81 protein-coding genes and 3 tRNA genes (1 of these 84 cut by a window edge) are annotated in these 87,005 nt (G+C 38.1%); 73 read left to right on the top strand and 11 right to left on the bottom strand.

The window, feature by feature from the left end; all coding sequences use genetic code 11:
• Together P9M13_04610 and P9M13_04615 are read left to right on the top strand one after the other, a co-directional pair.
• On the top strand, positions 1 to 750 hold the final stretch of the coding sequence (locus P9M13_04610) for a UvrD-helicase domain-containing protein (GenBank protein ID MDP8262567.1). It extends 1,416 nt beyond the left edge of the window; the window shows 750 of its 2,166 coding nt (coding positions 1,417–2,166); the start codon falls outside the window, past its left edge; the stop codon is at positions 748 to 750.
• 1 nt (position 751) lies between these two features.
• Positions 752 to 1,150, top strand: a complete 399-nt coding sequence (locus P9M13_04615; GenBank protein ID MDP8262568.1) for a hypothetical protein — start codon at positions 752 to 754, stop codon at positions 1,148 to 1,150.
• A 97-nt stretch (positions 1,151 to 1,247) separates the two neighbouring features.
• Here P9M13_04615 and P9M13_04620 read toward each other — a convergent pair whose 3' ends face one another.
• The gene (locus P9M13_04620; protein ID MDP8262569.1) at positions 1,248 to 1,940 is read right to left on the bottom strand and encodes a hypothetical protein; all 693 of its coding nucleotides are present in this window, start codon (positions 1,938 to 1,940) and stop codon (positions 1,248 to 1,250) included.
• A 244-nt stretch (positions 1,941 to 2,184) separates the two neighbouring features.
• On the opposite strand from P9M13_04620, the gene fusA reads away from it, so the two are divergent.
• From fusA to recJ, 11 genes are all read left to right on the top strand, one after another.
• Positions 2,185 to 4,251: an elongation factor G gene (fusA, locus tag P9M13_04625; protein MDP8262570.1), complete on the top strand. Its 2,067-nt coding sequence runs from the start codon at positions 2,185 to 2,187 to the stop codon at positions 4,249 to 4,251.
• A 66-nt stretch (positions 4,252 to 4,317) separates the two neighbouring features.
• On the top strand, positions 4,318 to 5,067 hold the full coding sequence (locus P9M13_04630) for a YebC/PmpR family DNA-binding transcriptional regulator (GenBank protein ID MDP8262571.1): 750 nt from the start codon (positions 4,318 to 4,320) through the stop codon (positions 5,065 to 5,067).
• A gap of 91 nt (positions 5,068 to 5,158) precedes the next feature.
• A complete protein-coding gene (ruvC, locus tag P9M13_04635) occupies positions 5,159 to 5,644 on the top strand; it encodes a crossover junction endodeoxyribonuclease RuvC (protein MDP8262572.1) in 486 nt (161 codons plus the stop codon).
• A 6-nt stretch (positions 5,645 to 5,650) separates the two neighbouring features.
• The gene (gene ruvA / locus P9M13_04640) at positions 5,651 to 6,253 is read left to right on the top strand and encodes a Holliday junction branch migration protein RuvA (GenBank protein ID MDP8262573.1); all 603 of its coding nucleotides are present in this window, start codon (positions 5,651 to 5,653) and stop codon (positions 6,251 to 6,253) included.
• Between the two features lie 9 nt (positions 6,254 to 6,262).
• Positions 6,263 to 7,297, top strand: coding sequence for a Holliday junction branch migration DNA helicase RuvB (gene ruvB, locus P9M13_04645; protein ID MDP8262574.1), 1,035 nt, complete (start codon positions 6,263 to 6,265; stop codon positions 7,295 to 7,297).
• Between the two features lie 224 nt (positions 7,298 to 7,521).
• On the top strand, positions 7,522 to 8,676 hold the full coding sequence (locus P9M13_04650) for a SpoIID/LytB domain-containing protein (protein MDP8262575.1): 1,155 nt from the start codon (positions 7,522 to 7,524) through the stop codon (positions 8,674 to 8,676).
• A 46-nt stretch (positions 8,677 to 8,722) separates the two neighbouring features.
• Positions 8,723 to 9,784 carry a tRNA preQ1(34) S-adenosylmethionine ribosyltransferase-isomerase QueA gene (gene queA, locus P9M13_04655; protein ID MDP8262576.1) on the top strand — a complete coding sequence of 354 codons (1,062 nt, stop codon included), beginning with the start codon at positions 8,723 to 8,725 and terminating at the stop codon, positions 9,782 to 9,784.
• A gap of 105 nt (positions 9,785 to 9,889) precedes the next feature.
• The gene (tgt, locus tag P9M13_04660; GenBank protein MDP8262577.1) at positions 9,890 to 11,038 is read left to right on the top strand and encodes a tRNA guanosine(34) transglycosylase Tgt; all 1,149 of its coding nucleotides are present in this window, start codon (positions 9,890 to 9,892) and stop codon (positions 11,036 to 11,038) included.
• Between the two features lie 3 nt (positions 11,039 to 11,041).
• Positions 11,042 to 11,380, top strand: a complete 339-nt coding sequence (gene yajC / locus P9M13_04665) for a preprotein translocase subunit YajC (GenBank protein ID MDP8262578.1) — start codon at positions 11,042 to 11,044, stop codon at positions 11,378 to 11,380.
• Between the two features lie 45 nt (positions 11,381 to 11,425).
• Positions 11,426 to 13,612 (top strand): protein translocase subunit SecD, encoded by a 2,187-nt coding sequence (secD, locus tag P9M13_04670; protein MDP8262579.1) that lies wholly within the window; start codon positions 11,426 to 11,428, stop codon positions 13,610 to 13,612.
• A 100-nt stretch (positions 13,613 to 13,712) separates the two neighbouring features.
• The gene (gene recJ / locus P9M13_04675; protein ID MDP8262580.1) at positions 13,713 to 15,458 is read left to right on the top strand and encodes a single-stranded-DNA-specific exonuclease RecJ; all 1,746 of its coding nucleotides are present in this window, start codon (positions 13,713 to 13,715) and stop codon (positions 15,456 to 15,458) included.
• A 78-nt stretch (positions 15,459 to 15,536) separates the two neighbouring features.
• Here the strand turns inward: recJ and rpmB are convergent, their stop codons facing one another.
• On the bottom strand, positions 15,537 to 15,764 hold the full coding sequence (rpmB, locus tag P9M13_04680; protein ID MDP8262581.1) for a 50S ribosomal protein L28: 228 nt from the start codon (positions 15,762 to 15,764) through the stop codon (positions 15,537 to 15,539).
• A 165-nt stretch (positions 15,765 to 15,929) separates the two neighbouring features.
• Between rpmB and recG the strand changes: the two genes are divergently transcribed.
• The 14 genes from recG to P9M13_04750 all read left to right on the top strand — a co-directional run bounded on the left by recG (position 15,930) and on the right by P9M13_04750 (position 27,783).
• A complete protein-coding gene (gene recG / locus P9M13_04685; protein MDP8262582.1) occupies positions 15,930 to 18,029 on the top strand; it encodes an ATP-dependent DNA helicase RecG in 2,100 nt (699 codons plus the stop codon).
• 7 nt (positions 18,030 to 18,036) lie between these two features.
• A complete protein-coding gene (gene rsmD, locus P9M13_04690) occupies positions 18,037 to 18,618 on the top strand; it encodes a 16S rRNA (guanine(966)-N(2))-methyltransferase RsmD (protein ID MDP8262583.1) in 582 nt (193 codons plus the stop codon).
• Positions 18,619 to 18,689: 71 nt separating this feature from the next.
• Positions 18,690 to 19,166 carry a pantetheine-phosphate adenylyltransferase gene (coaD, locus tag P9M13_04695; GenBank protein ID MDP8262584.1) on the top strand — a complete coding sequence of 159 codons (477 nt, stop codon included), beginning with the start codon at positions 18,690 to 18,692 and terminating at the stop codon, positions 19,164 to 19,166.
• A complete protein-coding gene (locus tag P9M13_04700) occupies positions 19,163 to 19,621 on the top strand; it encodes a DUF177 domain-containing protein (protein MDP8262585.1) in 459 nt (152 codons plus the stop codon). Before coaD ends, P9M13_04700 begins: the two co-directional genes overlap by 4 nt.
• A gap of 19 nt (positions 19,622 to 19,640) precedes the next feature.
• The gene (rpmF, locus tag P9M13_04705; protein MDP8262586.1) at positions 19,641 to 19,820 is read left to right on the top strand and encodes a 50S ribosomal protein L32; all 180 of its coding nucleotides are present in this window, start codon (positions 19,641 to 19,643) and stop codon (positions 19,818 to 19,820) included.
• A gap of 51 nt (positions 19,821 to 19,871) precedes the next feature.
• On the top strand, positions 19,872 to 20,876 hold the full coding sequence (gene plsX / locus P9M13_04710) for a phosphate acyltransferase PlsX (GenBank protein MDP8262587.1): 1,005 nt from the start codon (positions 19,872 to 19,874) through the stop codon (positions 20,874 to 20,876).
• Positions 20,877 to 20,900: 24 nt separating this feature from the next.
• Positions 20,901 to 21,890, top strand: a complete 990-nt coding sequence (locus tag P9M13_04715) for a beta-ketoacyl-ACP synthase III (protein MDP8262588.1) — start codon at positions 20,901 to 20,903, stop codon at positions 21,888 to 21,890.
• Between the two features lie 31 nt (positions 21,891 to 21,921).
• Positions 21,922 to 22,665, top strand: a complete 744-nt coding sequence (fabG, locus tag P9M13_04720; protein MDP8262589.1) for a 3-oxoacyl-[acyl-carrier-protein] reductase — start codon at positions 21,922 to 21,924, stop codon at positions 22,663 to 22,665.
• Positions 22,666 to 22,709: 44 nt separating this feature from the next.
• Positions 22,710 to 22,961, top strand: a complete 252-nt coding sequence (locus P9M13_04725) for an acyl carrier protein (protein MDP8262590.1) — start codon at positions 22,710 to 22,712, stop codon at positions 22,959 to 22,961.
• A gap of 98 nt (positions 22,962 to 23,059) precedes the next feature.
• Entirely contained in the window at positions 23,060 to 24,301 is a 1,242-nt protein-coding gene (gene fabF / locus P9M13_04730; protein MDP8262591.1) for a beta-ketoacyl-ACP synthase II, read from the top strand.
• A 108-nt stretch (positions 24,302 to 24,409) separates the two neighbouring features.
• Positions 24,410 to 25,567 (top strand): acyl-CoA dehydrogenase family protein, encoded by a 1,158-nt coding sequence (locus tag P9M13_04735; GenBank protein ID MDP8262592.1) that lies wholly within the window; start codon positions 24,410 to 24,412, stop codon positions 25,565 to 25,567.
• A gap of 29 nt (positions 25,568 to 25,596) precedes the next feature.
• Complete coding sequence (locus P9M13_04740; protein MDP8262593.1) at positions 25,597 to 26,385, top strand: electron transfer flavoprotein subunit beta/FixA family protein; 789 nt, start codon at positions 25,597 to 25,599, stop codon at positions 26,383 to 26,385.
• 40 nt (positions 26,386 to 26,425) lie between these two features.
• A complete protein-coding gene (locus tag P9M13_04745) occupies positions 26,426 to 27,631 on the top strand; it encodes an electron transfer flavoprotein subunit alpha (protein ID MDP8262594.1) in 1,206 nt (401 codons plus the stop codon).
• Positions 27,632 to 27,699: 68 nt separating this feature from the next.
• Positions 27,700 to 27,783, top strand: a tRNA-Leu gene (locus P9M13_04750).
• A gap of 53 nt (positions 27,784 to 27,836) precedes the next feature.
• Here the strand turns inward: P9M13_04750 and P9M13_04755 are convergent.
• Positions 27,837 to 30,593 (bottom strand): ATP-binding protein, encoded by a 2,757-nt coding sequence (locus P9M13_04755; GenBank protein ID MDP8262595.1) that lies wholly within the window; start codon positions 30,591 to 30,593, stop codon positions 27,837 to 27,839.
• Positions 30,594 to 30,704: 111 nt separating this feature from the next.
• Between P9M13_04755 and P9M13_04760 the strand changes: the two genes are divergently transcribed.
• Positions 30,705 to 30,881: a hypothetical protein gene (locus tag P9M13_04760; protein MDP8262596.1), complete on the top strand. Its 177-nt coding sequence runs from the start codon at positions 30,705 to 30,707 to the stop codon at positions 30,879 to 30,881.
• A gap of 91 nt (positions 30,882 to 30,972) precedes the next feature.
• Here P9M13_04760 and P9M13_04765 read toward each other — a convergent pair whose 3' ends face one another.
• Positions 30,973 to 31,173: a cold-shock protein gene (locus P9M13_04765; protein MDP8262597.1), complete on the bottom strand. Its 201-nt coding sequence runs from the start codon at positions 31,171 to 31,173 to the stop codon at positions 30,973 to 30,975.
• Between the two features lie 374 nt (positions 31,174 to 31,547).
• Here P9M13_04765 and P9M13_04770 point away from each other — a divergent pair, with 374 nt between their 5' ends.
• The 24 genes from P9M13_04770 (at position 31,548) to P9M13_04885 (ending at position 58,827) form a co-directional block, all read left to right on the top strand.
• Entirely contained in the window at positions 31,548 to 34,790 is a 3,243-nt protein-coding gene (locus tag P9M13_04770; GenBank protein ID MDP8262598.1) for a PD-(D/E)XK nuclease family protein, read from the top strand.
• Positions 34,790 to 38,398 (top strand): UvrD-helicase domain-containing protein, encoded by a 3,609-nt coding sequence (locus tag P9M13_04775; protein ID MDP8262599.1) that lies wholly within the window; start codon positions 34,790 to 34,792, stop codon positions 38,396 to 38,398. The genes P9M13_04770 and P9M13_04775 overlap by 1 nt, the downstream gene beginning before the upstream one ends.
• Before the next feature lie 89 nt (positions 38,399 to 38,487).
• Positions 38,488 to 38,649 (top strand): hypothetical protein, encoded by a 162-nt coding sequence (locus tag P9M13_04780; protein MDP8262600.1) that lies wholly within the window; start codon positions 38,488 to 38,490, stop codon positions 38,647 to 38,649.
• A gap of 144 nt (positions 38,650 to 38,793) precedes the next feature.
• Positions 38,794 to 39,573, top strand: a complete 780-nt coding sequence (locus P9M13_04785; GenBank protein MDP8262601.1) for a DUF1571 domain-containing protein — start codon at positions 38,794 to 38,796, stop codon at positions 39,571 to 39,573.
• Positions 39,574 to 39,667: 94 nt separating this feature from the next.
• Positions 39,668 to 40,486: a PilZ domain-containing protein gene (locus tag P9M13_04790; protein MDP8262602.1), complete on the top strand. Its 819-nt coding sequence runs from the start codon at positions 39,668 to 39,670 to the stop codon at positions 40,484 to 40,486.
• Between the two features lie 45 nt (positions 40,487 to 40,531).
• Positions 40,532 to 40,885: a hypothetical protein gene (locus P9M13_04795; GenBank protein MDP8262603.1), complete on the top strand. Its 354-nt coding sequence runs from the start codon at positions 40,532 to 40,534 to the stop codon at positions 40,883 to 40,885.
• 24 nt (positions 40,886 to 40,909) lie between these two features.
• Complete coding sequence (locus tag P9M13_04800; GenBank protein ID MDP8262604.1) at positions 40,910 to 43,336, top strand: DNA internalization-related competence protein ComEC/Rec2; 2,427 nt, start codon at positions 40,910 to 40,912, stop codon at positions 43,334 to 43,336.
• A 243-nt stretch (positions 43,337 to 43,579) separates the two neighbouring features.
• Complete coding sequence (locus tag P9M13_04805) at positions 43,580 to 43,924, top strand: helix-turn-helix domain-containing protein (protein ID MDP8262605.1); 345 nt, start codon at positions 43,580 to 43,582, stop codon at positions 43,922 to 43,924.
• A gap of 557 nt (positions 43,925 to 44,481) precedes the next feature.
• Positions 44,482 to 45,393 (top strand): AmmeMemoRadiSam system protein B, encoded by a 912-nt coding sequence (amrB, locus tag P9M13_04810; GenBank protein MDP8262606.1) that lies wholly within the window; start codon positions 44,482 to 44,484, stop codon positions 45,391 to 45,393.
• 89 nt (positions 45,394 to 45,482) lie between these two features.
• On the top strand, positions 45,483 to 46,061 hold the full coding sequence (gene amrA, locus P9M13_04815; GenBank protein MDP8262607.1) for an AmmeMemoRadiSam system protein A: 579 nt from the start codon (positions 45,483 to 45,485) through the stop codon (positions 46,059 to 46,061).
• Between the two features lie 25 nt (positions 46,062 to 46,086).
• Positions 46,087 to 48,591 (top strand): leucine--tRNA ligase, encoded by a 2,505-nt coding sequence (leuS, locus tag P9M13_04820; GenBank protein ID MDP8262608.1) that lies wholly within the window; start codon positions 46,087 to 46,089, stop codon positions 48,589 to 48,591.
• Between the two features lie 26 nt (positions 48,592 to 48,617).
• On the top strand, positions 48,618 to 48,893 hold the full coding sequence (locus P9M13_04825; protein MDP8262609.1) for a hypothetical protein: 276 nt from the start codon (positions 48,618 to 48,620) through the stop codon (positions 48,891 to 48,893).
• A 14-nt stretch (positions 48,894 to 48,907) separates the two neighbouring features.
• Positions 48,908 to 49,477, top strand: a complete 570-nt coding sequence (locus P9M13_04830) for a helix-hairpin-helix domain-containing protein (GenBank protein ID MDP8262610.1) — start codon at positions 48,908 to 48,910, stop codon at positions 49,475 to 49,477.
• 35 nt (positions 49,478 to 49,512) lie between these two features.
• Positions 49,513 to 49,905, top strand: coding sequence for a PilZ domain-containing protein (locus P9M13_04835; GenBank protein MDP8262611.1), 393 nt, complete (start codon positions 49,513 to 49,515; stop codon positions 49,903 to 49,905).
• 15 nt (positions 49,906 to 49,920) lie between these two features.
• Positions 49,921 to 50,154, top strand: a complete 234-nt coding sequence (locus P9M13_04840) for a hypothetical protein (protein MDP8262612.1) — start codon at positions 49,921 to 49,923, stop codon at positions 50,152 to 50,154.
• A gap of 7 nt (positions 50,155 to 50,161) precedes the next feature.
• On the top strand, positions 50,162 to 50,521 hold the full coding sequence (locus P9M13_04845) for a hypothetical protein (GenBank protein ID MDP8262613.1): 360 nt from the start codon (positions 50,162 to 50,164) through the stop codon (positions 50,519 to 50,521).
• Between the two features lie 94 nt (positions 50,522 to 50,615).
• Entirely contained in the window at positions 50,616 to 51,509 is an 894-nt protein-coding gene (locus P9M13_04850) for a phosphatase PAP2 family protein (protein ID MDP8262614.1), read from the top strand.
• Between the two features lie 14 nt (positions 51,510 to 51,523).
• Positions 51,524 to 51,934: a bifunctional nuclease family protein gene (locus tag P9M13_04855; GenBank protein MDP8262615.1), complete on the top strand. Its 411-nt coding sequence runs from the start codon at positions 51,524 to 51,526 to the stop codon at positions 51,932 to 51,934.
• 6 nt (positions 51,935 to 51,940) lie between these two features.
• Positions 51,941 to 53,314, top strand: a complete 1,374-nt coding sequence (locus tag P9M13_04860; protein MDP8262616.1) for a DUF2252 family protein — start codon at positions 51,941 to 51,943, stop codon at positions 53,312 to 53,314.
• Positions 53,315 to 53,498: 184 nt separating this feature from the next.
• Complete coding sequence (locus tag P9M13_04865; protein ID MDP8262617.1) at positions 53,499 to 53,723, top strand: MerR family transcriptional regulator; 225 nt, start codon at positions 53,499 to 53,501, stop codon at positions 53,721 to 53,723.
• Positions 53,724 to 53,735: 12 nt separating this feature from the next.
• Complete coding sequence (locus P9M13_04870) at positions 53,736 to 54,878, top strand: ATP-binding protein (protein ID MDP8262618.1); 1,143 nt, start codon at positions 53,736 to 53,738, stop codon at positions 54,876 to 54,878.
• A 30-nt stretch (positions 54,879 to 54,908) separates the two neighbouring features.
• Complete coding sequence (locus P9M13_04875; protein MDP8262619.1) at positions 54,909 to 56,909, top strand: ATP-binding protein; 2,001 nt, start codon at positions 54,909 to 54,911, stop codon at positions 56,907 to 56,909.
• Positions 56,910 to 56,919: 10 nt separating this feature from the next.
• Complete coding sequence (locus P9M13_04880) at positions 56,920 to 58,344, top strand: sigma-54 dependent transcriptional regulator (GenBank protein MDP8262620.1); 1,425 nt, start codon at positions 56,920 to 56,922, stop codon at positions 58,342 to 58,344.
• A 297-nt stretch (positions 58,345 to 58,641) separates the two neighbouring features.
• Positions 58,642 to 58,827: a hypothetical protein gene (locus P9M13_04885; GenBank protein ID MDP8262621.1), complete on the top strand. Its 186-nt coding sequence runs from the start codon at positions 58,642 to 58,644 to the stop codon at positions 58,825 to 58,827.
• A 184-nt stretch (positions 58,828 to 59,011) separates the two neighbouring features.
• Here the strand turns inward: P9M13_04885 and trpS are convergent, their stop codons facing one another.
• Positions 59,012 to 59,974 (bottom strand): tryptophan--tRNA ligase, encoded by a 963-nt coding sequence (gene trpS, locus P9M13_04890; protein MDP8262622.1) that lies wholly within the window; start codon positions 59,972 to 59,974, stop codon positions 59,012 to 59,014.
• Positions 59,975 to 60,169: 195 nt separating this feature from the next.
• Here trpS and P9M13_04895 point away from each other — a divergent pair.
• Together P9M13_04895 and P9M13_04900 are read left to right on the top strand one after the other, a co-directional pair.
• Positions 60,170 to 60,246, top strand: a tRNA-Met gene (locus tag P9M13_04895).
• A 95-nt stretch (positions 60,247 to 60,341) separates the two neighbouring features.
• Positions 60,342 to 60,414: transfer RNA gene (locus tag P9M13_04900), tRNA-Met, on the top strand.
• A 176-nt stretch (positions 60,415 to 60,590) separates the two neighbouring features.
• Here the strand turns inward: P9M13_04900 and P9M13_04905 are convergent.
• From P9M13_04905 to P9M13_04930, 6 genes are read right to left on the bottom strand one after another with little or no spacing between them, the layout of a single operon-like run.
• Positions 60,591 to 61,265: a hypothetical protein gene (locus P9M13_04905; GenBank protein MDP8262623.1), complete on the bottom strand. Its 675-nt coding sequence runs from the start codon at positions 61,263 to 61,265 to the stop codon at positions 60,591 to 60,593.
• Between the two features lie 48 nt (positions 61,266 to 61,313).
• Positions 61,314 to 62,864: a hypothetical protein gene (locus P9M13_04910; protein MDP8262624.1), complete on the bottom strand. Its 1,551-nt coding sequence runs from the start codon at positions 62,862 to 62,864 to the stop codon at positions 61,314 to 61,316.
• A gap of 13 nt (positions 62,865 to 62,877) precedes the next feature.
• Entirely contained in the window at positions 62,878 to 64,209 is a 1,332-nt protein-coding gene (locus P9M13_04915; protein ID MDP8262625.1) for an NCS2 family permease, read from the bottom strand.
• A gap of 54 nt (positions 64,210 to 64,263) precedes the next feature.
• Positions 64,264 to 65,124: an S-methyl-5'-thioadenosine phosphorylase gene (gene mtnP / locus P9M13_04920; GenBank protein ID MDP8262626.1), complete on the bottom strand. Its 861-nt coding sequence runs from the start codon at positions 65,122 to 65,124 to the stop codon at positions 64,264 to 64,266.
• A gap of 21 nt (positions 65,125 to 65,145) precedes the next feature.
• Entirely contained in the window at positions 65,146 to 66,291 is a 1,146-nt protein-coding gene (locus P9M13_04925; protein ID MDP8262627.1) for a DUF748 domain-containing protein, read from the bottom strand.
• Positions 66,292 to 66,306: 15 nt separating this feature from the next.
• On the bottom strand, positions 66,307 to 67,254 hold the full coding sequence (locus P9M13_04930) for a glycosyltransferase family 2 protein (protein ID MDP8262628.1): 948 nt from the start codon (positions 67,252 to 67,254) through the stop codon (positions 66,307 to 66,309).
• 185 nt (positions 67,255 to 67,439) lie between these two features.
• Here P9M13_04930 and P9M13_04935 point away from each other — a divergent pair, with 185 nt between their 5' ends.
• The 19 genes from P9M13_04935 to P9M13_05025 all read left to right on the top strand — a co-directional run bounded on the left by P9M13_04935 (position 67,440) and on the right by P9M13_05025 (position 86,881).
• Positions 67,440 to 68,429 (top strand): ABC transporter substrate-binding protein, encoded by a 990-nt coding sequence (locus P9M13_04935; protein ID MDP8262629.1) that lies wholly within the window; start codon positions 67,440 to 67,442, stop codon positions 68,427 to 68,429.
• 66 nt (positions 68,430 to 68,495) lie between these two features.
• Positions 68,496 to 69,461, top strand: coding sequence for an ABC transporter substrate-binding protein (locus tag P9M13_04940; protein ID MDP8262630.1), 966 nt, complete (start codon positions 68,496 to 68,498; stop codon positions 69,459 to 69,461).
• A gap of 42 nt (positions 69,462 to 69,503) precedes the next feature.
• Entirely contained in the window at positions 69,504 to 70,463 is a 960-nt protein-coding gene (locus P9M13_04945; GenBank protein ID MDP8262631.1) for an ABC transporter substrate-binding protein, read from the top strand.
• Between the two features lie 9 nt (positions 70,464 to 70,472).
• Positions 70,473 to 72,290 (top strand): ATP-binding protein, encoded by a 1,818-nt coding sequence (locus P9M13_04950; protein ID MDP8262632.1) that lies wholly within the window; start codon positions 70,473 to 70,475, stop codon positions 72,288 to 72,290.
• A 148-nt stretch (positions 72,291 to 72,438) separates the two neighbouring features.
• Positions 72,439 to 73,476 carry an NAD-dependent epimerase/dehydratase family protein gene (locus P9M13_04955; GenBank protein ID MDP8262633.1) on the top strand — a complete coding sequence of 346 codons (1,038 nt, stop codon included), beginning with the start codon at positions 72,439 to 72,441 and terminating at the stop codon, positions 73,474 to 73,476.
• 5 nt (positions 73,477 to 73,481) lie between these two features.
• Positions 73,482 to 73,997, top strand: a complete 516-nt coding sequence (locus tag P9M13_04960; protein MDP8262634.1) for a hypothetical protein — start codon at positions 73,482 to 73,484, stop codon at positions 73,995 to 73,997.
• Positions 73,998 to 74,000: 3 nt separating this feature from the next.
• Positions 74,001 to 75,317: an oligosaccharide flippase family protein gene (locus tag P9M13_04965; GenBank protein ID MDP8262635.1), complete on the top strand. Its 1,317-nt coding sequence runs from the start codon at positions 74,001 to 74,003 to the stop codon at positions 75,315 to 75,317.
• Positions 75,268 to 76,044, top strand: coding sequence for a glycosyltransferase family 2 protein (locus P9M13_04970; protein ID MDP8262636.1), 777 nt, complete (start codon positions 75,268 to 75,270; stop codon positions 76,042 to 76,044). Before P9M13_04965 ends, P9M13_04970 begins: the two co-directional genes overlap by 50 nt.
• Before the next feature lie 78 nt (positions 76,045 to 76,122).
• Positions 76,123 to 77,088: a glycosyltransferase gene (locus P9M13_04975; protein ID MDP8262637.1), complete on the top strand. Its 966-nt coding sequence runs from the start codon at positions 76,123 to 76,125 to the stop codon at positions 77,086 to 77,088.
• 12 nt (positions 77,089 to 77,100) lie between these two features.
• Positions 77,101 to 78,585, top strand: coding sequence for a radical SAM protein (locus P9M13_04980; protein ID MDP8262638.1), 1,485 nt, complete (start codon positions 77,101 to 77,103; stop codon positions 78,583 to 78,585).
• A 91-nt stretch (positions 78,586 to 78,676) separates the two neighbouring features.
• Entirely contained in the window at positions 78,677 to 79,342 is a 666-nt protein-coding gene (locus tag P9M13_04985; GenBank protein MDP8262639.1) for a class I SAM-dependent methyltransferase, read from the top strand.
• A 68-nt stretch (positions 79,343 to 79,410) separates the two neighbouring features.
• Entirely contained in the window at positions 79,411 to 80,544 is a 1,134-nt protein-coding gene (locus P9M13_04990; GenBank protein ID MDP8262640.1) for a DegT/DnrJ/EryC1/StrS family aminotransferase, read from the top strand.
• A 101-nt stretch (positions 80,545 to 80,645) separates the two neighbouring features.
• A complete protein-coding gene (locus P9M13_04995; GenBank protein MDP8262641.1) occupies positions 80,646 to 80,963 on the top strand; it encodes a DegT/DnrJ/EryC1/StrS family aminotransferase in 318 nt (105 codons plus the stop codon).
• Positions 80,964 to 81,128: 165 nt separating this feature from the next.
• Positions 81,129 to 82,115: an SDR family oxidoreductase gene (locus tag P9M13_05000; GenBank protein ID MDP8262642.1), complete on the top strand. Its 987-nt coding sequence runs from the start codon at positions 81,129 to 81,131 to the stop codon at positions 82,113 to 82,115.
• 2 nt (positions 82,116 to 82,117) lie between these two features.
• Positions 82,118 to 83,653 carry a PfkB family carbohydrate kinase gene (locus tag P9M13_05005; GenBank protein ID MDP8262643.1) on the top strand — a complete coding sequence of 512 codons (1,536 nt, stop codon included), beginning with the start codon at positions 82,118 to 82,120 and terminating at the stop codon, positions 83,651 to 83,653.
• A 42-nt stretch (positions 83,654 to 83,695) separates the two neighbouring features.
• Positions 83,696 to 84,763 carry a radical SAM protein gene (locus P9M13_05010; GenBank protein ID MDP8262644.1) on the top strand — a complete coding sequence of 356 codons (1,068 nt, stop codon included), beginning with the start codon at positions 83,696 to 83,698 and terminating at the stop codon, positions 84,761 to 84,763.
• Positions 84,764 to 84,779: 16 nt separating this feature from the next.
• Positions 84,780 to 85,580 carry a transketolase gene (locus P9M13_05015; protein ID MDP8262645.1) on the top strand — a complete coding sequence of 267 codons (801 nt, stop codon included), beginning with the start codon at positions 84,780 to 84,782 and terminating at the stop codon, positions 85,578 to 85,580.
• A 46-nt stretch (positions 85,581 to 85,626) separates the two neighbouring features.
• The gene (locus P9M13_05020; protein ID MDP8262646.1) at positions 85,627 to 86,079 is read left to right on the top strand and encodes a hypothetical protein; all 453 of its coding nucleotides are present in this window, start codon (positions 85,627 to 85,629) and stop codon (positions 86,077 to 86,079) included.
• A gap of 25 nt (positions 86,080 to 86,104) precedes the next feature.
• Positions 86,105 to 86,881, top strand: a complete 777-nt coding sequence (locus tag P9M13_05025; GenBank protein ID MDP8262647.1) for a glycosyltransferase family 2 protein — start codon at positions 86,105 to 86,107, stop codon at positions 86,879 to 86,881.
• Positions 86,882 to 87,005: the final 124 nt, after the last annotated feature.

Genomic DNA, 87,005 nt, shown 5'->3' on the forward strand with positions numbered 1-87,005 from the left:
ATTAACGCCGGAGTGATGCTTAAAAAGATCATTGATGCATCGGGGTATGTCAAAGCGCTTAAAGAACAAAAAACAGCCGATGCACGTGCACGCATTGAAAACGTAAACGAACTTAAATCTGCAGCACTTGAGTTTGAAGAACGAAATGACATTAAGACAACAGAGAGATTCTTAGAAGAAATATCACTGTTTTCTGATATAGATTTTTTTCAAGAAGATGATGATAAAGTTACATTGATGACTATACATGCCGCTAAAGGGTTACAGTTTGGAGTTGTGTTCTTGGTTGGGATGGAGAAAGGTATATTCCCGTACGTGGGGAGCCAATACAATGGTGATGGAGAGCTTGAGGAAGAAAGACGCCTGTGTTATGTTGCGTTAACGAGAGCAAAAAAATTACTCTATATCTCTTCAGCACAGAATAGGTTGCTGTATGGTGCGAGATTAAATAATGAGATATCTCCGTTTCTCACTGAATTGCCACATCAGTTATTAGAAGAAGTATCGTTATTTAGGAAACTACAGTTCGATCCTGAAAAAGCAGATCATGATGTGCAGCCTTCAAAAGGCAAGATACGTGTTAACACGTCATATGCCGTTGGCGAAAAGGTGAAGCACCTGAAGTTTGGAAAAGGAAAGATAACAAAGATATACGGCCAAGGCGAAGATATGCGTCTTACGATACAGTTTACTAAACAACCCAGCCCGATGCTGCTCATGGCAAAATTTGCAAATCTATGCAGGGAGTAATATGACGGGCCAGGCTGCTATTCTTCCGGATCTACAGTTTACTATCCTCTGTGACAATGTTCTAAAGGATGAACGCGGTAAATTTTCTTTTCAGGGATTATTCGAAACAATCAGCGCAACGACATTTCCGTGCAGCCATGAAGTCATGTTTATTGCAAATAGGTGGTGTAATGGTTACGGCACATTTACTCAGCAGACACGCCTTGTAGCCCCCGATAATGATTCAATTATTGCGGAAGATGAACCGACGAGTTTTACTCTTACTAATACTGACAGCAGGCATACCGTCGTTGCAAAGTTTAACAATGTTATGTTTCAGGCGCAGGGAAAATACTGGTTTGAAATACGATTGAATGGTAATCCGATGATACGTTACCCGATGCATTTAATGAAGAAGTAATAGTGAAGAGACTAGAGCCTTTTCGTAATCTTGTGAAGACAAAAAAAACCCACCCCGATACATCGGGGTGGGTTTTTTATTTTATATTATGTTAAATCTAGAACCCATTTAAGTCTTCGTTAAATGAACTTCTGTTTTGTGTAGACTGAGCGTTTAATTTAGGTTCTGGAACAATCAATACCCTGGTAGTATCTCTGCCACCACCATGACGGCCAACGATGTCATTGATTGGCTTAAACATTTTGTCGCCATGAAGCGTGTCTTCGAGTTTACCTAATGCACCGTGTACCTTAAAGAAATAACCAACATCTTTGAAGAATTCATTTGAATCAATAATGTTTTGTAAACGACGAAGGACGCCTTCACGATATACAAGACCGTTGATTCTTCTTAAGATTCTTTTACATTCATTCCAGTCTCTTCTCACGTGATCATAACCAGCGTCATATACAAACACATCATCAATATTTAAAACAAGTGTTTTTAATTCGTTCATTACTGGCGAAAGATTTTTTGCTGTAGGTGTTCCCTCTGTTACTTCTGCATTGAGTTTCTGAGAAGCATCACGGAAAGAAATGAGCTGGGTTTTTAGAATGTCTTCGTTGTATCTGCCAGCATGTGATAATGATTCTACTTTACTAACTTCTTGTTGTGCGCTTGCTTCAAGCTGTCCACATAATTTTTGAAGCACGCCCATTTCATTACTATCGATGACTGCGTATGCTGGTACACTAAGACCAAACAGCACTGCACAAACCATTACCATAACCAGTAATGCACACTTTTTCATCTTATTTCCTCCTTAAGCTTTGCAGTTGTTAAAAATCTATTTAAACTATAACCGTATTTATTTCCGGTAAATTTACCAGAAGGCTATAGTAATGTCAAGAATTTTTTATGTAGGGTAGCGAAATATTATTACTTCGCTACCCTATACTTTAGTTATTAAAAAATCACTTGTATCCGGTGCAAGTATTTGGTAATCTCAAAAGGTTACGTTGCCACTATAAACTTTATAAATCGAAGGGGTGTTTATGAAGAATTTTGAAGTGAAGGATACACGAAATTTTGCGATTATATCACATGGGCATGCAGGTAAGACGACTCTTGCTGATGCACTTCTCTTCAATGCAGGGGTTACCTCACGTATAGGGAGTGTTGAGCAAGGTACTACAATATGTGATTTTGATGACGATGAGAAGCGGCGCCAGATCAGTATCAGCGCAAAACTCATAAATTATGAATGGAAGGGGAAAGTTAATTTTGGTATTGTGACCCCAGGATATACAGATTTCTTTGGTGATGTTATTAGTTCCCTTCATGCTGTTGATGGTGCAGTTATTGTTGTGTGCGGTGCCAATGGGGTTGAAGTGGGTACCCAAAAAGTATGGAAACAAGCAAATAAAAGAAACTTACCCCGGATGATCTTTATTAACAAACTTGATAAAGAGCACGCCAATTACATATCAACTGTTGACTCAATACGATCGATCTTTGGGGTCAATTGTGTACCGATTACTTTGCCTGTTGGGCTCAATGCGTCACTTTCAGATGTTGCGAACCTGTTTACCGGAACGAATATCGATAAACTCTCTGGTGATATTGCGGGAAAAGTAAATGAATATAAGGTGATGATTGAAGAAGCAGCAGCAGAATCTGATGACTCTCTTACTGAAAAATATCTTAATGAAGGGTCTTTAACACCTGAAGAACTGGTTCAGGGGTTGCGTAAAGGTTTGTGTCATAATACGATCGTTCCAATCTTCTGTGGTTCAGCAGAGAAGAACATCGGGGTAAAAGAACTTATGGACGGTATCAGTGAAGATATGCCTTCACCTGAAGATAGAGGCGAGATAGTGACAACTGAAGAAGACAAAACTATTAAACCAGATAAAAAGGCTCCGTTTAGTGCATTTGTCTTTAAGCATGTTGTTGATCCTCACGCGGGAAACCTTACCTATCTCAGAATTTATTCAGGTACTGTTGTGCCTAATACCGAGGTAGCTAATGTTACCAAAGGATCAAAAGAAAAGATCGGTAATATTCTCACCTTAAACGGTAAAGATACAAAACAAGTTGATAGCGCTTCTGCGGGTGATATTATTGTTGTGGCAAAGATGAAAAGCACCTCGTACAATAATACTCTTACTGATTCATCAAATAAAGTCGAGTTACCAAATATTGAGTTTGGAAAGCCGCTCGTTTCTTTGGCAGTACGACCAAAGGCAAAAGGTGACGAAGAAAAGATCGGTACAGGGCTTCACAAGATTACTGAAGAAGATCCGACCCTTATTCTTGCCCGGCATCCTGAGACAAAAGAGCTTGTTATATCTGGTATGGGTGATTTGCATATTGAAATCGCGTTTGATCGTCTTCGTAAACGCTATGGTGTGGAAATTGAGACCAGTGTTCCGAAAGTAGCCTATAAAGAAACGATCAAAAAAAATGCTGAAGGGCATTGTAAATATAAGAAACAGTCCGGTGGTAAAGGCCAGTACGGAGAAGTATACATAAAAATAGAACCGCTTGAAAAAGGTAAAGCTTTTGAGTTTGTTGATGCGATCGTTGGTGGTTCCATACCAAAAAATTATATCCCTGCGGTTGAAAAGGGAATTATTGGCGCGATGGGAGAAGGAGTTCTTTCAGGAAATAAAATGGTTGATGTTAAAGTAACGCTGTATGATGGCAGCTTTCATACTGTTGACTCATCAGAAATGGCGTTTAAAATTGCCGGATCAAAGGCCTTTAAAGAAGCATGTGAAAAAGCAAACCTTATTCTTCTTGAGCCTATCATGACAGTTGATGTATATGTCCCTGGTAAGTTTATGGGTGATATTTCAGGACTACTAAACTCAAAACGCGGTAGGATTATGGGAATGGACGATATCGGTGATATTAAAAAGATAACTGCCCAAGTTCCTATAGCTGAAATACATAAGTTTGCTACTGAGTTGCGGTCACTGACCGGTGGACAGGGTACTTATGAGATGGATTTCTCTCATTACGAAGAAGTGCCCGCACAAATTGCTCAGAAAGTAATCGAGTTATCGAAAAAAGAAGAAGAAGCACATGCACATGCACATGCACATGCAAAAGAGTAGCTTCGATACACATAAATACAGTTGATTTATACAGGTCTTGTATAGCGAGATTTGTGAGGAGGAAACATGAGTGGACACTCAAAGTGGTCATCGATAAAACACAAAAAAGCTGTGGTAGACGCGAAACGCGGAAAAGCTTTTAGTAAAGTGATAAAAGAAATTACAGTAGCGGCGAAAAATGGTGGAGGGGACCCTGATAAGAACCCAAAGCTTCGCATGTTAATAATAAAAGCAAAAGAAGTAAATATGCCTCAGGATAATATTGTCCGTGCTATTAAGAAAGGTACGGGTGAACTTCCCGGTGTTACTTATGAGGAGCAAACCTACGAAGGGTTTGGACCCGGTGGTGTTGCGATATTAGTTGATGTCTTAACGGATAATAAAAACCGTTCAGCGTCAGAACTTAGAATGCTTTTTTCGAAAAAGAACGGAAATATGGCCGGAGCGGGTTCTGTTAACTGGATGTTTAATAGAAAAGGATACGTTGAAGTTTCAAAATCTTCAGTCGATGAAGATAAGCTCTTTACTGTAGTAACTGAAGCTGGAGCGGAAGATTTTGTTGCTGAAGACGAGAATTATGAAATTACCGTGCCGGTAGATAACCTTGAAGATGTAAAAAAAGCTATAACTGATGCCGATATAGCAATAGAAGTAGCAGAAGTAACGCAAATTCCACAGAATCTTGTTAAAATTTCCGGGAAAGAAGCGAAGCAAGCGCTTGCGCTTGTTGAGGAGCTTGAAGATCACGAAGATGTGCAGGATGTATACGCAAACTTTGATATTGCTGAAGAAGATATGCCAGAAGATAGCATATAGCGTTTAGCGTATAGTTTAAATATTTTTAAATAAAATCTAAACGCTCCCCGCTAAGTGCTATACGCTATTTAGTCTAAAACGAGGGTTTTTAATGAGAATTATTGGTGTAGATCCGGGGACAAGGATTACCGGCTATGGTGTTATAGACGCCTCGAACTCACGTGTAGTATCTGTTGCATACGGTTGTGTAAAAAATTCTCCAAAGTTAACTCTTCCGCAATGTTTTTCAAAGATATTTAGAGAACTCACTCAGGTCATTGCCACGTTTAAACCCAATGTTTTTGCTATTGAGGACATTTTCTATTGCAAAAACGTCAGGTCAGCTGTTAAGCTGGGTGAAGCACGCGGTGTGGCGCTCCTAACGGCTGCTGAAGCGGGACTTGAAACATTTGAATATACTCCTCGAAAAGTAAAAATGTCGGTTGTCGGTAACGGTGGAGCGGAGAAAGCACAGGTGCAAAAGATGGTCCAGATGATTTTAGGGATTCATCAAGGTTTTGATTCTGAAGATGTTAGTGATGCGCTTGCGATTGCGATATGTCACGCGCACACCATACCGCTCAAACAAAGGGTATAAATACACATGATATCATATGTGAAAGGTATATTAATCGAATCCTCTCCGACACGTATTGTTGTAGATGTACAGGGGATAGGATATGAGATATTCATACCTCTTTCAAGTTACGAGAACCTTCCTGATCAGCAGAAAGAAACGAAAGTCTTCACGTATCAACATGTGAGAGAAGATGCTCTTGATCTCTATGGCTTTTTAACGATTGAAGAACGAGAAGTATTTAAAACGCTTTTAGGGGTAAACGGTATTGGCGCAAAGCTGGCAATGGGGATACTGAGCGGGATAGCTATTGATGATTTATGTGAAGCAATAGCCCAGAGTAATGTAAAGCGACTCTCATCAGTGCCTGGATTGGGAAAGAAAACAGCTGAACGCTTAGTGGTTGAGCTTAAAGACAAGATCGTCACTTTATCAAAAAGGAAAATTAGTGTTGGTCAGATAAAAACTATCGGTAATAAAATCTATGAAGATGTAACAGACGCGCTTGTTGCGCTTGGATATAAATCAAATGCCGCTGAAGAAGCTTTGCAGAAAGTTCTTAGTGAAAAAGGCACGAGCAAATTAAAAACTGAAGACCTCGTGCGAAAAGCATTGCAGTATGTGTCTTAATGGAGTCCTATGACAAACGAAATGGTTCATGATCAACATCCGATATCATCACTTGCAGAACGTGACCTGCAATACGAAGTTCCTTTAAGACCTGATTTGTTAGATGATTTTATCGGACAAGAAAAGATCAAAGAACGGCTTACGATATCTATTGAAGCCGCTGCGCAGCGAAATGAAGCGTTAGAACACACGCTTTTCTCAGGCCCACCGGGTCTGGGGAAAACGACACTTGCAAATATTGTTGCAAAAAAGGTCGGGGCAAACATAAAGACGACTTCCGGGCCAGCTATTGAAAAAGCAGGTGATCTGGCAGGGCTCTTGACCGGTCTTGAAAACGGTGACGTTCTCTTTATAGATGAAATTCATCGTCTTAATCATGTGGTAGAAGAGTATCTGTATCCGGCAATGGAAGATTTTGTACTTGATATTATGATCGATAAAGGGCCGGCAGCCCGGTCTGTACGGCTTAATTTGCCTCGATTTACGTTAATAGGTGCTACCACCCGAAGCGGCCTTCTTACATCTCCTTTACGATCACGATTCGGTATTGTTAACCGCCTTGATTATTATAATGAAAAAGCGATTAATGAAATCGTGAAACGATCAGCAAAAATACTTAATGTTGAAGTTGATGCCGAGGGATCACTTGAAATAGCAAAACGTTCACGAGGTACACCGAGAATTGCAAACTGTCTTCTTCGCCGTGTACGTGACTATGCGCAGATAAAGGCGGATAACTGGATAAACAAGGACGTTGCTGATCAGGCTCTCAATATGTTCGATATTGATGAGTTCGGCCTTGATGAGATGGATAAAAAGATCCTAACCACTATAATAGAGAAGTTTAGTGGCGGTCCGGTTGGTGTGAGCACTATTGCTACTGCTGTTGGTGAAGAGACTGGGACTATTGAGGAAGTATACGAACCATATCTTATTCAGCAAGGATATATCAAACGAACACCAAGCGGCAGAGTTATCACTCCACGTGCACAGAAATATTTCGGTAAAGGAAAGAAAATACAGGCACAAGACGAGCTCTTTTAATGTATGGAACTTAAAATAATCGGTAAATTACTCATTACAATAGGTTCAGTTGTTGTCCTTATCGGATTGCTATTTTTTTTCTTTCCTAAATTCTTTTCTTTCTTTGGTAAACTTCCCGGCGATATAGCAGTTCAAAATAAGAACTTCAGTTTCTATTTTCCCGTCACAACATGTATTATCATTAGTAGCATACTTACTTTAATCTTTTGGATCACCGGTAAAAAATGATGATGAAACTTCGTTTCCTTTCTTTATTTATTACAATATCTCTGGTTTTTTTAGAACCTGTTAACGCAGAGAAGATCGTGTCTCTTTCACGTCCCTTTACCATGAAGGTACTCGTGTTTGATCATTTAAAGAGGTTGGATATCCGTATACACGGAAAGTACGTTATCTTGGATAACAAAAAAAAGATTATTACGGCTGGGTTTAATCTTCAAAAAGGGAAGATAGTTTCGCGGCGGGATCGGTTCTATTTTAATGACCGTATGGTAAGTCAGGGTATGCTGACGATTGAGACCATTAAAGATGGATATATCATGATAAATAAGAAACCGTATTACGGTTCTTTAACATGTAAAGTGAGAGGTAAGGGGGGATTTAAAGTAATAAATAACGTATTGCTTGAAAAATATCTTGAGGGAGTACTCGCCGGTGAAACATTCGCGAAAACTCCGATTGAGGCATTAAAAACGCAGGCAGTAATTTCAAGGACATGTGCTCTTCACACTATGCTCAAAAAATCTGATAAAGAATATTATGTTACTAAAAAATTTCCTCAGATGTATGTAGCGCGCAATACGGTAGGGACACCGTTTGAAGAAGCGGTAAAAGGGACTCAAGGAAAAATTCTTACCGTGGAAGGTCGAGTTGTTCCAATCTATTTTTCTTCCTCATGCGGTGGGGTAACAGAGCATGATAGATATGTCTGGAAAACAAAGGAGTCAAATACTGTACGGGTAACGTGTCCCTATTGCAGGTATACGCCAGACTTTAGATGGAAATTAAATATGACATTAGGAGAATTTCGAAGACTACTCATGCGAAATAATAAGTCTATTGGGAAGGTATATGGTATAAACGTCAGCAAACGTGTTATTGGAACTGAACGTGCAGAAGTAATAACCATACGCCACTCAAAAGGGACATCAGAGGTAAAAGCAAACTGGCTACGTAAAAAAATAGGCCCGAACAAGCTCAAAAGCACCTACTTTGTCATGTCATTTAATGGTGACAGGCTAATATTCAACGGGAAAGGCTGGGGGCATGGAGTAGGGCTGTGTCAGTCAGGAGCACGTGAAATGGCATCTCGGGGAAAAACCGCACAAGAGATCCTATCGTTTTATTATCCCCACATGAGAGTTAAAAAGGTAGAGTAAATCGTTCTCATTTTGTCTTTGCGCTCTTAAAGAGGAGATTTTTTTCATGCTACACAATGTATCTAATTACGATTATGAACTGCCACAGAAATTGATCGCACAAGCGCCTGTCCCCGAAAGACATATGTCTCGATTAATGGTTTTGGATCGATCTCAAGAAAACATTACACATAAAACGTTTCGAGATGTTGTCCAGTATTTTAATCCAGGTGATTGTCTGGTTATCAATAACACAAAGGTTATCCCTGCTAGACTTTATGGTAAAAAGAGTACCGGGGCACAGATCGAAGTTCTTCTCTTAAAAAAGCGAGATGGAAATATCTGGGAAGTGATGATGAAACCCGCTAAAAGAATACCAGTTGGCGGAGAAATATTTTTTTCAGACTCCAGACCCCAGACCCCAGACTACAGACTAAAAGCCACAGTTCGAGAAGTGCTGTCAGATGGGAAGAGAATTGTTGAGTTCGATAACAACGTTTTGGAACACATACACGATATTGGGATTATGCCTCTCCCACCTTATATAAAGAGAGAAGTGGGGGATACACATTCTGAGTTTGATAAAGAACGGTATCAGACGGTGTATGCTAAAACCCCTGGTGCTGTAGCGGCGCCTACTGCAGGACTTCATTTTAGTGATGAGCTTCTTGAACAGTTACGTGTTAAAGGTGTGAATATTGTAACCGTTACACTTCATGTTGGGTATGGTACGTTTAAACCTGTTGAAGTTGACGATGTGCGTGATCATATAATGCACCATGAGTATTATGAAGTTACGGAAGATACTGCTCAAATTATTAACGAGACAAAGAAAAAGAGTCGAAGACTCATTGCGGTAGGTACTACATCGGTACGGACTCTTGAGACTGTTACAGATCAAGATGGGATCGTACGTGCTGGTAGCGGTGAAACGAACCTCTTTATATATCCTCCATATACATTTAAGGTAGTTGATGCTATTATAACAAACTTTCATTTACCGAGATCAACGCTTCTTATGATGATATCAGCGTTTGCGGGAAAAGAATTTTTGTTTAAAGCATATAATGAGGCAATTGAGAATAAGTATCGGTTTTATAGTTATGGGGATGCGATGTATATCGTATAGCGCATAGCGTATAGTAAAAAACTCACCGCGTAGGAGTCCCCGATAAATCGCGGCCACCTACGCGGTGTTAAACATGTTGAGTCGATATAATTGTAGAAGAAAAATATGGCTAAGACATTTGAATTAATTAAAAAAGATAAAGAGACCAATGCTCGGTTAGGGAAGGTGTTTACCGCTCATGGTGAAATTTCCACACCTAGTTTTATGCCCGTAGGTACTCAAGGTGTAGTAAAAGGTATGAGTCCTTTTGAAATGAAAGAAATTGGTGCCCAGATCATCCTGGGAAATACCTATCACCTGATGCTTCGACCGGGGATGGATATTATTAAAAAAGCCGGTGGCCTTCATTCGTTCATTGGATGGGATAAGCCGATTCTTACCGATAGCGGTGGCTTTCAGGTATTTAGCCTGGCTCATATCCGTAAGGTGACGCCCGAAGGGGTCAAGTTTCAGTCACATATTGATGGATCACCCCAGTTTCTCGGGCCCAAAGAAGCAATGGAAGTACAAACCATTCTTGGATCGGATATTATGATGTGTTTTGATGAATGCGTGTCGTATCCCTGTGAATACGATTATGCTTGCAATTCTCTTGACTTGACCTTAGAATGGGAAAAAATTTGTAAAAAATATCATACAAATAAAGATCAATTGCTCTTTGGAATTACGCAAGGTTCGGTATATAAGGATTTAAGGAAAAGATCTGCTGAAGCACTTGTTGATATTGGTTTTGATGGATATGCTGTTGGGGGACTGAGTGTTGGAGAGCCTGATGCTCTCCTGTATGAGACGTTAAACGATCAGCTTGAGTATTTACCGGTTGATTCTCCGCGATATCTTATGGGGTGTGGTACGCCAGAAAACCTGCTTACCTGTGTTGAAATGGGTGTTGATATGTTTGATTGTGTCATGCCTACACGTAACGGGCGTAACGGCACTGCATTTATCTCGCAGGGTAAAATCATAATTAAAAACAGTGAGTTTAAAGAGGATTTTTCTGGGCTTGACCCTGAATGTGATTGTGTTGTGTGTAAAAACTATTCACGAGCATATCTCAGACACTTGTTTATGTCCGGTGAAATACTGGGACTGCGGTTATTGTCCTATCACAATCTTTATTTTTATCAGAATCTTATGCGTAATATGAGAGAGGCGATCGAAAACGATTCGTTCAGCGCGTTTAAAAAATCTTTTTTACAAAAATTTAATCAACGTCAAAAAAAGGCACATAGTGTCAAACAAAAAAAGGAGTAACACATGATGTATTCATTTATTACTTTTCTTATGGGAGCGGCACCTGGAGAAGGCGGTAAAGCCTCAAATCCTATTCTTTCAATGTTGCCTCTCGTTCTTATGTTCGTCATATTGTATTTTCTCATGATTCGTCCTCAGCAGAAGAAACAAAAAGCGATGCGCGCAATGGTCGAAGCTATGAAAAAAGGGGATAAGGTTATCACTAATGGCGGTATACATGGCATTATTGTTGGTCTTAAAGACGCGACCGTTACCATTAAAGTTGCTGATAATGTAAAGCTCGAGTTTAGCAAAAGTGCGGTTATCTCTGTAGCAAAAGGCAGTGAAGCTGAAACAAATTAACAAAATATAAATACCGAAGGTATCTGACAACAAACGGAGGCAGTAATGTTATCTAAAATGCGCTGGAAGTCTCTTCTTATTGTCGCTATTGTCGGGCTCTCAATTTGGAAGCTCTGCCCGATCGATAAAGCAATAAATCTTGGTCTTGACCTAAAAGGCGGTATGCATATCGTCTTAGAAGTTGACACCTCTAAACTTTCAAAAGATGCAAAAAAAGGTGCACGAGACAGAGCGCTTGAAATTATCCGTCGACGTGTTGATGAATTTGGTGTATCTGAACCGGTGATTATTCCTGAAGGTGAAAATAGGATCGTTGTCCAATTGCCCGGTGTTACTGACAAGAAACGTGCTCGAAAGCTGATCGGTAAAACAGCGCTTTTGGAGTTCCGTCTTGTCAGCACTGATCAGGATCAGATAAAAAACGCTATGGAAGGGAATCCTCCTGTTGGATACCAGCTCGCATATATGCCTTCCGGAAAAGGGAAAGATACTTTTAAAATGCCTATTCTTGTTAAATCAAAAGTTGACTTGAGTGGGGCGTATCTTTCTGATGCACAGCCTGATTTCGGTAGCGCGTTTAATGAACCGCAGATCATGATCACGTTCAACAATGAAGGTGCGAAGATTTTCGCACTTGTGACTGAACGATACGTCGGTCGACAGCTTGCAATACTCCTAGACGGTGAAGTGCTTATGGCGCCGCAAATTAAAACCGTTATACCTAACGGTAAAGGTGTTATTACCGGTGACTTTACTACTGAAGAAGTGAAAGATACCGCGTTATTATTACGTGCCGGTGCGTTACCTGCTCCGGTAAAAGTGATTGAAGACAGAACGGTGAGTCCGACACTTGGTAGAGATTCAATACGACAAGGTATTATGGCTGCTGTCGGTGGTCTTATATTGGTCGTTGTTTTCATGATCATTTATTATCATCTCGGCGGTTTTATCGCCAATCTTGCGCTTATGCTTAATATGATCATACTTTTTGGTACTATGGCGTGGTTTAAGTTTACGCTTACCTTGCCTGGTATCGCAGGTATTATTCTCACTATCGGTATGGCAGTTGATGCAAATATTCTTATACAGGAACGTATGCGTGAAGAACAGGCGTTAGGGAAAAAGATACGGACGGTGATTGAAAACGGTTACGGTCGTGCGTTTCATGCGATCTTTGATGCGAATATTACGACGCTATTAACGGGTGTAATCTTGTTCATTTTCGGTTCCGGTCCAATTAAAGGATATGCGGTTACCTTATCAATCGGTATTGCGATTAGTATGTTTACCGCTCTTGTTGTTACCAGAAATGTATATGATTATCTTACCCTTAACAAAAAGTTTACAAAGATCACTATGATGAGAATGCTTGGTGCGACACATCTTGATTTTATGGGTAAGAGCGTTATCGCGGTTGTTATATCGTGTATTATTATTGTTATTGGTATTGTTGCATTTGCAGCACAGGGAAATAAAAATTTTGGTATCGATTTTCTTGGCGGTGCATTGATCGAGCTGAAGTTTGATCAAAAGGTTAAGGTTGAAGAGATTCGTGATTCAATGAAAGAGATCGGTCTCGGTTCAAGCACTATTCAGCAAACCGGGGAAGGGAATATCATCATAAAGACCGGGCAAGAAGCTGAAGATGCTATACAAGCACAGATAACAAAAACGTTTCCTAAAAATTCATTTGAAATACTGAAAACTGAGGAAGTCGGTCCTGCGATTGGGCGTGATTTAAAGAAGAAAGCCCTTCTTGCGATCATTTTGGCTTTGATCGGTATCATGACCTATCTCGGGTTCCGTTTCGAGCTCAGTTACGGTATTGGTGCACTCTTAGCGTTGTTCCACGATGTTTTGATCACTATGACGTTTTTAGCGTTAACGGGGACAGAAATATCTATCAGTGTTGTTGCGGCACTCTTGACGGTGGTCGGGTATTCGGTCAATGACACGATCGTGGTATTTGATCGTGTTCGTGAAAACCTGCGTTATATGAGAAAGACTGACTTTAAGAATGTGTTGAACACCAGTATTAATCAAACACTTTCACGTACCATACTGACATCTTTAACATCACTTTTTGTGGTAGCATCTCTTTTTATATTTGGCGGTGAAGTGATACATGATTTTGCGTTTGCGCTCCTCGTAGGTACAATAAGCGGTACATATTCAACGATGTTTATCGCTTCTCCAGCCGTATTGTGGTGGAGAGGAAATCGCAAGATATAGTGTAGCGTATAGCGGATAGCGTATAGATATTGCTTTATTTTTTAACTATACGCTAAGTGCTATTTGAATTACTAAGTATTTTGAAGACAGTTGGTGAATTGTGACACAGAGGCACTGGGCAATAAATGATTCTGACAAGGCGTTAGCCTTTGTCCTTTCACGTAAACTGCATATATCCAGTCTTACCGCACAGATCCTTGTTAACCGAGGTCTTGTTGATATTGAAAGTGCGCATTCATTTTTGCATCCCTTACTGAAAAGTATCCATGATCCTTTTAGCTTGCAGGATATGGACAAGGCTGTCTCGCGTATTATTGATGCTGTTACAAATAATGAGCAGATTGTTATTTTTGGTGACTATGATGTTGATGGTATTACTGCTACCGTGCTTTTATATGATTTCCTTTGCCGTATGGGAGCTCAGGTAGATTATGTATTGCCGCAGCGCTCTGATGGGTATGGATTTAAAAATACTTCAGTTGATATCTGTAGGGAAAAGAATGCACGAATCATACTTACGGTAGATTGCGGTATAAGTTCACTCGACGCTATAGTGTACGCAAAAGAGTGCGGTATAGATGTTATTGTGAGCGATCATCATGAGCCGGGAGAAACTATCCCCGAATGCGTTGCTGTTATTAATCCAAAACGCTCTGATAGTTCCTATCCATTTAGAGAACTTTCAGGTGTCGGTGTTGCATTCAAAATCGCTCATGCTGTTTTAAAACAGTGCAAGGTAGATAACAAGCTACTTGCAGGAACTGATACTGATCTAAAGGATTACCTTGATCTAGTATGTTTAGGTACCGTTGCTGATATTGTGCCATTACTCGATGAAAATAGAATTTATGTAAAATATGGACTTTTGAAGCTCAAAATGAGTGATCGACCAGGCATTGTTGCTTTAAAAGAAATCGCTGGTCTTGACGAACATATTGAGACTAGTCATGTATCGTATCGTTTAGCTCCGCGTATCAACGCTACTGGTCGTGTTTCACTATCTGATACTGCTGCACAGTTGCTCCTGAGCAATAAGGATGAGGCCGGGGCGCTTGCTGCTGCTTTAGATAATGATAATCGTAACAGGCAAAAAATTGAAGCGGAAGTTGTCAAAGATGCATTTTCTGTTATTGATAAAACCTATGATCCTACAAAAGACAAAATTATTGTTGCATACGGGGATAACTGGCATCAGGGTGTTATCGGTATTGTCGCAAGCCGTATCGTAAAGAAATATAATCGTCCCGCTGTTGTCATATCATTTGAAGAAAATGTTGGTAAAGGGTCAGCACGGAGTATTGGTCAGTTTCATATCCTTGATGCGTTACGTGAATGTAAAGAATACATCACTAATCTCGGAGGACACAAGGGTGCGGCAGGTATGACAATTGAAAAAGGGACTATAGATAAGTTTTGTGAGAAATTAAAAGAAGTAGCGAGTGAAAGATTGACTGAGAGCGATCTATCTGCCGGTATTGATATAGATTGCGAAATACAACTCAATGAATTAACCCACAACAGTGTTAAGGAACTTGAAAAATTAGAACCTTTTGGTTTTGGTAATCCGAAGCCGGTTTTTATTTCTCATGATGTAACTATTTTAGGTGTGCCGCGTATTGTTGGCAAGGATCATCTGAAGTTGTATGTTGATTGTGCCGGTATGAATATAGATGTTATCGGTTTTGGCATGGCCCAAAAGTGCACTGAACTTACGACGAGTGATTGCAAGAAAATCGATATTGTGTATACACCGACAATAAATAAGTTTCGTGGCGAAGAGCGTTTGCAGTTAGAACTCTACGATGTAAAAGTACGAACACGCAAAGTTATCCCGCAGAAGGTATAATCTGAAAGTAAGGGGATATTATTACTCCACAAACCCTGAGAGCATCACAAAAGTTCTTACATAGTGTGAGAGCAACAATTATGCTTTTTGGATCTTGCCTGATCTAATACAGCTTGAACATACTTTAGCTTTTTTGTTCGCACCGTTTAGAATGATCTTGATTCTCTGCAAATTTGGCAGGAAACGTCTCTTAGAGATACCTGTCACTTTTTTACCAACCCCGCCTTTTTTCTTTGCTAAACCACGGCGTTCGATGGTTCGACCAGCTACAGGTTTTTTTCCGCATATTTCACATATTTTTGCCATGATAAATACTCCTTCGCTCATTTGAAGGTCACAGATTACCATATATAGTATGTTTTGCAAGTATTTTTTTAATTAATCGTAGAAATATCTATTGAGAAGTATTATTGGCAACGGAGGATAAATGTATTATACTGACAGGAAAACACGTTTATAAAGAGTATAATTATGATGCCCAACAGTACTATATGCAAGAATAAAGACGTTTTAAACTCCTCCGTACAGTACATTAAAGGTGTAGGGCCAAAACGCGCACAAGTTTTTGACCGTATAGGTATTAAAACGGTCAGGGATTTACTCTTTCTTATGCCTCGCCGGTACGAGGATCGAAGCAATCTCAAAAGTATTTCTCAAGTGACTCTTGGCCAGTATGAAACAGTTATAGGGAAAGTCATTCGGATACATAAGCGGCGAGTGAAAAGAGGTATGTGGATCTTTCAGGTTGTCTTAAGTGATGATACCGGACTCGTTCATGCGGTATGGTTTAATCAGCCATACCTTGAAGAAAAATTTAATAAAGGTGACGTTGTCATTTTTTATGGTAAAGTGCAGCTCTATGACCGTAAACTACAACTGCAAAGCCCTGAATTTGAGATCATTGACAATGAAGATGTAGAGCTTACCCATATGGGTAAGATTGTGCCCATATATCCTCTGACTGAAAGTCTTAAGCAGGGGACGTTACGTTCAATTATTCATACGCTCTTAGAAACACATATACATGCAATAGAGGAAACAATTTCCAGCAAAATGCGTGACCGGTTGGGCTTAATCGGTCTTCAAGAAGCACTCTTAAACATCCATTTTCCTGACTCAATGAAAAAGCAGTCTCGTTCATATCGCCGGCTGGTCTTTGATGAGTTTTTTTTGTTTCAATTAGCGATTCTTACGAAAAAAGCGCGTGTGCATAAAGAACAGGGTATTTCGCATGCAGTGGATGGTTCTTTGTATCGCAACTTTATAAAAAATTTACCATTCACATTAACATCTGCTCAAGTTCGTGTTCTTGATGAAATAACACAAGACTTGGAGCAGTCCCATCCCATGAATAGGTTAGTGCAGGGTGATGTCGGTTGTGGAAAAACAATTGTTGCTGTGGGGACACTTTTAATGGGATGTGATAGCGGCTACCAAGGGGTATTTATGGCGCCTACTGAACTCTTGGCACGTCAGCACTACAAAAATATCAAAAAGTTGGCTGTATCCATTTCTGTACGTATTGAGCTTTTGATCGGTGATATGAAAAAAGCTGATAAAAATGCATTGCTCACTGATCTTAAAGCAGGGAAGATTGATATAGTAATCGGCACACATTCGCTTCTAGAGGAGAGTGTTGAGTTCGATAAGCTTGGCGTGGTAGTTATCGATGAACAGCATAAATTTGGCGTTACTCAACGATCGAAGCTACGATGTAAAGGGATTACTCCTGATGTTTTAGTTATGACCGCTACTCCGATACCTCGCACACTATCTTTGACAGTGTATGGTGATCTTGAAGTGTCGGTAATAGATGAACTGCCTCCTGGCCGGCAAAAAGTTTTTACCTACTGGATATATGAAAATAAACTTGCCGATGCATATAATTTTATTAAAAAACAAGTTACTAGCGGGCGTCAGGCATACATCATTTATCCGGTGATAGAACAATCGTCAAAAACTGAACTCAAAGCTGCGGTACAAATGACAGAAGAGTTAAAAAAGGTGTATTTCTGTGATGTGCCCTTAGATCTTATTCATGGCAGAATGAAAAGTGGTGAACGTGAAGATATCATGAGTCGTTTTTACGATGGGGAAATTAAAGTTCTTGTCTCCACAACGGTTATTGAAGTCGGTATTGATGTGCCTAATGCGACCGTGATATTAATAGAAAATGCAGAACGGTTCGGTCTTGCGCAGCTTCATCAGCTCAGAGGTCGCATTGCACGCAGCTCGCATAAAGCATATTGTATCTTGGAAGGAAAGCCAACCACAGATGAAGCCAAACGCAGATTAAATGTTATGAAATCAACTTCCGATGGATTCAAGATAGCAGAAGAAGATCTCGCGATACGTGGACCGGGAGAATTTTTTGGTGAAAGACAGCACGGGCTGACCGATTTTAAGATAGGAAATATTGTTTCTGATTATGGGATTATGCAGGAGGCGAGGGCTGAAGCCCAGATGTGTATCATGCATAAAGGTGACAATACAAAAGCCGAGTACGATGCGCTCAGAAAAGCGTTTGTTGAACGATATCGTGATACATTCGATCTTATATCAGTGGGGTGATAGTGTTATGAGAGTAATTGCAGGGACTTTACGAGGACGGAAAATAAAAACGATCCGAGGGGATCGTACACGACCAACTTCTGATAAGGTCAGAGAATCCATGTTTAATGTTATTGGTCCTCATGTTGTAGGTGCGCGTGTTCTGGATCTTTATGCAGGCTCAGGTGCTATCGGTATTGAGGCGTTGAGCCGCGGTGCAACTTACGGGGTATTTGTTGAAAAGAGCAGGTACAGTTCTGCCATAATAAAGCACAATCTTGAAGAACTTGGCCTAGCTGAATATGGTGCTGTATACATGATAGATGTTATACGCGCAATAGAGAAATTTTCACGTGAAAAAAGTATGTTTGATATTATTTTTTCTGATGCGCCGTATGTGAAAAAAACAGATGATGACCCTGAGAGAATTACTCCGAATCAAAATCTATTGCAAAACATTGATAATTTAGATGTTTTAGTTCCAAACGGGCTTGTCGTAATAGAGCACTTTAAAAGAGATCTTCCGGATTATTTTGGTGAAAAAATATCTTTTGTGCAGGCAAAAACATATGGGGATACGTCTTTTTCTGTGTACAAAAACGCTAAGTAAGTTTATGATAAGACCCTTACGCGTTGCACTTTGAATATGAACAGTTACAATAAGAACAATGAGGATGTTTTATGAAAAAAGCATTATATCCGGGAAGTTTCGATCCTGTTACCCATGGACATGTTGATGTCATTAGACGTGCAGTGAAGATATTTGACGGGCTTATTCTTGCTGTAGCGAACAATCCCACGAAGAAGCCGCTCTTTTCTCTAGATGAACGTGTCGAAATGATAAAAAGTGTCACAAGCAATATAGAGGGTATTGAAATTGATACATTTGACGGTCTTTTAGTTGATTTTGTTGCTCATAAAAAGGCGTCTGTTGTAGTGAGAGGGCTTCGTTCTATGTCAGATTTTGAATATGAGTTTCAGATGGCGCTTACAAATAGAAAATTATCCGAGGAGATTGAGACGATATTTCTCATGTCCGGTGAGCAATATTCATACATGAGTTCGCGTGCAATTAAAGAGATTGCTGAGCTCGGAGGCGATGTTTCAAAATTTGTGCCCGCTGAAGTTGCCGAAAAATTGTTAGCGAAAATAAGATGAAAATTGATATAGATAATGTTGTTGAAAGTGGCGTAACTATAACTGCCGATGAACGTTCGCAGGTATACGATTTTGATACAAGCCTTATTCCTCCGAATACGATCATATCTGTTAAGGTATTTGCGCAGTTTGTCGCTAAACGGTTGGTTGTACGTGGCCAAATCCATACGAATGTACACTTTGAATGTTCGAGGTGTCTAAATACTTTTCAATATCATGTTGATATTCCCGAGTATACCTTTGATTGTACAGCGCAAAAAGGCGATATTATTGACTTGACAGATACCATCAGGGAACATATCATTATTGCGCTTCCCATGAAGCCGCTTTGTTCCTCTAGATGTAAAGGGATCTGTCCCAATTGCGGTGAAGATCTAAATAGTTCTTCCTGTACATGTTCCAACAATATTGTGGATGAACGGTTTAAAGGGTTAGATAAACTGAAATTTGAATAAATAGTAAAGAGGTGGTCAGATGGCAGTGCCAAAAAGAAGACAGTCAAATACACGAGGCCGTAAAAGAAGAACCCATTACAAGATGGAAGCACCTGGAATTAGCACCTGTTCTCATTGTGGACAAACGAAACTTCCGCACCATGTGTGTAACAGCTGTGGGTATTACGGTGAAAAGCAAATCGATGAAATAAAAGCGTAATATAAACGTTTTTGATTATATTATCAAACTAAATATGTGAGGGTGGTTGCGTTGAAGATAGCAGTTGATGCAATGGGTGGTGATCATGCTCCTGGCGCCGTAGTAGAAGGTGTAATAGATTATCTCCGGGAGTATAAAAATAATGCCTCTGTGATACTCGTGGGCGATCAGGAAAAGATTGAACAAGAGCTCGATCGTTTACAGCCTTCTCCTAACCTCGATTATTCTATATATCATGCCTCAGATGTTATTCCTATGGGCGAGTCGCCCCTTGTCGGATTACGTAAAAGAAAAGATGCTTCTGTTAGTGTCGCTGTTCAGCTTGTTAAAGACGGTAAAGCTAGCGCTGTAGTCAGTGCGGGGAATACCGGCGCGGTAGTGATGGCAACTAAGCTCAAATTACGTTTTCTTGAAGGAGTCGAACGTCCCGCTATCGCTCAGATCCTTCCCAATGCAAAGGGAATATCAGTTGTTATGGATGTTGGTGCAAATATTGATTGCCGACCAAAACAATTGCTCCAGTTCTCAATAATGGGAAGCATAATTGCGCAAGAAATTTTTGGAATAAAAAAACCGCGTGTTGGACTATTGAGCATTGGCGAAGAAGAGTCTAAGGGTAACGAATTAACACGCGAAGCATTTAAGATGGTTGAGCAATCAGATCTTAATTTTATGGGTAATGTTGAAGGTCAGGATGTTTATGCGGGTACTGCTGATGTAATTATAATGGACGGTTTTGTTGGTAACGTACTTTTAAAGGTAAGTGAAAGTCTTGCAGTATTTATGCAGCAGATGATAAAAAAAGAGGTATACGCAAATCCGCTTCGTAAAATAGGCGGATTATTGTTATCCGGAGCGTTTCGCGCAATAGCTAAAAAAGCTGATTATGCTGAATATGGCGGGTCACCGCTTGTTGGTGTTCGTGGGACATGTATTATTTGTCATGGTCGCTCAAATCCTAAGGCGATAAAAAATGCTATTCGTGAAGCGAGTGATTTTATTAGTCATAACATTGACAAACAAATTATAGATGCGATAAAAAAGAATAAAATCTAATAATATATTTAGATGGAGGCGTGTGTGAGGAATAAGGCGACAGTGGGTATTATTGGGACAGGATCGTATGTTCCGGAGAAGGTTCTCACGAATGCTGAACTTGAACATATGGTCGATACATCTGATGATTGGATCATGACGAGAACCGGCATAAAAGAAAGAAGAATTGCAGCTGATGATTGTACCACTGCAGATATGGCGACTATTGCTGGTCGTCGAGCGCTCGAACACGCCAACATTGATCCCAAAGATATTGAAATAATCATTGTCGGTACTATTACACCTGATATGCAGTTTCCTTCTACTTCATGTCTTGTCCAAAAGAACCTAGGTGCTGAAAAAGCTGTCTGTTTTGATATTGGGGCGGCATGTTCGGGTTTTGTGTATGCACTTGAAATTGCTCAAAACTTTATCGCCAGCGGTAACTATAAAAATGCATTGGTTGTTGGATCTGAGAAGCTTTCATCTATCGTTGATTGGACGGACAGAAATACCTGTGTGCTTTTTGGTGACGGGGCAGGGGCCGCGGTGCTTTCTGGTAGCCCTGATTCTCATAGGCTTATTGATACGTACCTTGCCAGTGACGGCCGGGCGGCAAATTTATTAATGGTTCCTGCAGGAGGATCAAAGATTCCTGCAAGTGTTGAATCGATCGAGAACAAACTTCACTTTTTGCGTATGGAAGGAAGGGAAGTTTTTAAATATGCGGTAAACAGCATGGAACAGGCGATTGATGAGGTTCTGAAAAGAGCTGGATTATCTTCCAACGATATTTCACTTTTGATAACACACCAGGCAAATTTACGAATTATCAATGCTCTTGGAAAACGATTAAATCTTCCTTCTGACAGGGTGTATAAGAATGTTCACAAATACGGTAATATGTCATCAGCGTCAACAGCGGTTGGTTTTGATGAAATAAACCGCCAGGGGAAACTGAAGAAGGGCGATATTTTGGCCATGGTGGTATTTGGAAGTGGTTTGACGTGGGGTGCTAGCTTAATTGAGTGGTAACGACAAAAACTAGAAAAAATAGAGGTGTGCAATGCTCTTAAAAGATAAAGTGGCGGTTGTAACAGGTGGTGCCCAGGGGATTGGAAAAGCAATAAGCGAACGGTTAGCAGCAGAAGGCGCTGCAATAGCTGTATGTGATATAAATGAAGAAATTGCGCGTATTACTGCCCAGAAACTGGCCTCTTCAAAAGGGATTAAAGCAGCGGGGTATAAAGTTAATGTAGTAAATGAAAATGAGGTTCTTGAATGCGTTAATAAAATTCTTGACAACTTCGGCCGTATCGATATACTTATCAACAATGCAGGCGTGACAAGAGACGGTCTACTTATCCGTATGAAAGAGGAAGACTGGGATCTTGTCCTTAATGTGAATTTAAAAGGGACATTTAATTTCACAAAAGCGGTTGCTAAACCAATGATGAAGGCGCGATCTGGACGGATGGTAAATGTTGCTTCAATTATCGGTTTGATCGGAAATGTTGGACAAAGTAATTACGCTGCATCTAAAGCAGGAATTATAGGATTTTCAAAATCTGTTGCGAGAGAACTTGCTCCAAGAAACATAAACGTAAATGCAGTTGCACCAGGTTTTATAGATACGCAAATGACGCATGTAATACCTGAAGATATTAAGAAAAAGATGTTGGAAAGTATCCCGTTTGGAAGAATGGGAAGTCCGGAAGAAGTCGCAGACACTGTATTGTTCTTGACATGTGATTTGTCAAAATATATCACGGGTCAAGTTATTACGATAGATGGCGGCATGGTAATGTAATTAATTGTGAATCAAGGTAAAATAATACAAAGGGAGGATTGACGATGGCTAGTGACGTAGCGCAAAAAGTAAAAGACATTATTGTAGAACAATTAGGAGTAAACCCTGAAGAAGTTACAACAGAAGCTTCTTTTATTGAAGATCTTGGTGCTGATTCATTAGATACGGTTGAATTAGTTATGGCTTTAGAAGAAGAATTTCAAGCTGAAATTCCTGATGAAGACGCTGAAAAATTAAAAACAGTTGGTAATGCAGTTAGTTATATTGAAGGTAAGATAGTTGCAAAAAATAGTTAGTTATTCTGATAAAACACGAATTAATTGGGCTAACACTCATTAATATTTGCAGTGCACAGGGCCATGCGATTCGTGTTTTATTTATATAGGGAAGAGTTATGGAATTACAAAGAGTTGTTGTTACCGGTCTTGGAGTGTTATCTCCTGTAGGAAACACCAAAGAAGAATTTTGGAATTCGCTTTGTGAAGGAAAATCAGGCATCGGGCCAAACACCCGAATGGATGTATCGGATTATTCTTCAAAAATAGCCGGAGAACTAAAAAACTTTGATACGTCTTTTTTGAGCAAAAAAGATATGAAGCGTATGGATCTTTTTGTTCAATATTCTGTTGTGGCCGCAGGCAATGCCCTTCGCGATACAGGTGTAGACCTTGAAACAGCTGATAAAGATAGAATAGGTGTCTTTGTTGGTTCTGGTATTGGTGGTATACATACCATTGAAGAACAGCATACCATTCTTATGAATAAAGGTCCTGAACGTATATCTCCTTTTTTGATTCCTATGTTGATCGTTAACATGGCTCCAGGCCAAATATCTATTACGTATGGCTTGAGAGGTCCAAATCTTGCCGCAGTCACTGCGTGTGCTACCGGTACTCATTGTATCGGGGAAGCATATAGAACTTTGGCGATGGGTGATGCTGATATGATCCTCGCCGGTGGATCAGAAAGTGCCTTATCTCCACTGGGCGTTGGTGGATTTTGTGCTATGCGTGCATTGTCAACTCGTAATGATGAACCTGAAAAAGCAAGTCGACCTTTTGATAGGGATCGTGACGGTTTTATTATCGCTGAGGGAGCGGGAATTGTTGCCTTAGAGACACTTGAAAGCGCGAAACGTCGCGGTGCGCATATTTATGCAGAAGTTGTTGGATATGGTTTAACGGGAGATGGGTATCACATGACAAGTCCTTCACCCACAGGGGACGGGGCAGCGCGTTGTATGGCAAGTGCGATTAAAAGTGCGCGGTTAGATATTACCGATGTTGATTATATTAATGCGCATGGTACATCAACACAGCTTAATGATAAATTTGAAACACTTGCTATAAAATCGGTCTTTAAAGAATATGCGAAAAAAGTTGCGATCAGTTCTACAAAGTCTATGACAGGACATTTGTTAGGCGCTGCTGGTGGGGTAGAATTTATTGCATGTGCATTAGCGGTCGAGAACAATATAATTCCTCCCACGACGAATCTTGATAATCCTGATCCTGAATGTGATCTTGATTATGTGCCAAATGTTGCGCGTGAAACAAACGTGAATATAGCAATATCAAATTCGCTTGGTTTTGGCGGGCACAATACTACCGTTGTTGTAAAGAAATTTAAAGGGTAGTTTCTGACCTGCGTGATGCCATTTTTCACACAAAGATGTGTGATATCAATATGTCGTAAATTCAGTCAATGTGTACGTAAATAACGTATAGGTAAGAAGGGGGCAGTAATGGAGCATTTTTTTAATGAGCAGCAACAATATATCAAAGAAATAGCGGAAAAAATAGCACGTGAAAAGATTGCTCCTATAGCAATTGAGTGTGATGAAAAAGAAGAAATGCCATGGGATATTGTAAAAATATTAGCTAAATCAGACCTGTTTGCTGTGTATATTCCGGAAGAATTTGGTGGTTTGGGTGGTGGTTGCCTAGATCTTTGTATAGCCGTTGAAGAATTAAGTAAGGCATGTGGGGGTATCTCTCTTTCACTTGCGGCAACAGCACTCGGAACCTATCCGATTCTCCTTTCTGGCAGTCATGAACAAAAACAAAAATTTCTCCCCGATTTAGCGAAAGGTTCTAAACTTGCTGCATTTTGTATAACTGAAGCTGGTGCGGGAAGTGATGCCAGCGCAATTAAAACAGTTGCGACAAGAGATGGTGATTCATACATCTTAAATGGCTCAAAACAGTGGATCACCAACGGCGGTGAGGCTGAGATCTATACCGTTATTGCGATGACTGATAAGAACAGAGGTGCACGTGGTGCTAGTGCGTTTGTTGTTGAAAAAGGTACCCCTGGACTTTCATTTGGTAAGAAAGAAAAGAAAATGGGTATCCGTGCTTCAATGACCCGTGAAGTGATTTTTGAAGATGTGAAGATCCCGAAAGAAAATCTCTTAGGTAAAGAAGGTAGAGGTTTTATGGTCGCTATGGGAACATTCGATCATTCACGACCAGGTGTTGCTGCTCAAGCATTAGGTATTGCTCAAGGTGCGATTGATGATGCGATAAAATACGGGCGTGAAAGGCATCAGTTTGGCAAACCGATCATATCCTTCCAAGGTCTTCAGTTTATGTTAGCTGATATGACAACCCAGGTTGAAGCTGCTCGTGCATTGGTATATGCAGTTGCACGTACTGTTGATGCTGGTGTAAAATCGTTTTCAAAAGAGTCTGCAATGGCAAAAATGTATGCATCTGACGTAGCAATGAAGGTTACAACAGATGCTGTACAGCTGCTCGGTGGATACGGATATATGCGTGAATATCCGATGGAAAAAAGAATGAGAGACGCAAAGATTACTCAGATCTATGAAGGAACAAATCAGGTGCAGAGAGCTATTATAGCCGGGCAACTCATAAAAGAAAGTGCAGCAAAAAAATAAAAGACTAACAGGTAGAGGTAGGGTATACGATGAATGTGATAGTGTGTATTAAACAAGTGCCAGAAACAACAGATGTCAAAATTAATCCAGAAACAAATACGCTCTACAGAGAGGGTATTCCGAGTATCATCAATCCGTTTGATATGTATGCGATTGAAGAAGCAATTCGCATAAAAGAAAAATGTGGTGGTAAAGTTACCGTTATTACTATGGGGCCTCCACAAGCAGAGGCGTGCTTGAAAGAAGCGGTTTCTCTGGGTGCAGATGAAGCAGTCCTCCTTACTGATAAAGAGTTTGCCGGATCAGATACATGGGCAACAAGCTACGCGCTCAGTATGGCAATAAAGAAAATAAAAGACTATGATATTATCATATGTGGGAAACAAGCTGTTGACGGTGATACCGCACAGGTTGGACCGGGAATAGCGACATGGCTTGATATTCCGCAGATTACATATGTAAAAAAAATCGATGAACTTAAGGAAGGGTATATAAAGGCTGAGCAGCTTGCAGAAGAAGGATATGTTGTCGTTGAATCATCGTTGCCGATGATGTTGACCGTGGTAAAAGAAATAAATATACCACGATTGCCTTCCTTGAAAGGTAAAATGAAAGCAAAGAATGTTCAGGTTACAAAATGGACAGCTCAAGACCTTGGTGCAGACGCAAAAAATCTTGGATTAGATGGATCTCCGACCATGGTAAAAAAGATATTTTCACCGCCCCCAAAGACCGGTGGGAAAAAGCTTGAAGGTGACGCACAGCAGATGGTTAATGATCTGATGAACGATTTAGTGGAAAAGCAGATTTTTGTATAGTTAATATAATTGAGTAACGTAAATGTTAATGGAGTGAGAGATGGCTTTAAAAAATATTGTGAATACAGATAAATGTGTCGGGTGTCTGTTATGTGAAAAAGGATGTCTTTTTGACGCGATACATGTTGTTGACGGTAAGGCAGTTGTTGATTATGAAAAATGCACGTTATGCGGTGCATGTATACAAGCGTGTAAATTTGACGCGTTAAAGATACAGGTTAATCGTGTGAGCGAAATAAACATAGATGAATATAAAAACATCTGGGTTTTTGCGGAACAGAAAAAAGGTGTTTTGCAGTCAGTGGTGTTTGAGCTTCTTGGTGCGGGAAAGAAACTCGCTCAGGACAGGAATGCAAAATTATGCGCGGTATTGATAGGCAAGGACATAAAAGATGAAGCTCAAAAGCTTATTCATAGTGGTGCAGATATTGTATATGTCGTTGATAAACCAGAATTAGAGCATCATAATGATGAGCCGTACGCCAAGATAATGGATAAGCTCATCAAGAAGCATAAACCGGAAGTAGTATTAGCCGGTGCAACAACTATTGGGCGGTCATTTATTCCGCGTGTAGCTGTTATGTGTCATACAGGGCTTACTGCGGATTGTACATCGCTTGACATTGATAAAGAGACGGGTCATCTCATGCAAACGCGACCGGCGTTTGGCGGTAATATTATGGCAACCATTCTGACTGATATAAACAGGCCACAAATGGCAACTGTTCGCCATAAAGTTATGAAAGAGCTTGAGCCCGATACTTCGCTTACAGGTGAAGTAATAGAGGAAAGCGATATCACGGAAAGTGATCTTTCATCAAGGACAAAAGTTCTCGAGGTTGTTGATGAGCTTGAGCAGACGGTAAATATTGCTGAAGCTGATATTATTGTTTCGGGTGGTCGCGGGATAAAAAGTCCAGATAATTTTAAGATGATTGAGGAGCTTGCATTAGTACTTGGCGGTGCGGTAGGAGCATCACGTGCGGCAGTTGACGCTGATTGGATACCTTATTCACATCAGGTAGGCCAAACCGGTAAGACCGTGTGTCCAAAAGTGTACATTGCCTGCGGTATTTCAGGTGCCATACAGCATCTTGTTGGCATGCAGTCATCTGATCTCATTATTGCAATTAATAAAGATCCAGATGCGCCGATATTTCATGTAAGTGATTACAGTATTGTCGGTGATGTAATGGAAATTGTGCCGCTTCTTACTACGAAGTTGAAAGAAGTTTTGAAAAAATAACGGTTGTCGGCTCGTCGTAAGCATAAGCGAATCTATTTCCTCAAATCGAAAAACGATTAGCGAAAATTGCTGGGATGGTGGAATTGGCAGACACACCAGCTTGAGGGGCTGGCGAGCGCAAGCTTGTGGGGGTTCAAATCCCCCTCCCAGCATAATAAAATGATAAAGAAATGCAAAGGCTTTCTATAGGTAGGGAGTCTTTTTTTTATGTAGAGAGCGCTTTTAATGTGACCAGTAGCTCTTCAGAAATGTTTCTTAGTGAAGAATCATCTTTCCTGATTATCTTAAATGCATATCGGTCAAGCTGTACTCTTTCATCATGGGTAAAATTTCTCTTAGTGAAAATAATAAGAGGTGTTTTTGTATATGTGGTGTTTTGCGAGTATGTGGTAAAGAATTTATCCCCGTTGTTGTTTTCTAATTCCGGATCAAATAGCACCAGATCAGGTTTATGCGTTGAGAGCAGTTCTAATGCTTTATGTGTATCAGAAGTATTTAATATGAGAAAACCTTCTTTGGTAAGGTCTGTTGTGATTTTCTTCGATAGTGCGGGATTTGAATCAATAACAAGAACAGTTTTCTTTATTTGTGATACGTGCTTGTTTATGGTGCTTATAAGTATATTTTTACCGATTGGTTTCTGTAAATATTCACTATAACCGATATGTTTTTCAAGTTCATCTCTATCAAGAATTGTAATGATAATAATGGGGATATGAACAGTTTTTGGATCATTTCGCAATTCTTCTATAACGTCCCAGCCGCTTTTTTTTGGAAGAATTATGTCAGTTATAATAATATTTGGCAGAAGCGTTTTTGCTTTTGATATAGCTTCAACTCCATTTATAGCGTCAACAACGTCAAATCCTTCACCAGTAAGCATTTTGTTTATAGTGAGTAAGAATTCTTTATTATCATCTATTGCAAGAACAAGTGTTTTAAATCCTTTTGATAGCTTATCTTGTCGAATCAGTTTATTCTTTAGGTTTTCTTCAACTTCATAGTCAATAGGGAAGTGAATGCTGAAGGTAGAACCTTCTCCAAGAGTGCTTTTTACCGTGATATCACCGCCCACCATTCGTGCAAGTTTTCTTGATATTGAAAGACCAAGACCTGTGCCACCATATTTTCTGGTAATTGAACCGTCAGATTGGCGGAAATCTTCAAATATTAACTCGTGATCATTTTCGGATATACCGATACCGGTATCTTTAACATCTATAAGCGCGAAATCTGTATGGGTTTGGTCAATAAGTGTCATTTTTACAATCTTTACCGAGATTGTGATGTTTCCTTCTTGGGTGAATTTTACTGAGTTTCCAATTAAGTTAAGGAGTATTTGCCTTATTTTATCAGATTCCGAATACATTGTTGGTAGCTCAGCTGGAATGTCAGGAATCAGTGTGAGATTTTTTTCGTCTGCAATGGGTTTTACCATTGTAAGTACCGTATTAATTACATCGCGTAAATCAAAGGAGGTAAAGTTAAGCTGCATTTTTCCCGCTTCAATTTTTGAAAGATCAAGAATATCATTAATGAGTGTGAGGAGATGTTCGGAGCTTAAGAGTACATTATGCAAATTCTTTTTGTGCTTATCGCTCAAAGTATCGTCCAGTTGTTTTAAGACGAGTTTTGTATATCCAATGATAGCCGTCATGGGTGTGCGTAATTCGTGACCCATATTTGCAAGAAACTCACTTTTATGACGTGATACTTTCTGCAGTTCATTGTTGAGCGTGTTTAAACGTACTGTTTTGATTTGCAATTCATCGAGCGCGGTATGTAATTCTTTGTTTGTATGTGATACTTTTTTGTTTGTGTTTTCGAGCTCTTCATTTTTAGTGCGTACCTCATCTGTAAAGTTCATTAGTTTATCAGTCATAATATTGAATGATTTTCCAAGTTCACCTATTTCATCTTTTGAGCTGATCACTACTTTTTGGCTAAGTTTTCCTTGAGAGATCTTTTCTGTCGCCGCGCGTAATACCGTTATTGGTTTGGTTATGATCTTTGAAACAATCAGGCCTATAACCAATGATGCTGCAAGAGAGATCAGTGTAAAGAGGATAAAGTAGTATTTGCTTGAATGCGCGATTTGTGTACCTTGATTAGCGGCTTCTGACATTTTTGCGTTCATGCTGTTACGTATTAATTTCATGGATTCAACAAGGCGGAGTGTATTAAAATTTAACTCTGTTTGGAGCGCAGTGTAGAGCTTGTGTTGATCATATGCGCGAGCCAGAAGAATATCTGTTTCGCGGTAGATGTTCTGGATAGGATGAAGCTCGTCGGGTGACAAGTATGAAAGAGAAGAAAGCTCCTCGATCCTTCTTTTAATACTGCTTTTTACCCCCTCGCTTTGTATTAGGTATTCTTCACCGCTTATAAAACCAGAAAGATAGTTATTGAGCTCAGAACGTTCAGAAAGACTGAGTATGCTGATATCGATTATAATACCTGAAATAGTTTGAAAGTTTTCAGAGGCATTCTTTTTTATATAAGATATTTTGTTTTTAAACTTTTCAAGCGCTCGGGTCCACAAAATGGCGTTTTCATCGAGCTGTAATTTTGTTTTATTTCTCTTTATATATATTTGGCTGGTTCTTTTTTGCAATACGTCAAGTTTGTAATAGAGATTTTTTATATTATTAACAACTTTTTTATCCGCAAGACCTGTTTTATACAGATACCGGAAATTCTTTTGTAAGCTGTCCTGTGTGAGTTTGTAGAGCCTGAGCATTTCTTTTTTGTTTCGTGCTAGGTGCGGATCGTTTGCCATAATTTCAGTTAAGACATCGATACTGATCTGCATGGAAGAGGTAGCTGCTATCCAGGCTTTAGATGTTACATAATTGAGGCTGTTGTTGACACGTGTAATATTCCATATCCCAAACAGGCTGGAAAATAGAATCAACGAAGCTAATAACAAGAAACTATAAATAAGCTTGTTATAAATTTTCATGTACTCATTATACGTTATTTTTAATAAAAAATCAATAGTATCTGTATAAAATACTGTGTAATAAATAATTATGCATATGATGTGTCGGGGGAATTATAGGAGGAACAAAGTATGCCTTGTCACGTCGTAATGATTGGGGGAGGGAAGAGCAATGAAAAAAACTATTTCAATACAATCACTCACGCGGAGAACGGTGTTTCAGAATCGATCAGAAGCAGCACACAATGGTATGTGGGAAGATTTGCTATTAATGCCGAAATGTTGCCGGGTGTATATTCGAGTTTTTGACAGCGAGATGTTAATCTGGCGTAAAAGAAGATGTTTGTAAAGAAAAACCCCCCTGATTGTTCATTTGAAACAACCAAGGGGGAAGATGTCATTAAACTTTGTTTACGTTACGTGCTTGTTTTCCTTTTTCTCCGTCAACGATTTCAAATTCCACTTCTTGCCCTTCACTGAGAGTTTTGAATCCAGAACCTGTAATTGCGGTATGGTGAACGAAAATATCTTCACCTTCTTCTGGTTTAATAAATCCAAAACCTTTTTTGTCGTTAAACCACTTTACCACGCCTTTGTTCATCTACTACATCCTCCTGTTACAGATTATCGTCTCATAATAAAAAAAACCATAAGAGATGAGACATTCTCTTATGGCCTTAAACATTACTGATTGGTAATTATTACTGCATTCACTTATATAACTTGTCCTAATTTTGTTTAGAGTAATCGTAATATAGACAAGATATTATGTCAATATAATATCTTGTAAAAAACGGTTCTCGGTGTTCGTTTAGCTGTGCGCGAAGAGAGGATGAATGTTAGATTTTTATTCCCAATTAAAATTATTATTTTGATACTATACATTGAAGCTTGTATGGTATAACAATAACAGGAAAAGGGGACTGTCCCCTTTTCCTGCGCATAACGCAAACCGATAACCGGTAACCGCGTATTATGAAAAAAACACTTCTTACATCACCTGCTGGAAGGGGGAAAACCACACATCTGATTGAGCAATATGCCCGAGTGTTTAATGAAACAAACAGTGGATTAGAGAATAAATCTTATTTTATTCTTTCGACAAAAGAACATGCCTATTGGATTACTGAACGGATAATAAAAGTTCTTGGCAGTGATGCGAAAGAACAAAAATGTGGCGTATTTAACCCACAGGTTATTACAATAAATGATTTCGTTAACCAAGAGACCATTGGCAGTCATGCTGAAATGGTAAACGATGTGTTACGGACACATTTTATACATACAATAAGTCAGGATCATTCAATACCGCTTACGTACTATGATCAGGCACGAACACTTGCAGGGTTCCCTGAATTGGTTAGTAACTTTATAAAAGAGTTAAAAACGTCATTTATTGAATATGATGATTTTGTAAAGTTGATCGCTTGTATTTCTAAAAAAGAACATCCTCTGCTTTGTACGAAACTGAATGATATTTCTCTTATATATAAACTGTATCAAAACATGATCGGGAAGAAATGTGATTATGCAAGCGGTATACGTCGGTATATAGAAGAGAAAAAGAATAAGCCCGCCAATAAAAACTTATTTGATCTGATTATCTTTGACGGTTTTTATCATTTCACACCTGCTCAATGCGAGCTGATAAAAATGATTTCGCGCATGTGTAACGAAGTGATAGTTTCACTTACAATAGATAGTGATCGTCCCGGCTTATTTTCCTATGTTAATGCGACAAGAGAATTGCTTCTGAGTACAGGGTATGGTTTTAAAGAAAAAGTACTCTCGGGGAAAAATAAACGAATAGAGTACAAAAAAAAGCCTATAGAGTTTTACAGTCCTTCATTGGATCATCTTGAAAAACATATTTTCTCGCAAGACGATGTTATCCCGATGTGTGATTCGCGAGATATACGAATATTCGAGGCAACAGGTGTTTCCGGCGAGCTTGAAATGATCGTAAGGGAAATTATGTATTTAATAGAGCATCCGGATGAAGTCGGCTTAAAAGAGTTGAGATACACTGACTTTTGTATTCTATTCCGGTCACTCATGGGATTTGACAATGAGGTGCGCACCGTCTTTAAAAAATACGACATACCGGTTGAAATACATGAGCGCCGAAAACTTAATATGAATCCATTTATAAAGAATGTGATTCATCTCATACAGTTTTTCCTTAATGTAAACCCTCAAGATCATATCGGGGAAGCATTGAAATCATCTTACTTCTCATTTTTCTCGGACGGAGAGAGTAAGATTGTTAATGAATATATCAATAAAAATCCACGTAAAAACAGAGATGAATACCTGGCCTTAAATGATATGAAAGATTGTCCGTCGGTCGTTAAAGAGTATATTGAAATTGTGCGCCGCATAATAGTCGATATTGAGAAGGCAGCTAGTTACCATGATATGGGACTAATAATTACAGCATTTATAGACAAGTATACGATTTTTTCTAACACGTCGCGGATAAGGACTGATCCGCTCTTTTTGTTTGAACGAGAAGATAATATTGCCTATAGAGAACTACGCGGCATTATTTGCAATCTTGGGCAATATGATAAGGGTATTATTAATAAAACCAGCAAGCGATTTTATGAACTTATGCTTGGCGGTATTGAAGCAGGTTTATATTCTCTTCGGGACAATAATCGCAATAAGGTGCAGGTCTATGATATTGCAACAGCTATACAAAAAGAATACAGGGTTATTTTTATCGGAGGTCTTCTAGAAAAAGGGTTTCCGAAACAGATATTTGAAGATCCAATATTAAGAGACAGTGAACGCCATATGTTAAATAGCATAGTGCCCGGATCTTTCGAACTCAGGATACCTGATCGTTGTGCAGGTGAACGATATCTTTTCTATATGGCTCTTTCACGAGCGTCACGAAGATTATATCTTTCATATCCAAAATTTGACCGTGACGGAAATATTGCCATGCCATCACTTTTTGTGCGGGAAGTTGAAAAATTGTTTCCGGATGAAAAACATACAATTAGTAAAAAAGAAAAAGATGTAGGGAGTATCATTCCGGTTTTTTCTGAGGCGGTATGCGAACGGGATCTTATTAAACGGTCAGTATATGTCATGTCGCATAAAGATGCTCAGGACGACACTGCTGGGCATGCTGTCGCTGAGCAATTATATGCTCATTTCAATATTACGAAAAACTATGGATTAGATTGTAAAACAGGATTCAGTGCATATTCTTTTTATCCGTTTCTTCTTTCAGGAAATGCCAAAACATTTTGTGCTAAAAATGCACAGATGCCACTCAGCCCTTCAGCACTGGGGACATTTGCGCGGTGTCCCTATAAGTATTTCTTGCGCTATATCCTTGGTTTAAAAGAAGACTCTTTTGGCATAGATTATGCGGGGATTGGTACTGCTATTCATGAAACATTAAAGGTATTCTATGATTCTTTAAACGGCAAGCGATTAGATGAGTATTTTGGTAAGAAAAATAGCGATAAAAAAGCTGTATGTGATCAGATAATGTGTGTGCTCGAAGATGTGCTTGTGGAAAAGGACAATGAAGCGGCTATAAAGGGCAGTGATGTTGACCAAGCTATTGCAACCGAATATATGCGCAGAGTGCTTAGAGATTACATTGATCATGAATATCTTTGTGAACAAAATAGACCCCATATGCGCCCAATACTTTTCGAAAGAGAGTTTCATGTGACTGTCGATGGAATAAACCTTCGGGGAACTATTGATCGCGTAGATCTCTACCGATTTGATAATACGAACACAACTATAGTTGTAGATTATAAAACAGGGGCTAAGAAATGGAATCCAAAAGATGTCCGTGACGGGGTAGATTTACAAATACCCATATATATTATGGCTGTTGATGGGGCTGCGATACCTGAGATAAAAGATGCTCACTGTGCAGGCGGGGAAATTTATAATCTTAAAACTGGTGTGCGTAATGGAATGTATACTGACCAAGGATTTGAATTGTCTGGTAAAAAGCAAACAAAAATGAGCCAAAGATATGAAGAATATATTGAAATTGCCCTCAAATACATTAAAGAGCATCATAGCGATATCTCTTCGGGCATGATTGCCCCTAACCCGTATCCGGGAACATGCAATATGTGTTCATGGAATGATATATGCAGATATCCGTATACAAAACAAAAAATTGACCGGTGGCAGAACAACAAGCAAATGATTAAAAAGAAAAGTGAATATATCTAATGGAAATATTTGAAAGCAGATACAAACGGTCTCAGACGCAGAAGAAGATAATTGAGTGTAAAGAGCTCAACGAAAATATGTGTATTACCGCATCTGCCGGTGCAGGAAAAACAACAGTTCTTGTGCAACGGATACTCTATATTTTACAGCATGATCCCCGTGTGACGTTTGACAATATGCTGGTTATTACATTTGGCGAAAAAGCCGCACATACTCTTAAAGAACGCTTGAGGAAAGAGCTTGAGCGGCTGGCGATCTCAGAGAAAAAAAATGAAAGAAAACGATATCAGGATCTCTTAACGGGTCTTTCAAACGCATATATAGGAACAATACATTCTTTCGCATCACGCATACTAAAAGAAAATCCGCTCGAAGTTGGTGTTGAACCGCATTTTGAAATAGTTTCGATTGGTATGGATACTATTCTTATGGAAAGAGTGATTAATGCGCTTTTTTTTCAGCGATTGTCAGATCCCTCTATTATGGATTTTTTGAGCCAGTACTATGATAAGGATCCCGCCAGTGCCTTAAAAGAAATATATGCAAAGGCCAGGTCACATGAGATAGATATTGCATGTCTTGAGGTTCCGGTAAAAGATGCTGAATGTGTTACATTAATTAATAAGTTTAAAGCCTATCTCGACCAATGTCCGTCAACGCCCGATGATAATGCAAGCCCATCACTACGTGATGCACATATGCACATGCAATCAATCAAACAAGACATGAAAGATGTTAGTACTGCAGGTGACATTACAATGAAACGTATAGATACTATTGCGCGTGAAGCGAAAGGGATAACAAAAAGGGTTAAGAAAGCTCCCTGGGGTGAGTATATCTCAGAGTTTAAAGATGTGGTTTTGCCAGAGTTTTTTGATTGTGCATATGAGGTATGTACCCAAAAGTACAAGGAATGTTTCGTTACGCTTTTAAAAGAGTTTGCTGTCCGTTACGAAGAAGAGAAAAAGGCTAATCATGTGCTTGATTTTGATGATCTTCTGTGGTGGTGTGCCATTCTTATGAAACAGGATACCCCTATAAAAGAATTTGTCGTTAAATCATATACAGATAGATTTTCTTATATCTTTGTTGATGAGGTGCAGGACACAAGCCCTGTTCAGTTAGACATCATAAAAGGTATATCAGCTAATAACGCGTTATTTTTTGTTGGTGATAAGAAACAATCAATTTATCGGTTTAGAAACGCTGATGTACAGTCTTTTGATAAAATGGTGAGTGATTATGTTGATAAGAAGCAGGGGGCGTATATACCCCTTGATGAAAACTACCGATCAAGAAAATCTCTTGTAGCATTCAACGATTATATGTTTGGTGATATTCTCGGTGATGACTATACGCCTGTTGATGCGAAAGCTTCATATCCGGAGAATGTGCGCAATGAATATGATGTTGAGATTATACAGGTAGTCAATGAAACAAGTACGGGAGAAAAAGATACGGAGCATAACGGTGATACGACCGAACAGGATGACAGCACTGCACGAGAAAAAGAAGCCCGGTGTATTGCTTCGCGTATCAAGGAGATTATCACTCGTAGAGAGGTTCTTGTGAAAGAGAATGTTTCCTCGGAGAAATATATAATGCGTCCAGCTCAGTATAAGGACATAGCGCTTCTTTTTCCGTCTCTACGGGAAGTGTTTTTTTATGAGAACGCTTTAAAACAAGCACATATTCCATATTATGTTATTAAAGGAGGAAAGTTTTTTGACTGTCAGGAAGTGAGGGATTGTCTTAATTACCTTAAAATTCTTGATGATCCATATAGGGATTGTGAGTTTGCGGCAGTATTGAAATCACCCATGGTGCATGTTACCGATGATGCGCTTTTCACTATAAGGAATCATGATCGGCAGCACTATAGGGATAAAACTGCGCATCCCTTCTATGAATCGCTTAACACAGTGATAGATGCGCATACTGACATTTTGAATGATACTGAGCGGCGTTACCTAAAGCGGTTTATGGGGATGTTTAATGAAATGGTGCGTATTAAAGATATTATGCCCATTCCCGAGCTGCTTGAAAAAGTGGTTTTTGACACAGGCTATGATATTAAAGTTATGGCGCTGGCTGACGGCAAAAAGCGGTATGCAAATATTTTGAAGTTAATTGAAAAAGCATGGGAATTTGAGAAAAAAGGCTGTTTTACCTTAGGGGAGTTTATTACCTATATAGAAAAGTTAAGTAGCGAGGAAGTGCAGGAACCGGAAGCACAAATTGAGCTTGAGGAAGGGAAAAACTCTGTAAAATTATGTACGATACATCGAGCAAAAGGTATGGAGTTTCCCGTAGTGGTATGTGCTGATATGGGGAGACAATTTCCTGTGACAGGAAGAGATTTTATATCATGCATGGTTGTTGATGGTGTGTGTGAAGTAGGGATAAAGGCACGAAATAGCCAAGGGGAAACAAGAAACACTTTAACCACACGGCATCATAAAACGGTAGATGATAGCGAAGAGAGTGCTGAACGAAAAAGGGTGTTCTATGTAGCGTTAACACGTGCACGTGACTACCTTATTTTGTCTGGCGTTAATGGCAGGGTAAAGGACGAAAAGGTAGCGGCTTTATCATACGACGGGCTTGGTTCGTACATGAACTGGATACGAAAAAAAAGCTTGTTGCTTAAAGGAGAAGACAAAGAAAATAATAACGGGTTTTCAATAAAATATACATATGATCACGATAGAGTTGCAGTGCCTCATGATTCTACGAGTGAATGTATTTCTGGGGTTGATAATGTAGACACGAAAATATATGAAGATGGCGAAGCCACTAAAGAACAAATTGCCCAGATCGCTATAAAAGAGAAAAAAAGAATACTCGACGAGATAAAAATCATATCCCAGAGGCAACATTATCCTGAAATGGATTTTTCGGTAACGCCCCTGTGTGAATACAGAAAAAATTCCGAAGACTATTTTTCTTCGTACGAACTCATGAAACAAAGTCATGTGTACGAAGATAAAGAGTCTGAGGAAGCACCTGTTCTTGAATATGATGATGAGCGTATTGCAAGAAATGAGTTTGGAGAGCTTTTCCATCTTGCTATGAGGATCTTTAATTTTAACGCACAGGATGTGTTAGAGGAAACAAAAAGAGTATGTTCGTTATTAAAAGAAGATATTCCTGAACGTGACATAAAGGAGTTATACGAGTTGGTGTATGTATTTACACAAACTGACCTTTTTACGGTGATTGCAAAGAGTGCCCAGCGTAGGCGGGTGTATCGTGAGGTCCCGTTTGTATATATTATGGATGGGACAAGCATGCGGGGTGTGATTGACCTTATCTACTATGAAGAAGGTAAAGGGTGGGTTATTTTAGACTATAAAACAAATAATATTACTCATGATCAAATCGATGAAAAAGTAGATTTCTATTCTTTTCAACTGCTGTTATATGCGAATGCATTCAGGAGTATTATGAAATCGGTACCTCAGGCGCTTATAATCTATTTTGCAGTGCTTAAAGAATCCAGATCAGTTCCTGTGACAAATGATATTATTAATGCAATCGAAAAAGAATACGTGGGGTATAAAGCAAAGATTACAGAAGGCGATTTCAGTATAAGTGCTGCGAAGTAGATGTTTGTTTCATAGCTTGATTGCGTATGGTTAGGTTGTTGACATTAATGCTTTTACCGTGATATAGTTCGTATGTTCAGTGAGGATTTATGAAAAAAATTGTATGTATATATGTATTTGTTTTGTGTGTAATGATGTGCGGGTGTGAATCGCTATATTACAGCATGGCTATGGATAAATCATCTATAGAGAAGGGTGAAGACGAGAGCCCGGATGTATCACGTATGGTTGATCGCGCCAATAGTTATTAGAGATAAATATCTAATGTGAGGGTGTATATATGAAACGAGTATTAATACTATTACTCATAGTTTTATGTTTAGCTGGGTGTAAACCTCCCGAAGACCGTTTCTACTATGATAATGCGGTACCAGCTGCAGGATTCTAGGCATAGCATGTTAATGCATTTTATTAGTCGATTGTGTATTGTTCCGATTACATGGGCAGCAGTATGTTTCTGTATTATACCGGCATCAATCTCTGCCGATACAGCTGATCCTTGTGAGCAGATTGAAGTGATTATACAAGATGCCCATCAAGCGTATAACGCGGTAGATGATTATACTGCCACTCTTCTCAGGACCGAATGCATTAAAAATCGTCTAAGATCAAAAGAAACTATAGAACTCAAATTTGCAAAACCTGATTCTGTCTATTTAAAATGGCTTACTTCGCCAAATCCAGGGCTCTTAAATCAGCATACGGAGATTATTTATCCTGTAGGCAAAAATAAAGACAAGGTCATAGCTCATCTCGGTGGGTTGATCAATTTTATAACACCGACCATAACTGTCACCCCGGACGATTCATCATTAATGAAAGATAACCGCCACCCAGTTACCCATACCGGAATAGGCTTCTTTTTGAATTTGTTTAGGGACGAATATAAAAAGGCACTTCAAGACAGTACATTTACTCAGAAGTATTATGGGACGGTACGGCTTATGGGAACACATGCCCATAAGATAGAGTTTATAATGCCGGATAAGAATAAAGGGTATTATTGTCATCGACTGGAATTGTATTTTGATGTTCAGAACAAGCTTCCCATACGCATAATAGCCTATAACTGGAAAAATCAACTTATTGAACGATACTCTTTTTTTAATTTAAAGCTTAATGTTGGTTTGAATAAGGAAGATTTTAACCCCTGGAAAAAAGAGTATAATTTTTAGATGTATTTACTGGTCGACTATAGTATTATTCACATTGACAATTGATGTAAATAAAGGTATAATGAAGGTGTAAACAGAGTGGAAAGAGGAATATATGAATGATATGTCCTTTAGCGGTATTGAAAAGAGAAAATATGTTCGAATACCATTTTCTTTCGTTATTAAATATAAAACGAAAGAAATAAAAAAGGGTCACAGCAATTTTCTGGGGGCGACATACAGTAAAGATATCAGTGCCGGTGGATTATTGTTTCCCGCATCAGGCAAAATACCTATCGGGTCAGAAGTTGATATTGAGCTTAATATCTCTGCTGTACCGTCAATGCATGTTGCGCATATCCTTGCGCACTTTAGTTCGGTCTCTATTACCGGTCGGGTAGTACGGTGCGAAGAAGTTATTAACGGAGAACTTTATAATATCGGTGTGGTGATAGAAAAGATCGAGGAAAAAGATAGGACTGCACTTGAACAATTTATACAGTTTTTCTTGCGCCGCGAACGGTTACGTAACAAGTTCAAATTTGGTGTAGCGGGAAGAGAATATATAGGTCCTGAACGCAGGCGGTATGCTCGTGTCCCGTATACATTCATTGTGAAGTATACCCCGCTTGATGAGAGACAAAAAGAAAATGGGCAGGTGCGATATTGTATCAACACGAGTATCAGTGCATGCGGCATTTTGCTTGAGACACATGAAAAATATGATGTTGGCGCATTTATTAATGTTGAAATAGTTGTTCCTTCAGATAAAGAAGCTCTGCCTATCAAGATCGTTGGGAGAGTTGTCCGAACAGAAGAGATTGTTGAGCAGGAACTATACGATGTTGGCATCGCTTTCGATAAAATAGAGAAAAAAGATCAGGCATCAATTCTCAACTTCTTAAATTGCCTGCATTTTCGTAAAGAACGTTAAGAACACCTAATATCTAGAGACAGTGCCTTACCTATGAGGTGACTTGTGAAACGTATGCTTTCAGTATTTGTTGTTACGGTTTTTTTTGTAAGCATGCTCAATTTGCTTCATGCAGAAGAGATACCCCCACAAGCAAAGCCTTCCTCACCAGATTTATTTGGCGGTATGGTCAATGCCGTTACATCACTTATAGTGTTACCGTTAGATCTTATGTATACCATGACCCCGATGAAAGGATGGAGTGATCCTCATTGGCGGTACAGTCAATACGGATGGGATACTGATATAAAAAGGGAATATCTGCAGATTAACTGGAACGATGATATACGTAAAGGCTATACCGAGCTTCACGAATGGAAAGCGTTAAACGAGGCGGTGTACGAACAATTTGAAAGATAACCGCGGGAAGTAACACACCAATCTATGCGACGACCTTTTGTTCTGATTACACTCTTTTTTATTGTTGGGATACTTACTGCATCATTTTTTCCTTTAGTAACACTTATTCCCTTATATATTTTGGTTTTTTGTTCAGTTATCTTGTTTTGCTCAAAAATGAAATATCTTTCACTGGGTGCGTTTTATGCGCTCATCATACTCTGCGGCATGATCGCACTAACAGCAAAAAACCAGTATTTGACCTATCAGGATACACCCTTTTTGCCAGACGGGAAAAAGGTCACAGCCGTTGTTACGGGAACTGTTCAAGAAGGGATAACCATACAGAAAAAAATTCTTTACTCCGATAATAAACACGCCATGCAGAAATGTATTGTAACAATTCCTCACGTAAATATTTCAGGTAAGAAATACGCAGTATCTTCAAATATATTAGTTAAGATATACGGTGAAAATGAAAAAGTTTCGATCGCTAAAAACGATATAATCGAAGTAAAAGGAAAACTGAAAAGAATTGATTCCGGAAGCATAGCATCACTTTCATATAAAAAATATATTGTGTCTCATCGTATTGGATATGTTATGCAGGTAAGCGGCAAAAAGAATATACGCATAATAGGGAAAAAGATACCCTCGATATTTGAACAGATCATTAGTCGAACAAGAGCTAGAATTGTAAAGTCTTTAACCGCGGGAATTCCAGCAGGTGATATAAAAGGTCTTTTTACCGGAATGATCCTCGGAGATAAAGAAGGTATAAGTAATAGTCTCAGAGAGGCTTTTGTGAGGACAAATACGATACATGTTCTTGCGATATCAGGCCTGCATATTGGACTGATTGTCCTTATTATTTTAGGAATACTGCGGTTTTTCAGTATGCCTAAAGCATATTCGGCATTAATCGCTATACCGCTTATTGTCTTGTATGCACTTATTGTTGGGAATAAACCTTCAGTATGGCGTGCAACAACCATGGCGGTTATTGTGCTCTTTGGATGGGTAATAAAGCGAGAGTCAGATATTGTTAACTCACTTGCAGCCGCTGCTCTTCTGCTGCTTATATGGAATCCGTATAATCTCTATAGCATTGGATTCCAGCTTTCATTTGTTGTTGTCCTTTCAATCATCGGGCTGACCCCGGTTATACAGCACTATCTCAATAAAGTGTGCGGGTGTGATATAAAAGAAAAACCTAAAAGAACAGATACACTATTGCGAAACGCCCTAACCGTGTTTTCTGTAAGCGTGTCTGCCTGGATTGGGTCTGCACCGCTTATCATGTATTATTTTGGTGTTTTTTCACCGATAAGTGTTATCGCAAACATCTTTGTTACCAGCATTGTAAGTCTTGCAATTGTACCCCTTTGTTTTGTATCAATTATTGTAGGTCAGTTCAGCTTGTTTGTTGCTTCTATGTTTAATACGGTAACTATATATATTGCACAGTTTCTTATCACTGGGAATACGTTTCTTGCCGGTTTTTCGTGGGCGTCATTTCCTGTCTATGATTTCACAATACCGGATATACTCCTCTGGTACGGAGTGTTAGGGATGTTTACACATTGGCATCCAAGAAAGGTTTTCGAATTTACCGAAATGAGGAGATGGTGTCTTTACAGTATCATTATAGTTTTTTGCATCTTTATGTTCTCAGGTGTCTTGTTTCGGTCAAATGCCTTTGAGGTCACTTTCTTTGATGTTGGGCAAGGAGACGCTATGGCGATCAAAACATCCCGGGGAAAACTTATGCTTATTGATGCCGGTCCGAATTACCCATATGCACCGCTACCACGAAAACTTTCATCGTACATGAGAAAAAATACTATAAAAGAGATTGATGCCATTGTAATAACGCATCCTCATAGAGACCATATAGGCGGGACACTTCGTGTTCTTGAGAAATATAAAACCGGTATGATAATTGGTAATGGAAGTGATTATGAGTGTTCAGAATATGACAAAATAAAAGCGTATGCGGCATATAACAATATCCCGTATCACGTGGTAAAGGCAGGGGACAATATCCATTTTGATGATGATATAGAGATTAAAGTGCTTTCACCACCTGATGAAACAGATGGTTGGGATGAAAATGAACGATCATTGGTGCTTTTAGTTACGTATCAGGGGATACGATTTCTATTTTGTGGGGATAGTGATGTTGAGGCAATTGAGCATTTGTGCAAAACATCTGAAAATCTCAAGGCCGATATAATAAAAGTTCCTCATCACGGATCAGATAATGTTAATAACGAAGTTTTTTATGAAAAAGTGCTTCCCAAAATAGCCGTTATAACGGTAGGTAAAAATAATTCTTATGGCTTGCCATCTAAAACGCTCTTGGAATTGTTTTTGTCCAGAAATATACGTGCTTACCGTACAGACAAAGACGGGACAATTACCATACGGGTAAAAGACGGGAAATATACATCTTCACATTCCCGCTGGTAAATATTTTCAATATTCAGAACTCCAGACATGGAACTCACAGCAATCTCACCTAAATAGCTGTGAATAAATAGTTTCCCCGAATAGTTTGTGATAAAATATTTCAGATAAAAGATTTTTTTAAAAGAGACCTGATTCTTTAAAACCAGAAGGAGATTTGCTATGCCGCAAATGAGCATGCCGATTTTTACCGAAGAAGTAAAACTTATAACTCCGTTGATCGGTTACTCAAAATGATACGGACAAATGCCATTATTTATGCACGATGAGAAAGACGAAAAATCCTTTAAAATGTTTATGGCTCAGCTGTATGTTGTGGGCAATGTGCCGCAATCAGCAATAAACAAGGCTTTCGGAATTAATCAGATTAAAATGAAACGCTGGGTGAAAAAGTATCAAAATAATGGTCCAGCGGCATTCTACAAAAAAGAAAGAAAACGTAGAGCAACTGTTATGACGAAAGAAGTCATAGATAAAGCACAGTTGTTGTTAGACAAAGGCATTCCAAAAATGAAATCGCTGATGAACTGGGGATTAAACTTTCCACCCTCAAATGGTAGCAGCTACCATTTGTTTTGGCATTCTGTGTAAGTCAAAGGGGTCAAATCTTTAGTGAGACTGGAAACGAGCAATTACAAATAGAATTTATTACTTGTATGTTAAAGGGTACTTTTTTATGTCTCTCTATAGTTTTTTCGAAAAACCTGAATAATTTGCTAATGGAATTAATGATTCTAACCAAAACTTTGCTTCTCCGTCCGGAGAAATAACATGAACATGAATTCTAGGCTCCTCCTTGGGGAAAAAATAAAATCTATATTCTCCTTCTCTGAATACTGTAGGACTCAAATTAATCCATCTCAAACGGCATGGTAGCATAATTTTAAATTATATTGCATCTTTTATTTTGTAGCGGGTATAAGTAGTAACTTGTTGATAAATACAAATGGCGGCAGCTGTAATATTTGTTTTAGCAGTATGAATATTTAAAATGGCACTTTAAATATCCATCTAAGAAATATGCTTTTTATGTTTTTTTGCGCATATCGCAAAACGAATACCGAACACTGAAAGATCCTTTAACGTCAAAATGTTAGTGACGCAGAGAGTGTTTTACGATATAATTTGCTATTTATAAGAGGGTTGGAATGAATAAAACGGTTCATGTTTTAGTGGTACTGCTGTGCTCGTATCTGGTTACGAGTGTTAGTACGATACATGCTGAGAGCAAAAAAGTGAGATATCCTGCTGTTGCCGGTGCGTTTTATCCGTATAATAAGGAACGGCTCACGAAGATCATTGACGGTTATCTTGATAATGTTGGAGAACCGAAAATAAAGGGTGCTGTCGTTGGTGTTGTTGCTCCACATGCGGGATATGCCTATTCAGGACAAATTGCTGCGTATGCGTTTAAGCCTCTTCAAGGTAAATCATATGATACTGTTGTGATATTGGGGCCAAACCATACGGTATATGGTTTTAGTGATATATCGGTGTACAAAGAAGGTATGTTTAAAACGCCTCTTGGTATGGCGCATATCGATGAAGACTTTACGAAAAAAATCATTGATAGTGATCCGGAGAAATTTGTTTATGAACCTGATTTACACAGAAAAGAACATGCAATAGAAGTAGAGATACCGTTTTTGCAGCATGTGTTAAAAGGCGATTTTAAGATTGTGCCGGTAGTGATGGGTGATTACTCACGAGAAACAGTAGAAAAACTTGCTCATGCTATCATGAAAGCATCAGTTGGAAAGAAAGTGCTGATTGTTGCCTCATGCGATCTTTCACATGATAAGGATTATAAAACGGCGTGTGCGATGGATAAAAAAGCAGTTGATACCATCGCAGGTCTTGATCTTGACGCGCTTGAATCGTATGGAAAAAACCGTAAAACCGAGATGTGCGGGTATGGGCCTGTTATGATACTGATGTATATAGCCAAATCAGAAGGTGTATCAAAAGGGACCGTGATGAAATACGCTAATTCCGGTGATGTTACCGGTGATAAGAGTGGACGTATCGTCGGGTATGCTTCAATTGTTTTTAGTAAATAATAGAAGGAAAAAGTATCATGAAAAGTGTGAAATTCTTATGTGTTTTTGTAATGGTTTTTTGTTTTACCTGCGAGGTGAAAGGAGCTCTTATGAATGAAGATGCAAATAAATCAGGGAATTTAAAAATGAAAGAAAAGCAACAGTTGATCGATATTGCGCGGGAAACACTTGAAACACAGGTGAAAACCGGTAAAGCGCCGCATATAAATGTGAGTGTTCCTGAACTTATGGAAAAACGCGGTGTGTTTGTCACCTTAACAATTAATCATAACCTGAGAGGGTGTATTGGGTATATCGAGCCAATTAAGCCTCTCTATACCGGTGTTATTGAAAATGCGGTCAATGCGAGCAGTCGTGATTGGCGGTTTCCACCGGTCAGTGAAAGTGAACTCGATAAAATCAATGTTGAAATATCTGTTCTTACTGTACCTGAAAAAATTAAAAGTGTAGATGAAATTGAGATCGGAAAACATGGTGTTATCATCGAAAAAGGACTCAATAAAGGAGTCTTTTTACCGCAGGTTGCGCCTGAACAGGGATGGGATGTGAAAGAAACACTGGAAAATCTCTGTCATAAAGCGGGATTGCCGACTGATGCGTGGAGTAAGGGCGCTGATCTATATATCTTTTCTGCCGACGTGTTTTCTGAAGAGGATTTTAAGAAGTAATATTAAGGAGTTGAGAAATAATAATATGAAAGAATATGTACCAAGCGAGATAGAGCCAAAATGGCAACAGTATTGGACCCAAAACGGTTTGTTTACGATGGATCCATCGAGTGACAAGCCTAAATATTATTGCCTTATGATGTTTCCATACCCGTCTGCAGCACTCCATGTCGGTCATGGCAGAAACTATATTATCGGTGATACGGTAGCCCGCTACAAGATCATGAAGGGGTTTAATGTCCTAAACCCTATGGGGTGGGATGCGTTTGGTCTTCCAGCAGAAAATGCCGCAATAAAAAGCGGGATACATCCACGTACCAGCACATTAAGCAATATTGAAACAATGAAAAAACAGCTCTATAGCTGGGGATGTGGTTTTGACTGGGACAGAGAAGTGACTTCATGTTTACCTGACTATTATAAATGGACTCAATGGATCTTTTTGAAGCTTTTTGAAAAAGAGCTCGCATACAAAAAACGCGCACCGGTAAACTGGTGCCCGTCATGCCAGACAGTTCTCGCAAATGAACAGGTTATTGAAGGTGCATGTGAACGTTGCGATGCTGAAGTGACTGAAAAGTTTCTTGAGCAATGGTATTTCAAGATTACTGAATATGCTGAGCGCTTACTGGCAGATATTAAAAAACTTGATGGCTGGCCTGAACGCGTAAAGCTCATGCAGGAAAACTGGATTGGTAAGAGTCATGGTGTTGAAATACATTTCCGTTTAGATGGTACCGAAGAAGCGATTACGTGTTTTACTACACGTGTTGATACTATTTATGGTGCGACCTATATGGTTCTTGCGCCGGAGCATCCGCTGGTCGAGAAACTGGTCAAGGGAACAGAGCACGAAAAAGAAGTGCAGAAATTTATTCATACAGTGAAGTCCGAGACAAAGATCGAACGTGTATCGACAGATAGAGATAAAACAGGTCTTTTTATAGGTAAGTATGTTATTAACCCGTACAACAACGAAAAGATACCGCTTTGGATCGCAGACTATGTCTTAATGGATTATGGGACGGGAGCAGTGATGGCTGTTCCTGCTCATGATCAGCGCGATTTTATGTTTGCGAAAAAATATGAGCTTCCAATATGCATTGTTATACAAAAACAGGATAAGAGTCTTGATTCTAATGCTATGACAGAGGCACATGAAGAAGAAGGTGTCATGGTTAATTCCGAGCAGTTTGATGGCATCTCAAGTGCTGCGGCATTAGAAAAAATGGCTAAATATGGTGAGGATGAAGGATATGCAAAGCGTACAGTGAACTATAAACTGAGAGATTGGTTGATATCCCGTCAGCGTTATTGGGGTGCGCCGATACCTATTATCTATTGCGACACTTGCGGGGCAGTGCCCGTACCTGAGAAAGATCTTCCGGTGCTTCTTCCTGAAAATGTAGAGTTTCGCCCAAAAGGTGAGTCGCCCCTGGCTTCAAGTAAAGAATTTATGGAGACAACATGTCCTTCATGTGGGAAACCTGCACGGCGTGAAAGCGATACAATGGATACGTTCGTTGATTCAAGCTGGTATTATTTACGGTATCTTTCAGCCCACGACGGATCGCAGGCATTTGACAAGGATCTTGTTAATGCATGGCTTCCGGTAGACCAGTATATCGGGGGTGTTGAACACGCGATACTTCATTTGTTATATTCACGGTACATAACTAAAGTACTACATGATGCCGGTCTTACCGATTTTAATGAGCCGTTTAAAAATCTTTTCACGCAGGGAATGATCATAAAAAATGGCGCGAAAATGTCTAAGTCCAAAGGTAATACGGTTAGTCCAGACGCTTTGATAACGCGTTACGGTGCAGATACCGTGCGTTTATATACGCTTTTTATTGGTCCGCCTGAAAAGGACGCTGAATGGAATGATAGTGCAGTTGAAGGTGCGAACAGATTCTTAAAGCGTGTATGGAAGCTGGTCGATAAATATGCAGGTACTATCAAGGGGAAACGGGTTGATGACACCGTTGATGACAGTGTGTTTACACTTGATGAAAAAGCTGCCCGTGACTTGCGCCGTATGGTACATGAAACCGTGCAGAAAGTATCAAAAGATATGGAAGGGGACTTCCACTTTAATACCGCTATTGCAAGCATCATGGAACTATTGAATGCCTTAACAGTATGTGAACGGGAATGTGATTCTTGGAGTGATGATGCTAAGACTGTATTTTATCTGGCATTACTGAAGATGATAAAAATGCTTTCACCGTTTGTTCCTCATTTTTCTGAAGAGTTGTGGGTACATGTAGGGAAAAAATCATCGGTCTTTATGTGTGGGTGGCCTGCATATACTGAAGCGGCATTAGGAAAAGAAGAACTGACGATCGTTATTCAGGTAAACGGTAAGGTGCGTTCACGGCTGATTGTGGCGCCGGATGCTGAAGAAGATGCAGTAAAGAAAATGGCGGTAGAGGATGCGAAAGTGCAGGAACATGTTAAAGGTAAAGACATACTGAAAGTCATTTCGGTGCCAAAGAAGTTAGTGAATATTGTTGTTAAAGGTTAAATTAATAAATACTAACCGGAGGGATTATGAAAAAATCTGTAATGCTCGTTTTACTCGTGATGTTTGTATGTGCAGGGAGTGTATATGCTAATCCTGTGACAGATGTTATTGGCGGGGCAGCGAAGTCAACAGTGGAAATAGTCCAAGGTGCTGCGCAAACAACGCTGGACATTCTTAACGGTGCGACAAAAACAACATTAAACACCGCTGGTGGCGCGATAGCAGCGCCTCTTGAAGTAATACGTCGTGTTACGAACTATTTGTTAGAGGGGATGAGCGGCGATCCTGAACTGTTCACATAATATAAGCACCAAAAATGATACATATAACGAAACAAGAAAAAGTTGTTTTATGTGTTTTGTTTTGTGTCTTTATAGCTGGATTGGGGCTCAAGTTTGTGCCGTGGTTTAGTAATAATGCACAGAGTGAAACGCAGATTGTAAAAGCAAAGGAACATAAAAATAACGATACAAGTCCAGTAAAGGGAGTGTGTTCGGTCAGTATTCAGGGTGAAGTGTATTATCCCGGGACGTATGTTCTCCAAAAAGAAGATAGACTGATCGATCTTATAAATAAGGCTGTTCCTACAGTTAATGCTGATATTGATAGCCTTGATGTAACGGCTCATTTTACTGGTGACAGTTTGATAATTGTTAAAAGTAAGTCCAATAAACATAAGAATAATGCCGATAATACCAAAATTAATATTAATAGTGCTGGGATAGGGGCCCTTCAAAGATTGGATGGAGTTGGGAAAACAATTGCTCAAAGGATTGTTTCTTATAGGTCACATACGGTTTTTAGGAGTATCGAAGATATTAAAAAGGTAAAAGGTATTGGCGATAAGAAATATAGCAGCGTAAAAGATGCGATATCTGTCGAGTAAATTAGTTTTATTAATATAAAAGAGGTGTATGAAATATGTTTAAAGAAAAAAGAAAATTTGCACGGATTCCGTTTGGTTTTGTGGCAAAATGCAGGCCTGCAAGAAGTGGTAATAAAAAACAAGCGATAGATGAAGGTGCTGTTAAAAATGTTTTCGGCAAGGACATAAGCTCTGGCGGTATTCTTATTGAAAGTGACCGGTGTTACCCTGTATCGACACTGCTTAAACTGGAACTTACTATTCCTTCATTTGAACATCCTGTGAATGTAACCGGCAGAGTAGTTAGAATATACGAAATTGATGAAACGCACTATGAGCATGGCATAGTGTTTGAGAATATTGAGGAAAAATATAAAAAGACAATAGATCAATTTTTGGCGTTGTTTAGTGACGCTCCTATGAGCAGGCAAACAAAAAATATAATTTAATGAAAGGGGGAATCCATGAAAAAAAGTATGATTGCAATTTTTATAGTATGTATGGTTCTTGGATCAACATCACTCTACGCTGGTGAAAAGGAAGCAGTAAAAGAGGGTGCCGGAAAAGGTAAAAAAGTAACGGTCAGTAAAAAAGTGTTGATGGATATGCAAAGACAGGTGAGACTGATGCGTGAAGAAATGGCTGAGTTAGAAGAAAAAATCGAAAGAATGACAACAAAGAGCGACCAGGGAAGATAGGTATTCTATGAATAAATATATAATGTTTTGTGCAGTTTTTATTGTATTACTTGCCGTATGCGCCGGCACTTACGCAAATGAAAGTGAACAGTTTGATGCGGGGAAAATTGCTCAAGGTGCTATAGAGTCTACAGGTGAGGTTGCCAGTCATGCCGGTAAAACTGTTGTTGGGGCAGCCCAATCGACAGGTGCTGCTGCTCATGATATTACTGTAGGTGTGGGAAAAGCATCTTTTGGGGCGGTAGAAAATGTAGGGAAAGCAGTGAACAATGTAAGAGAAGGTGTTATTGACACCTTTGGCGTGCGTGAAGTGCATGTAAGCGAAAAAATATATTTTGAAGGTGATGCTGTAAAACAGAAAAAGTAACGAAGATAAAGCGCATGCCATATTTAAATCTATTGCGTACGGTTTTCACTTATAAGATGTGGAGAATGGTTAAAAAGTGATCTATTGTTGTAGTATGTCGTTGGTAAACTATCTTGAAGGGTATGCTCTCATACATTGGGTGCAGTCTTTCCACTCCCCATTTCTGGATTATTTCTTTTATGGGATAACGCAGTTCGGCTATAAGTATTTTTATATACTTGCTATTGTATACCTTTATTGGTGTATTGATAAAAGATTTGCTGTGCGCATTTTTTATCTGTTTATAGTAGGTGTTCTTGCGAATCAATATATAAAATACTTTCTTAGTACCCCTCGCCCGGATCCTAATGAGGTGCGCGTTATCTTTGATTATTACAGGGTCGACCCCTCTTTTCCTAGTGGACACGCTCAAGGTTCTTTTGCATTTTGGGGTTTTCTAATGACACGGTTCAGGAATGTGTATTTCATTATATGTGCTCTGAGTATGATTTTCTTTGTGAGTGTATCTCGATTATATCTTGGGGCACATTATCCCATTGATATTCTTGGAGGATTTATTTTAGGAGCGCTTACGATCGTATTATTTTTATTCTTTTTTAAGATATATGAGCGCATAAAAATGACTCCGCATTCAAAAATATTTGATATATGTTTATTTGTGCTTGTTCCGCTTGGACTTTTTGTGGCTGTACCCACTGCTAAGATGGGCATGTTTATGGGCATCATAACTGGTTTTGGGGTCGGTGCATATTTAGAAAAAAGATATATTGGCTTTACAGAAAAAACACCATTTGTGTATCAAGTTATACGGACAATGGTGGGACTAGTTCCTGGCGTACTTATATTTTTTGTTGGGAGAATGATTCCCGGGCCTCTAAATATCCGCACACTTGTTGTATATGCAGTTGCGGGGTTTTGGGTAGGATTTATATATCCTTACTGTATAAATGCATTTCAAAAATGGCATGAAAGAAAAAATGTTCGTTAAAAGAATGTATCGTTATGAATGACCTAATAGAAGTACAAATAAAAAAAGTTATTCCGACACCACTTGAATTTGCATTGTTCTTGGGGAATAATGAAAAAACCTTTATTGTTGCTGTTAGCCCTGATGTCGGTGCTGCAATAATGATGTTTATTGACGGGACAAAAAAACCACGACCTCTTACACACGATCTGATCGGTGATATTTTTCTTGGATTAGGTATTACCGTGCAGTACGTAGTTATAACAGATTTAAGCAATAATATATTTTATGCACGACTCGTTTTGAAAGAGGAAAACGAGCTACGGAAAAAAATTGTTGAAGTTGATGCGCGGCCAAGTGATTGTATCGCACTTGCCCTGCAGCAAAAAGCAAAAATATATGTAACCCATGACGTATTACATAAAGTTGAACATGTAGAAATGTAGGTGATTATGAATAAGAGATATTATTATTTCTCAACCCCTAATATAATGCCAATAGTCTGCAGTGTGTTTCTCCTTTGTGTAAGTGCTGGTTGTGTTGGTAGTAATGTCCATAAAGCAGAGAATACAGCATCTGTTTCCATAGATCCCATTTATGAGATAAAACAAAGCAATAGTGAACTTATTGCAAATGCTCCTGATGTTGCGCAAATAAAATTTAAGAAAATATCCCGGTCACTATTTTCATTTTATCGCGGTACATCTCCGCTCTTTTATCGATATTGCCGGTCACATGGTGTTTCGGATGCATTAGTATCAGGCGCAACAGAAAAAATCCAGCTACACGGAGATTATCATATAGAAAATTGTGGAGCATACAAAAGTGAAGATGGGCTTGTTTCATTTGACCTCATGGATTTTGACGATACGTTCAAGGGACCCTATATACTCGATATACGTCGAGCGGCTGTATCTCTTAGAATTGTATGTGAGCAAAAAGGGTGGGAAACTAAAGCGGATGAAGTGGTCTCTCATTTTGTGAGCTCATATAGCGATACGATAGGTGGTATTGAAAGCCAGAGTATAAGCGTCGATTTTAGCTATAAGAAAGGGACATCTGTAGCGCTTATTAGAGAAATAATAGACGGTGTTGAAAATATAACGAGAAAATCCTTTTTTTCAAAGACCGGATTTACGCGCATTAATGAGTCAGGCAAGAGGATTTTTATTAAAAGCAAAACACTTCTTGAAGTGCCTCAATATGTGCATATTGAGAAGGCTATGTCTGAATATATTCGTACTCTTGATAAAAACGCAAGAAAAGAATCAACCTTCTATGCTATTAAGGATGTTGTGTTAGACAGGAAAAGCGGGATAGGGAGCGCCGGAAAGATGAAATATCTGATTCTTATCGAAGGGGTGTCAATGAGTCCGGATGATGATGTTATTCTTGAAATGAAACAAGAGGACAGCCCTGAGTGGGCGGGCGAATATGGTGACAGCTATACGAACAATGGTAAACGAGTTTATAATGGCCAGTCAGAAATGCAGTCATTATCTTATCCCTGTATCGGCTATACAACGATACAAAACAAAAATTATTTTGTTAGCGAATTTACGCCATTTTATGCTGAGCTCGAAACTAAAGAAATAAATTCATATCAAGATATCTTATCCATTGCAGAAGTAACAGCCACTCTTATTGCAAAGGGACATGTTCGGGCATCGCAAAATAGAAAAACTATAATGAAAGATATTCTTAAAGTATCGGAAAGCGGAAACCTCAAGAAAGATATCATGAATTTTTCAAAAAAGTGCTTTTTCTTTTTTGAATCGAGTTACGATAAGTTTAAAAAAAGATTAAAAGAGTATCCTCTTCTTTAAAAGCCGTAGTTCGTATTTCGTATCTAGTATCTCGTGAATAACACCTAAGAATTTCAGAAAAATATCTATGAGCTCGGTCCCTTAAGGGGATTTCAATTTTCAGGATTTAGATTCTTGGCAGACTGGCTCAATTAAAATCTTGACAAAATCGGTTCATAATAATATCATGCAATATACAAAACCTATGAAACCTATGAAAGCTATGAAAACAGATAAATCATTTTATAAGATAGCCGATCTGGCACGTGAAGTTGATCGTAGCTGTCGCACGGTAAAGGAATGGGAGAAAAAAGGCCTTATTCCAAAAGCTTCGAGAGACAGTCGAGGGTGGCGCGTGTATACTGAAAAACAGCTAAAAAAGGTTGTCAAGCTTGTGAAGGAACGTAATTATTTTCTTACATTACTCTGAGGAAAGGTCCCAATGGGAAAAAGAAATTATTTAAATACGGTTAAAGAGATTGCGATAGATATTTTTGATGGTGAAGAGTATGGCGTTATAGTATTCGATAAAAAGGGTATAGTGCAGTTTCTTAATCAAAGCGGCGCTCAGTTATTAAAGGTAAAAAATAACGATGTTTTGCAGTCGCATTATAGTTGTCTCGGATATGGTTTTCACAAAGTTGTTGATCAGGCAATCATTAACGATGTTTTAGTAAAAGACTCTATTATAGATTTCAAGACGTCTGCTGGCGTAAAAAAATATCTTAGTTGTTCCATGTATGATTTTCCTCAATTAAAAGAAGGTGGGCTCTATTGTTTAGTCGTGCATGACGAGACTCATATGATCGAACGAGATAACGTAGTGGAAAAAATGGAACGTTTTGCTACTATTGGTTCAATGGCAGCACATATTGCCCATGATATAAAGAATCCGCTCGTAGCACTCAAAACTTTTGTGGAACTCTTTCCAATAAAGTATAACGATGCTGAGTTTCGGGAGACATTTTCAAAGATTGCTCTTAAGGAGATAGTGCGAATTGAAGAAATGGTTTCGCAACTCCATGATTTTTCGGGTTCAAAAGACCTTATGCTTGAAGACATTGAATTATATAAGGTGATTGAAGATACGCTTAATTTATTTTCAATAAAATTATCTACTCAACAAATCAGAGTAAAAAAAATAGTTGATAATACATATACGAAGGTACGTGCCGATTATGGTAAAATCAGGAGAGTACTAAATAATCTTATCCTTAATGCGATTGATGCAATGCCTCATGGTGGAACACTCTCTGTTTCGAGTGATGTAAAGATAATGTATGATGAGAGTGCAAAAAAAGACATTGAAGTAATTGAAGTATCAATAGTTGACACCGGACGAGGAATTAATAGCGAAGAAATACACCGAGTGTTTGAACCATTCTTTACCACGAAAATAAGCGGGTCCGGACTGGGACTTGCGATATGTAAGAAGATCATTGAAGATCATAAAGGGAAAATTAATGTATTTAGTTCCGAACGAGGGACAGTATTCGTTATTCAATTACTTGCAATAAGAAGTCAGAATGTAAGTGCGGGAACGGCGCCTCTTCAGGAAAAAGAGAATGTGTTGTGTCGATCATAGGTCGCCATACTATTTGAAAGTGCATAGAATATGGGTTCAGTACTAGTCATAGCAAAAAGTAGCGAAACAAAGTCATTTCTCGATGATATTTTGTCGCGAAATCATAATATGCTCTACGGAGATTTGTGGAGTGAAATATCTGATATTGCCCCGATGAGCGATCTGGCAATAGTTGATTTCACCGATAATAATATCAATGCCGCGCATATTATAAACCTTATTAAAGAGAACGGCATTGATATACCTATTGTAGCGCTGTTTGACGAAAGCGAGAAGCAGATACTCAGTGAATTTAAGGGTGATTTTGTTGATACCTTTCTTTTTAAATCGTTTAATAGTGATACAATACGAACAATTATTAATCGCGAGCTGAATGCATATACAAAAAAAGAAACCATACAAAATACAAGATATAATACAGCACCTCAGCAAAGTGCTTCACGAACCTCAGCTCAAACAGCTACCCAGAGTATTCTCCTGAAATTATTTAGCATTTTTAACAGGAATATATATGATCACGATTTGTTTCTCGATAATTTTCTTGTTTTGTTCAAGGAATTGAGCCGTGTGAGTAGAGCTGCAGTAATTCTCAAGGATGAAGGTAAAGAGTCATACAGCATTAGAAGCGCTTTTGGTTTCGAAGAAAAAATCCTGCAATATGCAAAGTTTTCAGAAAATGATGGGATCCTTTCTCATCTTTCAAGAGAGCTGTCAATACTTGATAAGAATACGATACATGATTATAAAGCAGAAAAAGAGTTTACAATACTAAAAGCGTTTTATGCCCTTCCCATATACTCAAAAAAAGGTTTCTTGGGTGCATTTGTGTTTAATAATAAGATGCTCGGCGGTGCACACAGTGAAGAAGAGCTCATGTCTTTTTACGAGCTGTCGTCTGCACTTGGTGAAGTAATTGAAAGAATGAGTGATTATAAGCACTATTTTATGAGAAGTTATTTTGCTGATAAACTTATACATGTTATGAATACCGGTGTGGTGACATTTGATGGAAAAGGGAATCTGTGTGATATTAATAATACAGCTTCACGAATATTTAATATAACTCAGGAAGAAAATCTTGAAACGAAAAAAGCTCAATTGCCGCAGGATTTCCTGTCGTTGGTCAGTAGCATGATTAATGGCACTAAAGAGCATACTATACAAAATGTAGAATTACATGATGAGAGTTCAATAATTGAAGTGAATGCACGGACAATTGTTGACAGAGAAGGAAACAAAGCAGGGGTGGCGTGCACATTTGAGGATCCTTCATATGAAAAAGAAATTGAAGAAGAGGTAAGAAAATCAGAGCGGTATGACTTTGTGAACAAAATGGCACTTAGAAGCTCTCATGAATTGAGAAATTGCCTTGTATCAATAAAAACTTTTACGCAACTGTTGCCGGAAAAATATGTTGATGAACAGTTCAGGAAAGATTTCTTTTCTGTGATGACGAAAGAGGTTGAGCGTTTGAATTCTCTTGTTGATAAACTGCTTTTCTTTGCTCAACCGGTAAGCTTGAATTACTCTAGTGTTAATATTAATGAATTAATTGATAAAAGCTTGTCTCAAGTAAAAATTAATGATGAAAACTCAATAACCATCAATAAAAACTTTGCCCACCAGTCATCTTCCATCGAGGTTGATCGCGAGATGATGGTGAAAGCGTTTGAAAATATCATTCAAAATGCTGTGCAGGCAATGCAAAAAGGTGGCCGGCTTATTATTAGCACAAAGGAATCACGCTACGAAAATATACCCTGTTTTGTGATACAATTTAATGATAGCGGTAAAGGTGTAACACACAAAAAACTTGAAGATGTTTTTGATCCTTTCTTCAGCACAAAGAGCAGGGGGCTTGGATTAGGGCTTACTATATCAAATAAGATTATAGAGGAGCATCACGGGACAATACACTTTAAGAGCACTCAGGATGCAGGGAGCGATGTAACGGTAATATTGCCGTATGAACCAAATAAGAAATTTATTTTTGAGAATTTTAGTCGTTTAGGAAAGCATGCAATAAATTAAGGATATCATTATGGCAAAAAGGCATATTTTGGTCGTTGACGATGAGCTGGGCGCGCAAGAGTCATTCAAGATGATATTAAAAGATGATTATCTTGTAACAGTAGCTGATGATGGTGAGATGGCTCTTGATAAACTTAATAAGCTTAATGTACATTTAGTGATATTGGATGTCATTATGCCTGGTATGGATGGTCTAGAAGTATTAAAGCAAATCCGTTCGGTAAATATGCACATACCGGTTATTATGGTTACTGCAACGAAAACAATACGTACCGCTGTTGAAGCAATGCGCATGGGAGCGTTTGATTATATCAGTAAGCCATTTAATGTTGATGAGATTAGAAATGTGATCAAAAAAGCGTTTCAAAAAGATGTTGTTAATACTCAAGGTGATTCAAACTGTGAACAATCAAAATATGTTAGTGCAATAGTTGGTAATGATAAGGGAATCAATGATGTTTTGCGAACAGTTGAAAGAGTAAAAGATACTGATTCAAATGTCCTCATTATTGGAGAAAGCGGAACAGGGAAAGAACTTGTTTCTCGTGCTGTACATTATACTGGTAGCCGTAAAGACGGACCATTTATTGCCGTTAATTCTGCTTCTATTACAGAAAGTTTGCTTGAAAGCGAACTTTTTGGCCATGAAAAAGGGTCTTTTACAGGTGCAATGGCCACTAAGAAAGGTACATTTGAACTTGCTCATAACGGCACACTCTTTCTTGATGAAATTATTGATACATCACTTTCTTTACAGGCAAAATTATTGCGTGTATTACAAGAAAGGGAATTTAGGCGAGTTGGGGGTACAGAACTTATTAAGGTAGATGTGCGTTTTATTGCTGCAAGCAATAAGGATTTAATGGAGGCGGTGCGAGAAGGTAAATTCCGCGAGGATCTTTATTACAGGGTTGCTGTTGTTCCTATTGAGATTCCGCCATTAAGAGAACGCAAAAGTGATATACCTAAACTTATAGATCATTTCTTTAAGCAGTTATCACAAAAGATCAATTCACCGGTAAAGATGTTTTCTGATGAAGGAGTTCAATGTCTTATGAATTATGATTGGCCGGGAAATGTTAGAGAGCTACGAAATGTTATAGAAAGAGTAATTGTCACAGTTGATTCAGAGACAATATACCCTTATCATTTATCACCACAAATACGTTTGCACGAAGTAATTACGGAAATGGAAGATTCAGGAAGGACTGAAGGGTTTACACTCGAAGGATCTGTTTCGACCTATGAACGAAGAATTATTGAAGATGCATTGTCTCGTAGTAATGGTGTTCTTTCAAATGCTGCTGAATTCCTTGGAACAACCAGGAGAATATTGAAATATAAGGTGGATAAATTAGGTATCGATATTCGTTTTAAAGATAATCAGGACAGTCTAAACGACATCCTTCCGGATAAATCATCTTTTCAGAATTAATTCTACACAATTTTTAGCCTCATGCCTTGATGTCAATCAGCGTTTAAAAATGTACCATTTGAAAGCACCATCCTCCTTTCGCAGTTTGTATTCTTTAAGTTTATAACTATTGCCTTTAATGTTAACAACATGACAATGATGTAAAAATCTATCTAAAATAGCAGTTGCAGTAACTGGATTATCAAATAGTCTTTCCTATTCTGAAAATGACTTATTTGAAGTGATAATCCCACTTTTAATTCTTATATATTAATACATTCGCCACAATCGAGAGATCATTTTGATTTTGTGCGAACTATGAGTCCTATTTTATCCCGTCTAAAGATAATAGATGAGAGTGAATATAAGGGGTTACTTAATACTGATATGTTGCGCAATACTGTTATTGATGAATCTGGACAGTTATACGCTCGTATAATTCCTATATTTTCAAAATCTAATCTTAAACGATTTAATATTGATGAAGTAACATTTTTTGGATAGGGATATTTCTTTTGCTGATATGGTACGAAGCTTGAAAATACAAACTTCTGAGATCTTTGCTGTTAGAAGTCATATTGATAATGAGATATATTTTAGTTTGCCAATGAGGACAAGTGAGATATTTAATGTGGACACATTTATTAGACTAAAATCTGTCGTCGAGTCATCAATGTAATAACACAAACTATAGTATTCCGATAATCTTTTTTATTTCCTGAAGTGTTTTGATCGCAACTTGACGTGCTTTTTCGGCTCCTTCTTCAAGTAATGCATGAATGTAACGAGGATCCTCGGAAAGCTCTCTTCTTTTCTCGTAATAGGGGCTGAAGTAAGTAGTTATTTTTTTAAGAAGAGCTTCTTTAAAATCTTTGTAACCGGTACCACCTTCACGATAACGTTTTGCCATATCATCTTTTTCTTCAGATGTAGCAAAAAGAGAGTATAAATTGTAGACAGTACACTGTGAAGGATCTTTTGGTTCTGCAATAGGCGTTGAGTCAGTTTTGATGCTCATGACACGTTTTTTGAGCTGATTTTCTTCAGCAAAGATATCAATAGTGTTTTTGTATGATTTGCTCATTTTTTGTCCGTCGATACCGGGAATGATTGCGTAATGGGGCAATATATGTTCATTTGGAAGCTTGAAATATTTTTTATAGGTACAATTAAATTTAGTTGCAAGATCACGTGTTACTTCAATGTGTTGTTTCTGGTCTTTTCCGACAGGAACGAGATCAGGTTTGTATATGAGTATGTCTGAAGCCATAAGTACAGGATATGAGAAAACACCTAAGTGAGGTGTTATTCCGTGAGCGATTTTATCTTTATATGAATGACATCGTTCCAAGAGGCCTAGTGGTGCAAGAGTAGATAAAATCCACGCCAGTTCTGTTACTTGGGGAACATCAGACTGCTTAAAAAATACGGTTTTTGCACTATCTAATCCGAGAGCATAATAATCAAGTGCGACATTAGCTATATTATCCTTTAACAGGCGGGCATCTTTAATTGTCGTTAAGGCGTGATAATCAGCAATAAAGTAGTAACACTCATTATTTTTCTGCAGCTCAATATGCTGTTTGATCGCACCGAAGTAGTTGCCGATATGCAGTCTGCCTGATGGTTGGATGCCTGATAATACTCTCATGTAACCCTCTTATAGTTAATAAATTATGTGTTTTTACGTTTAATAAACGATACATTTATAGTTCATGTGAGTGGTAAAATCAATAAAATAATGTAAATATATGAGAGAGTAACATATGAAGAGTGAACAAAAATAAAAAAATTGATTTGACATAATTGGAGGGTCTACACTATAATCATCGCTCTTTTGAAATATCGCGGGGTGGAGCAGTCTGGTAGCTCGTCGGGCTCATAACCCGGAGGTCGTCCGTTCGAATCGGTCCCCCGCAACCAATATCCTATAAAGGCAGATTTTATTGTCTGCTAATTTTTTTGCGGTGAATGGTTATAGTACTATGTTTTTTATGAACACCGGGCACCGAAATTATGGCGGAGTAGCTCAGTTGGTAGAGCAGGAGAATCATAATCTCTTTGTCAGGGGTTCGAGTCCCTTCTCCGCTAGTGAAACTAAAAAGCCACGCATTTTATTATGCGTGGCTTTTTTTATAGTTGAACTATCCCCCCTGTTTTATGATTTTGGAGGCGAAGCCCGAGAAAATCTAGGGGGGATCATAACATTGAATGGCTCTCCTTAGGTATGTTTTTATGTCTACAACCCCTGACAAAGGGGGGACATCCTATGCTCTCGGAGGAACAAGAAATTCCTTCACAAATGACCTGTTATGGGCGTAGGTAAGCTTTTTGCCTGTATAGCGTGTCGTTACCTCTATATAGGCGCAATTAAGAAACATGGCAACAAAACTAAATAGAATGAAGAAGAATGGCGCTAGAGTTAAAAGAAATGCAGTTGTGAGCAGAGCTAACAATAAAAAGATCTTTAATGAAAAAATAAGGTTTGTCGCTAAAAAGACAAATGAAGTTTTTAAAACGGAAAAAATATTTTTCGTAGTAAGTATGAGCGTTGATATATAGAGGGCCATAAGCAGACCAGTTAAAAGAAAAAGTATTGTCCATCCTAAGAGAACAAGTGAGAGCAAGCTGTCGAAATGTGTGTAAAACATAATGTTTATGAGGCATAAAATAATAATAAGAATATAAGCACCATATGTCAGAGAGAATCGTATTCCGTAGAGTAAAATTCCTCTGTAGTAATCAGCGAGTGTGGTTTCTTTGTTTTCAATTATTTTTTGTGTTACATGGAAAATCGCCCCGCATGACAGGGGTATTGTGATTAAAAGGGACGAAGATAGTAAAAATATAAGATTAAAAACAATTAAAATGCCGATATTGTCAAATACAAGCCAGAAACTGTTTCGTAACGCATTTTTTGCTGAGGGGGTATACAATTCCATAGTTATTCTTTTAGAAGAGCTTATAGGTGCGAAGTAATACCTAAAATGTTATTTTGCTGGTTCAGAACTCATGAGCAGTTCTTCAAATGGTGTTTTTTTGTTTAGCATTACGTCAAGATATGGATTTTCAGACGACATATCAGTAATGCGCGGTGTGATAATAATATAAGAAATTCCTTTTTCTTTCAGAATGTTCGCAATGCCATCAGTGTGAAATCCTCCGGTTACAAGGACAGCTTTATCGATGCCGTCGTTATTCATCTTTTTAATAGTATTATCAATAAGGATATTATCTCGTTTTCGAGCTGCATTATAAAAATGTACTGCTTGAGCGATATTGTCGTCGATTACTCTTAAGTCTTTTTCGCTCGGTAGTGTAAGGTTGTACTTGTATTTGTATTTATTAAATATTGATAAGATATCTTGTGCATTAAACTGTGATTTATTATTTTTGAAATAATCATAATCGTCCGGAGAGAGCGTTAAGTCAAATAAGTTTTTGAGTGTGTAGAGATTCTTTGATACGGTGTTAATAGTTCTTTCATCGTTATTTTTGAAGGATTTTTCTTTAATAGCATCGGCAAGTGCATCACATTCCTTAATAAGCTTTGAGGTGTTTATGTTGCTCAAGATAGATATGTACTCTATATAATAAGATAAATCTTTGTAGTGTTTCATATTGATTTCTTTTTTTGTTGCCAGGGTTTTAAGGTAGGTATAGTAATCATACGCGGGAATTTTTCCGAGCCTAAAAGATAAACTTTTTGAAACGAGTTGAGTAATATCACCTTTATTCATTTTCTTGCTTAAAGCATCAATAAGCTTTCCTCTTTGGGTATCAACTTTTTTGAAATCAATTTTCTTTTCCAAAAGCGAAGCTGTATTCTGATTGCTGAAGTTAGGGTATAGTTTTAGATCGATTTCTTTTTTTGTTGCAATACGATTTAAAAATTGCGCATAGGCTAGAAACTGAATTGTATTGTTGTGGTATTTTTCAATGTGCTCATCAATTTCTTTTAATTCGGGTGAATAAATATTCTGTTTTAGGAGGGCTGTATTTCTTTCCAGAGAGGGGAGTACGTTCTTTATCTTATCTTTTAGATTAATTGTTGTTATAAATGCGTCATAGTTTTCTTTATAGACATCTTCATTTTCAATGCCATAGATAGTAAACGGGAGATCTGTGGTGATGGATAAATATTCAGGTCCGGTGATTCTTCCTTTTTTCATGAAGTATGTTGCGACTTCAGTTTTAATGTCTTTATCGGGGAATTGCGCAAAGGGGCTTGTGTCAATAATGCCGGTTGAGCCCTCTACCGCAACAAGTTTAAATCCATAATTTTTTACCAGGTCTTTAAGGATCTGAGCATTATTATTTTGCGCCTCAAAATTACAGTGCGCATCCTGTATATAACATATAGTGGCGCCGTTTGTGCCGTTGTGCCTTTCTTTAATTGTTCCAAGTGTCTCGGGAAGGTGGTACTCGAGGACATTAATCTTCTTTATTTGAGTTGGTTTGCTTTGTTCCTTGCCGAAGACTGGAGCGTTTAATGAGATGGATAGCAAAATCACCGTAATACCTGATAGTATGGTTTTCATAGTATGCCTTCTGTTATTGTGTTAAATAAATGTAACGCAATACAAATAAAAATGCAAATAAATACACAATCCAGTGTACTTCTTTTCCTTTTCCGGTTACGAGCTTTAGCAGCGCATATGAAATAAATCCGAATGCTATGCCCTCTGTGATGCCAAACGCAAATGGCATAATAATCATTGTGAGGAACGTTGGGATAGATTCTGTGGTATCGTCCCAATTTATATTTCGGATACTTTTGATCATCATGCTGCCAATAAATATGAGAGCGGGTGCTATGACAGGATATACGTATGTGCCCGGAGATGTTTCTATTCCTCCGCCGAACATCTTGGCAAGGGGGTAGAGGAAGATAGCACAAAGCATAAGTGTTCCGGTAACCATGTTTGCGAGACCTGTTCTTCCGCCTGCTGAAACACCCGCTGCACTTTCGATGTAGCAGGTAATGGTCGAAGTACCCAAGACCGTCCCTGCTGTTGTTCCTATCGCATCAGACATAAGCGCCCGTCCAGCACGAGGGAATTTGCCATTTTTAATAAAACCTCCTTGTTCACCGATTCCGATTAACGTGCCTATTGTATCGAATAAATCTAAGAAAAAAAGAACAAAAATAACAGAGATCATATTCCATGCAAAAAGACCTGAAAAATCAAATTTAAACAATGTTGGGGCTATAGATGGTGGAGCGCTGAAAACCCCTTGAAAAAGAACAGTTTTTGTAATGATACCCAGAATAGCTGTAATGAGAATTCCCCAGAGTATTGCTCCTTTAATCTTTAATGCATGCAGGATCGAGATTAGTAATAGTCCGAATAAAGATAAAAGGACATAGTTGTTGTTGAGGTCACCGAGGCCGATAAGTGTCCCTTTATGGGCGACAACTATACCTGCCCATTCTAAACCTACTAGGGTAATGAGGAGTCCTATTCCCACTGCTATTCCATCTTTGAGGCATTGAGGAATAGCATTTATAAGCTTTTCGCGAAATTTGAAAAGAGTGAGAATAAGAAGGAGTATTCCAGAAACAAAATTTGCTGCTAGTGCAATTTGCCAGGGTATTTTCATTATTCCGCATACAACAAATGCAAAATAAAAGTTATGTCCCATTGCAGGAGCAAGCGCGATAGGATAATTCGCCAAAAATCCCATGAGAAAAGTCGCAAGGGCGCTTCCAATGCAGGTTGCCATCATGACAGCGCCAAAATCCATACCGCACGATGAAAGTACAGCAGGCTGCACGAAAATGATATAGGAAAGCGTCATGAAAGTGGTCGCTCCCGCTATTATTTCGCGGGAAATAGTAGTGTTGTTTTCATGTAAACGGAAAAAAGTAACCAATTTCTTCATGAGCTTTTTTCTGTACACCAGATTGTGTGTGATGTATTTTGTGCCGTATGATGTTTATGTTAGATATTTTTTAATTATTGGCCCTAACTTTTTTTTCGTTGCTGCAGGGACAAACTTCATTGGAGTCATAATTGCGTGTTGTAGGGCGTTTTTGCATACACAGGTGTCTTTTATCGGTAAGCTTTTGATGGTTTCGAGTAATATACGTTTTGCATTTTCTGCGTTTTTGTTTAGGTTTTCTATTATTGCGTCAACGGAGACGATCTCTTCCTCCGTATGCCAGCAGTCATAATCCGTTACCATACTTATAGAAACGTAACATATCTCAGCTTCACGTGCGAGTTTTGCTTCCTGTAAATTTGTCATGCCAATAATATCAAAACCAAGTTTTCTATATGTCATAGACTCGGCATATGTAGAGAATGCGGGCCCCTCCATATTTATATATGTTCCTGATTTGTGTGCCTTTAACTTAAGTTTTTTGCATGATTTATATACAAGAGAATGTAATTGGGGACATATTGGATGGGAGAATGATATGTGAGCAACAATACCGTTGCCAAAGAATGTGCTGTTTCTCCCATCTGTTCTGTCATAAAATTGGTCAACGAGTACAATATCACGTGGTTTGTATTTCTTTTTCAAGCTTCCGACAGCGCTTACCGATAAGATTGTTCCAACACCCAATTTTTTAAACGCATAGATGTTTGCCTTAAAATTGAGTTCTGAAGGTAAAATTGTGTGGTTCGCCCCGTGTCGTGGAAGAAAATATACCGTGTGTCCGTGTATATCACCTTGCACGAGTGTGTCTGAGGGCTTTCCAAACGGTGTCGTTACGTTTACTTTTTTAATTTTAGATAAGCCATCAATATTGTATAAACCGCTGCCACCAATAATTCCGATTTTTGATTCCAATTACTCCTCCTTCTCATATATTTATTCAATAAGTTTTTTTACCGCGTTACTGAGCAGTGTTTCAGTAAAAGCTCTAATAACAAGTTCGCCCGGTGTGATATGGATTTCCTTGATGTTTCCGGTGATATAAAAATCGAATGATAGTGAGTCTTTGTTCTTTTCAACAAAGTCCATAATGAGTTTATTTGAGAAACCCATAGTTTTGTCTTCAGAAAAATCTGTATCCCAGGAAAGTATGTTTAGTTGCTCTATGGTTATTGTCTGTTTGGAATCCGTAAATACTCCATCGGTACATTTGACCTGCGAATTAATATTGATCGATCCGCGGTCAATAGTGAAAGGGACATATTGAGTAATATATGGCCAGATTTTCATGGTGTTAAATTGAGATATTGTTGTGTTTAATGTGAAATAGGGTGATTCGTGAGCCTGTGACGGATCTATTTCACCGGCTATTCTAATATTATGTGTGTTGTTATTCGTAGGGTTTGATGATGCAAAAAGCTTAAATTTTATAGCAATTATGTCGTTAGTTTTGTCGTTATATCTTTGAGTAGTCGCTAATTTGATGTTAAAGAGCGTTAGGTTATTTGTCGGAGTTGTATAGAAATCCTTAAAATGGATAGTGCCATTTTTTATATATAATTTATTAACGTAAAAGGTGTAATTATCCGTAGTAGCGGTATCTGTGCTGTTGCTGTTTGTGTCTGATAGTGTTTCTGCATATGCGCTATCAGGTTTAAAGAGATTTGTGAGTAATGCACTAGGTGTAAACGATCGAGTGATACGTTTGATGTATTCGTCGTAATTATATTCCCCCTGTGCGTTTCTTTCTATATGAAAGACAGGTGAATAGACCGCGGCATTGCTGAATATGAATTTTTTTTGCAGTAAGGGTAAGAGCTTAAATCTTAATTTTATTTTTTTTGCCTTAAATAGCGTTTCTTTTTTATTGTTAACCTCTATCTCAATTTTCGGTTGAGATATATGAATGGAACGGGTAAGTAAATAAATACGCGCATCTTGTATTGAAACCTGAGTGCCGAGCGATGCTTTTAATTGTTCCTCAATAAACGGTTTTGCGTAAGGAATAGAAAAAAAATACATGGCGATATGAAAAATAAGAGGCAAGACAATTAAGAGTATAATGTATTTTTTTAGTCTCATTTTGTTCTCAGGGGGTTATTTCTTCAAAATGTTAGCACATATGTATATTACTTTTAATTTTATAGATGGGAAGATATTTTTATAAGAAAAAGTGCCGAGAATCTTATTTTGCAAACGTGCTATACCGCCAATGATATGCAAAAAACATTTATACAGTTCCTGTACTGTGTCTGAAAGAAAAGAATTTTTCTTGCTTAGAGATTCTGTGTGCGTGTGCCCACGTTCAAAAGCTTTTGCGTAGGAGATGAATCCGTAGCATGCCATGAGAAGTGAGTATATAAGGCCATAAGAACCATCAATGTATCCCTCAAACTTAAAGAATCGTTTCGTGAACTCTCTTGTCGGTGAGCGCAATAGCCCCTGCCAGCGAAAATGAGTGTTATGTAATAGGAGTGATTCAGCTTCTTTATCCGTGTATCCATCGATTCTTTTTAAAAAATCTGATATTTTTTCGCAAAAATAGTGTTTTAATGCCAGTTCATCTTCTGCTTCCAATAAAAGTTCTTTACCGGTTACATTAGGGAAAGAATGGATGTGATTGTTCCAAGAGACCATGCCTTTTTTGAAAAAACGGATATGATAATCAGGCCACATTGACTTGTTATGCATTGAGTGACCGAGAAAATATGTGCGCATAGGGATTTTTACATAATCACACGCGGAATCCTGCTGTGTTAGTTCACGTAAACGTTCTAGTAGCTGTGGTGGGGCTTCTTCATCCGCGTCAATGACGAGAATGTAAGGATGCGATGCTTTTTCGATAGCAAAATTGCGGGCAGGTTCAACATATCCCGTGCGGTCAAAAAAATATATTTTATCAGTATATTTTTTGCAAACACTGACGGTAGCATCGTCACTGTGCATATCTACTACTACAATTTCTTCCACTCTGTCTTTAAGAGATACAAGAGTTCTTTCAATGGATCTTTCAGCATTGAGAGTATTGATAACCGCAGAAATCATATAGTCAGGCACGAAATTGTTTATTGGTTAAAGTCATGTAAGTAAAACCATCAGTTACATTTACTAAGTAAAAACAATATAATATCACTTATATCAGAAATAGGCATTAAATTTATGAGAGATTTTTGATTCCATTATTCAAAAAAGAATTGTTGTAAAAACACTTTGCGCATATAATAGCCCATATGAAAAGATACATAGGTGTAACAATTTCTTATTTTGTTCTTATAGTAGTTTTCTTAACAGGTGACGGAGTATGTGATGCAAAAAAACCTGTTATTACCATAGGATACATGCCTGTAACCGCACATTTGACAATTCCTATTGCATTTGAACTACATAAAGGTGAATTTCAGAATTTTTCCTTACAGCTACGAAAGTATACTTCATGGGACGACATGGTAAAAGCGTTAGAAGAGAGTGAGCTTGATGGGGCCTTTATGCCTGCACCACTGATAATAAAATTCAGAGAGAAAAAGTTTCCGTTTACTTGTGTGTCATTGGGTTGTGAAAATGGTAGTGCAATTGTTATGGGTAGGTGGAGCGGAATTGAGAATATAGATGATCTCAAAGGTCGTGTTTCTGTTGTTGCTGTTCCGCACATCTATTCGATCCCCCATATAATACTGTATAGGTATCTCTTACAAAACGGCGTTAAATATAAAAAAGAAGTAAAGATTGTTAGCATGTCTCCTGCAGACATGTTTGCAAGCTTAAGTAGGAAAGAAACACAAGGGTTTGTGTCTGAAGAGCCAATTTGTCGTTCAACTGAAGAGAGAAATGCCGGAAAAATTATTGCATGCAGTAAAGAAATATGGCCATCACATCCAGGAGGGGTGTTAATGATCAGCAATATGTTAATTGAAAAGCAGAAGAAAATCGTTCAGGAGCTTGTAGATGCTGTCGTTGATGCAGCAGATTTTATCGAATACCATCCACAAGAAGCATCGGAAATATGTTCTGGCTATTATGGGGTAGATAGTCGGGTTGTTTTTGACGTATTAACGCGTCCGGATGATATGATCTCTTTTAATGATTTGATACCAAAAAAAGAACACTTTGAACGTATTATTGATTATTTAAAGAAAATGAAATTAGTAAAGAAAGATATATCAGTTGAAAATCTTATAGATACTGATTTTATAGAGAATGCGTATAAAAAGAAAAAAAAGTAAACCTTGTTAGAAACGGGCTATAAAGAAAATGACATAATAGGTTGAGATATATGAAACGGTGAAATAATGTATAAATATTTTATAGGTATAATGTTTTGTGTTCTTTGCTTGCTTGGCTGTGGGCGAAACACAGATAGTACAGTAAAAATTGGGCTGTCGACACGTCCTGGATCCTCATTGATACAGTTTGCGCAGCAGGAGGGGATTTTTAGAAAAGAGGGGCTGCGGGTGCAATTGTTTAGGCGTGGTGGTACGGCAGAGACGAAAGATGATTTTATTAAAGGCAAAGTTGATGCTGCAGTATTGTCTATTGTTGAAATAATTGAGCTAATAGATAAGGGATATGAATTTGTTATACCACTCGTACTTGATTATTCAAATGGGTCTGACGGTATTGTTGTTAAGGAAAAGTGTCGCAATTTAAAAGGGCTTAAAGGGCATGTCGCAGGTATTCAGTACGGGACTGTATCGCAATATCTTTTTTTGAGAGCGCTTGATTCTCGTGATGTGAAGGTTAAGGATATTGCCGTAAGAAACATATATGCCGACGAGGCAGTTGAATTGTTTGTTGGAGGTAGTGTTGATGCTTTTGCTGCCTGGGAACCATACGTGACATACGCAGTAAATGAAGGTGCCGGGCGTATAGTGTTTACGACACGTGATCTTCCCGAGAAAATCGTTGATGCACTTATTGTTAGGAAAGAATATGCACAAAAAAATCCTCGGAATATTCGGCGTATAATCGACGCATGGTATGAAACAGTGGAATATCTTCGAGATAATTATTCTAAAACTGTTGTTGCTATTTCTGATGCTGAACACGTTTCTCCTGAAACAGTAAAAAATGTTTTAAGCAGCCTTAGAATTGGAGATCAAAAGGTGAATTCTGAAGTGTTTGGTGATGGTAAGAGTTTTGGCCAAATGTTTATTTTTGTTAAAGAGATTGCCGGGCATATGAAAAGATATGGCATGATAAAGAATGTGCCGGATATTAAGAAATATATTTATCCGGACCTTTTTTATGATAGGTAAAGGTACTCTGTTGTTTAATGATAAAAGTGAGAGCATGAAAGAATGAAAAAAACGGTAATAGGCGCTGTAATAGGATGTGTTTGTGTTCTGTGTGTTTCGTGCGGATATTTATTGAGGGAACCTCTTAGGGTAGGGGTGTTTCCTCGACCTGGATGTGAAATCATATGGGTTGCAAAGCACAATGGTTATTTTGAGGATGAAGGACTAGATGTTATCGTGTCGCAGTATTCAAGTTGGGAAAGCACGGTGCAATCATTTAATAAGGGGAAAACTGATCTTTCAGTAGAGACTTTGCTTAGTTATCTTGTGAGTGGTCATAAAGGTAGGATTATTGCCATTACAGACAAGTTTAAAGGTGATGTTCTTGTAGGAAAAAAGTCACTTAAGACTGTAAAAGACATTGTTCGGCATAAAGAAAAACCGATTGCTGTGGAAAAGGGGACCGATGGGTACTATTATTTACAGTCGCTTATTCAGAAAACTCCCGGGGCACAAAAAAGTGTTCATGTTAATTTTCAGCCAACTGACGAAGCGGTAGACAGCTTTGTTCGCGGAGATGTTAATGCTGTATTTTGCTATCCCCCGTATCTTGCGAAAGCACTTAAAAAAGGGCAGGGAAGAATACTATTTTCTCAAGAATTCTCCTCGATTTCACCACGATCAGTTATTGTTGCCTCAGAGCAATCTTTTTTACTCAGAAAAAAAGATATTAATAAATTTTTGCGTGCGTGGTTTAGGGCGGTTGATTTTTTAAAAAAAAGACCGAAAGAGGCAATCAAAATAATGGCTGCTGCAGAAGGTGTTACCCCTGATGAGTTTTCTGAGTGTTTGAGCGATTTAAAAGTATATGACCGCAACGAGTCAGAAACAATTATGACGACAAATAAGATTACAGAAATAATAAATGCTTTGAATTATATGCTAAAAAAGCAAGGTGTGCATATCGGACAAACGCACGTCCATGAATTAATAGATACAGGTTTTGTGCGCAGGAAAAAATGAGGATGTAGCGTGATCAGAAAGACAAATAAGCTAGAAAAAAAGGTGATTGTATTTTTCTTAATATGTGTGTTGTTTTCGATAGGCATTACCGCGTATGTTGCAATTGACGTAAGTGTGCGCATGCTGAAGGATGCAACCTATGAATCGCTTAAGATGAATGCAAAATTAGTTGCATTCGATGTGAAGCGGGAATTAGTTGTGCGATTAGATAGCTTAAAGAACTTTACAAAAGCACAGGTGCTTCTTTCATCGTCAAATGAGCAGATAAGGGAGCGTTTATATCATTTTCTTGCATTGAATCCCAGTATAGCCACAGCGCAATTATTGGACAATAAGGGTGTAGAGATCGCTGAAATTACCCGCGCTAATCGTTTGGTTTCAAAAGGGAAAAAATATTCAGACGCTAACAGGTTTGTCATTGCTCACGTGAACGGAACATATATTAGTCCCGTGTATGTTAATGAGGATGGGAAACGTTCCATTTTGCTTTCTTCGCGTATTGGAGAAAATATTTCGCAGTGTAGCGGCGTTGTGGTTATTGAGATGTCACTTGCGCATTTTACCAGATTGATAGAAGAAGAGAATACATTAAAACGTATTGTATATATTGTGGATAACAGAGGAGATATTGTTGCGTATCCGAATTATAGCTGGGTAAAAGCGAAAAAGAATCTTTCCGAAATTCCTTCCGTTAAAGATGTTATTAGTGAATTAAAGGAACATCCTCAGAAGTATTATCAATATAAATCACCTGAAGGAATAGTGGTGTTTGGTGTATATGAACGTTTACCGTATCTTGGGTGGGGGGTAATCGTTGAAGAACCGTATGTGTTTGTTTTTATGCCGATATATAAAATGATTCACCGCATTGGTTTTATCAGCGTTATTGTGTCAGTTCTCATTATAGGTCTTGGTGTCTTGATTGTGAGACGTAAAATTAAACCTCTCATTGTTTTACATGATAGTGCCCAAAAGATTAAAGAAGGTAATCTTGATATCCAGATCGATACCCATACCGGTGATGAGATAGAAGATTTAGCCCATGCTTTTAATCTTATGACAAAACGTTTAAAGGAAATGTATGAAGATTTAGAGGCAAAGATTAGCGAAAGAACCGCGCAGCTTAAAGTAGCCCAAGATAAGCTGATTTACTCTGAAAAACTAACAACAATAGGTAAATTAGCAAGTATTGTGGGTCACGAGTTACGTAATCCGTTGGCGATAATAAGAAACTCTGTGTATTACCTGAATATGTTTGATATAGGTAAGGTTAATGAAGAGGCAAAGGAACAGCTTGATATTATTGAAAAGGAAGTTGATGATGCGACGCAAATTATTTCTCAGATATTGGACTTTGCACGAGAGAAAGAGCCAAAACTAACAAATGCTAATATTCATAAATTAATTAAGGAAATACTTGATGGTATTGAGCTACCATCAAACATTGTTTCTAAAGTGCGTTTTTGTTCTGCAGACTCCACGTTATCAATCGATCCGCTCTTGATGGGAAGAGTATTTCAGAATATTATTACCAATGCAATTCAATCGATGCCTCTTGTGAGCGGTAAAATAGTGGTATCTACAGAAAAAACTGATTCGGCATTGCGTGTTATTATAAAAGATACCGGTTCTGGAATATCAGAAGAAAGTCTTGGTAAAATTTTTGATCCTTTATACAGCACTAAAGCACGGGGTACGGGACTTGGCCTAACGTTTTGTAAAAGTATAGTTGAAAGGCACGGAGGCGTGATTGCCGTTGATAGTGTTGTTAATGAGGGAACGACGTTTAATATTGAACTTCCTCTTCCGAATGTTACCTCATCATGAGGTTTCTTTGACGTAAAGCTCTTATATCTAAATACTTAATGCTATATAGTTGACCATTAGTTGTAATTGTGGTAAATTTCACGTTTTTACATATGCGGATATTTTTGTAGTTTTTTGATTAAACAATACTTAGAAAGGATTAGTTTCAATGAAGATTGTTGTAACAGGTGGGGCGGGATTAGTGGGAACAGAATGTTGTAATTTGTTTGGCAATGCGGGTGATAGTGTTGTCAGTATTGATAACTATCAGCGTGGGAAGATTTTTGGGGAACTTGGTAATACTGAAGAGAATGTTGAAAAAATATTGTCCGGGTCAGATAATGTTATCCATGTAGAGGCTGATATAAGAGATATTGAGACAATAGGGAAATACCTGAAAGAAGCTGATGCTGTTATTCACACCGCTGCACAACCATCGCATCCACGGTCAGTTGAAATTCCTGCTGAAGATTTCTCCATCAATGTGGTGGGGACATTTCAACTGTTAGATTTTTTGCGTAAAAACAATCCTAAGTGTATTTTTATCCATTGTTCTACCAATAAAGTGTATGGGGATAATCCAAATCGTTTAGCTCTCATTGAAAAAGAAACGAGATACGATTTTAAAGATATTGATGCAATTGATGAAAATTTTCCTATCGATAAGGGGACCCATACACCTTTTGGTGTCTCAAAAACTGCTGCAGATCTCTATACACAAGAATTTGCCGCAACATATGGTATGACTACCGGTGTTTTTCGTATGGGGTGTATTACCGGTGGTGCGGCACATGCGGTAGAATTGCATAACTGGGAACCATTCTTTATGATGAAAAATTTGTCGGGTGAAAATCTTAATATATACGGGTATAAGGGAAAGCAGGTTCGAGACGTCATTCATGCACGTGATCTTGCAAAATTATTTAAAAAGTTTATTGAAAATCCAAAAAAAGGCGAGGTATACAACATCGGCGGCGGAAGAAAAAATACTATCTCACTTCTTGAGGCTATTTCACTTATTGAAAATATGACCGGAAAAAAGATGAATTATACGATCGTTCCTGAAGCGAGGCTCGGAGATCATCAAGTGTACGTCAGTGATATACGTAAAGCGCAACGTGATTTTGATTGGGATATTGAGATAGGGCTAGAGGAAGTATTTCGAGAAATATATGAAACATTAAAACCGAATTATCTAAAGAAATAGATGGTATGAGAGCACTTTACATTATATTTTTATCACTGTTTTGTGGGGTTGGGCAGATAGTGAAAAGACAGTATGTTCGCGGTATAGTGATACTGCTCCTCTATGCATATTGTCTATCACATTTAATTATGGGGCTATTCGGCTTAGTGTATCTCGATCATATTTTAATGGTCTTGTTGTTTTTGGTGGTATCCTTTGTATGGCTCTATAATCTGTTGGATATTAGAGAAATGTACGTTGTAGACGGTAAGGTTGATACAGATGGTAGTGATACTGATGACCAGCTATATGAAAAAGGGAGAGTGTGTTCTTTAAAGGGTGATTTAACTCAGGCAAAAGAGTGTTTTGAGATTTTATACATGAGAAATAAAGAAGATATGGATACTGTGTATCAGCTAGCTAAGATATATAAAGAATGTGATGAAAATGCACAAGCTCGTAAATTATTTAAGAAATATCTGAAAAAAGGCGATAAACTCGAATGGATAGAAGAAGCCAAAGAAGCATTGGGAGCGAAATAATATATGAATGAGCATGCGTCTGACAATTTAGTGAAACATGGAAGCATAATGCTTGCGGCGACACTCATTGCCGGTTTTGCGAATTATCTCTATCACGTTCTTATGATCAGAATGCTTACGCCTTCTGAATACGGGGTGCTCTACTCTCTTTTAGCGCTCTTTATGATTATTGGTATTCCTATAACCACTGTTGCAGTAGTGATTACCAAGTATGTTTCAAAATATCGTGGATTAGGGCAAGATGACAAGATAAGTTTGCTTTTTGTGAAATCATTAAAAAAACTAACTGTGATAGGTTTATTGCTTTTTGTGTTGTTTGTCATATTTAGCAAATATATTGGGATGTATTTAAATATCGATACAAGGATCCCTATAATTATTGTTGGTATTGTACTTGCTCTTGCATTTATTACCACTGTTACAGCAGGAATGCTGCAAGGGTTACAGGCGTTTTTGGTTTTTGGATCGGTAAACATAATTAGTACTGTAGGCAAAGTTATATTTGCAGCCTTATTGGTAATGGCAGGTTTTGGTGTAAACGGTGCTTTATGGGGGATAGTCATTTCAGTGATTGTCAGTATTATTATTTCTTGTTTTCCCCTAAAACGTTATTTTTCTCTTCATAAAACGGTTGAGGATGTCTCAATTGATAAAAAAGAAATATATCAGTATTTGGTGCCTGTAGGAATAGCGATATTCTGTTTTGGCTTTCTTACTTATTATGACACGCTAGTTGTGAAACATTATTTTTCACCGGAAGTTGCAGGATATTACTCTACGTGTGCTCTTATTGGTAAGGCATTTTTGTTTCCTCCAGCGGCTTTTGCAGGCGCTTTATTCCCTAAGGTTTCTGCTGCGCATTCACTCGGTAAAAAGACATTTCCATTGCTGAAGAAGGCGCTTATTTTGATAATAGCCGTTTTATGTGTTGGGTTAGCGATATGTATGATATTCCCTGATCTGTTAATCAATTTCCTTTTAAAGGGTAAGATGATATTGCCTGAATATAAAGACACAATTATTACACTAATGCGGTATTTTGGTCTGATGGTAATTCCGTACGGGCTTTTATGTATTATTATTTATTATAATCTTGCGTTACACAGGACAAATATACTGTATCTGCTAGCAATAAGTGTTGCTGTTTTGATAGGGGGCTTATATCTTTTCCATGCAACGCTTTTGCAGGTAATTTGCACTTTTGGAATTATTGGATATCTTCTTTTTATTATTAGTTTTATAATCATTTTATTTACAAAAGAGGTAGAAGGTGAAGGAGTTCAAGGGGAAGATCTCTATATTAATGCCGGCATACAATGAGGCCGATCTCATTGTTACCAATATAAATGAGACAAAGAAGTTATTCCATGATCTTGATTGTGATTATGAGATAATATTCATTGATGACGGCAGTCGTGATAAAACGTATGCACTTGCCTTAGAAGCATTCAAAGACGACCCGAATGTCTTGGTTAAAAGGAATAGAAATAATTACGGTAAAGGTCGAGCTCTCAAGTTTGGTTACAAATTTGCTACAGGTGATATTGTTGCCTTTCTTGATGCTGATCTTGATCTCCATCCTAAACAACTCTATACATTATTTGCAAAAATGAAACTGGAAAATGCTGATGTTGTTGTTGGGTCAAAGTGGCATCCTGATTCGAAACTGAAACTTCCCAAAAGAAGAGTTTTTGTCAGTAAAGTGTATTATATTATACTGTGGCTCCTTTTTGGTTTGCCACTACGGGATACGCAGACGGGTATAAAATTGTTTAAACATGAAGTATTGAAGAATGTTTTTCCCAAAGTGTTGTGTAAACGCTGGGCATTTGATATAGAAATATTGGCCAATGTACACCGTCTAGGCTATAGCATTGCAGAAGCGCCTATCGAACTTGAGTTTAGAAGAGAAGTGAGATGGGGGAGGATGAAGTTTACGGATTTGTGGTACACCGGACTTGATACCCTGGCTATATTTTACCGAATGTATATTATGCGGTATTATGATCATATAGAGAAGGAAGCTATCGAAGATGACGGTGAGTAATTCCGAGGTAAGCGGCAATCAGTTTTTGGCTAGTATTTACAAATAATACATATAATATGAATAGAGTATGGATTATGTATGTCTGCACTTAAAGTATCTATCATTATACCGATTAAGAATTACAATGATTATCTCAATGAATCGGTAGAAGCATGTCTTAATTTATTGTATCCCAATTTCGAAATTATTGTTCTTCCGGATGATTGTTCTGGCTCCTTTAAACACTCAGATAAGAAACAGGTAAAGATAATTCCAACAGGTCCAATGGGTCCATCTGAGAAAAGAGATATTGGTGCAAAGAAAGCAACTGGAGAAATTCTTGCTTTCATTGACGATGATGCGTATCCAGTGGGTGAATGGTTAGGTGTCGCGGTGAGAAATTTTAGCGATCCTGATGTTGCTGCTGTTGGCGGTCCCGGTGTGACTCCATACTCTGATTCATTGCTCCAGCAAGTGAGTGGCGCAATTTATGACTCGTGGATGGCCTCAGGGGCCAATACCTATCGTTATCGTCCGGGAAAGAAAAGGCTTGTAGATGATTATCCGAGCTGTAACTTTATTGTCCGCAAAAGCGTTTTTGATGAAGTTGGTGGTTTTGACAGTACATATTATCCGGGGGAGGATACTGTGCTTTGCCTTAAGATTACCAAAAAATTAAAGAAAAAAATAGTTTATGAGCCATTGGCCCTCGTTTATCACCATAGACGGGCAGTATTCAAGCCTCACTTAAAACAGATCACAAACTATGCGAAGCATCGCGGGTATTTTGTGAAAAAATTCCCCGAGACGTCAATGCGATTATCTTATTTTATCCCATCGATGTTTGTTTGCGGTGTCGTTTTCGGATGGCTATTATTCTTGTTAAATATCTTATTTTTATATCTTTATTGTGGTATTATCATCGTTTATTTATTATGTGCGATTATTAATTCTCAAAAGCTTAACTCATTTAGGGGAAGCATATTAACCTTTATAGGTATTGTGCTGACAAATTGTACCTATGGAGTTTTTTTTCTCAAAGGTCTTTGTAGTAAAAAATTATAATAGGAGGACGTAGTGAAGGTATTGATTGCATATCCACCGATTGAAAGTGAAAAAGGAGTGCCTTTACTTTCGCAGAATAGACAGTTTCAATGGTTTCATAATCCCACATACATATATCCGATGGTGCCATCTTGTGCAGCATCGTTACTTAAAGAGAAAGGGTATGATGTTTGTTGGAAAGACGGGATAGCCGAAAAGATGTCTTATAACGATTTTCTTAAGTATTTCAAAGAACTAAATCCGGATGTTGTCGCGCTGGAAACTAAAGCCCCCGTTGTTCAACATCACTGGAAAATAATAGATGACCTAAAAAAGGAACTACCGGAGTGTAAAATTGTTCTTTTTGGGGATCATGTTACTGCTCTTCCAGAAGAATCATTCAATAATTCTCCCGTTGACTATATTTTAACGGGCGGAAACTACGATTTTCTTCTCCTGTCTCTTTGTAACAATCTTTCTAAGAATGAAACTTTAGAGCCCGGTATTTGGATGAGGAAAGATGGCCAGGTAACATCAACCGGGAAGTTTAATTTAGATCAGGATCTTAACACGTTACCTATGATAGACAGAGATATGACAAAGTGGCTGTTATATAGCGAAGAAAACGGTAATTATAGTCGCTTGCCGGGGACATATACCATGGCGGCACGTGATTGCTGGTATCATAAATGTACGTTTTGTTCTTGGACGACAATATATCCTAAATATTCGTCGAGGACTCCGAAAAAGCTATTAGATGAAATAGGCATACTTATAGAAAAGTATGGTGTTAAGGAGATAATGGATGATAGCGGTTCTTTTCCAATTGGTGAATGGTTGCATGAATTTTGTAATGGCATGATTGAGCGTGGCTATAACAAAAAGATAATCATGGATTGCAATATGCGTTTTGGCGCGCTTTCATTTGATGAATATAAATTGATGCGAAAAGCCGGGTTTCGTTTTATGCTCTTTGGTTTGGAATCAGCTAATCAGAAGACACTTGAGCGAGTTAAAAAAGGCGGAGGATTAACTAAGGACAAGATTATTGAATCGTGCAAAATGGCAAGTAAAGCTGGGTTATCTCCACATATAACAATAATGTTCGGTTATCCGTGGGAAGATATTGATGATGTGCAGCGCACGGTTGATTTGGGGTGTTATTTGATGAAAAAGGGATATGCGCATACCCTGCAGTCGACTGTTGTTATCCCTTATCCGGGAACGCCTCTTTTTGACGAATGTAAAAAGAATGGGTGGCTGAAAACAGAAGACTGGTCTTGTTACGATATGAGAGAACCGATTATGATAACACCGATGCCGGAAGAAAAATTGATGGAAGCGGTACAGTCGGTCTATAAAGTTGCATTTAATCCAGAATTTATTTTTAGAAAATTAATCTCAATAAGAAACACTGAAGACATTAAGTTTATCTGGCGTGCGGCAAAAGCTGTTATTGGACATTTGACTGATTTTCGTGGAAAGAAATGCGCTTGTAAAAACAGCTGTAAGACTTAAGCTATAAGCTGTAAGTCACAAGCTTTTTAGCCTATGTAATAAAAAAGTGTAGGGCAGGGCGTTAGCCCTGAAAAACAAAGAAATAACACTGATGAGTGAAAAACATTACAACGAAGAGTATTTTAAGGATAAGGATGATCTTCCAGTTCATATTTATGCAACATTAGATGATGTAATTGAAAAAAATAATTATGTAAGTATTCTTGAAATTGGATGTGGTACCGGTAAGCTTCTCAGTGCTTTACATAAGAATGGTAGAAAAGTAACTGGTTGTGATCTTTCAATTACAGCAGCGAAAAAAGCGGATGCACTTGTTGCGGATGTGAAAGAACTGCCCTACAGATCAAAAAGTTTTGATTTATTGATCGGTATATCATTAATTGAACACTTAAGAGAAGAAGAAGCCGTGCTTTTTCTTAATGAAGCTAAAAGACTCCTTAAAGTTAGAGGGGCGTTGTTTCTTGTGACACCAAATTTTTCTAGTCCAATGAGGGTTGTAAAAGGTAAAAAATGGTTCGGGTATTCCGATCCAACACATGTAAAGTTCTATTCGCCGGAATCACTCGCATATAAACTTGAAGATAACGGTTTTAATCAAATTAAAAAGACGTTTAAGTTAGATGTATATCCTGATTTTGACTGGGGTCTGCATTTGAAATTCCCTAAAGTAATAAATTGTTTTATTTCGAAGCTATTAATATCTTCACCATTAGCTTTATTTAGAGACAGTTTTTGGATTATGGGAAATAAAATGTAGCGCAAGCCTTCAGGCTTGCAAATTTGTGATATGTTTCAATGAGAACACTGTATTATAGGAAATAACATATGGATAAAAGAAAAGTAGAATTTTACAAACACAATATTGATGAAGCGGATATTAAGCGATTCGATGAAGTTTTGAGGTCAATTTTTCTCACGACCGGAAAAGTCGTTGCTGAATTTGAAGAAGCGTTCTCAAATTACCTTGGCGGGGGAGATGTTATTGGGGTAACGAGTTGTACGGCCGCTTTACAGTTATGTTTGCTTGCATGGGGCATTGGTCATGGTGATGAAGTTATTACGACGCCAATGACATTTTGTGCCACTTCTAATGCGGTACTTCACGTAGGTGCAAAACCGGTGTTTGTTGATGTGGAAGAAGATACCGGAAACATAAATGCTGATCTTATTGAAGAAAAAATTACCAATAAGACAAAAGCAATTATCCCTGTTCATTTGTATGGGCAGATGTGTGACATGAAAAAAATTAAGGAAATTGCGGATAAACATGGATTGATCGTTATTGAAGATGCTGCACATTGTGTAGAAGGTGTTCGGGATGGTATAAAGCCTGGTCAGCTGGGTGATGGGGCTTGCTTTAGTTTTTATGCAACAAAGAACATTACCTGCGGAGAAGGTGGGGCAATTATTGTTCATGATCCAGAAAAAGCTGAATTAATAAGAATAATGCGACTGCATGGTATCGATAAATCAGCTGCTGATAGATACACAAAAAGTTATAGCCACTGGGATATGTCGGTATTGGGATGGAAATATAATATGAATAATATCCAGGCAGCTCTTTTAGTGGGACAGCTTAAAAAAATTGATAGTTTGAGGGATAGACGGGAGTGCATAGCAAAAATGTATGATGATGCTTTCAAAGACACTAACATAAGGCTCATGATGACAAAGGAAAATTGCAAAAATGCGTTTCATCTCTATACCATTCAAGTCTCAGAAGAAAAACGTGATACAGTGTTGAGTGGACTGCAAGATAAGCACGTTGGTTGTGCCGTAAATTATAGAGCCGTACATCTATTGAAATATTATAGAGATAAGCTCGGCTATACTGAAGGAATGTATCCGATAGCTGAACAAATCGGATCAAGAACTATTACTATACCGCTCTATCCAAAACTTAAAAATGATGAAGTTGAATATGTTGTAAAATCAATAATAGAGGTTCTTAATATCTGAGTAGCGTAAAAAATATTTTACATACTAGTTATTTGTTGCGAGCAGGGAAGTAAGCGTTTTAGGCCACACAGCCCTGAATATGTTGTGGGTGAGATTGAAGAATGTGTAAAGAAATTGAGGACATAACGGTGTACGGACTAGATCCAAAATTAAAGGCAGTGTATCATTTATTTGTTATAGAAATAGAACATTGCGACGATCTAAAGAAGCATCTTCAAATGAATGGTGTAGCGTGCGGAATACATTATCCTATTCGATTACCCATGCAATCTGCATATTCTTATTTGAGGTGTAAAGAAAGCGATTTCCCAGAAGCATTGTATAAGTCTTGTCGTATATTATCACCTCCGATGGTTCCCGAATTAACTACGAAACAACAGGATTACGTTATTGATAAAATAGCAGAATTTTATAGATAAAGGATATTTAGTAGAATAATTTTACGATATACTCATGCTTCTTTTGGTGTACGCTAAATACTAAAGCTTGATGCGTTAGTTGATTGTGGTGTATAGTACCATGATCTCCAATATGTAGAATAATATGTCTCAAAATAAGTATATCAATATGTGTAAGAGGTAAGTATGAAAGTATTAGTGACAGGTGGTGCTGGATTTATTGGAAGTAATCTTGTCGATAGGTTGTTGGCTGATGGCCATACGGTGACGGTACTTGATAACTTCTCAACCGGTCGACCTGATAATTTAAAACACCATAAAGATAATCCACAACTATCGTTACATCAAGTTGATGTTGCAAATAATGATACTATTGATCGCTATTTCAAAGGGATCGACTGGGTAATGCACTTAGCTTCTCTTGCGGATATTGTTCCGTCAATAATTGATCCTCAAGAATATTACAGAGCAAATGTTACCGGGACGATCAATGTCCTTGAAGCTGCAAAGAAATGTGAGGTAAAACGTTTTATCTATACGGCATCGAGTTCTTGCTATGGAATACCGGATGCCTATCCGACTGAGGAGGATGCTGATATTAGAACAGAGTATCCATACGCTCTTACGAAATATTTGGGGGAATTATGTGTGCTCCATTGGGGGAATATTTATAAACTACCAGTTGTTTCTTTAAGACTATTTAATGTGTATGGACCTCGTGCTCGGACATCTGGAACCTATGGGGCTGTTATGGGGGTGTTTTTAGCGCAGAAATTGGCTCAAAAACCTTTTACTGTTGTTGGTGACGGTACTCAGAAAAGGGATTTCACGTATGTTGATGATGTTGCTGATGCTTTTGTGTCGGCGGCTGCATCAAATGTGACAAATGAAATTTTTAATATAGGATCAGGTAGTCCGCAGAGCGTAAATACGTTAGTTGAGTTACTGCAGGGTGAAAGGATCTATATCCCTAAACGTCCTGGGGAGCCTGATTGTACATGGGCGAATATAGATAAAATAAAGAATACTATCGGGTGGAATCCAAAAACATCCTTTAAAGAAGGCGTTAATAAGGTTTTAGAGCATATTGATTATTGGAGAAGTGCGCCGGTTTGGACACCTGAAAAAATTGAAGTTGCTACGAAAGATTGGTTTAAATATTTATCGAGGTAAACATGAAAAATAATGTTTTATCAAAAATTAAGACAATTGATGAGTTGGCCCCGATTTTGGATGGATTAAGAAAAAAGGGTAAAAAGATCGTTCACTGTCATGGTGTTTTTGAACTTTTGCATCCAGGACATATTAGACATTTTGAAGAGGCAAAGAGTAAAGGAAACATTCTTGTTGTTACAATTACCAAGGATGAATATGTAAATAAAGGGCCTGGCCGACCCATTTTCAAAGAGGCATTGAGACTTGAAAGTTTAGCAGCGATAGAGTCAGTTGACTATGTGGCACTTAATGACTGGCCAACTGCAGTAGAGACGATTAGGAGATTGAAACCTAATATTTATGTAAAAGGGAGTGATTATTCTAAAAGAGAGGATGATCTTACAGGAAAGATATATGAAGAGGAAGAAGCAATAAATTCTGTCGGAGGAATGCTTCATTTTACTGATGATATTACCTTTAGTTCTACGTCTCTTATAAATTCATATTTTCCCCCGTATCCTGATGAAGCCCGCGAATTTTTTCAAGATTTTAGAAAAAAATATTCTTCTAATGATGTAATCAAGTACATAAAAAAGGTGGAAAACACAAAAGTACTTGTCATTGGGGATATCATTATTGACGAATACCATTATTGTTTTGGCGTAGGAAAATCCGCGAAAGACAATATCATCGTTACAAAATATTTAAATGAGGAAATATTTGCGGGTGGCGTTCTGGCTGCAGCAAATCATACAGCAGGTTTTTGTAAAAATGTCCATTTGGTAAGTTCAATAGGGAAACAAAATAATTATCAAGATTTCATCGCAACACATTTGAAACCTAATATTTCGACAAATTTTTATGAGATCGAAGATGCGCCTACGGTTGTGAAACGCAGATTTGTTGATCCTAACTTTTTAAATAAACTATTCGAAATAATATATTTAGATGACAATGTTCATACATCACAAAAAATAGAAAAGAAATTATACACTTATTTAGATGAGCACCTCAAAGATTATGATATGGTCATTGTAACCGATTTTGGCCATGGATTACTAACGCCCAGAATGGTTAAGTTGTTAAGTAAGAAAGCTAAATATTTAGCTATAAATGTGCAAACAAATAGTGCAAACAGAGGATTTAATGTAGTTACTAAATTTTCTCGTGCCGATTATATTTGTATTGATGAACCTGAGATACGGTTAGCTTGTCATGATAGATATTCCAATCTCAACAAATTGATACTTAAAATAAGCAAAAAGCTCAAGTGCGACAAAATAATTATTACTAGAGGGCATAAGGGGTCATTGGTCTATTCCAAAGCTGATGGGTTTAAGGAAATACCGATATTCTCCAAAGAGGTGCTTGATAGAATTGGAGCAGGGGATGCCTATTTTTCTGTGACAGCCCCATGTGTATTTAAAAATGCACCAATGGAAGTAGTTGGGTTTATAGGTAACGCTGCTGGAGCAATGAAGGTTTTGATAGTGGGGAATCGCTCTTCTATTGAACCGGCTCCTCTTTTTAAATACATTACTGCACTTCTTAAATGACAATATTTATCCACTCTTAAGATGCACCGGTAAGGATTTATTATGGACAAATTCAGAATAGACAGTCATAAATTAATATATCATGTCGATAGGGTAAATGATTGGCAGAAAAATAAAAATATATATCCTTTATATATGGAGATATCGCCTGCAGGTGCTTGTAATCATAGGTGTACATATTGCGGTCTAGATTTTATGGAGTACAAGCCAAGATTTCTCAAAACAGAGGTTTTAAAAGACAGGATTTCAGAAATGGGATCGTTAGGACTCAAGAGTATCATGTATGCGGGTGAGGGTGAGCCACTTTTACATAAAGATATGCTTGATATTACTCTTCATACTGAGAAGTCAGGGATTGATGTTGCGTTTACGACAAACGGGGTATTTCTTGATAAGGATTTTGCTGATGCAGCACTTACAAGTATAACCTGGGTAAAAGTGAGTATAAATGGTGCTACAAAAGATACTTATAACAAGATTCACCGAGGTAAGAGTGATGATCTTGATAAAGTTATGCATAATATGGCCTATGCAAACGATGTAAGAAGAAGTAATAATTATAAATGTACTTTGGGAATGCAGATAATGTTATTGCCTGATAACTATCAGGAAGTTGGGAAGTTAGCTCAAAGGGCAAAAGATATTGGGATGGATTATTTAGTAGTCAAACCGTACTCTCATCATCCTCAGAGTAATACTACGGAATACAAAGATATTAAATATGATAATTATCTTCAGTTAAAAGATGAGCTTTCTCAGTATAATGATGAGCAGTTTCATGTAGTGTTCCGTATTAATAGTATGAAGAAGTGGGATAAGGGTGAGCATGGATACACACATTGCTTAGCCCTTCCTTTCTGGTCATATATTGATGCGGGTGGAAATGTGTGGGGTTGCAGCGTGTATCTTGGAGATGAACGTTTCTTGTATGGCAATATCCATGAGCAAACGTTTAGAGAAATCTGGGAAGGAGAAAAAAGACGCGCTTCTCTTGAGTGGGTAAAGAATGAGCTGGATACGTGTAATTGTAGAGTAAATTGTAGAATGGATGAAGTGAATAAGTATCTGTGGGACTTAAAGCACCCTTCAGAACACGTGAATTTTATATAACAGAAAAACATATATCATGAATGAATTAGTATTACAAAAAAAAGCGGACCAAATAAGGAGCAACGTAATCCATCTTTCTGTGAAAAATAGTGCCGGGCATATTGCCCCATCACTATCTTGTGTTGATATACTTGTAGCGCTATATTATCGCTGCATGAACTATGATTTTGAAAATCCTTTATGGGAAGATCGAGATAGGCTTATTTTCTCTAAAGCGCATGGATGTTACGGGCTCTATGCAATATTGGCTGATAAAGGTGTTATTCCGAAAAAAGAATGGGATAATTTCTACACATCAAAGAGTACACTCTTGGGTTGCATGGAAAGACGTCTAGAGTATGGATTTGAGGCTGGTTGTGGGTCATTAGGACATGGACTTCCTCTCGCTGTGGGAACTGCTTTTGGCGCACATATTCAAAAAAAGAGCTATTCTATTTTTTGTGTTGTTGGTGACGGTGAGTTGCAAGAGGGAACAACGTGGGAAGCGCTCCAGTTTGCTGTTAAATATAATCTTTCAAATCTAGTTGTGGTAATTGATCGAAATAAATTACAAGCAATGGATTTTATCTTGAACGTTCTTGATAAGCACGAGAGTGATCTTATTAATAGATTGAAAGGTTTCGGTCTTTCACCTGTTAGCTGCTCTGGACATAATTCAGAACGGTTGGCAACTGTTATAAAAAACACACAATCTATCTGCGATAAAAAACCAAAAATTATTATCGCAGAAACAGTTAAAGGTTTTGGCTTGAAGTGTATGGAGAATGTGCCTAAATTTCATTTTCGGATTCCGGGCTGTGAAAAGTTAATCATATAATTTGAAAGTTAAATACATGCATAATTATCGAAAAGACGTTTTAGATATGATTATCCCTTATTTTCGTAAGGATCAAAGATATTGTCTTTTAGTATGCGATATGGGATTTGGGGCGGCAGATAAAATAAAAGTGGAATTCCCCGAAAGAATCATAAACTGTGGAGTTATGGAGCAGGGAACTGTGGGCATAGCTGCTGGTATGTGTATGAGTGGGTTAAAACCTATAGTTTATTCAATAGTGAATTTTCTAGCATACAGGGCAATAGAGCAAATTAGAAACGATGTTGTTTTACAAAAACTCGATGTTAAGTTTATAGGAACTGGAGCAAACGACTATTTCAAGTTTCTGGGGCTTTCACATTGTTGTGGAGGTGATGATATTAAACTCATGAAGTTAGTGAAATTAAAAGTATACGATCCCTACGAACACGATTGTGATTTTAAAACTATTGTTAGTGACTGGATAGATAGCCCCAGAGCGGGGTACATGAGGGTATAATTATAAATTATGTGGAACGGTTTTTGTGAACGCCTTAAATATTAAAGAACATACAATATCAGTAATAATGCCGGCTTTGAATGAAGAGTTAAATATTTCCAATGCAATTGGAAATACGCTAAAAGCTTTTGATGATTATTCTATTGTTGGAGAAATTATTATCGTAAATGACGGTAGTACTGATGGGACTGAGCAAACAGTGCAGTCTTTTTCTCAAGAAGATAGTAGAATTAAGATGATTGTTCACGATAAACCAAAAGGCATTGGAGCATCTTTCTGGGATGGTATTGATAATGCTCAGGGAAATATTATTGTCTTGATACCCGGCGATAATGAAATTGATCCATGGGAAATATTTCGTTATTGTGAATTGCTCGACAATGTTGATATTGTAATCCCGTTCGTTTATAACGAACAAGTAAGGCCATTATTTAGAAGGATTCTATCTTTTTTATATCGTTTCATTGTTAATGTATCCTTTTTTACCAATTTTAATTATACAAATGGAACAATTCTATATCGCAAATCGATTTTGAAGGAGTTGGAGTATCGTAGTAGTGGTTTTTTCTTTCAAACAGATATTTTAATAAGAACTGTTAAAAGAGGATATCTCTATGCTGAAGTTCCTTATAGACTGGGGATAAGAGAACATGGTGTTTCTAGAGCTGTTTCATTTCCATCGTTGTTGAAAGTTATTAAAGGCTATTTAAAATTGATCAAAGATCATTATTGTAGTGTGAAAATTAAAAATAATAAAATATTTGCAGCTGATTCTAAAACAGCGACTAGAAAAGATAAGTAAGACTTCTGCGAAATGACGTTTAGCGGAGTCATCGCGATGAGCGAAGCGAGGAAGCGATCTCGAAAAGAGTAAGAAGTAGGGTAAGAGAAACAGGATAGCAAACGATCACCGAAAAAAGAAACAG

The sequence above is a fragment of the Candidatus Ancaeobacter aquaticus genome, assembly GCA_030765405.1.
Lineage (GTDB): Bacteria > Auribacterota > Ancaeobacteria > Ancaeobacterales > Ancaeobacteraceae > Ancaeobacter > Ancaeobacter aquaticus.

What these genes read in the sequence shown, in the direction of transcription:
- rpmF (MDP8262586.1), top strand. Translation starts at nt 19,641, where the DNA reads ATGGCAGTGCCAAAAAGAAGACAGTCAAATACACGAGGCCGTAAAAGA.
- P9M13_04845 (MDP8262613.1), top strand. Translation starts at nt 50,162, where the DNA reads ATGAATAAATATATAATGTTTTGTGCAGTTTTTATTGTATTACTTGCC.
- ruvC (MDP8262572.1), top strand. Translation starts at nt 5,159, where the DNA reads ATGAGAATTATTGGTGTAGATCCGGGGACAAGGATTACCGGCTATGGT.
- yajC (MDP8262578.1), top strand. Translation starts at nt 11,042, where the DNA reads ATGATGTATTCATTTATTACTTTTCTTATGGGAGCGGCACCTGGAGAA.
- ruvA (MDP8262573.1), top strand. Translation starts at nt 5,651, where the DNA reads ATGATATCATATGTGAAAGGTATATTAATCGAATCCTCTCCGACACGT.
- queA (MDP8262576.1), top strand. Translation starts at nt 8,723, where the DNA reads ATGCTACACAATGTATCTAATTACGATTATGAACTGCCACAGAAATTG.
- P9M13_05000 (MDP8262642.1), top strand. Translation starts at nt 81,129, where the DNA reads ATGAAAGTATTAGTGACAGGTGGTGCTGGATTTATTGGAAGTAATCTT.
- P9M13_04935 (MDP8262629.1), top strand. Translation starts at nt 67,440, where the DNA reads ATGAAAAGATACATAGGTGTAACAATTTCTTATTTTGTTCTTATAGTA.
- fabG (MDP8262589.1), top strand. Translation starts at nt 21,922, where the DNA reads ATGCTCTTAAAAGATAAAGTGGCGGTTGTAACAGGTGGTGCCCAGGGG.
- P9M13_04630 (MDP8262571.1), top strand. Translation starts at nt 4,318, where the DNA reads ATGAGTGGACACTCAAAGTGGTCATCGATAAAACACAAAAAAGCTGTG.
- amrB (MDP8262606.1), top strand. Translation starts at nt 44,482, where the DNA reads ATGAATAAAACGGTTCATGTTTTAGTGGTACTGCTGTGCTCGTATCTG.
- P9M13_04945 (MDP8262631.1), top strand. Translation starts at nt 69,504, where the DNA reads ATGAAAAAAACGGTAATAGGCGCTGTAATAGGATGTGTTTGTGTTCTG.
- trpS (MDP8262622.1), bottom strand. Translation starts at nt 59,974, where the DNA reads ATGAGAGTATTATCAGGCATCCAACCATCAGGCAGACTGCATATCGGC.
- P9M13_04930 (MDP8262628.1), bottom strand. Translation starts at nt 67,254, where the DNA reads ATGATTTCTGCGGTTATCAATACTCTCAATGCTGAAAGATCCATTGAA.
- P9M13_04955 (MDP8262633.1), top strand. Translation starts at nt 72,439, where the DNA reads ATGAAGATTGTTGTAACAGGTGGGGCGGGATTAGTGGGAACAGAATGT.
- P9M13_04835 (MDP8262611.1), top strand. Translation starts at nt 49,513, where the DNA reads ATGTTTAAAGAAAAAAGAAAATTTGCACGGATTCCGTTTGGTTTTGTG.
- P9M13_04770 (MDP8262598.1), top strand. Translation starts at nt 31,548, where the DNA reads ATGAAAAAAACACTTCTTACATCACCTGCTGGAAGGGGGAAAACCACA.
- P9M13_04735 (MDP8262592.1), top strand. Translation starts at nt 24,410, where the DNA reads ATGGAGCATTTTTTTAATGAGCAGCAACAATATATCAAAGAAATAGCG.
- P9M13_04650 (MDP8262575.1), top strand. Translation starts at nt 7,522, where the DNA reads ATGATGATGAAACTTCGTTTCCTTTCTTTATTTATTACAATATCTCTG.
- P9M13_05020 (MDP8262646.1), top strand. Translation starts at nt 85,627, where the DNA reads ATGATTATCCCTTATTTTCGTAAGGATCAAAGATATTGTCTTTTAGTA.
- P9M13_05010 (MDP8262644.1), top strand. Translation starts at nt 83,696, where the DNA reads ATGGACAAATTCAGAATAGACAGTCATAAATTAATATATCATGTCGAT.
- P9M13_04985 (MDP8262639.1), top strand. Translation starts at nt 78,677, where the DNA reads ATGAGTGAAAAACATTACAACGAAGAGTATTTTAAGGATAAGGATGAT.
- P9M13_04995 (MDP8262641.1), top strand. Translation starts at nt 80,646, where the DNA reads ATGTGTAAAGAAATTGAGGACATAACGGTGTACGGACTAGATCCAAAA.
- P9M13_04755 (MDP8262595.1), bottom strand. Translation starts at nt 30,593, where the DNA reads ATGAAAATTTATAACAAGCTTATTTATAGTTTCTTGTTATTAGCTTCG.
- P9M13_04745 (MDP8262594.1), top strand. Translation starts at nt 26,426, where the DNA reads ATGGCTTTAAAAAATATTGTGAATACAGATAAATGTGTCGGGTGTCTG.
- P9M13_04865 (MDP8262617.1), top strand. Translation starts at nt 53,499, where the DNA reads ATGAAACCTATGAAAGCTATGAAAACAGATAAATCATTTTATAAGATA.
- P9M13_05005 (MDP8262643.1), top strand. Translation starts at nt 82,118, where the DNA reads ATGAAAAATAATGTTTTATCAAAAATTAAGACAATTGATGAGTTGGCC.
- leuS (MDP8262608.1), top strand. Translation starts at nt 46,087, where the DNA reads ATGAAAGAATATGTACCAAGCGAGATAGAGCCAAAATGGCAACAGTAT.
- P9M13_04740 (MDP8262593.1), top strand. Translation starts at nt 25,597, where the DNA reads ATGAATGTGATAGTGTGTATTAAACAAGTGCCAGAAACAACAGATGTC.
- P9M13_04830 (MDP8262610.1), top strand. Translation starts at nt 48,908, where the DNA reads ATGATACATATAACGAAACAAGAAAAAGTTGTTTTATGTGTTTTGTTT.
- fabF (MDP8262591.1), top strand. Translation starts at nt 23,060, where the DNA reads ATGGAATTACAAAGAGTTGTTGTTACCGGTCTTGGAGTGTTATCTCCT.
- P9M13_04725 (MDP8262590.1), top strand. Translation starts at nt 22,710, where the DNA reads ATGGCTAGTGACGTAGCGCAAAAAGTAAAAGACATTATTGTAGAACAA.
- P9M13_04960 (MDP8262634.1), top strand. Translation starts at nt 73,482, where the DNA reads ATGAGAGCACTTTACATTATATTTTTATCACTGTTTTGTGGGGTTGGG.
- P9M13_04805 (MDP8262605.1), top strand. Translation starts at nt 43,580, where the DNA reads ATGCCATTATTTATGCACGATGAGAAAGACGAAAAATCCTTTAAAATG.
- P9M13_04840 (MDP8262612.1), top strand. Translation starts at nt 49,921, where the DNA reads ATGAAAAAAAGTATGATTGCAATTTTTATAGTATGTATGGTTCTTGGA.
- fusA (MDP8262570.1), top strand. Translation starts at nt 2,185, where the DNA reads ATGAAGAATTTTGAAGTGAAGGATACACGAAATTTTGCGATTATATCA.
- P9M13_04965 (MDP8262635.1), top strand. Translation starts at nt 74,001, where the DNA reads ATGAATGAGCATGCGTCTGACAATTTAGTGAAACATGGAAGCATAATG.
- P9M13_04615 (MDP8262568.1), top strand. Translation starts at nt 752, where the DNA reads ATGACGGGCCAGGCTGCTATTCTTCCGGATCTACAGTTTACTATCCTC.
- P9M13_04785 (MDP8262601.1), top strand. Translation starts at nt 38,794, where the DNA reads ATGTTAATGCATTTTATTAGTCGATTGTGTATTGTTCCGATTACATGG.
- P9M13_04855 (MDP8262615.1), top strand. Translation starts at nt 51,524, where the DNA reads ATGAATGACCTAATAGAAGTACAAATAAAAAAAGTTATTCCGACACCA.
- P9M13_04765 (MDP8262597.1), bottom strand. Translation starts at nt 31,173, where the DNA reads ATGAACAAAGGCGTGGTAAAGTGGTTTAACGACAAAAAAGGTTTTGGA.
- P9M13_04975 (MDP8262637.1), top strand. Translation starts at nt 76,123, where the DNA reads ATGTCTGCACTTAAAGTATCTATCATTATACCGATTAAGAATTACAAT.
- coaD (MDP8262584.1), top strand. Translation starts at nt 18,690, where the DNA reads ATGAAAAAAGCATTATATCCGGGAAGTTTCGATCCTGTTACCCATGGA.
- P9M13_04780 (MDP8262600.1), top strand. Translation starts at nt 38,488, where the DNA reads ATGAAAAAAATTGTATGTATATATGTATTTGTTTTGTGTGTAATGATG.
- amrA (MDP8262607.1), top strand. Translation starts at nt 45,483, where the DNA reads ATGAATGAAGATGCAAATAAATCAGGGAATTTAAAAATGAAAGAAAAG.
- P9M13_04775 (MDP8262599.1), top strand. Translation starts at nt 34,790, where the DNA reads ATGGAAATATTTGAAAGCAGATACAAACGGTCTCAGACGCAGAAGAAG.
- P9M13_04870 (MDP8262618.1), top strand. Translation starts at nt 53,736, where the DNA reads ATGGGAAAAAGAAATTATTTAAATACGGTTAAAGAGATTGCGATAGAT.
- P9M13_05015 (MDP8262645.1), top strand. Translation starts at nt 84,780, where the DNA reads ATGAATGAATTAGTATTACAAAAAAAAGCGGACCAAATAAGGAGCAAC.
- rsmD (MDP8262583.1), top strand. Translation starts at nt 18,037, where the DNA reads ATGAGAGTAATTGCAGGGACTTTACGAGGACGGAAAATAAAAACGATC.
- P9M13_04915 (MDP8262625.1), bottom strand. Translation starts at nt 64,209, where the DNA reads ATGAAGAAATTGGTTACTTTTTTCCGTTTACATGAAAACAACACTACT.
- P9M13_04700 (MDP8262585.1), top strand. Translation starts at nt 19,163, where the DNA reads ATGAAAATTGATATAGATAATGTTGTTGAAAGTGGCGTAACTATAACT.
- recG (MDP8262582.1), top strand. Translation starts at nt 15,930, where the DNA reads ATGATGCCCAACAGTACTATATGCAAGAATAAAGACGTTTTAAACTCC.
- P9M13_04850 (MDP8262614.1), top strand. Translation starts at nt 50,616, where the DNA reads ATGTCGTTGGTAAACTATCTTGAAGGGTATGCTCTCATACATTGGGTG.
- tgt (MDP8262577.1), top strand. Translation starts at nt 9,890, where the DNA reads ATGGCTAAGACATTTGAATTAATTAAAAAAGATAAAGAGACCAATGCT.
- P9M13_04800 (MDP8262604.1), top strand. Translation starts at nt 40,910, where the DNA reads ATGCGACGACCTTTTGTTCTGATTACACTCTTTTTTATTGTTGGGATA.
- ruvB (MDP8262574.1), top strand. Translation starts at nt 6,263, where the DNA reads ATGACAAACGAAATGGTTCATGATCAACATCCGATATCATCACTTGCA.
- P9M13_04885 (MDP8262621.1), top strand. Translation starts at nt 58,642, where the DNA reads ATGAGTCCTATTTTATCCCGTCTAAAGATAATAGATGAGAGTGAATAT.
- P9M13_04940 (MDP8262630.1), top strand. Translation starts at nt 68,496, where the DNA reads ATGTATAAATATTTTATAGGTATAATGTTTTGTGTTCTTTGCTTGCTT.
- P9M13_04905 (MDP8262623.1), bottom strand. Translation starts at nt 61,265, where the DNA reads ATGGAATTGTATACCCCCTCAGCAAAAAATGCGTTACGAAACAGTTTC.
- P9M13_04860 (MDP8262616.1), top strand. Translation starts at nt 51,941, where the DNA reads ATGAATAAGAGATATTATTATTTCTCAACCCCTAATATAATGCCAATA.
- P9M13_04910 (MDP8262624.1), bottom strand. Translation starts at nt 62,864, where the DNA reads ATGAAAACCATACTATCAGGTATTACGGTGATTTTGCTATCCATCTCA.
- P9M13_04825 (MDP8262609.1), top strand. Translation starts at nt 48,618, where the DNA reads ATGAAAAAATCTGTAATGCTCGTTTTACTCGTGATGTTTGTATGTGCA.
- secD (MDP8262579.1), top strand. Translation starts at nt 11,426, where the DNA reads ATGTTATCTAAAATGCGCTGGAAGTCTCTTCTTATTGTCGCTATTGTC.
- P9M13_04990 (MDP8262640.1), top strand. Translation starts at nt 79,411, where the DNA reads ATGGATAAAAGAAAAGTAGAATTTTACAAACACAATATTGATGAAGCG.
- P9M13_04925 (MDP8262627.1), bottom strand. Translation starts at nt 66,291, where the DNA reads ATGAGACTAAAAAAATACATTATACTCTTAATTGTCTTGCCTCTTATT.
- P9M13_04790 (MDP8262602.1), top strand. Translation starts at nt 39,668, where the DNA reads ATGAATGATATGTCCTTTAGCGGTATTGAAAAGAGAAAATATGTTCGA.
- P9M13_04875 (MDP8262619.1), top strand. Translation starts at nt 54,909, where the DNA reads ATGGGTTCAGTACTAGTCATAGCAAAAAGTAGCGAAACAAAGTCATTT.
- rpmB (MDP8262581.1), bottom strand. Translation starts at nt 15,764, where the DNA reads ATGGCAAAAATATGTGAAATATGCGGAAAAAAACCTGTAGCTGGTCGA.
- P9M13_04620 (MDP8262569.1), bottom strand. Translation starts at nt 1,940, where the DNA reads ATGAAAAAGTGTGCATTACTGGTTATGGTAATGGTTTGTGCAGTGCTG.
- P9M13_04880 (MDP8262620.1), top strand. Translation starts at nt 56,920, where the DNA reads ATGGCAAAAAGGCATATTTTGGTCGTTGACGATGAGCTGGGCGCGCAA.
- P9M13_04760 (MDP8262596.1), top strand. Translation starts at nt 30,705, where the DNA reads ATGCCTTGTCACGTCGTAATGATTGGGGGAGGGAAGAGCAATGAAAAA.